The sequence below is a fragment of the Hymenobacter coalescens genome (genome assembly GCF_054783195.1).
This window is the reverse complement of the sequence record NZ_BAAGRA010000004.1, coordinates 53508-168850: the sequence shown is the minus strand read 5'-3', so window position 1 is coordinate 168850 and position 115343 is coordinate 53508. Positions and strand designations below refer to the sequence as shown.

Genomic DNA, 115343 nt, shown 5'->3' with positions numbered 1-115343 from the left:
CTCGGCTTCGGAGAGGCGCAGCAAATCCACCTCGCCACCCAGGGCCTCGGACTGAAAGCGCGCTTCTCCCCCACTCAGCCGGCCGGGCGGCATCGGAATCAGCCCCAACATGGCCAGCGAGGTCACCGACTTGCCCGAACCCGACTCGCCCACGATGGCCACCGTCTCGCCGGCGCGCAGCTGAAACGACACGCCCTCCACGGCCCGCGTCAGGCCGTACTGCGAGGCGAAGTCGATGGTCAGGTCGCGGACGTCGAGAAGCACGGAATTAGCGGTTTGCACGGGTTTCGCGGGCGAAGGTGAGCTGGCGGGCTCGGTGATGGGTTTGGTGCGCTTAAAAGGCCTGAAAAGCGCTTAAACGAAGGCTTTGAGCTGCTGCAGGTAAGCAAAGGTACGCGGGGCGCGGGTTGGCAGCTCAGCCAGGCCGGTGCCTAGGCCGTCTTCGGGCAGCACCACGTGGCCACCAGCCTGCAGGTGGGCAAAAACGGGGGCCAGATTCTCGGCAATCAGGCGGCAGTTCTGCTCGTAGGTGTCGTCGGTCCAGAAGTCATCGGGGGCGGTGCGGGCGGGCTTGCGCTTGGTCCTCACTCCTACCGCGTTTGGCTCGACGCGCATGGCCTTGGCCTGCCCGCCGTAGCCGCGGCGCCGCTCGTTGTCCCCGAAGACGTAGAGCGTGTCGGGATTGGCTTTCAGGTCTTCGCGGCTGATGAATTTCTGTTTGCGGAGCATGGAATTACAAGAACAGCAGGAATTGATATAACCCCAAAGCATTTAGGGCATAGCCAACTGAACAACATTGGCTTCGACATTTCCCTTGAAAGTGTGGTCAGGCCAGCCATATCCAAGGTATTCGTGGTTGATGCGCAATTTGACCGCATAGCAATGCTTCGACTTCAACACAGGATATATACGACTCAGCTTAAGCTTCATTCGGAGCTGATAAGGCTGATTCGGCCTCAATACCACGCTATTCTGTTTCGTGATGATAACGCGGTCCAGATCCATTACATCCTTACAGGAGAAATAATACCCGTGTACTTTGCTCCGGCAATCCTCAAAGCCAACGTAGATCAGGCTTGCGCAGAAATTCCATTCTTCCGGCTTGTAGAAAATAACAGCCGAATCAGCAGTCGAAACCACCGCTGATAGCTCCACCACCCGCGCCTGCGCGTTGTACCTCACTCCTTTCAGATCGAGCTTTACCGAAGGCTTCTGAGCCTGCGCATAAAATGAAAACGCCCACAACAGCAATGTCATGAGCGTTTTTAGTGGTTGTGTAACCATTCTTTTGGGTGCTTACACCACCTCGGCCGCTTCCGCGTCCGGCCGGTGCTCGTTCGGCTGGGCTTTCTGCTCCTCGTGGTGCTGGAAAAACTTGCCCTGATTCAGCAGGATGAAGACCACGCCCAGGAAAATGGCCGCGTCGGCGATGTTGAAGATGGGCCAGAGCGAGAGGTGCATGCCCCCTACCAGCGGCCAGGAAGCGGGCAAAAAGCCCTCGTACAGGTCCAGGTAGAGCATGTCAATAACCTGCCCGTGCAGCCAAGGCGTGGGCGCGCCGAAGGGGGCGTTGTTGTAGATAACTCCGTAGAAAACCGAGTCGATCAGGTTGCCGATGGCGCCGCCCAGGATGGCGGCAATGCACCAAATCAGGCCCTTCGGGGCGGCCGATTTCCACAGCTTGTAGATGTAATAAGCTATGCCCGTCACGGCCAGCAGGCGAAACAACGTGAGCATCACCTTGCCGTAGGGTGCCGGCAGTTCCACCCCGAACGCCATGCCCGGATTCAGGGTGTAGTGCAGCTTCGCCCAGTCGCCAATCAGCGGGATTTCGCCCGGCATGCCCGGCTGCATGTAGGTGTGCACGGCCCACTTCGAGAGTTGGTCGATGACAATTACCAGCAGGGCCAGCAGGTAGTACTTCCAGTATTTCATGAATTCGCTGATTTGGCGACCAAGGCAAAATTGCACTGCGCGTAGCACACCGCTGCACCCCGATCTTATACCTCTCCGGCACAAAACGGCGCGAAGATTTATGCGGATGGAATCGGCCCGGCGAGGCCGAAAAAGAAGATTTTGGACTGTTTCAGACTATCCCGTCGGCGTTTTATACGCCGGTATGCCGGGCGGCGAATTTAGCACGCCGCCCGGCACCTGTGGCTCAGCTTTTTACGACTTCCACGCGGGCCGGCACTTTGTACTCGTCGAATTCGAGCACCGAACCGTCGACGAAACCGCTCACCAGATCCAGCGACACGGCCTGCACTTCGGTGCGGATGTAGTCACCGAAATTCTCCACGGCTTGCACCAGCTCGGGCTGGTCGGCGCCGAGCGTGACGCGGATTTTGTCCTGCACCTCCAGGCCCGAATCCTTGCGCAGGTTCTGCAGGCGGTTCACCAATTCGCGGGCTACGCCTTCGTGGCGCAACTCGTCGGTGAGGGTCACGTCGAGGGCCACGGTGAGCGGGCCGTCGGTGGCCACGAGCCAGCCAGGCAGGTCCTCGGTGCGGATTTCCACGTCCTCGGGCGAGAGCGTGATAGGCTGAGCGTCAACCTCTACCGCCAGCTGACCGGCTTTTTCGAGCTGGCTGATTTCCTCCGGCGTCATCTGCTGGATGCGGGCGGCTACGGCCTTGAGGCGCGGACCGAACTGCTGGCCCAGGCGCTTGAAGTTAGGCTTCACCGACTTCACCAGCACCCCGCTGGTATCGTCGAGGAACTCCACGTGCTTCACGTTCACCTCGGCGCAGATCAGGTCTTCCACCTTCCCTACCTGCTCGCGGGTCGTCTCCGTCAGCACCGGCACCAGGATGCGCTGCAGGGGCTGGCGCACCTTGATGGCCGACTTTTTCCGCAACGAGTGCGTCAGCGAGGATACGCGCTGGGCCAGGTCCATGCGCTCCTCCAGGGCCTTGTCGATGAGGCTTTCTTCGGCCTGCACCAGCTCCGTGAGGTGCACGGATTCGTAGCGCAGGGGCGTACCTTTTTCCGTGGCCTCGGCGCGCATGCCGTCGGTCATGTTCTTGTACAGCCACTCGCCGAAGAAGGGCGCGATGGGCGACATCAGCTGCGAAACCACCACCAGGCACTGCTGCAGGGTTTCGAAGGCGGCCTTCTTGTCGGCCGTCAGCTCGCCCTTGCGGAAGCGGCCGCGCGAGAGGCGCACGTACCAGTTGGAGAGCTGGTCGGTGACGAAATCCTGGATGGCGCGGGCGGCTTTCGTGGGGTCGTAGTTGTCGAAATGGCCGCGTACCTCGAGGATGAGCGACTGCAGCTTCGAGAGGATCCAGCGGTCCAGCTCGGTCAGCTCGGCCACGGGCACGCGGTCGAATTCGCGAGCCTGGAACTCGTCGAGGTTGGCGTAGAGGGCGTAGAACGAGTAGGTGTTGAACAGCGTGCCGAAGAAGCGGCGCTGCACCTCCGTGATGCCGGCAAGGTCAAACTTGAGGTTGTCCCAGGGCTGGGCGTTCGAAATCATGTACCAGCGCGTGGCGTCGGGGCCGTACTGGGCAATGGTCTGGAACGGGTCGATGGCGTTGCCGAGGCGCTTCGACATCTTGTTGCCGTTCTTATCCAGCACCAGGCCGTTGGCAATGACGTTTTTGAACGCCACCGAGTCCTCCAGCATCACCCCCAGCGCGTGCAGGGTAAAGAACCAGCCACGGGTCTGGTCGACGCCCTCGGCGATGAAATCCGCCGGGAAATTGCGCTGGAATTTCTGCTCGTTTTCGAAGGGGTAGTGCCACTGCGCGTAGGGCATGGCGCCGCTATCGAACCACACGTCGATGAGGTCCGGCTCGCGGTACATGGGCTGGCCGGAGGGTGAAACGAGGAAAATATCGTCCACGTAGGGCCGGTGCAGGTCGGTCATTTCCCCCGATTTGATGGGGTTATGCGTCATCACCTCGGCGGCCACGGCCTTGTCGATTTCGGCGCTCAGCTCGGCGATGGAGCCGATGCACAGTTCCTCGGAGCCGTCCTGGGTGCGCCAGATGGGCAGCGGGGTACCCCAGTAGCGCGAACGGCTCAGGTTCCAGTCGACTAGGTTTTCCAGCCAGTTGCCGAAGCGGCCGGTGCCGGTGCTGTCGGGCTTCCAGTTGATGGTTTTGTTGAGCTCGATGAGGCGGTCCTTCACGGCCGTGGTCTTGATAAACCACGAGTCGAGCGGGTAATAAAGCACGGGCTTGTCGGTGCGCCAGCAGTGCGGGTAGGTGTGCTCGTACTTCTCCACCTTGAAGGCCCGGCCGCGCTCCTTGAGGCGCACGCTGATGTCCACGTCGAGGGTGCGGTAGTCGGCGGCCGATTCGTCGTGGCCGTCGTAGTTTTTCACCCAGCGCCCGCCGAATTCGCCCATCTGCGCCACGTAGCGCCCGGTACGGTCCACGATGGGGCCAAGCTTGCCCTGGTCGTCGCTGACCAGCAGAGCCGGCACGTCGTTCTGCTGGGCTACCCGGAAGTCGTCGGCGCCGAAGGTCGGCGAGATGTGCACGATGCCGGTGCCGTCCTCGGTGGTCACGAAGTCGCCCACGATGACGCGGAAGGCCCGCTCCTCCCCTTCGAAGGCCGGGAAACCCGCGTCCTGGCCGAAGAGACGCTCGTACTTGATGCCGGCGAGGTCTGAACCTTTGAACTCGCCAACAACACGCCAAGGCAGCCCTTTTTTAGCCGCAGGCGTTTTTTTAACAAAGCTTTCGGTGGCTTCAACAGTCAGTTTTTCGCTGCTACCATCGAATAGCCAACCGGCAATCAGCGACTCGTAACCGTGGTAATAATCTTTTCCTTCGGCCAAAGAATTGACGTGCTCCAAGAAAGCTTCAGACTCTTGGCCAGTGAAATACCGGCTTACCAAGTTCTTGGCAAGAACAACTGTGGCAGGAGTGAGAGTGTACGGATTGAACGTCCGGATCAGAACATAATCGATATTCTTTCCGACTGCCAACCCGGTGTTAGCCGGCAGCGTCCAAGGCGTCGTCGTCCAAGCCAAGATGAAGATTTCGGGTTCTTTATCGACTGACGCACCGAAGCGTTTACCAGAAACACTACTGTCATTAAAGGCAGCAAACAGCTTTTCCGACTGCTCGTCGCGCTTCACCTTGAACTCGGCCACGATGGTCGTGTCCTTCACGTCCTTGTAGGTGCCGGGCTGGTTCAGCTCGTGCGAGGACAAGCCGGTGCCGGCGGCCGGGGAATACGGCTGGATGGTGTAGCCCTTGTAGAGCAGGCCCTTGTCGTAGAGCTTCTTGAGCAGCGCCCAGCAGCTTTCAATGTACTCTGGCTCAAAGGTGATGTAGGGGTCCGAGAGGTCCACCCAGTAGCCCATCTTCTCGGTCAGCTCGTCCCACTGGTGTTTGAAGCGCATCACCGTTTCGCGGCAGCGCTGGTTGTACTCCTCGACGCTGATTTTCTTGCCGATGTCCTCCTTGGTGATGCCCAGCTCCTTTTCCACCTGCAGCTCGATGGGCAGGCCGTGGGTGTCCCAACCGCCTTTGCGGTTCACCTGCTTGCCGTTGAGCGTCTGGTAGCGGCAGAAGATGTCCTTCACCGTCCGGGCCATCACGTGGTGGATGCCGGGGGCGCCGTTGGCCGAGGGTGGGCCTTCGTAGAACACGAAGGTTTCCTTGCCCTCACGGGTGGTCACGCTCTGCTCGAAAATGCCGTTCTGTTTCCACCACGCGAGGATGTCGGAACCTACTTTGGCGTAGTCGAAGGGTTGCTTGTATTCGGGGTATTTCATCGGTCATAAAGCCCCAGCGGTGGGCATGCTCCCCGCTTGGGAGTTGCGGCGGGCGCTGGTTTTTCGGCTCTGGTTTGGGCTAGGAAAGTCAGTTATCGAAAGCAAACAAAGCGGGCGGCAAAAAGGCTCAGAAGCAGGCCGCTACTGGGTTAGGTATTAGTGCCAGGGTCGGCCGGGCCCTGGGGCAGGCGGGGCTGCACGGTCATCTTGGCCAGGTTCAGCTCCAAGTCGTCGTCCTCTTCGTGGTACTGATCGTCGTAGTGCTGAATGAGGGCGCGGTCGATGGTTTCGTCCTTGCCGTGCTCAAAGCTCACCAGCAGGGCCGGCAGCAAAATCAGGTTCGAGAAGTTGGTAATCAGCAGCGAGGCCGACATGAGCAAGCCCAGGGCCTTGGTGCCGCCGAATTCGGAGAAGGCGAAGATGCTGAAGCCCACGAACAGCACGATGCTGGTGTAGATCATGCTGGTGCCGGCCTCCGAGAGCGTGGTGCTGATGGCGGCCCGCACGCGGCGCCCGTTGCTGGCCATTTCCTGCCGGAACTTGGCCAGCAGGTGAATGGAGTTGTCCCCGTCGATGCCCAGGGCAATGCAGAAAATCAGGGCCGTGGCAGGCTTCAGGGCAATGCCGAAAAAGCCCATCAGCCCGGCCGTAAGCAGCAGGGTCACGAAGTTGGGCAGCAGGGTAAAGAACACCGAGCGGATGGAGCGGAACAAGACCAGCACGATCAGGCCCACCAGCCCGAAGGCGTGAATCAGGCTGTTGCGCAAGGTGCCGATGATGTACTCGTTGCCCTTGGTGAAGAGGATGGTCGTGCCGGTGAGCTTCACGTCCATGCCCGTGCCGTTGAAGATTTCGCGGATCTGGGGCTGAATCTTGTTGATGAGCAGCGTGTCGAGGTTGCGCGAGCCGATGTCGGCAATCTTCAGCGAAATGCGGGCTTTCTGGCCGGTGGAGTCGGTAAAGGAGCGCAGCAGCTTGTTGTCCATGCCGGTGCCGCCCTGCCCCTGCGAGCGGGCCAGGTAGCTCAGAATGAAGTTGCGCTCGGAGTTGTCGGGCAGGCGGTAGTACTGCGGGTCGCCGTTGTAGAAGGTCTGCGTGGCCGCCTTCAGGAAGGTCACGATGCTGATGGGCGAGGTCAGCTCCGGCTGGGTGCGCAGGTAGTTTTCCAGGCGGTCGATGCGCTCCAGGTTCTTGAGCTTGAGGATGCCGCGCTTCTTGCCGGTATCCACCACGATTTCCAGCGGCATGATGCCGTTGAAGTGCTGCTCGAAGAACTTCAGGTCGGAGTTGACGGAGGAGTTTTTGGGCAGATCATCCACCATGTAGGCCACCGACTGCAGCCGCGAGGCCCCCAGCGCGCCCAGCAAGCACAGCACCAGGGCGATGCCGTAGACCGTGCCGCGGCGCTCCAGCACCAGGTAGTCGAAGAACTCCAGCAGCTTGGTCAGCGGCTTGGCGTCGAGGTGCTCCAGCTGCTTGGGCGTGGGCGGCGGCAGGTAGGTAAAGACAATCGGGATGAGGATAATGGAGATGAAAAACGCGGCGAAAATGCTCAGCGTCGCCACCCAGCCGAACTGGTAGAGAATGGCAATGTTGGTGAAGCAGAACACGAAAAAGCCGGTGGCCGTGGCCGTGTTGTTCATCAGCGTCACCAGCCCGATTTTGCGCACCACGCGCACCATGGCCAGCACTTGGTTACCCGAAATGCGGTAGTCGTAGTGGTAGCGCGAGAGCAGGTAGGTGCAGTTCGGAATGCCGATGACGATGAGGATGCTCGGTATCAGGCCGGTGAGCAGGGTGATTTTGTAGCCCAGCAGCACGATGATGCCCACGCACCAGATAACGGCCACGCCCACGATGAGCAGCGGAAACACCACCGCCGACCACGTGCGGAAAAAGACCAGCAGCGTGGCGCTGGTCACCAAGGCGGCCAGCATTAGGAAGAACTTCATTTCGCTGGCCACCTTCGTCGTCATGGTGGAGCGCACGTAGGGCAGGCCGGCGTAGTGCAGGCGGATGTTGGTTTTCTTGGTGAACCGCTCGGCGTGGTCGAGGATGTTTTTCATCACCGCCTGCCGCTTCGAGGAATTCAGGTACTTCGGGTCCATGGTCAGGGCCAGCAGCGTGGCCCCGGTGGTGGGGCTGATCAGCTGCCCCTTGTAGAACTCCTGCCGGTTCACGATGCGCATCAGTGAGTCCAGCTCCTTCTGCGTCTGCGGGAAGGTGCGGAAGATGGGCGCCGTGGCGAAGCGCTGGTTCGCGGTGTCCTTGGTGAGTTGAATGAGCTTGGTCACCGACAGCACCCCGTTCACGCCTTCTTCCTTGGCCAGCGTGTCGGTGAGCAGGCGCAGCTCGTTGAAGTTGCCGAGCCGGTACACCGAGCTGTCCTGCAGCCCGAGCACGAGCACGTTGCCGTCCTCGCCGAAGGTTTTCTTGAACTGCTGGAAGTACACCATGTCGGGGTCGTCGGGCGACACGACCTGGGCAAAGTCGTAGGTCATTTCCACGTCTTTGGCCTTCCAGGCCATGAACGCGGTGATGACGGCCAGCAGCCCAACGAGCAGACGGCGGTTCTTGATAATCAGCAGGGCGAGCTTACTCCACATCGGCTACGGCAGGAAAATTGGGGCAAAGGTACACAATGGCTCCTGGGGGATTTTGGAGGGAGAATAGCACCGGCCGCAGAAAACGCTTTATTATAGCAAGCACCTGTAAATCAAAAAGTTGAAAGAGTCGTATACTCCCGTAAATTTTGCCGCCGCATATCTGCAACCTCCACCGTCCCCGGCGGCTCTTGCCCTTGATGACGCTCTATTACTCGCCCGGAGCCTCGCTGACGTACCACGCGGCCGAGGAAACCCTGCATCTCAGCTTCAACGCCACCCACCTCGACCTGTCCTTCGGCCAGGCTTATCAGTGCGCCCTGCAGGAAATGCTGACCCACAACGTGGGCAAGCTGCTGCTGGACCTGAAGCGCAACGCCCCGCCCGCCGATGACCACGAGCAGTGGCTGGTGGAACCGCTGCACGCCCACCTGCCCGCCCGCATCAGACGTCCGGTGTTCATCGCCGCCGTGCTCAGCGAGGGGCAGTACCAATACCAGATCAGCAACTGCCCGGCCAGCGGCAGCACCTTCGTGCCCGAGCAGGTGGAATTCAACTATTTCACCTCGCGCCGCGAAGCCACTGCCTGGCTCAACGGGCAGTAAGCGCCGCGCTGTCACCACCAAAAAAGGCCCCGGACATTCATCCGGGGCCTTTCGCCTATTGGGCCATTTCGAGCGGCTACAGCTGTTCGAAGATGCGCGAGAGGCTCACCGCCTCGCCGATGTAGCCGCGCAGCTCGGAAATCGGCATGCGCGTCTGCTCCCGCGAGTCGCGGTGGCGCACCGTCACGGTGTCGTCCTCCAGGGTCTGCCCATCAACCACGATGCAGAAGGGCGTACCGATGAGGTCCTGGCGGGTGTAGCGCTTGCCGATGGCGTCCTTCTCCTCGATGATGATGCGGAAGTAGTGGCGCAGGGAGTTGAAGATTTCGGTGGCCTTTTCCGGCATGCCGTCCTTTTTCACCAGCGGGAAGATGGCGGCCTTCACCGGCGCCACCGCGGGGTGCAGCTTCAGGAAGGTGCGCGTCTTGGTGGTCTGCTGCTCGCCTTCCCCTTCGGTAATGGTTTCCTCGGTGTAGGCCTGGCAGAGCGTGGCCAGGAACAGGCGGTCGGCGCCCACCGACGTCTCCACTACGAAGGGCACATAGTTGCCGTAAGCCTTGCCGGTTTCCGGGTTGATGTCGGCGTCAAAGTACTGCTGCTTTTTGCGGCTGTACTGCTGGTGCTGGGTCAGGTCGAAGTCGGAGCGGGAGTGGATGCCCTCAATTTCCTTGAAGCCGAAGGGGAATTCATACTCGATATCGACGGCGGCCTTGGCGTAGTGGGCCAGCTTCTCGTGGTCGTGGAAGCGCAGCTTATCGGCGGGCAGGCCCAGCACCTCGTGCCAGCGGCGGCGGGCGGCTTTCCAGTGCTGGTACCACTCATTTTCGGTGCCAGGGCGCACGAAGAACTGCATTTCCATCTGCTCGAACTCCCGCATGCGGAAGATGAACTGCCGGGCCACAATTTCGTTGCGGAAGGCCTTCCCGATCTGGGCAATGCCGAAGGGCACCTTCTGGCGGGCCGACTTCTGCACGTTCAGGAAGTTGACGAAGATGCCCTGGGCCGTTTCGGGGCGCAGGTAAATTTCGCTGGCGCCCTCGGCCACCGCGCCCATCTGCGTCGAGAACATCAGGTTGAACTGGCGCACGTCGGTCCAGTTGCCGGTCTTGCTGATCGGGCAGAGAATCTGCTCGTCGATGATGAGCTGCTTGACGCCGGCCAGGTCGTTGTCGGTGAGCAGGCGGCCCATTTCGGCCAGCAGGGTTTCGGCCCGGGCCAGTTCCCCGTTCTTCTCGTATTCGGCGGCACGCTCCTCCAGCAGCACGTCGGCGCGGTAGCGCTTTTTGCTGTCGAGGTTGTCAATCATCGGGTCGGAGAAGCCGTCGACGTGGCCGGAGGCTTTCCAAGTGGTCGGGTGCATAAAGATGGCCGCGTCGATGCCCACCACGTTCTGGTTGAGCTGCGTCATGGCCTTCCACCAGAGCATTTTCAGGTTATTCTTCAGCTCCACGCCGTTGGGGCCGTAGTCGTACACGGCGGCCAGCCCGTCGTAGATTTCGGAGGAGGGAAACACGAAGCCGTATTCTTTGGCGTGGGCCACGATGTCGGCCAGGGTGCCTTCGGTGGTATGGGCGGTTTGCTGCGCGGGCTTGCTCATGGATAAGGAGAGGATGAAGGGCTCAGAACGCAAAGCGAAGAACGAGGATGCGGGCAGCCCGTGGTGATACGGCCAGGTCCTGCTCCCTGGTTCTAAGCTCCAAGTGCTGGTTCGGGGGCAAAAATAGGACGAAGTACCCAAGCTTGGCGCCGGGCTTCGGGAGCGACGATGTGGCTCCGGGCGCGGGCCTTACCGGCGCGCAAGCTACCATTGTTAAACTTTTTGTAGAACCTTTGGTACAAGGCGTGTCGCTCGGGCGCGGGCGACACGCCACTGAGTAACAATTTCATAATCTTGCGCCCCTTTTCGCCGGCTGTACTTTTGGCGTCCCATTTTCCCTTCGCTCACCAATCCTTCCCCATATGCTCGGCTTAGAGCCCCAAGTGCTCCTGCTACTGCTGGTGTGTCTGGTGGCCGCTTGCGCGTTTGAATTCGTCAACGGCTTTCACGACACGGCCAACGCCGTGGCAACTGTCATTTACACCAACACCCTGCGCCCCTGGGTCGCGGTGGTCTGGTCTGCGTTCTGGAACTTCATCGGCGTGTTCGGCGGCGGCATCGGCGTCGCCATGGGCATCGTGTACCTGCTCCCCGTCGAGAGTTTAGTGGATCAGAACATCTACCACGGCATAGCCATGGTGGGCGCTCTGATCCTGGCGGCCATCATCTGGAACGTGGGCACCTGGTACTACGGCATCCCGGCCTCCAGCTCGCACGCGCTCATCGGCTCCATCCTCGGCGTGGGCATTGCCTTCTCGCTGCTGCCCGATTCGTCCGGCGCCGCCGTGAACTGGAGCAAGGCCACCGAAACCGGCATTGCGCTGCTCGTCGGGCCGCTGTTCGGTTTCACGCTCACCATCATTCTGATGTTTGTGCTCAAGCGCTTCGTGCGCAACAAGGCCATCTTCAAGGAGCCGCACAAGCGCAAGCCGCCACCCCTCTGGATTCGCCTGATCCTGATTGCGACCTGCACGCTGGTGAGCTTTTTCCACGGCTCCAACGACGGGCAGAAGGGCGTGGGCCTGATCATGCTCATCCTGATTGGCATCGTGCCCTTCAAGTTTGCCCTCGACGAATCGAAGAACCCGCTGGACATGCGCGGTTCCCTGGTGAAGGTAGAGCAGGTCATGAGCCGCATCAACGTGGCCGAGCTGGCCCCCGACGAGCAGAAAGCCCTGACCGAAATCAACCAGCAGACCGCCACGTTGGACCGCATCTTTGCCGGTAAAAACGAGGTGCAGCAACTGCCCGAGTCGGACCGCTTCCAGATCCGCCGCGCCATCCTGCTCACCTACACCCGCGCCAAAAAGCTCATGGACAGCGAGCGGGTAAGCCTGAGCCCGCAGGACCGCAAAACCTACAGCACCGCCATCGACGACATGCGCGGCTTCACCGATTACGCGCCCAAGTGGGTGGTGCTCATCGTGTCGCTTTCGCTGGGCATCGGCACCATGGTGGGCTGGAAGCGCATCGTGGTGACCATCGGCGAGCGGATCGGCAAGGAGCACCTGACCTACGCGCAGGGCGCTTCCTCCGAGCTGGTAGCCGCCGCCATGATCGGCATGAGCACGCAGTTTCACCTGCCGGCTTCCACCACGCACGTTCTCTCCTCGGCCATTGCCGGCTCCATGGTGGCCAACCGTGGCATCAAGAACCTGAACCCGTCCATGGTGCGCAACATCGCCCTGGCCTGGGTGCTGACGTTGCCGGTGACCATGGCGCTGTCCGGGGTGCTCTTCCTGCTGTTCCGCGCGCTACTCTAGCCTGCTGATCCTTTCAAAACACAAAAAAGCCGCTCCGGATGGGGCGGCTTTTTTGTTTGGGACTTTATGCTTACGGAAGCTTCGTTACACGAGCTATTGACTTATTCCGGCTACGTTTGCACTGATCGGCATTTACTTTCAGCCACTTATCCACTTATCAACACCCAAAAAGGCTCCGTTTGTGGATAACTACGTGGTTAAGCCGGCCACTGCACCTCCAAGTCATCGTTGATGTAGACCCCGAAGTTGACAAATTGCAGCTCGTCCTCATCGAAGTAAAGGTCAATCATCTCTTTTTCGTAGGAGAGGCGTACCTCACCCGTGTCGACCTTTTCCATCTCGCCCTGTTCGTGGCCGTGCCGCCGCATCAGCGCCTGAATGGCCTCCACCGACTTACCGTGAATGGGTTCGCCGTACAGGCGCATGCCGGGGTGGTCGGTTTCAATGCACGAGAGGCGGTAGTCGTCTTCGCGGTCGAAGTAGAGCGAGTAGCCTTCTTCGAGGTAGTTCCAGGCCTGGTGCTCGAACTCGTCGTCGTCTTCGGATTCTTCGATTTCTTCCGGTTCGCCCATCAGGGCGCGTACTTCGTCCATGCTGGCGCCGAACTTGAGCGGGCCCATGCCTTGGCCCAACACGATTTCATTTTCCTCGGTGCTCCGGGGTTGGGGCGTGTTCATACTGGAGAGGGTTTTGGAGTTGGTAGCGGAGTAAAGGTAGGGGTTGGTTTCAGTTGTCAGGTGCTGGTTGACGGTTGTCCGGTGCTGTGGCCGGCTCTTCCGGCGCGGATGATTTTCGCCTGACAACCGACAACTCGCAACCGGCAACTCATTTGCCGTAGCGCGCTTCAAATTCAGCTTTCTGACGCAGGTACTCAGGATGCTGCTTGGCTTGGTCCCACTTGGCTTTAAAAATGGCGGCCGCCTGGGCTTTCTCGGGGTCTTCCGGGTCGCGGGGACGCTCGGCGCGGCCGTGGGCGCCGCTCTGGCCCTTTTTATCGGCGGGCACGGGGCCTTCGTACTTCTTGCCGCCGCGGTGATTGGCGTAGCGCCGGGCCCGGGTGAAGCCCATCTGCAGAAACTTCCGGGCCATGTCCGCGCCCACAAAATCCTCAGCCGCCAAATACGCCAGAAACAGGCCGTAGATCTTCTCGGACGACTCCTGGGCTACCGCGGGGCTTCGAAAGCGCCAGAAGGGCAGAATCTCGCTCTTATAGGGCTCCACGAGCAACACGCCCTGTTCCCCTTTGCCCACGCGGTAACGCTCGGGGTGCTGGCGGAAGTCGACGTGATGGAAATCCTGCTGGTAATCGAAGGGCATGAGGCGGAGCGGCAGCGAATGGCTGTATACGCAGAAGTGCGGGCCGGGTAGCAGCGTACCTGTGACGGGTGCCTCCAAAGTGAGTTCGCATAGGACTCCTGATACCTGTCATTCCCCGGGCTTCTCCAAACCCGAACGGCCTTTTTCAGCGGAAGCTTGCGGAACCTCCTGTAGCACAGGCTTTTCTTTTGCCCGACTTATCCACGTGCCTAATAACTTTTCACTAAATAAAATTTTAAAATTCTTTTTTGTCTTCAGTCGTTGGGGCTGTTCATAAGTGGATAAAAAACAGGCTTATACACACGGCTGGATAACATGTGCACAAGAACAGGCTTATGCACCGGCTATCCACATGGGATGTGCAAATTACAGGGGTGATTTACTGCTAATTAACAGGCTTTTAGACAATCCACACACTTGTGCACAGACCTGTGAATTAACATGTTAGTGGAACGTGGATAGCCCCCAAATCATGGGGAAGTTGTCCACGGCTATCCACAGGCGCTGCGCACTGACAGGGACCTGTAACCACCAAAAAAACTTATGCCCTGTTTCTCCACGCCTGTCCACGGTTATCCCAGCGTTATCCACGGGTTATCCCCTGTCGGGTAAACAGGTGGGGCACAGGGGGTAAAGAATTCCACAACTGCCTGTGGATATGTGGATAGCGCCCAGTCTGGCCCCGAAAACAGTGCTGATAATCAGGGCATAGTTACCTGTCCGCATATAGGCCGCTGCGGGCAGGGCACGAAAAAGCCCCGGTACAGGAGCACCGGGGCCGCCAGCCGACGCGTCGGCCGAAACGTTAGAAGCTGAGTGACAGGTTCTCCACTTCCCAGTTGGCGCGTACCTGCTGAGGCTGGTTGAATAGCCACACGGGCTCGGCCGGGAGCAGCAGCTTCGGGTCGCCTCCGCGCCAGCGCCCGTCGTTGTCCGCATCAATAAGCACGCGCAGGCGGTAGCTACCGGGCTCCAGGTTATCGAAGCGAAACGTGCGCGGGCTCGACAGGGTGCGCACGATCTGCAGGTTCTGATCGAGCAGCTGCAGCTCGAAGCTGCGGACCTTGGTTTGCACCGTGCCCGACAGGCTACCGGTAGCCGACTGGTCCGTCACGCGCAGGCGCACGGGCCGCAGGCGCAGCGACTGACCGCTCACGGCGGTAATAGCCGTGCTGTCGGGCTGAAAGGTGACGGTGTTACGGGCTTTGGTATTCATGTTTACCGTCAGCAGCGTGCGGTCGGGGCTGAGGAAGCCGTCGGCCGGGGCCCGCAGCGGGCGCCGCCCGGTGGAGTCTTCTACCAAGGTGCCGAAGGGGCGGTCGGTGGGGAGGCGCACCGGCTCCTGAAACTGCAGCTTTAGCTGGCCCTGCCGGTAAATGTCGCGCGGGTTGCCCACCACTTGGTACTGGGGGCCGCGGCGCGGCGGCGCGGCCTGGCCCTCAAAACGAATACTCACGGTATCAATGCCCACGTTGCCGGCGCTGTCGGTGGCCGTGAGCAGGTAGCGGCCGGCCGGCGCTGCCGGGGCCCGCTGCACCACCACCGCGCGTCCCCGGTCGGCCAGCAGGGAGGTTTCGGCCAGCGCCGGGGCGGGAGCCTGGCCCAGGGCGGCGAGGGTGAACTGGCGCAGCCCCTCGCTGTAGCCGATGCGGTACTGCGTGGGGGAAGGCTGCTGCGAGAGAATCAGCGGCCGCCGGGAATCGGGCCGTACGGAGAGCAGGCGCAGCGAATCGAGGCGCGGCTGCAGCGTGATGGGCGCGGGCAGGTAGGCAATGCGCTCCGGCTCCTCGTAACGGCTGTTGTTGTTCTTGTCGGTAATGGCGTAGATGCGGTAGCGGCCCTCGCGCACGTTGCGCAGCTCAAAGGCGCCGGTTTTGTCGGCGCGCGTCTGGTAATAGGGCGGGGTGCGGCGCACGTCGCCTGTATCGGCCGCGGGGTACAGGGCAATGGTGGCTTCGCTTTCGGGCTGGCCGGTGAGCAGCTGCGCCACGGTGCCGCGCACCCGGCCCGAGTCGAGCGCGGCGCCGGTGCTGAAGGCCACAATCACGTTGCGGGCCGGGTTGTTCTCGGTGATGTCGGTGACGGCGTCGCGGAAATTGAACACGTAAGTCGTGTTCGGTTCCAGCGCCTGTTCGAAGCGCAGCTCGATGGCGTTGCGCTCCTCCCGAATCTTGTAGGGGTTCTTCTCGGAGATGGTGGGCGTGATGAGCAGATTTTTGGTCAGGTCCTTCAGCTGCACCGACTCCGAAAACTCCAGCCGCAGGGTTTTGCTCGTCACGTTGGTCGCGCCGTTTTTCGGCGCGCTGCCCACCAGCTTGGGCGCTACCGTGTCGCGCGTGCCGCCTTCGGGCGAGCTGATGGCAGCGCAGCCCGTCAGCAGGAGTCCGGTGGGCAGCAGAAGCAGGATGGAGTTAGCGCGAACGAACATTGTAGAGCAGCAGCGTGGAAAGCGTAAGCAGGGCGCAGGCCCCCAGGATGGCCCACCGGGCGCGGGCCGATACCGGTCCGGGCGTCGGATCGGCATCCGGGGGCGGCTCGGCCACGGCGGCCGGGCGCAGCGTGTCGGGGGGCGCGGCCGAAGGTACAACGACGGAATCGGGCCGGATGGGGTTCGACTGCGCGCTGACCGCCGCCATGCCCGCCCCCAGCAGCACGGCCAGCAGCCCCGGCCGGAGCCACCGGGCCGGACGGGTGCAGAACGAGCAAAGAGGCAAACGGGTGGGCATCGTACGCGGTGGTTACAAGCAGATAAGCCCCTCCCCTACCCCGCCGGCGGGCGGCCTCAGGAAGCGGCCGGGGCCGGCGCGGCTTTAGCGTCCTTGCCCGCCACGTAGATCAGGCTGGAATACTGCCCGCCGTTTTGCGCCGCCTGCCGGTTCGACTTGAAGCCCGACTTCAGAGCCGCCAGCAGGCCGCCGTTGCGCTCGGCGCGGTACTTTTCGCTGAGCATGCTCACGTAAAACGCGTCGAGCTTCATGGGCAGGGTGTGCCGCAGCTGCAAGTGGTGCTTGCGCAGGAGCTTGGTAATCGTCTTGGCGGTAAAGTGGTACAGGTGACGCGGCACGTCGAAGGCGGCCCACTGCTCGCGGTAGTACTGCGCGTCGGGGCTTTCGGCGTTGGGCACGGCCACCACCAGCACCCCGTCGGGCTTCAGCACGCGGGTGAGCTGCTTGAGCGTGCCGTTGAGGTCGTGCACGTGTTCGAGCACGTGCCAGAGCGTAATGGCGTCGAAGGAGGCCGTTTCAAAGAGGCTCAGGTCGCCGGCGTTGATGGGCTGCCCGGTGTTCTGCTCGGCCAGCTGGCGGGCGGTGTCGTTGGGCTCCAGGCCCGACACCTGCCAGCCGGCCTTCTGGCAGGCCGCCAGGAAATAGCCGGTGCCGCAGCCGTAGTCGAGCAGGCGGCCGCGGCGCGGGGCCTGCTTGTTCACCAACGCAACTTTCTGGCGCACGGTGAAGGTGCGCGCCACCTGGTACACCTGGTTGATTAGGCCCTGGTTGGTATCGGAGTGCGACACGTATTCCTCGCTCTCGTAGTAGCGGCCGATGCTGGCCGCGTCCGGGCGCGGGTTGGTGAGCAGAAAGCTGCAATGGGTACACTGCACGATGGCAAAGCTTTCGTGGCTGACGGAATGATCTTCGACCACCATTTTCGGGCGGAAGTCATTTTTCCCGCACACCGGGCACTGTTCTACGCGTTCGTACGACACCAAAAAAGCAATTCAGACGGCAAACAAAAACAGTCGGCGCCGGGCCAGCTGCGACTACAGCTACAAAAATAGGTTTTTGGCGGATGCGGCGGCCGGGCAGCGGGCAAAATGGCCCGGTGACGCTGAGGGCTGTGGGGCCGAGCGAGTGGGGCGGCTGAGCGCAAGTCGGAGACTTGCTTCCGTTGGGGGGCCTGCAGTCAGCGGGGCTAAAACCCCTGAAGACGGCGGCCAGCGCGTCCGCTGGCGCGTGACATGGGGCTCAACGGCGGTGACACGAGGTTCAGTGGACGTGGCAGGAACCTCGACGCAGGTGACATGGACTTCGTGAGGGGTGACATGAGGTTCAAACACGGTGGCATGAACTTCACCAAGGGTGACATGAGCCTCAACGGCGGTGGCATGAGGTTCACCAGGGATGACATGAGGTTCGACGGAGGTGACATGAACCTCAACACGGGTGACATAGGCTTCAGCGCAAGTGACACGTCGCTGACGCAGAGTGACCCGGTTTCTAATTGGCCAAGCCACCGCCGGCTCCCTTACCGATTTCACATGCCCGGCCGCTCGTCGATGTAAAGCATTCCGATGACCAGCACACCTACCACGATGCTTCCGCCGACGAGCACCAGCAGCACCCAAACGGTGAGCAGCAGCCACACCAGCGCCCGGCCGAAGCGCCGGTGCCAGGCGGACTGGGCCGTACCAACGAGGCCCCAGAGCGCCAAGGGGGCCTGCAGCGCCAAGGTCGCCGCGGCAAGATGATCCGACCAGGTAATGTCTTGGTGCAGGTGGCCCGACTGGGAAACCAGCATGTAAATCAGCGTGAGCCCAAAAAAACCGCTTAAACCAACAGCCAGCCCGACAAACCTACCCAAGTGGTCGGCTCGTCGGACTGGCGGCGGCGCGGCGGCTGGCTCCATATCGGCCACTCCCCTACTTGCCCAAATACACCATCAGCACCGAAATGTCGGCCGGGGAGATGCCGCTGATGCGCGAGGCCTGCCCGATGGTTTCGGGCTGCACCTTCAGCAGCTTTTCGCGGGCCTCGTGCGAGAGGGCCGGCATGGCCCGGTAGTCGAGCTTGCCCACGATGCGCAAATCCTCCAGCTCGCCCATGCGCTGGGCCTGCTGGTGCTCCTTCTCGATGTAGGTTTCGTATTTCACGTGGATGCTGGCCTGTTCCAGCGCCTCCGCCCCGTAGGTTTGCAGGTACTGGTTCAGCTCGGGCAGGGCGCGCTGCAGGTCGGGCAGGTCGATCTGCGGGCGGCGCAGCAGGTTCACGGCGCGGGTTTTCTCGTGGATCGGGGCCGAGCCCAGCTCTTCGAGCAAGCCGTTGATTTCGCCCGGCTCCACCGGCTTCTTGCTCAGGTATTCCAGGATGTCGGCCGTCTGCTGGCGCTTTTGCTCCACGCGGGCCATACGCTCATCCGAAGCCAGGCCTAGCTTATGCGCCAGCGGCGTGAGGCGCAGGTCGGCGTTGTCTTGGCGCAGCAGGATGCGGTGCTCCGCCCGCGAGGTAAACATGCGGTAGGGCTCGTCGGTGCCTTTGTTCACCAGGTCGTCGATGAGCACGCCGATATAGGCCTCCGAGCGGCGCAGCACGAACGGCTCCAGGTCGCGCACCCGTCGGTGGGCGTTGATGCCGGCCATCAGGCCCTGGCAGGCGGCTTCCTCGTAGCCGGTGGTGCCGTTGATCTGGCCCGCGAAGTAGAGGTTGCGCACCGGCTTGGTTTCCAGCGTCAGGTTGAGCTGGGTGGGCGGGAAGAAGTCGTACTCGATGGCGTAGCCGGGGCGGAACATCTTCGCGTTTTCGAAGCCCGCAATCTGGCGCAGCGCCGCGTACTGCACGTCTTCGGGCAGCGAGGAGCTAAAGCCGTTCACGTACACCTCCACCGTGCTCCAGCCCTCCGGCTCCACAAAAATCTGGTGGCGGTCCTTGTCGGCGAAGCGGTTGATTTTGTCTTCCACCGACGGGCAGTAGCGCGGCCCCAGGCCCTTAATGCGGCCCTGGAACATCGGCGACTTCTCAAAGCCGGTGCGCAGGATGTCGTGCACCTTCTCGTTGGTGTAGGTGATGTAGCAGGGGCGCTGCTTGCTCAGCTGCGGCGTGTCGAGGTAGGAGAACTTGCTCGGGTTTTCGTCGCCGGGCTGCTCTTCCATCTTCGAGTAATCGAGGGTGCGGCCATCCACGCGGGGCGGCGTGCCCGTCTTCATGCGGCCCGTCTCGAAGCCCAGCTCGCGCAGCTGCTCGGTGATGCCGGTGCTCTTGCTTTCGGCCGCGCGGCCCCCGCCAAAGTTTTTCTCGCCGATGTGGATGAGCCCGTTCAGGAAGGTGCCGTTGGTGAGCACCACCGTCTTGGAGCGGAATTCGATGCCGAGCTGGGTGCGCACGCCCACGCAGGTGCCGTCCGCCACCAGCAGGCCGGTCACGGCCTCCTGCCAGAAGTCCACGTTGCGGATGCCTTCCAGCGTGAGGCGCCACTCCTCGGCGAAACGCATCCGGTCACTTTGCGCCCGCGGGCTCCACATGGCGGGGCCCTTCGAGCGGTTCAGCATCCGGAACTGAATCATGGTTTTGTCGGTGATGATGCCCGACTGCCCGCCCAGTGCGTCCACCTCGCGCACAATCTGCCCCTTGGCCACCCCGCCCATGGCCGGGTTGCACGACATCTGCGCAATGGTGTTCATGTTCATGGTGATGAGCAGCACCGAAGAGCCAAGGTTGGCCGCCGCGGCCGCCGCTTCGCAACCGGCGTGGCCGGCACCTACCACAATTACATCGTATTCCTGGGTCAGCATAGCTGGAGGGTTGTTTCGTCGGAGGGTATGAACAGGCGAAACCCCTGTTTTGTGCCCGGTTCTCTCAACTGTCTGTCATCCTAGAGGGGCAACCGTTTCCACGTCGGGCGGAAACGATAATCGGATTTCGGAGAGAAAACGCGAGGCCAACCCAACGTGCAAAGATATGTACTGACCCGTTTTTTGCGCACAATGAAACAAGAAACCCCTACTACTCTGAGTACCTGTTTTCGAAATATTTACTTCTGATACTGAGAAGGAACCGATAAAAAACCCTTTTAAACACAAATTACATTGCCTACGTTTAGGCTTACAGAGGTCAAAATACAGACCGATGCTGCATTTTATGTAATAACCACCCAAAACGGCTACCGAGGGCCAGCCTCCCTTATGTAAAAGCTCTTAAGCGAGCGAATTTTTATAATACTGTTTTTGCGTTTACCAGTTCTAACCATGAAGAAAAACCATAAAGTGAGCTTGCTTGCGCTGACTCTTGCTGCCTTGGTCGGCCTGTACAGTTGTGAGAAAAGAGCTGCCGAGCCGACCAGCAAGGTGCAGGCAAGCGCGAGTAACGCCGAGGAAAGCCCGGTAGTAAGCGAAGAAGATTTTGAGCGGGTGTTTGAGCAGTCTTTGCAGATAGTTTCCGAGGGAGGGCACTTCGTTACCAAAAAGGTAGAGGGAGGGTATCAGTTCACTGTTTACGGCGGCAATCCCACCCAAGAAAAAGTGGTATGCCGGGGAGGCGGGGTGAGCTTCGTAAAGTGTGTAAAGAGCTATGTTGACCAAGGCCACCACATAGATGTGTATGCTTATGGCGGCGACTACTGCGGCGCGATTCCATAAGCTGCGCCACGGCACAGATATAATAAACAAGCGCCAAAGCAATTGCTTTGGCGCTTGTTTATGGAAGGCATCTCGCAAAAGCTGATTTACAGAATAGAAGTAGGCGGTTATACGGTTTCGCTCTAATGCCCGACACAAGCCCTAGCCAGTTGCGGAGGCTTCGTCGTCGCGCGCTTCCCAGTCCACCAGCAGCGCTTGGGAATGGGCGGCTACCAGCTCCCAGGAAAACGGCAGCCAGCGGCTGGTGGCGGCGTCAAACACCTCCGTAGCCGCCGGGCAGGCAAAGAGCTTGTAATCGAATTTCGGGTAGCGGTGCACCACGTAGCCGGGGTAGTAGTAGGCGTGCCGCAACTGCCGGGCCAGGGCGATGGTGCGCAGCAGCAGGTACTTGCCCAGGCTGTAGCGCCGGTAGGCCGGGTCGTAGAAATTCATGATGCCCGAAAGGCTGCGGCTGCCCCGGTCAAAGATGCCGACGGCAATCAGCTGCTCCTGGTCGCGCACTTCCAGCACCTCCGTGGGAAACGCGTTGTGCCGCGCCCCGGCCAGCAGAAACGCTTCCACCGACTCCGGGGCGTCGAAATCGATGGCGCGGCGGTAGCGGGCGTACAGCTCCTCGTACTCCCACGTAAGGCGAAATGGCCGGCTGGTGGTACTGAACCGCTCGTTTAGCCGCAGCACGCGGCGCTGCGCGCGGCCGAACGACACCGCCGGCAAAGCCAGACGCAGCCAGTGTACGGTAAACAACTGGTCGTCGAGCGGCAGGAACCGGCAGGTAAACAGGTCCTGGTGCATGCGGTAATACCCCTGGCTCAGGTAAAAATCCAGCACGTCACCCGGAATGACGGCCGGCGCAGCGGGGCTGGCAGACATAGAAGGCGGTAAAGAAAACGCCCGCGGTTGGGCGGGCGTCGGTAATCCGTAAACGGGCAAAAGGCTTAGAAAGTGCGCAGGGAAAGGCAGTCGTCCTCCTTCTTGCGCATGGCCGTCTGGCTGAGCAGGTCCTTGTCCTTGTAGCCCAGCAGGTGCAGCACGCCGTGAATCATCACCCGGTGCAGCTCGTCGCGGAACGTGACGTTGTGCGTCTGGGCGTTTTCGCGAATGCGCTCCACCGAGATGAACACGTCGCCCTCGATGATGTCCGCGTCGTCGGCGTTGTCGAAGGTGATGACGTCGGTATACGTGTCGTGGTCGAGGTACTCCACGTTCACCTTGTGCAGGTACTCGTCGGAGCAGAAAATGTAGGTCAGCTGCACGATTTTGTGCTCGTGCACGGCTGCCACGCGCTCAATCCACTCCGTCAGCTCCGAGGCGTCGCCCAGCTCAAAATCCACGTCTTCGACGACAAACTCAATGCCCGGCGCGTCGTGCAGCGGGTCATAGGCGGGGTCGTCGTGGAGGGGCGGCAGCTGGTCGGCGTCGGACATGGGGGTGAAAAGTTAAGCTACGGCGTGGCCCAGGGAGTTTCCGTTGGAAGGCGGCAGGAAAAACGTGAGTTCCACTTTCCGGCCATCCTTGGTAAACTCCACCTCGTCGGCCAGGTGGCGGATCAGAAAGATGCCGCGGCCCCCGGGGTTTTCCAGGTTTTCGGGCGCCGTCGGGTCGAGCAGGTTGGTGTAGTCGAAACCGGGGCCTTGGTCTTCGATTTCAAACTTCACGCGGTCCTGATCGACGGAGAGGCACAGCAACACGTTTTTGTCCTTGTCGAACTTGTTACCGTGGCGGATGGCGTTGTTCACGGCCTCCGTGACGGCCACCATAATGTTGCCGTAGATGTCGTCCTCGATGTGAAACGTATCCTTCGAGTTGTCGATGAAACTCTCGACTACGCGGATGTTCTCGACGAGGGAAGGAATCTGGATTTTAACCTGCTTCATGGAGTGGGGGAAGGGCAACGGGGCGTAAAAATAGGCAGCGCTATTTCATTTTCTGAAAATACTCGCTCACCTCCCGTTGGTAATACGGAGTGAGGGCCGGCGGTACCGTACGTAGCAACTCCGTTTGGCGGTTACGCTGTTCCCGATATTTCTCAAAAGCAGGCGGAAAACCGGGGGGCACTGTCTTGGCCGTCTCGGCTTCGCGCTTGTTGTCGAGGTCCCGTTCCCGTGCCGATTTTTCGGCTTCCAGGAGGCGGCTCAGGATCTGACGCTGGCGCAAAACGGTTTGCTCCGTCAAGCGCTTGTTTACGAGGTCCTGCTCGGTTTGTTCCATCATCTTTTTCAGCTCGCCGAGGCCGCCCATGCCCTGCTCGCCCTTCTCCTTGCCGTTCTTGCCTTCCTTGGCCTGCTGCTGCATTTTCTCGAGCTGCTGCAGGGCCTCGCGCAGCATCTGCTGCTGGGCGGCCATCTTGGCCAGCTCCTCCGACAGCTGCCGGCCCTGCTTGCCGCTCTGCTGCAGCTGCTGAATCTGCTGGTTGAGCTGCTGCTGCAGCTTGCCCATCTGGCCCATGCCGGGGCTTTGCTGCTGGCCTTTCTTCTTTTTGCCGCCGGGCTTGCCCGAGCCCGACTTGTTTTGCTGGGCCTGGCGCTGCTGTTCCTGCATCTGCTGCAGGGCGTCGTTGAGCATCAGGGCCAGGTTGTTCATGCTGGTCATGGCCAGCTGCTGGGAGCCGGTGGCGCGCGGCACGTTGCGCTGCAAGAGCTGCTGCATGGCCTGGTCCATCTGCCCATTCATCTCCCCTACTTCGCGCGTCACGAAGCTCTGGAGTTGGAATACGCGCTTGGCCAGGGCATACAGGGAGTCCTGAATCACCACGGCGTCGTCGCGGAGCTTACGCTGGTTCTGGCTCAGCTGCAGGAAGCGCGGGTCCGACTGGTCGACCTGCCGGAACTGCTTCATCAGGCCTTCCTGGTCGAAGGAGAGCTTCAGTAGGTTTTCAAGGATGTCGCGCAGGTGGTCGATGTTTTCCTGCTGCTGATCGGACTCTTCCTCCTCCATCTGCTGGCGCATCTTCTGCGCCATCTCCTTCATGTTCTGGGCAGCCTCCTTCTGGTTCTGGCTGGCTTTCTGGTTCTGGTTTTTGCCTAGCTGCTCCTGGCTTTCCTGCATCTGCTGGTCCGTTTCCTGCTGCTGCTGCTGCATGGGGTCCAGGTTGTTCTGGTTGTCGAGCTGCTGGTCCATCTTCTGCAGCTCCTGCAGCTCCTTCTTCACCTCCTCAAAGGCCTTCTGGGCATCCTGCTGCTGCTGCTTGAGCTGCTCGTTTTCCTGGCGGCGCTGCTCGGCGGGCTTCTCCGCGGCCTTTTCGGTCTGCTCGGCCAGCTTCTGCTCCTGCTCGGCCAGCTTCTCCAGCTGCTCGGTGGTGCTTTCCATCTTCTGCTCCAGCTGCAATTGCTTGAACAGGTCCATGGCGCGCTCCAGCTCCTTCTCCAGCGTCTCCTCTTTGTTCTCCAGCTTCTCGAGCAGCTTCTGGATTTCCGACTCCGGCGCCTTCTGCTGTTGCAGCAGCTTCTGCAGCTCCTCGTACAGCTTCTTGGTCTTCTCGTCCATCATGGAATCCATCAGCTTCTGCAGCTCTTTGGCCTTTTCGGCCAGCTGCTGGCTGCGCGGGTCCATCTGCTCCTGCTTCTGCTGCAGCTGATCGAACATGCGCTTCATCTGCTCCAGCTGCTGGTCCATTTGCTGCTTCTGCTCCAGCATCTGCTGCATTTCCTTGCGGTCGGAGTAGCTCAGCTCCCGCTTGGTCTTGAGCTTTTCCTGGGCCTTGGCCAGCTCCCGCTGCAGCTTCTTGCTCTGCTCCTGGGCGCTGGTCATGCGCGTCTGCATGGATTGCGCGTCGGCGTTGAGCTGTTCGCGCATCTGGGCGCGGCTGGGCAGGCGGTACGTAATGGGTCGGGTGCGGGCCGACTTCGGGCCGTGCAGGCCGTCGTTGTCCCATACTTCCACGGCGTACTCAAGCTGGTCGCCGGCCTTGAGGCGCAGCGAGGCCAAGTCCCACTGGTGGGTGTACGTCTGAGCCGGGCCGTTATGGGCCAGGGCAATGGGCGCCGAGCGCCAGGCGCCGGGCCGCTGGGCCGTGCCCACGCGGTAATGCAGGGCTAGGCGCGAGAGGCCATAATCATCGCGCAGGGTGCCGGCCAGGGCCAGGTAGCGGCGCGTGGCCGTGTCAGCAAAGGCTTCGAGGGTGATGCTGGGCGCTTGGTCGGGCACCACGGTGAGCTGATACTCGATGGGGTCCCGGTTGGGGCTGATGGCGTTGCGCAAATCCACGCGGTAGGGCTGGCTGCGCAATACCTGGCGCGTGACGGTAAACCGGTCGTCGTCGGCGGCCTGCGCCGCGACGGTTTCGTTGGGGTCGCGGAATTCCAGCTTCACCTGCTCGGTGGCGGCGGTGTTGAACTGCCAGGTCAGGCGGGTACCTTCGGGCACGGTCAGGTTACCGTCGTTGCTCAGGTTTTCGGCGGCGCGGCGCAGGTAAGCCGGGTACTCGGCGCGCACCGTGAAGTCGCGCAGGTTGGGACGCTCCAGCACGCGCAGCTGGTAGTCTTCGGAGGTGAAGCCGGCGGCGGCCAGCTGAAACGCGGTGCTGCGCTGCGGCTGCTGGAAAGTGAAGCTGAAGCGGCCGGGGGCCACCTTGGTCAGGCGCCGCTCGCGGCCGTCGTAGAGCACCGTCACCTCGTTGGGCAGGGCGTCGCCCTCCACTTCCACCTCCAGCTTGAAATCCTCGTTCTTGAAGGTCTGCAGCCCCTTGCTTTTATCCGCCAGCACGAAGCGGAAGGGCATCGGCTTGGCGTAGGCGCGGCGGTAGTGGAAGATGCGCTCGGTGCCCTGCACGAACAGGCTGGGCCACACCAGCAGCAGGCCACCGGCCACCAGGGCCGGGATGGCCGCGTACTTCCACAGCGGCCGGGTGTCGTCCTTGATGCGGATGCGTTCGGCAAACTCCAGCCCCGAGAGCTGCCCGGCGCGCTGCTCCAGGCTGGCTGCAATCAGGGCGTTGTCGCGGGCCTGGCCCTGCAGCTGCAGGGCGTTGAGCAGCTTGTCCTGCACCTCCGGGTAGAGCTTGCCCACCTGCTGGGCCGCCTGCTCATCGGAAAGCAGCCGACGCAGGTTGGTCAGGGCCGCCAGCGGCTGCCAGATCCAGCGCACGAAGGCCCAGGCCGTGAGCCCCAGAAAGCCGAACAGCAGTCCGCCCCGCACCCAGGTGGGCAGGTACAGGAAGTATTCGAGCAGGTTGAAGACGACGAACAGCGTCAGCAGCAGGCCGCCGGCCACCAGGCCGCCGCGCACCAGCAGGCTGAGGTAAAACTTGCGCTTAAACGCCTCCAGGTGCTGCCGTACCCGTTGCCAGGTGGCGGTGGAAGCAGCAGAGGCAGAAGGAACAGATTGGGTAGCCGGCATATCGGACCTCACACAGACGAAACGGAGAAAGATACGGCGAAACGCGCCGCCCGGGCAGCGCGTCGCGAAGCCGCTGTGCTTCTAACCACTACCGGCCCGGAAAAGTGGCATCTGCTGTCGAGTCAGCGCGCTACCAAAACCGCAGCCTGCACCGGCAAGATGACAGCGTGCTTTGCCGGCACGCCCACCCGCCAAGGGTCAGGCTACGCCAGCTCCACAAAAGCCGGGCAGTGGTCGGAATGCACCGCGTCGGGCAAAAGACCGGCGGCGGCCAGACGGGGTTGCAGGCGGTTGTCGGCCAGCAGGTAATCCAGGCGCCAGCCCACGTTGCGCTGGCGCGAACCCGCCCGGTAGCTCCACCAAGAGTAGTGGTGGGGCGCGTCGCCGTGGTGGTGGCGGAACGAGTCAGTGAAGCCGTGGGCTAGAAACTCGGCAAACCAGGCGCGCTCGGCCGGCGTGTAGCCGGGGCTGTTCTGGTTGGCCTTGGGGTTGTGCAGGTCGATGGGCGTGGGGCAGCAGTTGAAGTCGCCGCAGATGATGAGCGGCGGCACCCCCTGGCGCAGGGCCAGGATGTACTGCGAAAACCACTGCAGCCACTCCAGCTTGAAGGCCTGCCGCTCCTCGCCGCTGGTACCCGAAGGCATGTACACGTTCAGCACCGATACTTCCGCGAAATCCACCCGCAGCACGCGTCCCTCGTGGTCGTAGGGCTCGTGGCCGCAGCCCATCGTCACGGCCTTGGGCACCTGCTTGGTAAAAATGGCCACGCCGCTGTAGCCGGGTTTCTGTGCCGGGTACAGGTAGCAGTGGTAGCCCAGGGCCTCGAAGCCGGCCACGTCCAGCGCCTCGCGCCCGGCCTTGATTTCCTGCAGGCAGAGCACGTCCGGATCGGCCTGCTGTACCCAGTCGAGCAGGCCCTTGCTCAGTGCCGAGCGCAGCCCGTTGACGTTGTAGCTGATGATTTTCAACTTTTCTGAATGGTCAAATGGTTGAATGGTTGAATGGCTGGCCGTGCAACGAGCTGTCCGAACGGCCACTCATTCAACCATTTAGCCATTTAAATTTTCCTGCTCTGCGAAGTATTCAAGGATGTGCCACTTGAGCATGCGCTCCTGCTCCTTGAGCGTGGCAAAGGGCACGGGCTGCAGCAGGCGGTAGTGCGGCCAGCCGTCCTCATCCACGCGCTCCAGCTCGTAGTAGCCCGAAATGCTGAACAGGCGGCAGGTGGCGATGTGCATCAAATCCTGCTTCTGCTCCTTCGAGAACGGGCCGAGGCCCTGCCCCAGCTCCTGCACCCCAATGAGCAGCAGCAGCGCGTTCAGGTCCGGCTTCTTGCCGAAGCGCTGTTTCAGCTCGGTCATTAGCAGCCACCAGCGGTGCTCAAACTGGGCCTCGGTTTCCTGCGGGTCGAGCATGGCTTACTCGGCGGCGTGTTCGGCGTGGGGCGGCGCCGGCGTGGCCGACTCCGCCTTGAGAGCTTCCCAGTACTCCACGGCGCGGCGGAAGTGCGGAATCACAATGCTGCCGCCGATCAGGTTGGCAATGGCGAAGACCTCGTACACCTCCGCGTCGGTCAGCCCTTCCTCGTGGCACTTGCCCAGGTGGTACTTGATGCAGTCGTCGCAGCGCAGCACCATGGAGCAGGCCAGGCCCACGATTTCCTTGGTCTTCACGTCCAGGGCGCCGGCCTGGTAGGTGTTCGTATCGAGGTTGAAAAAGCGCTTGATTACCTTATTATCCGCCGCCATGATCTTTTCGTTCATGCGCGAGCGGTAGTCGTTGAATTCGGTGACGAGGCTCATCCGGTGAGGTGGTGAGGGGTGAAAGGGTAAGTTGACGGCCAAGCGGCGCGGTCTTGCAAAAGGAAATTAGCGGCGCAAAGGTTTATATTAACCGGCAATTCTCCGCTTCGCCGCCGCTTTCCCCAAGCTGCCTTCTGCACACCTATTGCGTTTGGTTCTCCCCGATTCTGAACGCCCGATGCTTACCTCTGCCCTATCCGATTTCGTCGCGCTCATTTTTCCGCGCACCTGCCTGGCCTGCCAGCAGTCATTGGCCCGTGGTGAAACGCACTTGTGCACCGCCTGTCGCACGCAACTGCCCTACACCGACTACCACCGCCTCTCCCCGGCCGAAAACCCGCTGGCACGCCGCTTCTGGGGGCGTGTGCCCATGCAGTACGTATTGAGCTACCTGCGCTTTCTGCGCCGGGGGCGCGTGCAGCACCTACTGCACCAGCTCAAGTACCAGGGGCAGCGCGAAGTAGGAACGGCGCTGGGCCAGATGTACGGGCAGGAGTTGGCCAGCAGCGGTCTGGGCGCTGACGTCGACCTGATTGTACCCGTGCCGCTGCACCGGCGTAAGCTGGCCAAGCGTGGCTACAACCAGTCCGACACTTTTGCCGAGGGCCTCGCGGCCAGCCTACAGGTGCCGTGGTCGGCTGAGGTGCTGCGCCGCAACAGCTTCACCGTCTCGCAGACGCGCAAGAGCCGGGCCGAGCGGTGGCAGAACGTGGCCGACGTATTCGAAGTAGCGCAGCCCGAAGCCATCCGCGGCAAGCACGTATTGGTAGTCGATGATGTGCTGACCACCGGTGCTACCCTCGAAGCCTGCGCCCTCACCTTGCTCGATGCCGGCGCAGGTACCGTAAGCGTGGCCACCATCGCCTGCGCCGAGCATTAGGAACGATAACCCCGAAAAACAAAACGGCCCGGACTGCGAAAGTCCGGGCCGTTCAGATGATGGGGCTACCCCTGTTGGCTTACTTGTTCGAGCCGGGGTTAATCATGGCGCAGCGGAAGCCGATGGAGGCCGTAGCCGAATCCTGGGCCATGAAGCGACGCGTGCCGGGCGACAGCCAGTACGCTACGTCTTTCCACGAACCGCCTTTGTACACGCGCACCTTGTCGTCGATCAGCGACTGGTAGCCTTTCTTGTCGTACTTGGTTTCTTCGTCCAGCACGCCGTTGCGACGGAAGGGGTTCAGGTCTTCCATGTCTTCAAACGAGAGCGGGCGGTATACGTCCTGCACCCACTCGTTCACGTTGCCGGCCATGTTGTAGAGGCCGTAATCGTTCGGGGGGTAAGCGTACACGTATTCGGTAATCATGGCGCCGTCGTTCAGCGAACCGGCAATACCGGCGTAGTCACCGCGGCCACGCTTGAAGTTAGCCATGAACTGGCCCATCTTCTTACCGTAGCTGTTACGCACCTGACGGCCGTCCCAGGGGTATACGCGCTTGTTTTCCTGGTTTTCGTTGCCCACTTCCTGGGTGCCGATCATCGCCTGGGCAGCGTACTCCCATTCCGCTTCGGTAGGCAGGCGGTAGTTCGGCAGGGTGTTGCCGTTCTCGATGGAGATTCGGGTTTTGCCTTCGCCGTCGGTCGTGCCTTCAGCGCCGGCATCGGCGCCATCAGCCGCGTCGTCGCCGCCTTTCTTCTTTTTCTTGGACTTCTTTGGCTCGCTGCTGGCATCCGACTGGCCCGCCAGGTTTTCGTTCACCTTGGAGGTACGCCAGGTGCAGAAGTCGTTGGCCTGCAGCCAGCTTACGCCTACCACGGGGAAGAAGCGGAAGCCGGGGTAACGCAGGTAGTAATCGACGTAGGGGTCGTTGAACGACAGGTCGCGGGCCCATACCGTCGTGTCGGGCAGAGCCGACTGGTAGAACTCCTCCGACGAGTCTTTGCGCACGTAGTGCAGGTACTCCAGCCAGTGGATGTTGGCCACTTCGGCTTCGTCCATGTAGAACGAGGCCACGGTCACGGTGCGCTCGAGGTTGTCGTGGGTCATGGCCACGTCCTCTTCGCCCGAGCCCAGCACGGTCCGGCCGCCTTCAATGAAGACCAGGCCCGGGCCTTCCGGGATGCCTTGGTAGTCAGCCACCTTCATGCCTTCTTCGGTGTTGTACTCAATGCCCGTAGTGGACGAGTACTTACCGGGCTTTTGAGCCGAGGGCGGACCGCTTTTGCAGGCCGACAGGGCGCAGGCGCCAACGCCGGCGAATAGCAGGTACTTGGAAAAATTCATACTTGTTTACGTGGAACTCCTTGAGCGGAAAAGGCTTGAGAATGGCAAACTGAACGCAATGTTACGAAGTTTCAAAAGGTCGGACAAGGGGGCGCCGCGTAATTTTTGCGCCGCAGACGGCGGTTCGCGGCTTCGAGCAAGTCAATCTTCTGTAAACACAATGTCAGCTCGTGGGCGCCGCCGGTTTCGCGGCTGAACCGGTTGAGACTCACGTCGTAACTGTAGGCGAACCGGAAACCGTTCCAGGCGACGCCGAGCAGGGCTACGAGGCTTTGCTGCGTCTTGCCCGGGCCGGGCGTGGCACCCCGCCAGAGCAGGCCGGCGGTCAAGGGGGTCGTGGTACCGTACAGGCCGATTTCGGTGCGGTCGGAGCCGCCCTGGTACGTGTAAGCCACGGTGGGAGAAAGGCTTACCTCGCGGTACTGTCTCTTAACGGTCGTTTTCAGGAAATAGTATTTGTAGCCGCCGTGCAGCGCCAGCCGAAACGGCAGCGTGGCGTCGTCGGCGCGGCCCACCACGGGCTGGTTCAGGTGCGAAACGGCGGCCCCGCCCCAGGCGCGGTCGGTGTACAGCAGCCCGCCCACGCCCAGGGTGAGGTAGCGAACGGGCTCGTACACCTGCGGCACCAACTCGGCCGACGAGCCGGTCTGCTGGCCGTTGGCGTCGAACTGGTCGCCGAACACCAGGTTGCCGTAGCTGATGCGTTGTGAGCCATACGCGGCGTGAGCTCCGGCGCTGACGTACAGATCCTTGGACAGCTTGGCGCGGTAGGCGTAGGTGAAGCCGCCCTCGAAGCGCGTCAGGTCGAGGCCGCCGCCGCGGTCGGCGTTGATGAGCAAGCCCACGGCACTGCGCTGATCGAGGAAGCGGTAATCGGCGGCGAGCTGGCTGGACTGCAGCGTGCCGATGAGCGTGGGGTACTGGTTGCGGTAAGCCAGCGTGACGCTGTAGTCGTCGAGCAGGCCGGTGAAGGCCGGGTTCAGGTGCAGCCGCGTGGCGTAGGGCTGGGAGTAAAATACGTCCTGCGCCCAGGCCGTAGGCCCCAGCAGGCTCAGCAGTGCGGCCGCCGCGCCGGCGCACGCCGCGGCGGGCCGGGGCCGCCGGCCGGGCAAAAACGTCGGCAAAGAAGGGGCGCGCATAGGTGGGGGTACTAACGGCCGGAAACCCGCGTTTGGTGCGCGGCTGCTGGGTGGCGGAACTAAAATTGCAAATTCGCTCCTCTTTAAGTGGCCACCTCAACTACTGAAAACAGCGCCTATTGGCGTTGTGCGCTAGTTGCCAACTCCTTAACCATGCGGAAATTTTTTTTGGGCCTGCTGATTTTCCTGGTCGTGCTCGTGGCCGCCGTTGCGCTGGCGCCGGTACTGTTCAAGGACAAGCTCAAGGCCGCCCTCGACAAGCAACTCGCCCAAAAGCTTTCGGCGCGGGTGGAGTACCAACCCGAAAACGTGAGCGTTAGCCTGCTGCGCACGTTTCCGGACCTGGATCTGAGCATCGAAGAGCTGCGCGTAATTGGCCGCGACTCGTTTGCCCGCGACACGCTGGCCTACCTGCCGCGCCTCGACGTAGGCTTGGACCTGATGAGTGTCATTCGGGGCACTGAAATCAAGATCAACTCGGTAAGCCTGGAGCGGCCCGCCATCCACGCCCGGGTGCTCAAGAGCGGCCGCGCCAACTGGGACATCGTCATTCCGGACTCGGCCCTGGCCGAAAAAGGCGTGGACACGACGGCCTCGCCCAGCATTGCCATCAAAGGCTGGAAAATCGACAACGGGCACATCCGTTACGAGGACCTGACCATGCCCTTCGGCCTGGAGCTGCGCGGAGTGAACCACGCGGGCTCGGGCGACTTCGAGGCGGACGTGTTCGACATGGAGTCGCAAACCACCGCCGAGGCGCTGACGATGGTGTACGACGGGACAACCTACGTCGACCAAAAGAAGCTGACGGCCGACGTAACCATGGGCATGGACCTGGCCAAGATGAACTTCACCTTCAAGGACAACCAGGTACGGCTAAACGACTTCTCGTTCAGCTTCCAGGGCCAGATCGGGCTGCCCAACGAAACCGACATCACCTACGACCTGACCTTCAAAGCGCTGGAAACCGACTTCAAGAACATCCTGAGCCTGGTGCCGGGCGTGTTTACGAAGGACTTCCAGAACATCGAAACCGCGGGCAAGGTGGCCTTCGACGGCTACTTCAAGGGCGTACAGAACGACGTGAAGATGCCCGGCTACGGGGTGAACCTGGTAGTGACGAACGGCATGTTTCATTACCCCGACCTGCCGCAGGCCGCCCGCAACATCAACGTGGACATGAAGGTGGACAACCCCTCGGGCTTTACCAACAACGTGCAGGTGGATGTGAAGAAGTTTCACCTCGACTTGGGCAAGAACCCCATCGACGGCAACGTGCGCATCGACGGGCTGGCGCCCATGAAGGTGGACGGCCGCGTGAAGGCCAACGTGAACCTGGCCGAAATGACCAAGGTGTATCCGGTGCCGGATATGCTGCTGCGTGGCCTGCTGGCGGTGGACGCCACGGCCAAGGGCACCTACTCCAAAACCCAGATGCCGGTGACCCGCGCGGCGCTGCGCCTCACCAACGGCTACGTAAAAGCCAAGGCCTTCCCGGCACCCATCGAGAACCTGACGCTCAGCGGCACCGTGGTCAACACGACCGGGCAGGTGAACGACACGCGCATCGACATTCCGCAATTTCGGATGCTGCTCGACGGCGAGCCGCTGGAAGGTCGCCTGGCCGCCCAGAATATCGACAAGCCCATCTTCGACGCGAACGTGAAGGGCGTCATCGACCTGACCAAGATGACCAAGATCTTCCCGCTGGAAGGCATGACGGTGACCGGCCGCCTCAGCGGTAACATCGCCGCCAAGGGGAGCATGGCCGATATCGAGGCGGAGCGCTACCAGAACATCGTGGCCTCGGGTACGGTGCAGGCCCAGAACGTGACCTACAAAAGCGCCGACCTGCCGCAGGGCGTGCGGGTAACGCAGGCCACGGCCACGTTCAACAACGCCAGCATCAACCTGCAGAACATGACGGGCTTCGTGGGCTCGTCGGACGTGGCGGCCTCGGGCACCATCACCAACTACATGGGCTACCTGTTCACGCCCGGCCAGCCGCTGCGCGGCAACCTGACGGTGAATTCGAAGCGCTTCAACGTGAACGAGTGGATGGTGGAGCCCGACGGCCAGGCTTCGGCCGGCGCCAAGAAGGCCACCCAGGCCCCGGCTACCGCTACGGCCGACGGCGTGCTGCAGATTCCGAAATTCTTCGAACTGACGCTGAACGCCAACGCCGACCAGGTCATCTACGACAACCTGAAGCTGGACAACCTGAGGGGCACCGTGGCCGTGCGCGACGAGGCCGTGAATCTAAACGGGCTCACGTTCAACTCGCTCGGCGGGCAGTTTGCCACCACCGGCAGCTACAGCTCCCGCGACCTGCAGCACCCCAAGTTCAACCTCGGGCTGAACATCAAGAACCTGAACTTCCAGAACGCCTTCGCGACCTTTCCCTCAGTGAAAAAGTTGCTGCCGCTGGCCCAGCAGGTGGAAGGCATCTTCGGCACCAACTTCTCGGTAAGCGGCGAAATGGGCCAGGACATGATGCCGGTGTACAGCACGCTGACGGGCAAGGGCCTGTTTGAGGTGGTGCGCGCGGCCGTGGGCGCCTCGCCGGTAATGAGCAAGATCAGCAACCTCACCCAGCTGCAGGAGCTGAAAAACTTCGCCATCAACAACAAGGACGTGGCCGCCGAGATGCTCAACGGCAACTTTATCGTGAAGCCTTTCGATTTCACCATTGGCCAGATCAAGGCCACGGTGGGCGGCTCCTCGAACGTGGGCGGCAACCTGGAGTACATCATGGCGCTGGACGTGCCCTCCGGCAAAATCGGCAACGCGCTGAACGCCAAGCTGACCCAGCTGACCGGTGTACAGGACATTAAGGGCACGGAGCGCGTGACCATGGGCCTGAAAATCGGGGGCTCCATCACCAACCCCGACGTGCGCCTGAGCACAGCCGGCACCAAGGCCCAGGCCAAGGACCTGGCCAAAAGCTTGGTGACCAGCGTGGTGCAAAGCAAGGTGGACGACGCCAAACTGAAAATGGCCGCCAAGGCCCAGGTAGCCCAGGACAGCGCCCGTAAAGAGCTGGACCGCCGCCGCCAGGAGCTGGAGGCCAAGGCCCAGCAGGAAGTGGAGAAAAAGCGCCTGGAGGCCGAAGCTAAGCTCAAGCAGAAGGCCAAGGAAGGCCTCGGCAACCTGTTCGGCAAGCCCAAGAAGCCCGCTCCCCAGCCGGCCGCCCCGGCGCCCGACCCGGTTCCGGCGGATACCGCCAAAGCCGGCGGCAACAGGTAGTGTCGACGGCTCGTGAGAAGCCGGCTTTGCTGACCCGCCGTCGGCACGGAGTTAACTGGCCTCACGAATCAGCGCTTAAATGATAAAAAACGCCCACTTGGTAGCCAGGTGGGCGTTTTTATGTTGGGGGTGTATCCATTCGGCCGGCAGCTGCGTTACGGACCCTGCATCGGCTTCGCGGTAAATGGTATATTTATTGTCAGAAGCCGATTAATTAACCACTGGGGTTAATTGAGTATTGCACTTTCTGACTAAGAACTTTTCCTCCGCCGATGAAAACGACTTTCACCTTTCTGACCTCGGCCCTGGCCCTGGGCGCCCTGCTGAGCCTGGGTAGCTGCGGCAACGACGACGACAAATCCGGTGACGCCAAGCTGCAGATCCGCCTCACCGATGCCCCCGGCGACTTCCAGCGCGTCAACCTGGACGTGCAGCGCATTGAGGTGCACACCAAGCCCGAAAACGACCCCGACGGCTGGTCGGTGCTCCCCTTCACGGCCCAGAACATCAACGTGCTGGAGTACGTGAACGGCCGCTCCGCCCTGCTGGTGGACACGGACTTCGAGCCCGGCGACCTGCAGGAAATCCGGCTGGTGCTCGGCCCGAACAACTCGGTGGTGACGCGCGGCGGGCAGCAGTTCGCGCTGAAAACGCCCAGCGGGCAGACCTCCGGCGTGAAGCTCAAGCTGCAGAACGTGAACCTGGCCGCTCGTGAGACCTACCAGCTGCTGCTTGATTTCGACGTAGCCAAGTCCATTGTGGAGCGCGGCAACGGGAACAACCCCAACGAGCGGTACCTGCTCAAGCCCGTTATCCGGGTGGTGGCCCAGGACCTGAACGGCGCCATCCGCGGCACCGTGTCGCCGGCAGCGGCGCTGCCCCAGGTGCTGGCCATCCGCACGTCCATCACGCCCCGCCCCGACACCTTCAGCACCATGGCTGATGCCGGGGGCGCCTACCAGCTGCTGAGCCTGCCGGCTGGCACCTACACCGTAAAGTACTTCCCCACCGGTACCGCACCCACGGGCCAGGCGGCCTACCGCGAAGCCACGGTCACCGGCGTGACGGTGACCAACAACGCCACCAAGGTCATCGACAACGTCACGCTGCAATAATCACCGGGTGACGCCGACGCAGCGCTTCGGTCACGTAACTACGCAAAAGCCCGTTTCAGCGACTGAAACGGGCTTTTTGCTTGAACACCGGCGTCTTCACTCGTCAGCCAGGCGCTGGAGCAGGTTTTACTTCCAGAACTGTCCGATGATCTGCTGCATCTCGGCGTGCACGTGGCCGTTGCTGGCCACGATTTCGCGGTTGAACACCGGGTCGCCATCTTCCAGGAACTGCGTGACGTGGCCGCCGGCCTCGCGCACCAGCAAAATGCCCGCCGCCACGTCGTAGGAGTTGATATTGAACTCGAAGAACGCCTCGAAGCGGCCGGCGGCCACCCAAGCCAGATCGATGGCGGCCGAGCCGACGCGGCGCACGCCGTTGGTTTCGCGCATAAACTCCTTCAGCATGCCCAGGTAGGGGTCGATGCGGCTGAAGTTGCTGTAAGGAAAGCCCGTGGCCACCAGCGACTTGCTGAGCGTCGGGGCGTCTGATACCCGGATGGGCCGCTCGTTGGCGAAGGCGCCGCCGCCGCGCACGGCCCGGAACAGCTCGTCCTGGTTGATTTCGTACACCACGCCGATGACCAGCTCCGCGTCCTGCATGAGGGCGATGCTGACGGAGTACACCGGCAGGCCGTGGATGAAATTGGTGGTGCCGTCGAGCGGGTCGATGATCCAGGTGAACTCCTCGGCGCGGTTGGGCGCGCCGGCCGTGCCTTCCTCCGTGATGAAGCCGGCCTGGGGCAACAGCTCCCGCAGCCCCGCCACCACGATGCGCTCGGATTCCTGGTCGACGTACGACACCATGTCGTGCAGGCCCTTGTGCTCGATGCGGGCGCGGTCGAAGCCGGCGGCTTCCTGGCGGATAAACTGGCCGGCCCGGCGGGCTACCTCGGCTACCTGGTGGCTGAGTTGGGTAAGATCAATCATGAAAGTAGGGTATTGTCAGCCTGAGCCAAGCCAAGGACCTTCGCCTGGCTCAGGATGGCAGAAGGAAACTTCATTTAACAAACCGCCGCACCAGCGCAAAGCCCAGCAGCAGCACGGCCAGCACCTGCACGGCGTGGCCCAGCAGCTCGCCGTGGCGCACGAAGAAGGTCAGTTCGTCGTTCAGGTGCACCACGTAGCGGGAGGCGCCGGGCACCCACCAGCCTAGCTGCTGCACGATGTCGCCGCGCTGGTTCACGAAGGCCGACACGCCGGTGTTGGCGGCGCGGGCAATGTCGCGGCGGGTTTCGATGGCGCGCAGGCGGCCGTAGAGCAGGTGCTGCCGGTAGCCGGGCGAGTCCGACCACCAGCCGTCGTTGGTGATGATGCCGATGAGCGTGGCGCCGCGGCGCACGTACTCGCCCACGTAATCCGAGTACACCGACTCGTAGCAGATGACCGGCGCCACGCGCAGGCTGCTGTCGGTAGCGGCCGAGGCGGAGCGGAAGACCGTGCGGGTTTGCTGCGAGCCGTAGGAGCCCACCACGCCGCCGAGGTTAATGGTGCCCAGGGCCGAGTTCAGCCAGCCCGGCACCTTTTCCACGCCCGGCACCAGCTTCGACTTGTGGTACACCTGCAGCGGACCGTTGGCGCCGTCCACGTGCAGGGCGGCGTTGTATACGTCGTAGTAACCCACGTCGTCGCGGTAACGGGCCGTTTCCGAGGCCTGTTCCTTGCCCGGGTACGTGCCAATGGACGTCATGCCCGACACGAGCCTCAGCCCCGGATGCGCTGCCAGCAGCTGCCGCACGCGCACCACGTCGGAGTGGGTTTCCAAGTGGTTTTCCCAGTGGTACTCTTCCAGCGACGTCTCGGGCCAGAGCACCAGCTTGGTCTGCGGCGTAACGGTTTGCTCCGTCAGGCTGACCATCCGCTCGCGCTGCTGCTCGGGCGAAATGTACCGCGCACCGCCCTCAAACTTTTCCTCGAAGGGGTCGATGTTGGGCTGCACCACCACCACTTCGGCCGCCGGCCCCTTCTCCTGCCAGCGGCTACCGATGGCATAGGAAAGCAGCAGCGGCAAAGCCACCGCTAGGACCGCCGGTAGCCAGCGGAGCGCCGGCCGGGGCGCGGGGCGCTCCACCACGAAGGCGTGCTGCGCGGGCAGGCTTACCCGCTCCGCGGCAGTTGTCCCGAACACGGCCCGGAATACGGCCAAGTTGGCCAGCAGCACCCACAGCGAACCGCCGAGCTGCCCGGTGTACTCGTACCACTGCACCCAGCCCGGCACGGCCGCAAAGCCGTTGCCGAGCGTCAGCCAGGGCCAGGATAGGTCCCAGGTCAGGTGCAGCTGCTCGAAGGCCAGCCAGTACACCACGAACGAGAGGTAGCCGACGGCCGGGCCGGCGAGGCGGCGCGTGTGCCAGAAGGCCAACACCGGCAGGCTTTGCAGGGCCGCGTTGAGCACGTTGGCCGCGATGCCGCCGCCCAGGGTGCTGTAGGCCACCCAGTAGGTGGTCAGCACGTTCCACAGGAGCAGGAACAGGTAGGTCCAGCGCCAGAAGCGGCCGCCGCTGGCGCCCTGCCGGCGCAACACCTGCGCCAGCCGCAGCAGCGGCACCAGGCCTACCAGCAGGAGTAGGGGCGTGGGGGCCGGATGCACCGGCCAGCCTGCCCAGAGCAGCACCGGTCCGAGCAGGACCAGCACCCAGGGCTTATTCGCGAAGTCCTTGAACGACAATGACAATTTCTCCTTTAATGGTCGAGCGGCTCCCAAACTCCTTGGCCAGCGCGGCCAGGGAATCGGTCACCGTTTCTTCAAATAGTTTGGTCAATTCGCGGCTGACTGACGCCGGCCGCTCCGGGCCCAGCACCTCCGCGAGCTGCTCCAGCGTCTTGACGATGCGGTGCGGCGACTCGTAGAAAATCATGGTGCGGGTTTCGGCGGCCAGCTCGCGCAGGCGGGTCTGCCGGCCTTTTTTCACCGGCAGGAAGCCCTCGAAGGTAAACCGCTCCGCTCCGAAGCCCGACTTCAGCAGGGCCGGCACGAAAGCCGTGGCACCCGGCAGGCATTCCACCTTCAGACCCTTAGCCAGGCACTCGCGCACCAACAAAAAGCCCGGGTCGGAGATTCCCGGCGTGCCCGCATCCGACACCAGCGCCATCCGCTCGCCCTTTTCCAGCCGCTCGAGCACGCGCTGCACCGTCTGGTGCTCGTTGTGCAGGTGGTAGCTGAGCATGGGCTTTTTGAGGCCCAGGTGCTGCAGCAGGCGGCCGCTGGTGCGGGTGTCTTCGGCCAGCACCACGTCCACCTCGCCCAGCACGCGGATGGCTCGCAGCGTGATGTCCTCCAGGTTGCCGATGGGCGTGGGCACGATGGTTAAAGCGGCGGGTTCCGGGGCGTTGGGCTGCATAGGCGTACGTGAGCAGGCAAAGGTAGACGGCAGCGGGCGACCAAAGGTTGAACGGGCCGCGCCGCCATTCGGGAACGGGGGTTAGGCCGTTACCACCTGCCCGTCGTACTCCGCGGCCAGCCTGTCGATGGCTTCGGCCAGCTTATGGTCGCGCGGGGTTACGGTGTTGCCCGCGTCGTGGGTGCGCAGCCGAAACTCCACGGTGTTGTACTCATTGGCCCACCAGGGGTGGTGGTCCTGGTACTCGGCCTCCTCGGCCACGTCGGTCATGAAGCTGAAGGCCGTCTGAAAATCCTTGAAACGGTAGGTGCAGCGCAGGGCGTTGTCGTGTTCGGTCCACATAGGCGGGAAGGTAGGAAAAGCAGTTTACGGCTGGCGGCGCAGCCAGGTGCGGGCTTCCATCAAGGCAAAGCCCAGCAGGTTTAACCCGCGCCAGGCCGCCGGGTTCAGGGCGCGGGCGTCGTTTGGGGCCAGGCCGATGCCCCAGAGGGCGTCGACGGGGCTGGCTTCCACCAACACCCGCTCCGCCGAAGCCAGCAGAAAGTCGCGCAGGGCCGGGTGCTGCCCAAACTTGGCCACGTTGCCCCGCACCACGATGCCGAAGCGCGCGGCCTCCCATGCCTCCGCTTCGAAGCCCTGCACCTGTCGGCCCTGCTTTTTGGCTTGGTCGGGGTGCGTGGTGGCGAGGATGGCCTGCCGCCGCGGCTCGTCGCCGAACAGGCGGGCTTTTTCGGCCATCATCCAGTGCTCGGCCGTGGCGTATCGCGTGCCTTCTATCTCAAACGGGGCCGGGTACCACTGGCTCAGGCACTCCTTGCCAATGCCCTGGGCCCTGGGCGCGGGCGTATGGCCCCAGAACAGCAGGTACTTAAGCTGTGCGCCGGCTGCCAGCTGTTGCCGCAAGCTGCCGAGGTCGTGAATAAGGCTGACCGGCTGGTAGGCTTCCATAAAGCAGGGCAAAGCGTCAAAAGCGCCCCAACATACGCCGCCGGCCGGATTCGGCAACCCAAATCCGTCTGCCGCAGTACACCTTTTCAAAACCCGCACCTTCCTCACCACACCCGCCAAGCATCATGGCCATCGACCCTAAAAACCGCCCCATTCGGGAAATTCCCAACGATACCACCGACGAAGAGCTGCAAGCCGGTCACATCATTCCGGGGGCTGATCCGCCCAAAAACGAGGATGCTCGCGGGGGCTTCGGCAACCGTGACGGGAAGCAGGGCTTCGGCACCGACTCTTCCGACGGTATCTCGGCCGTGTCCGTCAACGAAGACGCCGACAAGCCGGGCCACCCGGCCGACAACATCCGCGGCGACGACGAAGGCCGGCCCGTGGTGCCCAACGAGGACATGCCCACGCCCGACGTGCTCGACCCGCGCCGCTTGCCCGACGCCATGAGTGAAGTGGACGGCGACTCGCGCCGCGCCCGCAACGCCGGCGAAGACCTCTCGGACGCCGATGACTTCGACGCCGTGGACCGGCGCAACAGCCTCGGCGACGACGAGGACAGCGACGACGAAGACGATGCTGATTCCGATTCGGGCCTGGCCCGCGCCCGCGAAGGCCGCAGCACCGGCGCTGCCATCGACTACAACTCGAAGGCGTCCGATGCCCGGCCCGATACCAATGCCGACCTCACCGACCCCGATGCCCAGGAATCGGGTATTGCCAAAGGCTTCTAGCCCCACCGGAAGCGCCTGGCAACTTCTATTATCACCCAAAACACCACTGCCATGCCCTACAAAAGCAATAGCACCAACCAGCAATCCAAGGAAAACAAAGGCGGCCCGAGCGACGCTGAACAGCCCAAAGCTGCCGGCCAGCTGCCGGTAAACGACCGCGACGACCAAACCGAGGACCGGCTGGAGCAGGAGGCCCAGGACGCGGGCCAGCGCCACCCCAACCGCAACCTCAACAAACCCGACATCGACAAGCCCAGCTACGGCGGCGGGCACTAGCCCCCGCCCCGTAGCGCGTAAATTCCAGCACTGCCCTCACCCGGCAGTGCTTTTTTATTCCCGACCCTACTTCGCATCATGGCCCGCTACGCCACCTCCGACCTGCACGGCTGCCTGCACACGTTTCGCCACCTGGTAGAAGAACGCCTGCGCCTGACGCGCACCGACACGCTCTACGTCCTCGGCGACTACGTCAACAAAGGCCCCGACAGCCGCGGGGTACTCGATTACCTGCTGCAGCTGCAGACCGACGGCTACCAGGTGCCCTGCTTGCTCGGCAACCACGACCTGGAACTGCTCGAAGCGGCCCGCGGCCAACGGCCGCTGGCTGCCTGGGCCGCCTCGGCCGATGGGGACATGACGCTACGCAGCTTCGGCGTGACGCGCCCGCAAGACATTCCCGAGCCCTACCTGCGCTGGATTGAAGCCCTGCCCCTGACGCTGGAGCTGCCCGATTTCGTGCTCGTGCACGCCGGCTTCGATTTTCGCCTGCCACCCGAGAAGATGCGGCGCGACCGGCACTCCATGCTCAACATCAAGGACTTCACTTTTGATGCCTCGCGCCTGCAAGGCAAGCGTTTGCTGCACGGCCACAGCCCCCGAGCTACGGAACACCTGCGCCGGCAGGTAGAGAAGCGCAGCGGTGCCGTGGACTTGGATACCGGGTGCGTGTATCGCCACAACCCGGAGCTTAGCCACCTGTCAGCGTTAAATCTGGATACTTGGGAGCTGACTATGCAGAGGAACACAGAGCCGGAGTATCCCATTGCCCGTCGAGGCTAACCGCAAGTCCGTTGCGGATTGCAGAATTGGTACTCAAGCCAGTTTTTTGGGTGTAAAACTTGATCGATGAAGGGTGCATGTGCAATAATAGGCGGCGGAAATGTTTAAATAGTGATATGGTTATTCAGTTGCGCTACGGAGGAGCTTTCATGCAGTAATGCTATATTTATCCAGTTTGCATAGAAACTCCGTTTTGATTTTAGATTTATGATTACAAGCAAGTTAAATATTACAGCGTAGCTGTATTGAACGACCATAATACAATAATCATAAAATAATAGAGGGGTGTTCTTAGAAATGTAAAAACGGTCATCTATATTTGGTTAGTGACATTCGCTGTCATATGGTTATGACAGTAGCGTGATGTTACTTTTTTGATGTCTGCTTATGGTGGCATAACTACTTCTCCCCCTTCTTTTCGAGTTAGTTCGACTTGCTCTGCGCCACTCACCGGTGCTGAGCCAGCCGCTTTCAGCTGCTTTCTGGCAGTTGGCGGCCACCCCCTTGCCTCTGCTGAACCTAGCCTCTGCCTTTCCGACTGAGTCATGAAACAACCTTTACCTTCTTCTTCCCCCGCCGCTACCAGCACCAACGCCGTCGTTACCAGGCGGCAGGCATCCGTCGCCATGTGGCTGCTGCTGCTCTCGGCGCTTACCCTGCTGCTGATTCAGCGCGCCCAGGCCCAGACGCCCGTTGTGTACCGGGTGGGCCCCGGCGGCACTTACGCCACCCTGAACGATGCCCTGAGCAGTGTGCCGGTCAATTTGAACAACTCCTACGAGCTGCAGCTCATCAATGGCAGCGTGTTTGAGGAAAACGTGGTTATCCAGCAGATCGGTACGGCCACCAACACCCTGACCATCAAGCCGGAGCCGGGCGCCACGAACGTGGTCATCAGCGGCACCCTCATTTTTGGGGGCGGCGCCCGCTACGTAACGCTCAGCGGCAACAACGGCAGCGCGGCCCGCCGCCTGACGGTGCAGCAGCTGGCCACCTCCCAGCCCACCGTAATCCTGGCCGGCGACGCGCAGCACATCACCATTCGGGATGCCCGCCTGCTGGGCAGCAACGCCACGCTGGCGGGCGGGGTAGTAGAAATCGGCAGCGGCCCGACCTCCGGCAACGATGACAACCTGCTGATGGGCAACTATCTGGGCAATGCGGCGGCTGGTCAGCTGCCCGCCAACCTCGTATACGCCGCTCCGCGCGCCAGCGGCGGCGCCAACGACCGGGTGGCCCTGATCAGCAACGAGCTGGTGAACTACGCGCAGTGCGGGGTGAAAGTGGGCAGCGGCAACGGCGACGGGTGGATCATCCGCGACAACAGCTTCTATTATTCGTTGGGCACCACGCCGACCTCGGCCCAGACCGCCATCAGCTTTTTGTCGGGCACGGAATCGAACAACAACACGGTAAGCGGCAACTACATCGGCGGTACGGCTCCGCTGGCTGGTGGTACGGCTTGGATCAACGCCGGCTCGCAGGACTTTACGGGCATCGTGGTGAGCTGCGGCACGGCCACCGGCGCCGCGGCCAATGTGGTGGAAAACAACGTGGTGCGCAACATCAGCCTCTCGCAGCCCAGCACCCAGGCTTTCCAAGCCTTGCTACTCACCGGCGGCCGCAGCGAGCTGACGGCCAACAGCGTATCGGGTGTGACCAACAACGGTACCGACGGTGTAAACTCGCTGGTGTCGCAGGCCCAAACGGTGCTCAACAGCTACACCGTGGCGCCCGGACAAGTGATGAGCATCCAGAGCGGGCAGACGGTGGTCGTGGGCAACCTCACCATTCAGGGCACGCTGAACCACACCGGCGGCGACATCGTCGTCAACGGCGACTTCACCAATTCCGGCGCCTTCGCTCAGACCCTGGGCAACCTGGAAGTAAAGGGCAACATGCACAACTACGGCGTGTTCAGCTGCACCACCGGCGGCGTATTGCTCACCGGCAACGGCCCGCAGACCGTCAGCGGCGGCCTGTACTACAACCTGGAAGTGCGCGGCGCGGGCGTCAAAACGCTTACCGACGACCTGACGCTGGCCAACAACCTGGTGATGAACGGCGGCGTGCTCGACACCGGTCCCAGCAACAAAATTCGCCTGAACGCCGACGCGCTGCTCACGGAAACGGCCGCCAGCTACGTACTGGGCCGGGTGGAGGCCCGCCGCACGCCCCGCGCCGGCGTACCCGAAATCTTCGGCAACGTGGGCCTGACGCTCACGCCCGCCGCCGGCTCGCTGCTGCCCGGCCTGACGGTGGTGCAGCGCGTGACCGGCACGGCTGCCACCATCAACGGCACGCCCGCCATCAAGCGCTACTTCGACATCACGGCGCCCGTCAACGCGGGCCTGGACGTGGACATGCGCTTTGACTACCTGAGCAGCGAGCAAAACGGGCTGGCCGCGGCGGACCTGCGCTTCTTCAAGTCGATTGACAACGGCAACACCTGGCAGTACAAGGGCGTGAGCAGCAGCGGCCCGGGCTTCGCCGTGCTCAGCGGCGTGGATGGGTTTTCGCGCTGGACCCTGGGCGAGCAGAACGTGGTGCTGCCCGTGGGCCTGACGGCCTTCCGCGCTCTGCGCCAGCAGCAAACCGCCGTGCTGACCTGGACTACCGCCACCGAGCAAAACAACCGCGGCTTTGCCGTGGAAGTGTCCACCGACGGGCGTACATTCCGGCAGTTGGGCTTCGTGGCCAGCCAGGCCCCCAATTCCACCACGGCCCGCCACTACCGCTTCGTCGACGCGGAAGCCGGCAAGCAGGGCCTGCGCTACTACCGCCTGCGCCAGCAGGACCAAGACGGCAAAGAGAACCTTTACGGCCCGCGGACGGTGAGCTTCGATAGCCGCCCGGCCCTGGCCGCCTACCCCACGGCCTTCGATCAAAGCTTCGAGGTGGAACTGATAGCCCCGGGCACCGGCAACGCCGTCCTGACCCTGACCGATGCGCTGGGCCGCGTGGTCTGGACGCAGCAGCAAGAGGTAATGGCTGGCCCCGCTCGGTTGCGCGTGGCGCCGCAGTGCCCCGCCGGCAACTACCTGCTCACCGCCTCGGTGGACGGCCAACGCTACCAGCAGCGCGTGGTGCGGAAGTAAACGGAGTTATCGGTTGTCCGTCGGGCGCTGCCAGTCTGCTTTCACTGCCAACCCCCCCACGGCCAACCGACAACTGAATCTTGGTTGGTTGAAGGGAAACCCGTCCGAGGCATCTGCCGCTTCGGACGGGTTTATTGCGTTGTAACAGGCCGCAGCCGCGTCGCCGGACTTACTCGAGGCCGCCCTCTTGCAGGGCTTGCTGGGCTTTGGCGCGGTGCGGGTTGCGGGCTTCCCGGGCCACCTGCTGCAGCGTGGCGCGGGCCTGCGGCAGCTTTTGCTGCTGCCAGTAGCTTAGGCCTAGGTAGTAGCGGGCCCGGCCGGCCAGGGCCGAACCCGGCAGCGCGCTGACGCGCTCAAAGTAGCTTTCGGCGTACTGCGGTTGCTCCTGGCGCAGCAGCAAGATGCCGTTGTAATACAGGAACGTATCCCGCCCTACGGCCGTGGCCGGCAGGCGGCGCAGCGAGTGCAGCGCCGCCGGGTAGCTGCCCTGGCGGTACAGGTTCATGCTCTGGGCCAGCAGCGGGCGTCCTTCGGTTTGGGCCGCGGTCAGGCCGGGCTCGGCCACGTCATAGTCGTGCCAGCTGCGCTCGGGCGCGGCGCGGCGCGGCCACAGCAGCACCACAGCCAGGATGAGCAGGGCCAGCATCCCGGCCCCCACGAGGCCCAGGCGCAAGCGCAGCCGCTGTTGCCGCCGCCGGATGCGCTGCTGCGCCGCCGTGCGCTGGGCCACGCGTCGGTCCAGCGACTCCAGGCGCAGGCGCAGGTTTTCGCGGCCCGCGGCCCAGCGCAGGTCGGCGGCGTACTGCTCGTAGGCCAGGCAGGCCTGCCGCAGCTCCCCGTCGACGAGCAGCTGCGCGTCGAACTCGTCCTGCTCGGCCGGGCTCAGCAGGCCATCGGCGGCGCGCTCTACTTCGGGCAGGTGCGCCAGCAGCTCGGTGGTGCCGCCCGCGCCGGCCCGGTTCAGGGCCTCGTACAGCTTGCGCAAGGATTCCGACTTCTGGCGGCGGGCCACGGCGGCGTTGGGGTAGCCGAGCTTGCCGGCCAGCGTCTCGAAGTTGGAGCCGCGGAAAAAGAACTGGTGGAGCACCAGCTGGCTGTCGGCGGGCAGCTGCCCCAGCGTACGCAGCACCAACTGCCGGCGGTCGGCTTCGGGCTCGGGCAGCGAGGCTTCCACGGGCCGGGCCGAGTTGGTGGCGGCCGCCGTCAGCACCTGCCGGGCGGCGCCGTAGAGGTGGCCGCGCAGATCGGTGGGCCAGCGGCTCAGCCGGCCGTCGTTGGCTTCGTCGTAGAAGGCCAGCAATTGCTCCCGCAGCACGGCGTGGGCCTGTTCGGGCGTGGTGGCAAACTGCCGCCGGGCCCAGCGGGCAAATACGTCGCGTTGCTGCCCGTAGAAATCGGTGAGCGGCGTGAGGTTGCCGGTGCGCAGACGGGCCAGTTGTTCCGACAGGAAGTTGCTCACGGAGCGTCAGAAATGATCAATTAGCACTGAGCAATGAACCTGATCATTGCCAAAAAGCAGCCGAAGCTGAACCGGCGGGCGGCGGGTCCGGCGTCATAACGGCGCGGGCGGGCTTACGGTTAGGCCAAAAGGTACGGACAATGAGCAAAGCAACGGGAATGGTGGGGGCCCGCCGGGGCGGCCCGGCTCAATTGCCGACGCGCAAGTGTTCGTTGCTCGTTGCTGGCTGCCTACCTTTGAAGCATGGAAACCACGACCCGTACCCTCGCCCCCGATACCGCTGTGTTTGACCTGATCCGCCAGGAGCGGGAACGGCAGACGCACGGCCTGGAACTCATTGCCTCCGAGAACTTCGTGTCGGAGCAGGTGATGCAGGCGCAGGGCTCCATCCTGACCAACAAATACGCCGAGGGCCTGCCCGGCAAGCGCTACTACGGCGGCTGCGAAATCGTCGACCAGATCGAGCAGCTGGCCATCGACCGCGTAAAAGAGCTCTTCGGCGTGCAGTGGGCCAACGTGCAGCCGCACTCCGGCGCCCAGGCCAACGCGGCCGTGATGCTCGGCATCCTGAAGCCCGGCGACAAAATCCTCGGCTTCGACCTCTCGCACGGCGGCCACCTCACGCACGGCTCGCCGGTGAACTTCTCCGGCAAGCTCTACCAGCCCTCGTTCTACGGCGTGGAGCCCGAAACCGGCCTCATCGACTGGCAGAAGGTGAAGGAAACCGCCCGCCGCGAGCAGCCCAAGCTCATCATCTGCGGCGCCTCGGCCTACTCCCGCGACTGGGACTACCAGGCCCTGCGCGAAGCCGCCGACGAAGTGGGCGCCCTGCTGCTGGCCGACATCTCGCACCCCTCCGGCCTCATCGCCAAGGGCCTGCTGAACTCGCCGTTTGCGCACTGCCACATCGTGACGACGACTACGCACAAAACCCTGCGCGGCCCGCGCGGCGGCCTGATCATGCTGGGCCAGGACTTCGACAACCCCATGGGCCTGAAAACGCCGAAAGGCGAAATCCGCTCCATGTCGTCGGTGCTCGACGGGGCCGTGTTCCCCGGCACGCAGGGTGGCCCGCTGGAGCACGTCATCGGGGCCAAGGCCGTGGCCTTCGGCGAGGCGCTGACCGACAGCTACGGCGAGTACACCCGCCAGGTCGTGAAGAACGCCCAGGCGCTGGCCCAGGCCTTCGTAGCCCGCGGCTACCAGATCATTTCGGGCGGTACCGACAACCACCTAATGCTCATTGACCTTCGCTCGAAGGGCCTGACGGGCAAGCTGGCCGAGAATACGCTGATCAAGGCCGACATCACCATCAACAAGAACATGGTGCCCTTCGACGACAAGTCGCCTTTCGTGACGTCGGGCATGCGCATCGGTTCGGCCGCCGTGACGACCCGGGGCCTGAAAGAATCCGACATGGAGACCGTGGTGGACCTGATCGACCAGACGCTGATGAACCACGACAACGATACGCGCCTCGCGGAGGTCCGCCGGCAAGTCAACGCCCTGATGAGCGAGCGGCCGCTTTTTACCGTTTAAGAGGGTAAGGGTTTAGGAGTTTGGGAGGGGTAGGCATCCGTTTTTACCACCGTATGCGTACTTCCTCCCTGCTACCTGTTCGCTGACGTACGCTGGAAGCCGGCTAACTCCTACCCTCCTACCTTCATTAACTCACCCCCTCCTTTGGAGTCTCCTACCCAAAAATTTCAGCAGAACCGTGCCACGGCCGAAGGGGCTGAAATGTCCTTTATCGACCACCTGGAGGCGCTGCGCTGGCACATTATCCGCGCGGCCATTGCCATCGTGGTGTTTACCATCGCCGCGTTTCTGGCGAAGGACTTCCTGTTTGGCACCCTGATCTTGGGGCCTTCGCGGGCCGATTTCTGGACGTACCGCATGTTCAATGCCGCGGGCGAGTGGCTGGGGGCGCCGGGCCTGCACATGGACAAGCCCACCTTCGACCTGCAGAACCGCCAGATGAGCGGCCAGCTGTCCATGCACATCAGCTCCTCGTTTATCGTGGGGCTGGTGCTGGGTTTTCCGTACCTGTTCTGGGAGCTGTGGCGCTTCGTGCAGCCCGGGCTGTACCCGCACGAACGGGCCAACTCGCGCGGGGCGGTGTTTTTCGTGTCGGTGCTGTTTATCCTGGGCCTGCTGTTCGGCTACTACATTGCCGCGCCGCTGAGCATCAACTTTCTGGCCTCGTACCAGCTGGATGCCTCCATCGAAAACCAGATCGACCTGCAGAGCTACATCAGCACGCTCACGACCATGTCGCTTTCGTGCGCGTTCGTGTTCGAGCTGCCCATGATTGTGTTCTTCTTGGCCAAGGCCGGGCTGATCACGCCCGAAATCATGCGCATCTACCGCAAGCACGCCATTGTGGTCATTCTGGTGGTGGCCGCCGTCATCACCCCGCCCGACGTGTCGGCGCAGATCATCGTCACCATCCCGATTCTGCTGCTCTACGAGCTGAGCATCAACATCGCCCGCGTGGTGCGCCGCAAGGATGTGAGCCGCCTCAACCAGGAGCTGGCCGACAACCACGGCGTCGCCTGACGCTTGATGTGAAATGTGGTTGAATGTGACAAATGTGCTGAAGTGCTTGAGCCGATAGAACGGTTAAGGTGCCTCGGCACATTTTCCTTTTAGTCCATTTTTCACATTCCGCACATTCCAACACATTCAACCACATTCCAGACATGACCCCTCTTGCCATCGGCTCCGACCACGCCGGCTTTGCTTACAAGGAACTGCTGAAGCCCTGGCTCACGGAGCAGGGCTACGACGTGAAAGACTTCGGGACGCACTCGGCTGACTCGGCTGACTACCCCGATTTCGCCCACCCGCTGGCCGCCGCCGTGGCCGCCGGCGAGTTTGCGCAGGGCATCCTGATCTGCGGCTCGGCCAACGGGGTGTGCATCACCGCCAACAAGCACCAGGGCGTGCGCGCCGCCATTGCCTGGTTGCCCGAGCTGGCCGCCCTGGCCCGGCAGCACAACAACGCCAACGTGCTCTGCCTGCCGGCCCGCTACGTGAGCGAAGACGCGGCCAAGCAGATTACCACAGATTTTCTGACCACTGCCTTCGAAGGCGGCCGCCACCAGACCCGCGTGGGCAAGATTGACGCCTGCTAAGTGGTGAGGTGGTGAGTCGACGTTCACACGACGCCGTCTTCTGCCTCCACAGGCACAATGCAAAAAGCAAACGGCCCCGGCAACCTGTGTTGCCGGGGCCGTTTGCTTTTTGCGCGCGGTCAGCACGCCAAACTCACCATTTCACTATTTCACCACCTCACCGCTGAGCCGGAACACCCGGGGCGTTTCGGTGCGCTCGTAGCGGCCGAAGACGCCGGGGAGCTTGTAGCGCAGCTCGGGCAGCAAGCCGGCTTCATCGATGAGGTAAGGCGGCGGGTGGGGCAGGTTCCGGGCGAGGCGGACGATGGTTTCGTACTCGTTGAGGCGGCCAAAGTCGCGCTTGGCCAGCGGCCAGTCCACGTAGGGCGTGGCGGCGTAATTCTGCACGTACACGCCGCGGCCGGCGCCCAGCACCAGTACCTGCTGGCCCTGCAGGCCGGCGTAGCGCGGCTCGGGGCGGGCAGCGTACCGCGCTTCGGCCGGCAGGTGCAGCACCTGATCCAGGGCCAGCACCGTGCGGTAGCGCACCACCACCACCGCCCCAATCACGGCGAGCAGCAGCACCTCAGCGACCCACACGCGGCGCGTGCGCTGCCACAGAAACAGGCCGAAGTACGCGGCCGGCGGCAGCAGCACCGCCAGCAGCCCCGGCGCCGAAACGCGCAGCGCCGCCCCGATAACCAGCGCCACGGCCAGCCAGACGAGCATCAGCTGCTGAAACTTCACCTGCAGCACCAGGCCCAGCGAAGCGGTGAACATGCGCAGCAGGGCCAGCAGCACCACCACGCCGGGCAGCACCAGCAGGCCCAGCTGCAGCGGGCGCGGCAGCGCATCGGCCCCGGCGGCCCAGTTCAGCATGGGTTCCAGGTGCAGCTGCCGAAACAGGGGCAGCGCATCCGAGTACAGGAAGAACGTGGCCACGGCCGCGTACGGGAAGGCAAAGCCGCAGAGCAGCAGCAGAAAGCTGCGGAAGGTGTTGGCGGCGAAGCTGATAACGGCAAACAACCCCAGCAGCAGCAGCCAGGCCAGGGGCAGGTAGCACAGCGCGGCAACGCCCAGCAGAAAGCCCGCCCGAAACAGGCGGCTGCTGTCGTAGCCCTCGCGCGAGGTGGGCAGCAGGGCGCTCAGGGCAAACACCACAAACGTCTGACCCATCAGCAGCGGGGAAAGCGTGTCCAGCTCGGCCGACACGCTGGCCAGCAGCAAGTAGGTCAGGGCCGTGAGGTAGCCGCGCTCGGGGTGCACGTTGTAGCGGTTCAGCACCACGTTCAGGCGCAGGGCCTGGGTAAGCACCAGCGCCAGGGCCAGCAGGCGGTACAGAAACCAGGAGCGCGGCAGCGCCACGTCGAGCAGCGCGTACACGGCGGCGGCCAGCGGGGCGGTGTGGTCGTACACCTCGCGGTAGAGCTGGGCGCCGGCGTGCAACCGCTCGCCCACCACCCAGCCGCGTAGCTCGGCCAGCGTCAGCGGTACCTCGCCCAGCCACAGCAGCGGCAGGCGCAGGCCCAGGGTGAGCAGCAGCAGCACTACCAGGCGCGTGGGCAGCGTACTTCGAAAAAACTCAAGCAAGGGAAGGCAGTTAGGCGTTGAGAAGTTTCGGTGTTCAGAAGGTAGACCGTTTCTGGGTCGTCTTCGGTCAGGCGCCTCAACTTCAATTCAAAGGTAGTGCCCCCTGCTGCTGCCTGCGCATTATACTGGGGGCCACCCGCCCGGCCAGGGGCCGTTTCAGGGCCCGGCCGTCGGTCCTGTCTAACCCATTAGCTCAAAAACGCGCTAACTCCGAAGCCCCTAAACCCAATAACTCTCAACCTCCTTTACCTTTGCGCATTCTATGGATAGCAAACGACAGCAGAAATTCGCCAGCCTGCTTACTAAAGAGCTGGCCGAAGTGTTCCGGCGCGATATGCCGCACCTGTTCGGCGGCACCCTGCCGCCGAGCATCACCGCCCTGCGCGTCAGCCCCGACCTGGGCGTGGCCAGCGTGTACCTGAGCGTGCTGCTGGCCCAGAACCCGCAGGAGCAAGTGCAGCTGATTCAGGACAACACCAAGGAAATCCGCTTTGCCCTGGCCAAGCGCGTGCGCAACCAGATGCGCGTGGTGCCCGACCTGCGCTTCTTCCTCGACGACTCGGCGGCCTACGCCACGCGCATGGACAAAGTCATTTCGGACCTGAACATCCCGCCCCCGCCGCCCGAGGACGAAGACAAGCCCCAGCGCCCCCGCCTCTTCGCCGACGAAGACTAAGCGGTGAGGTGGTGAGGTGGCGAGTGTCGTTCTACTAGCGCGAAATGCGCGGTGCCGGACTCCCGACCATCAAACTCACCACCTCTCCATTTCACTATCTCACCATTTCCTTCCCTTGCACTACGACCCGATCAAACGCTCCCTGGGCAACGTGTTCAACCGCACGCCCTGGCTGCGCCGGCTGTTTTATAACCTGCTCGACCTGCTGCTGCTGCGCACCTGGCACGTGCACCGCGAGCTGCGCCAGTGGGCGCAGGGCCGCCGCGACGAGCCCCAGAACATCCTCGACGCCGGGGCCGGCTACGGCCAGTACACCTACTGGCTATCGGGCATGAGCCGGAAGTGGCAGATCCTGGCCGTGGATGTGAAGGACGAGCAGGTGGCCGACTCCAACAATTTCTTCCGGCAGATCGGGCGCACCAACGTGCAGTTTGCCGTGCAGGACCTGGTGCTCTACCAGCAGCCCAACTCCTTCGACCTGGCCCTGAGCATCGACGTGATGGAGCACATCCTGGAAGACGTGGAGGTGATGACCAACCTGCACGCTTCGCTCAAGGACGGCGGCATGCTCATCATCAGCACGCCCTCGGACCAAGGCGGCTCCGACGTGCACGGCGCCGACGACGCCTCCTTCATCGAGGAGCACGTGCGCGACGGCTACAACATCGACGAGATTCAGCAGAAGCTGCGCAAAGCCGGCTTCGACCGCATCGAGGCCAAGTACAGCTACGGCCTGCCGGGTCAGATTTCGTGGCGCCTCTCCATGAAGTACCCCATCCTGATGCTGGGCATGTCGAAGGCCTTCTTCGTGCTGCTGCCCTTCTACTACCTCCTGACCTTCCCCATCTGCCTCCTGCTGAACTGGCTGGACAGCACCACGCGCCACGACTCCGGCACCGGCCTGATTGTGAAGGCCTGGAAATAAGCTGAAGCGGGCCGCTGGGAAGGTATTTCGGGCCGCCGGGCATCGGCCCGGCCGATTTAGGAACCGAGTCAGGCGAAAAGACGTCCGTTCTCGTCGAAATCCGTAAAAGCGCCCATGCCACTGCCGAGCAAGCCCATCCACCTCACCAACTCATTCACTGAGGCGTGAACGTTCCCTTCCTGATAGCCTGGCGTTACTTCCGCTCCAAGAAGAAGCGCAACATCATCAGCATCATCTCCAACATCTCGATGATCGGGGTGGCCGTGGGCACGATGGCACTGATCATTGTGCTGTCGGTGTTCAACGGGCTGGAGGACCTCGTTCGCTCGCTCTACGGCAAATCGGACCCGGACCTGAAAATCACGGCCGTGCAGGGCAAGTCATTTCCCGTCGACGCGTTCCTGCTGGGCCGCGTGCGCGCCGTGCCCGGCGTGCAGCTCGTCACGGAAGTGATTGAAGACAACGCCCTGCTGCGCTACCACGAGCGGCAAATGGTGGTGAAGCTCAAGGGCGTATCCGAGAACTACTACCAGCAGAGCGAGATTGACTCGGCCATCGTGGATGGCTCGCACGAGTTGCGCCGCAACGGCGAGGACTTTGCCCTGATCGGGGCGGGCGTACAGCACGAGCTGAGCATCGCGCTGGAAAACCGCTTTTCGCCCCTGCAGCTGCTGTACCCGCGCAACACGCCCGGTAAGCGTACCCTGAGCATCAACCCCGAAAACGCCTTCAACCAAGAGCCCATCATGGCCGGCGGCGTCTTCGCCATCGAGCAGCACGTCGACGACAGCTACATCTTCGTGCCCCTGGCTTTCGCCCAGCGCCTGCTGCGCTACGACAACCGGCGCACCGCCCTGGAAGTGAAAGTGGGCGGCAACCGCTCTTTCGACGACACCAAGGCCGAGCTCAAGCAGGTGCTCGGCCCCGGCTTTGCCGTGCTCGACTCCGACGAGCAGCACGTGTCCCTGCTCAAGGCCATCAAGGTGGAAAAGATGTTCGTCTTCATCACCTTCGCCTTCATCCTGCTCATCGCCTCGCTCAACATCTTCTTCTCGCTCTCGATGCTGGTCATCGACAAGCGGAAGGACGTGGCCATTCTGATGGCCATGGGCGCCACGCCCAACATCATCCGGCGCGTGTTCTTGATGGAAGGCGCCATCGTGGCCCAGGTGGGCGCCGTCGTCGGTCTCTCGCTCGGCATCAGCATCTGCTGGCTGCAGCAGCGCTTCGGGCTGGTGTCGATGGGCATGGCCACCAGTGTGGTTGATTCTTATCCGGTAAAGATGCAGGTATCCGACATCCTCTGGGTCGGCATTGCCATTGTGCTCATTACCATTGCCGTATCCATCCGGCCCGCGCTGAACGCGCCCCAAATCGACCTGCGCGAAAACCTGTAGTTGGGCTAAAAACCGATTTTCAGCCGCGCAAAACGCAACCTTCAGGGGTGTTTGCTGGTAATTGCCCCGAGCGTAATCTGCTTTTACCGCGTGGGAATCAACTCTTTATGGACTATATATAATTATTAATAGAATTTATTTTACTTTTTCGGAAACAATCGACATTTTAGCATTTGTTCCTACTTTCGACGTTGCTTTTGTTGCTGCTGCCATGAAGGTTTCTACCGCACAGCCTTTTCAAATAGTTTACTCGCTGCTCGCGCACGAGTACTTGGGCTATCTGTTTGAGTCTTACGTGGTGCAGCTGAGCCCCAAGGGCCAGCTGACGCTGCAGCACCAGAACGTGTCGGCCATGAACGCCGCGGAGTTTGCCGACGGCCTCGACGAGAAAGATTTCGAACTGATTGCGCTGACCGACCAGATCCAGCAGGACGCGGTCATCAAGGAATTCTGGCCGAAGAAAACCACGCCGGCCGACTTTTTCCTGAAGCATTACGACGCGGAGAAGGGCGACAAATCCCTGCAGGAGCGCATTAGCAACTACGTACAGGTGCGCATGGGCCAGATTCTGCAGCGCCTGCAGGGCAAGCTCGTGTTTATCATGGGCAAAGACGGCGAGCCGACCTGGAAGGAAATTCAGGTGGCGCCGGAGCCGGCCTCGGTGCTGTTTCACTTCCGCCGCAACCCCGAGAATACCCATTACTTCCCCACCATTCAGTACCGCGGGCAGAAGCTGGACTTCCAGCAGCGCGACGCGGTGATGGTGTGCTGCCAGCCCGCCTGGATGCTCCTCGACGGGGTGCTCCACAACTTCCGCAACGAGGTGGACGGTAAAAAGCTGCAGCCTTTCCTCTCGAAGAAGTTCATCATTATTCCGCGGCAGGTCGAAGACAGCTACTACCAGCGCTTTGTGGCGCCCCTGGTGGAGTCGTTCGACGTGCACGCCCGCGGCTTCGACATTCGCTCGGAGCGCTACCAGGCCAAGCCGCACCTGATCTTCTCCGACGTGCCCGCCGGCGGCAGCATCGCGTACGAGGCCGAGGAAACCGGCCGGCGCAGCGTGAGCGTGGCCGACGCCAATGCCGAGCAGATTCATTTCGACGTGGCCTTCCAGTACGGCAACCACATCGTGCGCAACCACGACAAGCGCGTGAGCGTGCAGCTGGAAAAGACCTCGGACTCCTACGTGTTCCATCGCCTGATCCGCGACCTGGAAAACGAGCAGGTATTTATCCGGGAGCTGCAGGACCGGGCGCTGGAAGTGCGCAACGGCCGCGCCGTGCTCGAAAAAGCCACTGCGTTCAAGTGGCTGCACTCGCACGCCGAGGAGCTGGCGCGCCTGGGCTTCACGGTGCAGCAGGGCTCCAACTCGGGCAAGGACTACTTTATCGGTACGGTCACCGTGAAGGTGGGCATCACCGAAAACAACGACTGGTTCGACATCAACGGGACGGTGCGCTTCGGGGAGTTTGAAATTCCTTTCGTGAAGCTGCGGCCCTACATCCTGCAGAAGCGCCACGAGTTCAAGCTGCCCAACGGACAGATTGCCATCATCCCGGAGGAGTGGTTTACGCAGTACCTGGAGCTGTTTGCCTTCTCCGACGAGCACCACCACACGCTCACGCTCAAGAAGCACCACGTAGCGCTGGTATCGGACCTGGAAAACGGCAACCTGGCCACCGTCACGATGAGCCGGAAGCTGGAGCGCCTGCGCGGCTTTGAGGTGGTGGAAGACCGGCCCCTGCCGGCGGGCTTCAAGGGGGCGCTGCGCCCGTACCAGCAGGCGGGCTACAACTGGCTGCACTTTGTGCAGGACTACCACTTCGGCGGCTGCCTGGCCGACGACATGGGCTTGGGCAAGACCGTGCAGACGCTGGCCATGCTGCTGCAGCGCAAGGAAAGCGGCGCGGCGGGCGGCGCGGCGTCGCTGCTGGTGATGCCCACCTCCCTGGTGTACAACTGGCTGAACGAAGCCCAGAAGTTTACGCCCGGCCTGCGCGTGCTGACCTACACCGGCACTTACCGCGACAAAAACGTGGAGCAGTTTGCCGACTACGACCTGATCCTGACCTCCTACGGCATCGTGCGCCTCGACGCGGAGCTGCTCAAAAGCTACAAGTTCGACTACGTCATCCTCGACGAGTCGCAGGCCATCAAGAACCCGTCGTCGACGACCTCGCAGGCCGTGCGGCACCTGCACTCGCGCCACCGCCTCATCCTGACGGGCACGCCGGTGGAGAACAGCACCATGGACCTCTGGTCGCAGATGTCGTTCATCAACCCCGGCCTGCTCGGCTCCCAGGCGTTCTTCCGCAAGGAGTTCCTCAAGCCCATCGAAAAGGAAAAGGACGAAGTGAAGACGCGCCGCCTGCACGCGCTCATCAAACCCTTTATCCTGCGCCGCCACAAGGCCCAGGTGGCCACCGAGCTGCCGGCCAAGATTGAGAACCTGAGCTATTGCCGCATGACCGAGGAGCAGCTCAGCTGCTACGAGGAAACCAAGAGCTACTACCGCAACAAGATTCTGCAGAGCATCGAGGAGCACGGCACGGCCAGCACCCAGTTTATGCTGCTGCAGGGCCTGACCAAGCTGCGCCAGATTGCCAACCACCCCAAGATGGCCGACGAAGCCTACGAGCACGAGTCGGGCAAGCTGCGCGAGGTGGTGCGCATGATCCGGGGCGTGGTGGCCGAGGGGCACAAGGTGCTGGTGTTTAGTCAGTTCGTGAAGCATCTGGAAATCGTGCGGCACGCGCTGGACGAAAAGCAAATCGAATACGCCTACCTCGACGGCAACACCCGCGACCGGGCCCGGGAAGTAGCCCGCTTCCAGGAAACCGAGGACTTGCGCGTGTTCCTGATCAGCCTGAAAGCCGGCGGCGTGGGCCTGAACCTGACCGCCGCCGACTACGTGTTCATCCTCGACCCGTGGTGGAACCCGGCCGTGGAGGCCCAGGCCGTGGACCGCGCCCACCGCATCGGACAGGAGCGCACGGTGTTCACCTACAAGTTCATCACCAAGGGCACGGTGGAGGAAAAAATCCTGGCCCTGCAGAACCGCAAGATTCAACTGGTGTCGGATCTAATTACCACCGACGAGGCCATCATCAAGAGCCTCACCAAGGAGGACATCGAGGAGCTGCTGGGCTAGCGCCCGGCCCCGGCCAAACGTTGTTGCAGCTCCTGGGCTTCGGCCAGGAGCTGTTGCTGTTTTTGAAGCCGCTCAGGCCCGGTAGCTACCACCGGCTCCTGCCAGCTATTTAGCCAGCGGATGAGATGGCCGCCACTGAAGTAGTAGCGCTGAGTACTGGTGGTAGCGCCTTGCAGCGACGGGCGCTGGTGCACATGAAAAGCGTAATGCCGCTCGCGCTCCAGCACGAAGATGAGCTTGCCACCGACAAAGTAGTACTCGGTGTGGCTCTGCCCCATTTCGCCGTAGATGGCGGCTTCCACGAGGCGCAGTTCCTGCTGCCGGAAGTAGCCGGTAGCGGTGCCGCCCTCCGTCGACCAATCCATGACATCTATGGTGCGTTTGCGCAGGGTAGGCAGGGCTTGGCGCGTACTGGTGTAGTGCTGGCGGATGCGTGTAATTTCCGCGTCGGGGGTGGTAGCTTGCGGAGAACGGGCGTCCAGCAGCGTGGCGCAAACGGCAATAACAACAGGCAGCGTAACCATGGCCTCAAATAACGAATTACTCGCCGCTTTCCTGCGCCACATTCACCCCCTGCCCGACGAGGAGCTGGCCCGGCTGCTGCCGCTGTGCCAGGAGGTGCAGTTCGGGCGACGCGAGTTTATCACCCGGGCCGGGGAAGTGGGGCGGCACCTATACTTCGTGCTGGCGGGCATTCAGCGCAGCTACCACCTGCTCGATGGCAAGGAGCACACGCTGGCCTTCACTTACCCGCCCTCGGTGACGGGCATACCCGAGACCGTGCTGACGCGGCAGCCCTCGCCCCACTTTCTGGAATGCATTACGCCCAGCCGCCTGCTGCGGGTGCCTTACGAGCCCTTCGATGAACTGCTGCTGACCTGCCCGCACCTGGAGCGGCTGCTGCGCAAGCTTACCGAGCAGGTGCTGGTGGGCGTACTACAGCGGCACACGGAACTGCTGACCTGCTCCATGCCGGAGCGGTTTCGGCGGTTTCTGCTCCGCAGCCCGCACCTGCTCAACGCCGTGCCGCACAAGCACCTGGCTTCTTACCTGGGCATGGATGCCACCAATTTCAGCAAGTTGCTGAATCAGATGGCGGTCTGAGACCGAAAATCTTGGCGCAGACCAAGAATTGCGGACGGTGGCCGGGGCAGCTTTGAGGCGTCAACCCAAACGACCAACCGCCATGCACACCGTCCCCACCCAAGTTTCCGCCGCGGCCGCCCCCAACTGGCTCGACGTGTGCGCGTACCCCTTCGCCAGCCATTACCTGACCACGCCCGCCGGGCGGCTGCATTACGTCGACGAAGGCCAGGGCGAGGCGGTGGTGTTCGTGCACGGCACCCCAACGTGGTCGTGGCTGTACCGCCGGCAAATACGGGCCCTGGCACCGCACTACCGCTGCGTGGCCGCCGACAACCTGGGCTTTGGCCTTTCTGATAAGCCCGCCGACTGGGACTACCACCCGCGCCGCCACGCCGAAAACCTGCGGCGCCTGCTCGACCACCTTGGGCTAGGGCGGATAACCTTGGTTGTGCATGATTTCGGCGGGCCCGTCGGCTTAGGCTTCGCCGCCGAGCACCCCGAGCGCGTGCAGCGGCTGGTGGTGCTCAATACCTGGCTCTGGGACGCCTCGGCCCACCCACAGGCCCGGCAGGCCGACCGGCTGCTGCACAGCTGGCTAGGCCGTTGGCTGTACCTGGGCCTGAACTTCTCCCCTCGGGTGCTGCTGCGCCAGGGCTTCGGCGACAAGCGCGTACTTACGCCAGCCCTGCATCAACACTACCTGCAGCCATTTGCCCGCCGCGCCGACCGGCACGGGCCGTTGCGGCTGGGCCAGTGGCTGCTGCGCGCTTCCGATTGGTACGAGGCGCGGCGGCAAGAGCTGCCGGTCTTGGTAGGCAAACCCGCACTGCTCGTTTGGGGCCGCCAAGACCCGTTCCTCACCGAAGCCGACCTGGGACATTGGCAGCAACTGTTGCCGCAAGCACAGATGGTGTTGCTGGACTGCGGCCATTTCATTCCCGAAGAGCGGCCGGCCGAGCTGACGCAAGCATTACTGACGTTTCTGCGCGGGGCTTAGGTGCGGGCTGCCCCGAACTCGGCGGCCAGGGCAGCCACGTGGGCCACGTCGGCGGAAGTATGCAGCGCCGACAGCACCACCCGCGTGAGGCACGCATCGGTGGGTGCCGGGTACGGAAAGCTGGAGAGCAGCACGCCGCGCTGCTGCATGAACGCGGCCAGCTCGTTGGCCGGGGTGTAGAACACCGGAAGGCCGGGGGCCGATTGAAACAGCCCCAACCCGGCGGTGGCTTCCGCGAATTGCCGGGCGTTGGCCTTGAGCTGCGCCCGCGCCCGCCGGTACAGCTCGCCGGCGTGCACGAAGGCGTGCAGGTAAGCCGGCACCACCGGCGAAGAGGCCCCGAAAAACGCGCTGCGCCGCAGCTCCTGCACGAAGCCCGCATCGGCCAGCACCACGCCGCCCGGAATGCCGCAGGCCTTGCCCAGGGAGCTGACGATGACCAACCGCACGCTGGACGGCACTTGCACCTCGGCCCGAATGCCCGCCCCGTCGGGACCGATGACGCCCAGGCCGTGCGAATCGTCGAGCAGCAGCGTGACGGGGCGGTCGGTGGGCAGCTCCTGCGTCCAGCCGAAGTCGTAGCGCTGCGCGCGTAGCGGGTCCAGGGAATTGGCCACGATGACGACCGGCGCGGGCGTTTCGTGGCGCAGGCGGCGCAGCAGGTGTTGGGCCCAGTCGGCAAAAGAGCGCGAAGAGGCCGCCGGGGCCGGAAGCTCGGTCAGCCAGGCCGCCGGATGCGTGCCGGGCGCGTACTCGAAGCGGCCGGCGCGGGCCAGGGTCTTCACCGCCATCTGCCCGGCCAGGTAGCCCGACGACACCGTCAAGGCCGCGGGCATGGCCACGTAGGCGGCCAGGTAGGCTTCGGCTTCCTCGTAGATGCGCAGGCGCAGGGAGCTGTTGCGCGACGAGCCGTAGTTGGTGCCGTAGCGGGCTATGCCCTCGGCCAGCAGGGCAGCGAAGTCGGCGTTGCGGGCCATGCCCAGGTAGCCGGTGCCGCTGCAGAACAGGTACTCGCGGCCGTCGTCGGCAAGCAGGGTGCGGCCCGGCAGGAGGTCGGCGTGCAGCATGGGCAGAGGGGCGGGCAGGATGCGAAAGCGGCCTTAACATACGCCCTTTCCGCGGCTTGTACTCAACTAAACGGCGGCCCGGTCGGTTTGCTTGCCTGTATGCACCTGATGCTCCGCACCGCCGTTGCCCAGCCGCCCGCCCGCGTCTGGGCCGGCTTTACCCGCCAGCTGTTTCTCGACCTGGCTCCCCCCCTGCCCCGGATGCGCCTGTGGCGCTTCGACGGCTGCCACCGCGGCGACGTGGTCGACATCGAGCTGCGCCTGGGGCCGGTGAGCCTCGGGCGCTGGACCTCGCTCATCACCGAGCACGGCGAGCTGCCCGGGGGCGGCCGCTACTTCGTCGACGAGGGGCAGCTGCTGCCCGGGCCGCTGCGCTTCTGGCGGCACCGCCACCTGCTGGAAGCCGGGCCCGCGGGCGGCTGCGTCATCGTGGAAGACCTGGAATACCGCACGCCCTTTCGGCTACTCGACTGGCTGGCCTACCCCGTGGTGTGGGCGCAGTTTGCCTGGCGGCGGCCCATTTACCGGCGCTACTTCGGCCGGCCCTGAACGCGGCTAGCGTAGCGGCAGCACCATGCGAATGTCGGCCCGCTGGTACTCCGAAGGGTTTAGCGGCGCCTCCACGAAGCCCAGCTTGCGGTACAGCGCGAGGGCCGGGGCCAGCCGGCGGTTCGAGAGCAGCTCGATTTCGCGGGCCCCGATCTGGCGGGCATGATCGATAGCGGCCTGACCCAGCCGCCAGCCGATGCCCAGGCCCTGCGCGCGGGGCGTCACGGCCATCTTGGCCAGCTCGTATACGCCGTCGTGCTCCCGTATCAGGGCGCAGGTGCCCACCAACTGCCCCGCGTGGCGAGCCATGAAGATGTACCCGCCCTGATCCAGAATGTAGCCCTGCGGATCGTCGAGCATGCGCCGGTCCAGGTCCTCCAGGGTGAAGTAATGGGTTATCCACTCGTGGTTCAGGTCGCGGAACGCCGCCTGGTGCTCGGGCTGGTAAGGCAGGATTTCGACGGCGGAAGCAGTGGGGGTACTCATCAGAAAAAGAATAGTTCAGACCGCGAAGGACGTCGGCAAACTGGCCCCGGGCAAGAGCGCACAGCCGCGGCGGGCTACTTACACTCGGGGAAGTTTTGGGCGCGCAGCGCGGGCAGGCGGTTAATTCGAACTCACGGCCGCCCGAATTTCCGGCCGCAGGTGGCCGCGGCCCCAGTGCCACATTTGCTTGAGCACTGGGCAAAACGTGTACCCGTGCGGGGTAAGGCTGTACTCGACCCGCGGCGGTACCTCCGGAAATACCCGCCGCTGCACCAGCCCGGCCGCTTCCAGTTCGCGCAGCTGCTTGGTCAGGATTCGCTCGCTGACCGCCGCGCCGAGGTGGCGGCGCACGTCGCTGAAGCGGCGCGGCTGCGGGTTCAGGAAAATAAGGATGTCGGCTTTGTGCTTGCCCTTGATCAACTGAACCAAGGCGTCGATGGGATTGTCCATGCTGCGAGTGTACGCAACTCCGCCGACGCAAGCCCGCGCCGGGGTGCGTACCTTTGTCGTTCGTACCCATTTGCCCGTTGCCATGTCCGCTGCTGCCATCTTCCTCAAACCCGGTAAAGACCAATCCCTGCGCCGCCTGCACCCCTGGGTGTTTTCGGGCGCCATTGCGCGCATGCAGGGCGAGGTGGTGGAAGGCCGGGTGGTGGCGGTGCACGCCCACAACGGCGAGCTGCTGGGCGCGGGCCATTACGCCCCCGGCTCCATTGCCGTGCGCATGCTGGCCTTCGGCGAAGCGGTCGCCGCGCCGATCGACGAAGCCTTCTGGGTGGAAAAGCTGCGCAACGCCTACCAGCTGCGCCATAGCCTGGGCCTGACCGGCCAGGGCCAGACCAACGTGTACCGCCTCGTGCACGCCGAGGGCGACGGCGTGCCCGGCCTCATCATCGACGTGTACGGCGACGTGGCCGTGGTGCAGGCCCACAGCGCGGGCATGTACCAGGCCCGCGAAGCCATTGCCGCCGCGCTGCAGCAGGCGGTACCCAGCCTGCGCGCCATCTACGACAAGAGCAGCGAAACCGTGCCCCAGAAGGCCGCGCCCGGCGCCCAGAACGACTACCTGCTGGGCCAGAGCAGCGGCCAGGAGCACGTGGTGGAGGAAAACGGCCACCGCTTCGCCGTCGATTGGGAAACGGGTCAGAAAACCGGCTTTTTCATCGACCAGCGCGACAACCGCGCCCTGCTCGCGCGCTATGCCCCCGGCCGCCGCGTGCTGAACACCTTCTGCTACACCGGCGGCTTCTCGGTGTACGCCCTGCAGGCCGGCGCCGAGCTGGTGCACTCCGTCGACTCCAGCAAGAAGGCCATCGAGCTGACCAACCGCAACGCCGAGCTGACGGGCCTGCAAGACAAGCACGAGGCCTATGCCCAGGACGTGTTCACGTTCCTCAAGGACCGCCACAACCAGTACGACCTCATCGTGCTCGACCCGCCGGCCTTTGCCAAGCACCTTTCGGCCCGCCACAACGCGCTGATGGGCTACAAGCGCCTGAACGTGGCCGGCATCAAGCGGATTGCCCCCGGTGGGCTGCTGTTCACCTTCAGCTGTTCGCAGGTGGTGAGCATGGAGCTGTTTGAGGGTGCCATCATGGCCGCCGCCATCGAGGCCGGCCGCCCGGCCCGCATCCTGCACCGCCTCACCCAGCCCGCCGACCACCCGGTGAGCCTGTTCCACCCCGAAGGCGAGTACCTGAAGGGCCTGGTGCTGGCCGTGGACTAAGGCGCCAACGCGCTGCTACCGGCCCCAGCGGCGGAAAGCCATGGTGCGTTCGGGGCTAATTCAAACTTATCAGGACTTGAATAGGGCGGTCAGGCCCAAGACGAGCACCAGTGCGCCGATGATAAAAAGGCCGGTAAAGTGCTTGAGTGGCAAACCCACGGTGGCTTTGGCTGCCTCGAACGGGGCCCGGTAATCGGCCGGCATTTCGGCAGGCTCCAGCGCCTGTTTGCAAAACGAGCAGACCGACATGCCTTTGCGCGTGAAGGGAAAGGTGGGTATCCAGTAGATGTGGAAATACCGCGAGTACACGGCTGCGGCCAGCGCGTTGTGGCCGCAGTTGACGCAAGTCACGCCGGGCATAGGGCGGGTGCCGGCTAGGCTGGCTTTGGTGCCGAAGAAGATCATAGCAGAGGGGCGCAGGGAGGAGCTGCGGCCAAGCTACGGCCGCCGGGGGCAACTAGTTGGCTGGAACCGCCCGCCCCACCCTGCTTCGGATAGCCGGGTAGCTGCCTTATTGGGCCACGACCGGGGCATGATGCTCGGCAGCACCTACGCCGTCTACGTCGATCCGGCCCGGCCAACCCGCCGACGCTACGAGCGTATGGCAGGCGGAGGGCCGTAAGGCCGTGAACTGTCGCCTGCGTTTGCGGTTTACTTACCTCTCCCTCAGCCGCCCCCACATGTCCGTTTTGCCCGCCGGCCGCAAGCTGCGCCAAGCCTCTTCCCTGAAACAACCCGTCGCCGTGGTAGGCGCCGGCATCGGCGGCATTGCCACGGCCGTGCGCCTGGCCGCCCAGGGCCACGCCGTAACGGTGTTCGAGGGCCGCGACTCCTTCGGCGGGAAGATGCACCAGTTCGACTTGCCCGGCGGCTACCGTTTCGACGCGGGCCCCTCGCTGTTTACGCTGCCCGGCCTCGTCGACGAGCTGTTCCGCGCGGCCCAGCGCGACCCGCAGAACTACTTTCGCTACGAGCGGCTGGACCCCATCACGCAGTACTTTTTCGCCGACGGCACCCGCCTCACCGCCTGGGCCGACGAGCAGCGGTTTGCGGCCGAAGTAGAGCAGCAGTTGGGCGTGCCCGCCGCCGACGTGCGCCGCTTCCTGCACACTTCCCGGCGCGCCTACGAGGCCACCGCGCCCACCTTCCTGCACAAATCCCTGCACCGCCCGCAGAGCTACCTAAGCCGCGACACGCTGCGGGCCGTGGCCGAAATGCCGCGCCTGGGCCTGCTCAGCACCATGCATGCTCGGCACGCGCGCGCTTTTCCGCGGGATGCCCGCGCCCAGCAGCTTTTCGACCGCTTCGCCACCTACAACGGCTCCGACCCCTACCAGGCCCCGGCCACCCTCTCGCTGATTCCGCACCTGGAGCACGGCCTGGGCGCCTACTACCCCGAAGGCGGCATCTACAGCATTGCCCGCAGCCTGGTGCGGCTGGCCGAAGAGCTGGGCGTGACGTTCCGCTACCAAGAGCCGGTGGAGGAAATCCTGACCGCCGGCGGCCGCGTGACCGGCGTGCGTACCCCGCACGACGTGTACGACTTCGGCGTGGTGGTCAGCAACATGGACGTGGTGCCCACCTACCGCCGCCTGCTGCCCCACGAGCCCGCTCCGGAGCGCACCCTGGCCCAGCCGCGTTCCTCTTCCGCCCTGATTTTCTACTGGGGTATCGGGCGCGAATTTCCCGAGCTGGGCCTGCACAACATCTTCTTCTCCCAGGATTACCGGCGCGAGTTCGAGGCCATTTTCCGCGACAAAGCCTTGGCCGACGATGTAACGGTGTACGTGAACATCACCTCCAAGAAAACCCCGGACGACGCCCCGGCGGGCCACGAAAACTGGTTTGTGATGGTGAACGTGCCCCACGACGAAGGCCAGGATTGGGAGGCGCTGCAGCACCACGCCCGCGCCGCCGTGCTGCGCCGCCTGAACCAAGCCCTGGGCGTCGACGTTGCCCCTTTGATCCGGGCCGAGCGCACCTGGACGCCGCCGGGCATTGCCGCCGATACTTCCTCGTATGGCGGCGCGCTCTACGGCAGCTCGTCCAACACCATGCTGGCGGCTTTCCTGCGGCACCCGAATTTTTCCCGCCGGCTCGAAGGCCTGTACTTTTGCGGCGGCTCGGTGCATCCCGGCGGCGGCATTCCGCTCTGCCTGTTGTCCGCCCAAATCGTCGCTGACTTAATCAATTAAAAAATGAAGGATTAACGATTAAGAATCGTTCGTTCCAGTTCCGACTGCCCAGGTTCTGCTAGTGGCTGGGGAATGTGCCCGACCCATTTTTAATTTTTAATTCTCAATTTTTAATTCCCTCCTATGCCTCAATCCGATCAACTGACCGCGCCCATAGCGCCCCCGGCGGCTTCGTCGCCCTCGCCGCGCCGCCTGCGGCTGGCGCAGTTCGTGCTGCTGCTGTTTTACACCACGGGGTTTGTGGGCCTGGGCTTTTCGCAGGATCCAAGCTTCTACCTGCAATTCATGCCGCTCACGCTGCTGCTCACCGCGGCGCTGCTGCTGGGCTTCGACCGCCACAGCCCCGCGCCCATGTTCGGCTGGTTTGCCCTTACAGTGATGCTGGTGGGCTACGGCGTGGAAGTGATGGGCGTGCAGACCGGGGTCATCTTCGGCAGCTACACCTACGGCACCACCATGGGGCCGCGGCTGCTCGAGGTGCCCATTATCATCGGGCTGAACTGGCTGATCTTGACGTACATCGCGGGCGGACTGGCGCAGCGCCTGCCGTTGCCGGGCTTTGGGCGGGCGCTCATCGCGGCCGGCCTGATGGTGGGCATGGACCTCTGCATCGAGCCTGTGGCGGTGCACTTTGGCTGGTGGCGCTGGTTTGCCGACGTGATACCGATGCAAAATTTCAAAGCGTGGTTTGCGCTGTCGCTGATTCTGCAGGTGTACCTGAACCGCAGCCAGGTAGCGCCCGGGCGCAATCCCCTGGTGCCCTTCGTGTACATGCTGCAGCTGCTCTTCTTTTTTGGATTAGGCTGGGTAATCGGCTAATTTTCGGGCTGCCGCTACATCTTCCCCAGCCCGCTTATGAACCGAACCTTACGCGATACGTTGCTCGATGAAGCCCGAGAGCTGTTCATGCGCGAGGGCATTGAAAGCCAGTCGCTGGAGCAGATCATTGCCGCGCTGAACATTTCGCTTGCCACCTTCCGTGAAATGTTCGACGGCAAGCACGACTTGGTGCTGGAAACCACCCTGCACGACATCGAGCGGCAAAAGCGGGAACACGCCGAGCTGTTTGCCCAAGTGCCGAACCCCGTTGGCCGCTTGCTCGGGCTGCTGGAAATGGGCATCCGCGACTTGCAGCAGGTGAAGGCGCCCACGTACTTCGCCGATCTGATCCAGCACTATCCCGAGGTCTGGGAAGTCGGCCAGCAGCACTTGGCCTCGTACTCCTATCCCCAAATCCAGGGCTTGCTGAACGAAGGCGTCCGCCAGAGGCTGATGCGGGGCGACATCAACATTGGCTTGGTCAGCAAAATCATCATCGAGCAGCTGAACATGATGCTCAACGAGCAGATATTTCCGCCCAGCCGCTACAACATCGCCGAGGTTTTCCGCAGCGTGTACCTGTACTACATCCGCGGCCTCTGCACGGAAGAGGGTATTCAGGCCGCCGCCACCCACTTCGCGCGGATGTAAACTCAAATGGCCGAATGGTTAAATGGCTGGTCGTTCTGACGTGTGCAGTTCAGAACGACCAGCCATTTAACCATTCGGCCATTTAGGTCATTTAGCTGATCGAGACGCGGACCTTTTTGGTGTACTCTCGCAGAGCCGTGGTAAACTCCACGTTGTGGTCCTTCATGTGGTTCAGGATCCAAAGGGCGGCAAACACGTGGGTTAGTTGCTCGCCCTCGTCGGCGCCTTCCACCTCGAAGGACGGACGACGCTCGTCGAGCAGGGCCTCCTCGGCTTCGAGCAGGTCCTGCATGCTCTGGTTTTCCACCAGGCGCTTGATGGCCGGAATTTTCATGGCGTAGCGGATTAGCGGATTTTGTCGATCAGCGAAGCCACCGCCTCTTCCTTGCTGGCCGCGACGGTGTCCACGAGCTGGCCGTTCTTGAAGACGGCGAAGAAGGGCAGGTTCGTCACGTTGGCGGCTTTGCGGGCCTCGGGGCTGTTTTCGGCGTTGACGTCGAGGAAGGCCACGTCGGCGTTGCCTTCGGCCTCGGAAAGGCGCTTGAACTTGGGCGTGAAGAGGCGGCAGTTGCCGCACCAGTCGGCGTAGTACTTCACCACCACCTTGTCGTGCTGCTGGAGGAGTTGTTGAAAATCGGTGTCAGTCGCTTTCGTGACGGCCATTATCGGGAAAGTAAAGTGGAGAGCGGAATGAGCAGATAGGAATCATTCTTATCTGGGCGCAAACCTAAAGCGTTTTGGGCAGAAAAAAGTTTGGCCGCCGGAAAACCAGCGGCCAATACCATACGCAGCAGGTGGGGCCTGAAGTTAGGGGCGCGGCGGAAATACACCCTGCAGGGCAATGTAGAAGGCCAGGGCCTGGTAAGGCTGCAGGTTGTTGTGGGGCAGCGCCTCGCCCGTGGAACCGGTGGCAGTGAAGCCGGCGCTGCTGGTGGCGTACTGCGGCAGGCCGGAGGCATTGCTGGCCAGAAAGGCCCCGGCGGGCGAGCCAGTGGTGCCCGGGCCCGTGCTGTACGTCAGCTCCAGGGAATGCGTGTGGGCCGGTATTTCCGAGGCCAGCAGTGGCACTGCCGCCACGCCGCCGGTTTCGCCCAGCAGGCGGTTTGTCAGGCCTGCCCCCTGCCCGGCCCCGATGGGCACGCAGCCGTTCAGGTTGGGCAGGGCAAAGTTCGTGCGGCCGTCGCCGCCGTAGTTGGTGCCCAGGAGGGCAAACAGGGCCGTGTTCTGGGTAATCGGTATCAGCTGCCCGTCGCAGCGGGCGTAGCCTCTGGGCGCGAAGTTGAAGGCGGCCAGAATGATTTCGCCCACGTAGGGGTCGTTGCTGGTGAGGGGGGCGGCCGCGGCCGGGGTGCCGCGCCCCAACACCGCCTGTAGCGGCCCAGCCAGGAAGCTGCCTGCCAGCAGGCCCGACAGGCGTTTGAGCAGACTCCGGCGCGTGGGCTGGGGCACGCCGGGTGAAGTGGGTGAGGAGGGCACGGCTAGTTCGGAGAGGGAAAGATGCCTCGCAGGGCAATAACGAAGTTGATGCACTGGTAGGGCTGCATGTTGTTGTGCGGCTGGCTGCCCCCCACACTGGTCGAGACGTTGACGGCATTGCCGTTGGCGCCGGTAGTGGCCATGCCGGCGTTGGGGCTGAAGCCGTACTGCGGGGCACCCCCGCCGCTGTCGGCCAGGTACCGGTGGGTTACGGCCGGGGTAGTCGTACCCGAAACCGACAGGCTGCCGACGTCGGTGCTGCTTTTGAAGCCGTGCAGGTGCGGCACCAGCTCGTTTATGGTGAGCGTGTGGCTCTCCGCGCCGCCGCGCTGGCCCAGGATGTAGTTGCTGTTGTCGTAGGAAACCGGGATGCGTCCGCGCAGGTCGGGCAATGCGAAATTGGTCTGCCCATTGCCGCCGTACATGGTGCCCAGCAGCGCGAACAAAGCCTGGTTCTGATTGATGGGCAGCAGCTGCCCGTTGCAGAAAGCCCAGCCGCTGGGCGCGAAGCCCCAGGAAATCATCATGATTTCCCCCAAAAACACGGTGGTGTTGTTGGTCGACAGCGGCGCGGCCTGGGCCGGGCTGCTTTTGCCGAGCAGTAGCCCGCCGGTCAGCAGGCCGCCCAGGCTTTTTAGCCAGCCGCGGCGCGACGCCGCCGGGCCGGACAGGTCAGAGGTGGAATGCATACGCGCGGAAGGCTATTGGGACGGAAAGACCCCAAACAAGGAAATGATGTAGTTGACCACCACGTAAGGCTGCATGTTGGTGTGCGGCTGTGAGCCGCCCACCGGGGCCAGCGCCTGCGCCGGCTGCTTCACCAGGCTGTCGGTGTCCGGGGTGTACTGGGCCGAGCCGTTGCCGCCGTCGGCGGGGATGGCGCCGACCGGGGAGTTCGTCGTGCCCGGCAGGGTGCTGACCGCCGGCACGTGCGTGTGCGCCGGAATCTGCTGCAGGGACAGCGTCACGTCCTCCGTGCCGGCCCGTTCGCCCAGCGGGTACGAACGGCTAAGGCCGGGGCCTTGGCTGTTGCCGCTATGCAACGGCGCCCGGCCGCGCAGGTCGGGCACGGCGAAAGTCTGCTGCCCGTCGCCGCCGTAGGTGATGCCAATGAGCTGAAAAAGGGCGTCATACTCGCTGATTTGGAGCAGGCTGCCGTCGCAGAAAGCCCAGCCGGCCGGGGCGAAGGTGCCCGCGAAAATGGCTATTTCGCCGATGTAAGGCGTGCCGCCGCCGCCGGCGCCGAAGGCCATACGCCGGGGCGCAAAGGCCGGGGCCGGCCCGGTAGTCGCGGCCGGGCGCAGCCAGCCCTGCAGCCGCTGTAGCCACGAGCGGCGCGTCGTCGGAAAAGATGAAGCGTGTGCCATAAGAAAGCGGGGTCCGAACGGTCAGGCGCGCTACGATTCGCGGCGCCAGGCCCCGACCGTATAAATAAAGCGGACCGCATAGCCGGGCAGGATGTTGCCCGTACCGCTGGCCGACGTCACCGGCAGGTACTGCGCGTCGTTGTTGACCACCACCAGGCGCTGGCCTTCGGTGCCCGTAGTCAGCGTCACGGTGCCGTTGGTGGCGGTGCTGCCGTTGTTGATGTACACCACGGTGGTGGCACCCGGCGCCAAGGTGGCGTTGGTCGTGGGAGCCGCGATTTCGGCCTTGCTTTCCTGATTAAACGTGCCCAGCGAAGCCCAGGCGTTGGACAGGCGCTGGTACAGGCCGGGCGTGCCATCGGTCTGGTAGACGACCAGGCCCTCGGCCGGGCTGGCAATGCCGGTGCGCTGGGCCTGGGTCATGCGCGGAAACAGTAGGCCCTTGCTGGTACTGCTGATTTCCAGTGCGGCGGTGCTGGCGGCGGCGCTCGTGCCCACGCTCAAGGCGCCGGTCACGCTGCTGTTGCCGGTCACCGTCACGTGGCCCGCGTCGGTGACGCTGATGCCGCCGGTGCCGTTGTTGGAGAGGGTATGCCCCGCCAGCTTAAGCCCGGCCGTGGCCGTGTGGTCGCCCAGGTTGTCGCCGGCCGATGCTTTGTCGGGCAGCCACAGCCAGTTGGCCGTGGCGGTGGCGCTGGCGTTGTAGTAAAAGCCCGGTTGCGCCCCGTCGGTTTGGTACACCAGCAGGCCCAAGGCTGGGCTGCTGATGGCCATGCGCTGGGCGCTGGTCAGGCGCGGCACGAGCATGCCCTTGGTAGTGGAAGCCACTTCCAGCACGGCTGTGGGGGCCGGCGCTGCGTTGCCGATGCCGATGCCTACTCCCTGAGCCATAACGCCGGTGACGGGCAGCAGGGCGCTGACCAAGAGTGAGTAACGTTTTTTCATAGCAGGTGGTAAAAGCAATGCAATATAGTATATTATATATGCTGTTGCAGTCTGTCAGGAGCGACCGTACAAGCCGTATGGGCACAACCGGCCCCCGTCCGGGCCGTAAAGCCCGCATGATCCTCCGCTTGCTGCTGCTGCTGCTGGGCTGCAGCCTGTTGGGCACGGCTTGTTCGTCCCCATCCGGCAACCAGTCCGGGCAGGCCGCGGCTCCTCGGCCCCCCGTTATGCGCAACATTGTTTTCTTCGGCAACAGCCTCACCGCCGGCTACGGCCTGCCCGCCCCGCAGGCTTTTCCGGCCCTGATTCAGCAAAAAATAGACGCGCAGGGGCTGGCTTGGCAGTGCATCAACGCCGGCGTAAGCGGCGAAACCACCGCCGGCGGGCTGCAGCGCCTGCCCACGGTGCTCAGCCGCCGCCGGCCCGACGTGTTTGTGCTGGAGCTGGGCGCCAACGACGGGCTGCGCGGTATTCCGGTGCGCGAAACCACCCAAAACCTGCAGCGCATCATCGACGAGGTGCAGCGCCAATACCCGGACTGCCGCATCGTGCTCGTGGGCATGGAATTTCCCTTCGACCTGAGCGCTTTCGGCCACCACCAGTATGGGCGCTACGCCCAGGAGTTCAAAGCGCAGTTTCGGTCCCTGGCTGAGAAAAACAGACTGGATTTCGTGCCTTTCCTGCTGCAAGGCGTACTGGGCCGACCCGAGCTGAACCTGCCCGACCGCGCCCACCCCAACGCTTCCGGCTACCGCATCGTGGCCGAAAACGTGTGGGCGGTGCTGGAGCCCGTGCTACGCACGGCGGTGAAATAGTGAGGTGGTGCGTTTGACATTCGGACACCCCTAAATGCGCAAGCGGCCCCGGCAATTGAGTTGCCGGGGCCGCTTGGCTTGGGTAAGGTAACGTGGGCGAACCAGGAGCCGCGTAAACGACACCTCGCCGCTTAGGCGTTGTACATCAGCTCGTAGTACTCCGTGGCCATGCGGCCCGACTCGAACTGCGGCTCCACCTCGCGCATGGCGGTCTGCACGATTTTCCAGTAGGCGGCGGGGTTGCCGTAGTAAAGGGGCAGAATCTCGTTTTCGAGCACGTCGAGGGTGCCGGCGGCTTCTTCGCGGTCCTTCTGCTCGTCGGGGGCGTCGAGGTCGGCCAGCGGGATGAGGAAGCCGTTTTCGCCGTGGCGCACGAACTCCGGAATCCAGCCGTCGGGGATGCTCAGGCTCAGCGCGCCGTTCATGGCGGCCGTCATGCCCGAGGTGCCCGAGGCTTCGCGCGGGAAGCGCGGCGTGTTCAGCCAGATGTCGCAACCCTTCTTCAGCAGGGCCGAAAGCCCCAGCTCGTAGCCGACGAGCACGGCGCAGTTTTTCAGGTGCCGGGTGCGGGTAATCAGTTCGTTGAACAGGCCGATGGCGCCGTAGTCCTTCGGGTAGGGCTTGCCGGCCCAGATGACCTGCACCGGACGGTCCGCGTTGGTGACCAGCGCCTCGAAGCGGGCGAAGTCATTCATGATCAGGTTCGCGCGCTTGTAGCCGGCAAAGCGGCGCGCCCACACCACCGTCAGCACGTCCGGGTCGAACACGTTGCCGGTTTGGTTGGCCACTTCGCGGAACAGCTCTTCCTTGAGCTGGCGCTTGCGGGCCTTCAGGTTTTTGACAGCGGTGCTGGCCGGCGAGTTCAGGGCCTTGTGCAGCGGGGCGTCGCGCCAGTAGGTACCGTTCTGCGAGTTGGTGATGTGCACGATGGGGCAAATGCCCGCGTTGCCCTGCCACATGTCGCGGGCCACGCGGCCGTGCACTTCCGACACGCCGTTGGCGATGCGCGAGAGGCGCAGGGCGGTGAGCGTGTAGTTCAGCTTTTCGTCGTGTACCAGGCCCAAGTCACGCACCTCCCGGCCCGTCACGCCGCCGAAAAACGACATGTCTTCGAGCAGCTTCATACCGTGCTCCTCGTTGCCGGCCAGCTCCGGGGTGTGGGTGGTGAACACCAGGCGCTTCTTCACTTCCTCCAGCTGCTTGCCGTGCTTCTCGTAGAGGTAGAAGCCCAGCGGCAAGCCGTGGCCTTCGTTGAGGTGGTACACCTCGGGCGCGCGGTTGAGCAGGTCCAGCAGCTTGCCGCCGCCCACGCCCAGCAGGATGCTCTGGGCCACGCGGGCCGCGAGGTCCGCGTCGTAGAGGTGGTGGGAGATGGTGCGCGAGAGGTAGTCGTTTTCGGGAATGTCGGTGGTGAGGAAGAACATCGGGCAGGTGCCGAACACTTCCGGGGCCAGGTAGTAGGCCTTCACCTTCACCGGGGCCGAGTGAATGGTGATGTCGAAGGTGAAGCCCGTGTCCTGCAAGAAGCTGTAATGCTTGGCCACGTAATCGACGCGCAGGGTCGCGTCCTGCTGGCGGTTCTGGTCGTAGTAGCCGTAGCTCCACAGAATGCCGATGCCGATCAGGTTTTGCTTGAGCTCGTAGGCCGAGCGCATGTGCGAGCCGGCCAGGAAGCCCAGGCCGCCCGAGTAGGTTTTCAGGGCCTGGTCGATGGCGAATTCCATCGAAAAGTACGCCGCCGACTTGCTGAATTCGGGAGCGGGCTGGTAGGTAGAGAAGGTGAAAGCCATGAAGAGAGAAGAGGGTGAAATGCCGCCGGGCAGGGCGAACTGCCAACGGATCGGCAAACCTAAAAAAATGGCGCAACAAAAACGCCTTGGATGCCAGCGCGGCATAAGGTACAAAAGCCCGTTGAGCTGTGCTGAATAAGGGCTCATTGGGCCGCGGGTGGCAAGCGCATATCGATGTATATTTTTTTAAAAACGCAGGATATATTTTAACAAAATGGTAATTTAAGCCCCGCTGCTTTAGGCATTTCTGCCAAGTAGCTTTGTTCTCTTCCATTCCACCTCCATTACACCTATGAAGTTTTTCTCCCGCCTGTGGGCTGCCCCACTGCTGGCCGTGGCCGTGGCCTGCGCCAAAACCGACGGCCCGCTGCCGCAGGGCACTTTGGCGCCCGTCGTGACCAGCCAGAACGCCTCCAACACCGGCTTCCCCGAGGGCTTTGAATCGGGCACCAAAACGGCTTACACCACCGGCACCGTCACGCTGGGCTCCGGCTCCTGGACGCTGAACGACGCGCTGCTCGGCAACACCACCGCCGACCCAAAAACCGGCGCGCAATCGGCGCGGGTGCGCAACGTGGGCTCCCTGACCATGAACTTCAACGTGACGGGCGGCGCGGGCACCGTCACCATCGGCCACGCCGTGTACGGCACCGACGGCAGCTCCGCCTGGGAGCTGTGGAAATCGACGGACAGCGGCAGCACCTATTCCAAGGTCGGCTCTACCGTCACCAGCAGCAGCACGGCGCTCGGCACGGCCACCTTCACCGTGAACCAGAGCGGCGCGGTGCGCTTCCAGATCCGCAAGGTGTCGGGCGGTACCAACCGCATCAACATCGACAACGTCGACATCCAGACCTACGGCGGCACCACTACGCCGCCCCCCACGGGCACGGGTAAGAAATTCCTCATCGACGGGGCGCACGGCGAGCTGGCCGGCAACGCCGACTGGGTGCTGGACGTGGACAGCGGCATTCCGGTGCGCTTCCCCACCCCGGCCGTCTCGGGCATCACCAGCACCACCCCGGAAACGTACTGGACGGGCGCCATTTCGGCCTGGGGTGTGGCCCTGGTGAAGCTGGGCCACTCGGTGGAGCAGCTGCCCTCGGGCACCTTTACCTACGGCACCACCGCCACCCAGGACCTGCAGAACTACGACGTGCTCATCATCAACGAGCCGAACGTGCGCTTCACCACGGCCGAGAAGACGGCCCTGCTGCAGTTCGTGCAGAACGGGGGCGGCCTGTTTATGATTTCGGACCACGACATTTCGGACCGCAACAACGACGGCTGGGACTCGCCCGACATCTGGAACGATTTGATGGCCGGCAACCCCTTCGGCCTCACCGTCAACCTCGACAACATCGTGGAGAACAGCACCAACGAGCTGGTATCGAGCACCAACCAGATCCTGAACGGTCCGCAGGGCGCCGTCACGCAGCTGTCGTTCCACAACGGAGCCACGGCCACGCTCAATCCCTCGGCCAACAGCACGGTGAAGGGTCTGATCTGGCGCAACTCGGCCACCCAGGGCAACTCGCTGGCCATGTGCGCCAGCAGCACCTACGGCGCGGGCCGCATCGTATTCATCGGCGACTCTTCGCCGGCCGACGACGGCACCGGCTCGCCCGGCAACACGGTGTACGACGGCTGGAACGAAAACGCCAGCCACTCGCGCCTGCACCTGAACGCCTCGCTCTGGCTGGCTAAATTGACCAACTAAGACCGGCCGGGCCCGCACCTGGTTTCCAACCGGCGCCGCTGCTCCATTCAGGGTGGCGGCGCTTTGTTTTAGCTTGATAGTCAGGGCGTAGCTGGGCGCGGCTTTGATGCCCGCGGGCAAAGCTTCTACTTTGCGCCGGGCGCCGGTACGGCGTCGTTTTCTTGCGTTGTTATTTTATGTTCCGACTGCTCCGCCTTCCCGCCTGGCTGCCGCTGCTGTGCCTGCTTGGCGCCCCCGCGCTGCCCGCCCACGCCACCGCGCCACTGCCCGCGGCCCCGGCTGCCAAAGCCGGCATTACCCGCATCGACCCCACGTTCTGGTGGGTCGGCATGAAAAACCCCGCGCTGCAGCTGCTGGTGCACGGCCCGGGCATCGGGCAGAGCACGGCGGCCATCGAAGGCAGCTACCCGGGCGTGACCATCACCGGGCAGCAGAAACTGGAAAGCCCCAACTACCTGCTCGTGGACCTGCGCGTGGAGCCCACGGCCCAAGTGGGCAAGCTGCCGCTAACCTTCACGGGCGGGCCGAAAAAGCTGCGGTACCAGTACGAGCTGCGGGCCCGCACCACGCCCGGCGACAAGAGCAAGGTGCAGGGCATCAGCAGCGCTGATTTCATCTACCTGCTCATGCCCGACCGTTTTGCCAACGGCAACCCCAAAAACGACGTGGTGAAGGGCATGCGCGCCCCCGGCGTAGCCCGCGACTCCATGTACGCGCGCCACGGCGGCGACCTGCAGGGCATCGAGCAGCACTTCGGCTACCTGAAGGAGCTCGGCGTGACGGCCATCTGGCCCACGCCCGTAGTGGAAAACGACATGCCCAAGGCCAGCTACCACGGCTACGCCCTGACCGACTACTACGCCGTGGACCGGCGCTACGGCTCCAACGAGGACTACGTGCGCTTTGTGCAGCGCGCCCACCAGCAGGGCCTGAAGGTGGTGCACGACGTGGTGCTCAACCACATGGGTTCCTATAACTACCTGTTCCTGGATCAGCCGGCCAAAAGCTGGTTTCACCAGTGGCCGCAGTTTACCCGTTCCAACTTCCGCGACGCGGCCTTCAACGACCCCTACGCCTCCCGCTACGACCGGAAACAATTCGGTGAAGGGTGGTTTGACACGACCATGCCCGACCTGGCCCAGGAAAACCCGCAGGTGGCCACCTACCTCATCCAGAACTTCCTCTGGTGGGTGGAATACACCGGCCTGGATGGCTACCGCGTCGACACGTACACCTACTCCGACCGCGACTTCCTGATGAAGTGGGGCGAGGCCATCGGGGCGGAGTACCCGCAGCTGGGCCTGTTCGGCGAAACCTGGGTGCAGGGCACCGGGCAGCAGGCCTACTTCGCCCGCAACAACTTCGCGGCGGCGCAGGGCTTCAAAAGCAACCTGCCTGGCGTGCTTGACTTTCAGCTGCAGTACGCCCTGAACGAGGCGCTGACCAAGGAACCGGGCTGGACCGAAGGCATCAACAAGCTGTACTACACCATGCAGGCCGACTGGATGTACGAGGACCCGCAGCGCAACGTGGTGTTTCTCGACAACCACGACGTGAGCCGCTTCTACTCGGTTATCGGCGAGGACTTCAGCAAGTTCAAGATGGGCCTGGCCTGGCTGCTGACCACCCGCGGCACGCCGCAGCTGTACTACGGCACCGAAATCCTGATGAAGAACTTCTCCAGCCCCGACGGCAAGGTGCGCGAGGACTTCCCCGGCGGCTGGCCCGCCGACCGACAGAACGCCTTCACCAAAGCCGGGCGCACCGAGGCGCAGAACACGGCCTTCGAGTACGTGAGCCGGCTGGCCAACTACCGCAAGGCGCACCCCGTGCTCCACACCGGCAAGTACCAGCACTTCATCCCCGACAACGGCGTGTACACTTACTTCCGCTATAATGACCAGGGCGAGACGGTGATGGTGGTGATGAACGCCGCCAAGGAGGCGCGCACCTTCACCACCGAGCGGTTTGCCGAGCGCCTGCAGGGCTACACCACCGCCGAGGAAGTGCTGACCGGCACCCGCGTGCCCAGCCTGCAGACCATGAAAGTGCCGGCCTACACGGCCTGGGTGCTGGAACTGCGGAAGTAAGGCCGCGGGCCCGTCGGCTGCAAAAAGGGCCGCCGGAGGCGAACCTCCGGCGGCCCTTTCGTATTATTTGGGACGAAACCCGACCTGATTTGTACCACTAGCTGCCGCAACCATGACTGATCTGACCAACCAAGTGGCCATCGTGACCGGCGCCTCGCGCGGGATTGGCCGCGCCATTGCCACCGTGCTGGCCGTGCAGGGCGCGCAGGTGGTGTGCGTCGCCCGCTCCGAGGACGAGTTGCTCGAAGTAGCCCTGAAAACCAACGGCCTGGCCGTGGTGGCCGACGTGAGCGACGAGCAGGACGCCCGCCACGTGGTGGCCGAAACCCTGAGCCGCTACGGCCGCCTCGACATCGTGGTGTGCAACGCCGGCGTGGGCTCGTTCAACCTGCTGGAAAACTTCAGCGCGGAAGAGTGGGACCGGATGTTCGACGTGAACGTGAAAGGTACCTTCCTGCTCTGCAAGGCTGCCCTGCCGCACCTCAAGGAGCAGGGCCGCGGCCACATCGTGGGCATTGCTTCCGACGTGGCCAAGCGCACCTTCGTGCACGGCACGGCCTACGGGGCCAGCAAATACGCCCAGCACGCCGTGCTCGACGCACTGCGCAAGGAAGCCCGCCCGCACGGCATCAAGGTGAGCGTGCTGTACCCGGGGCTGGTGGATACGCACTTCAACGAGGCGCAGCCCGGCGGCCCGGACAAAGCCAAAACTCACCTGCAGCCCATCGACGTGGCCCACGCCGTGCGCTACGTGCTCGAAGCCCCGGCCCACGTGGTCATCGATGAGCTGATGCTGCACCCCCTCTCGCAGGAATGGTGAGCCTAAAGGGTTTGGGGCGCCGGCCGGCTTTCCGGCGGCGCGGCCGGGTGGCCAGGAATTAAAATAATTGCGCAAGAAAAACGCGTTTCCCCCCGACCCGAACGGGCCTAAATCCCTAAATTACCGTCCTTATGCGACGTCCCCTCCTGCTGTCGGCCACCCTGCTTACCCTGGGCCTGACTGCCTTCTCCCCTTCACCCGTGGCGTCTCCGCCCATGGCCGACTACCTAGCCCCCGCCCCCGGCGACCCGAACACCACCGACGAAGCGGTGCAGGACCACAAAATCATCATCTACCAGCTGATGGTGCGCCTGTTCGGCAATCAGAAAACCCTGAACAAGCCCCACGGCTCGGCGGCGGAAAACGGCGTCGGCAAGTTCAACGACATCACCGACCAGGCCCTGCAGGAAATCAAGAAGCTGGGCGCCTCGCACGTGTGGTACACCGGCGTGCTCGAGCACGCCACCATGACGGACTACTCGAAGTTCGGCATTGCCGTGGACGACGCGGACGTGGTGAAGGGCCGCGCCGGCTCGCCCTACGCCGTGAAGGACTACTACGACGTGGACCCCGACCTGGCCGTGAGCGTGCCCAAGCGCATGCAGGAGTTCGAAGCCTTGGTCAAGCGCACCCACAAAAACGGCCTGAAGCTCTTCATCGACTTCATTCCGAACCACGTGGCGCGCAGCTACAAGTCGGACGCCAAGCCGGCGGGCGTGGTGGACCTGGGCGAAAAAGACGACAAGACCCAGGCCTTCGCGCCGAACAACAACTTCTACTACCTGCCCGGCAAAGCCTTCGTGGTGCCCAAGGGCGCCGACCCGCTCGGGCCCGCCGCCAAGGGCCCGAAGGAAGACAGCAAGTACCAGGAAAACCCCGCCAAGGCCACGGGCAACGACGTGTTCAGCGAAGCGCCGAGCATCGATGACTGGTACGAAACCATCAAGCTCAACTACGGCGTGGACTACCAGAACGGGCGCAAGCTGCACCTGGACCCCATCCCGGATACCTGGCTGAAGATGCGCGACATCCTCGTGTTCTGGGCCCAAAAGGACGTGGACGGCTTCCGCTGCGACATGGCCGAGATGGTGCCCGTGGAGTTCTGGGCTTGGGTGATTCCGGAGGTGAAGAAGGTGAAACCCGGCATCCTGTTCATGGGCGAGGCCTACAACGCCAAGGAATACCGCACTTACCTGGAACGCGGGCAGTTCGACTACCTCTACGACAAGGTGGGCCTCTACGACGGGCTGCGCCGCCTGATGACGGGCGGGGGCAAGCTAGAGGACGTTACCCGCGTGTGGAAAGAAGAAAGCCGCGGCTTCTCCTCGCGCATGCTCCGCTTCCTCGAAAACCACGACGAGCAGCGCATTGCCTCCAAAGACTTCGCCGGCGACGCGAAAACCGCCATTCCGGCCATGACGGTGTCGGCCACGCTGGGCTCGGGGCCGGTGATGCTGTACTTCGGGCAGGAAGTGGGCGAGCCGGGCCGCGGGGCCGAGGGCTTCAGCTCGGAGGACGGCCGCACCACCATTTTCGACTACTGGGGCGTGCCCGAGCACCAGAAGTGGCTGAACGGCGGCAAGTTAGACGGCGGCCGCCTGAGCCTGCAGCAGAAGCAGCTGCGCGACTTCTACCGCCGCCTGCTCAACCTCACGGCCCAGAGCGAGGCCCTGCGCAAGGGCCGCTTCTACGAGCTGCAGGACGCCAACAACCTCAGCAAGGAATACGACGACAAGAAGCTCTACAGCTACCTGCGCTTCACCGACAAGCAGCGCATGCTGGTGGTGGCCAACTTCAGCCCCACGCAGACCTACGTGCCCACTATCACCATCCCGGCCGCGGCCTGGCAGCTGATGGGCCTGGCCGCGCAGCCGCAACGCTACACCTACACCGACGTGCTCAACGGCCGCTCCGACAACAGCTCCCCGCGCATCACGCTGCCGCCCATGTCGGCGGTTATCCTCGAAATCGAACCGAAAAAGTAAGCTCCGTGGGCAGCCGTAGACTGTCCTGCTGAGCCCCGCCGCAGCCGTGCCACGGCTTCGCTGAGCTTGCGGCCTGGCACGCGCACGCCGGGCTTGGGGCCTCCGCGCAAAGTACCCCACTCCGTCCTATCTTCCGCATTCCCACATCCTTTCCGTTATGGCTTCAGGCGCCGCCGTTACTTCCCCCGCCACCGCCACGCGCAAGCCGCCGCTCTCGTTCTGGCAGATCTGGAACATGAGCTTCGGCTTTCTCGGCATTCAGTTCGGCTTCGAGCTGCAGAATTCCAACGTCAGCCGCATCTTCGAGACGCTGGGGGCCAACAAGGACGACATTCCCATCCTCTGGATTGCTGCCCCGGTGACCGGCCTGCTGGTGCAGCCCATCATCGGCTACCTCTCCGACCGGACCTGGAGCCCGCGCCTGGGCCGGCGGCGGCCGTTCTTTTTGATCGGCGCCATCCTGGCTTCGCTGGCGCTGATTGTGATGCCCAACTCCTCGGCGCTGTGGATGGCCGGCGGCATGCTCTGGATCATGGACGCTTCCATCAACATCTCCATGGAGCCGTTCCGCGCCTTTGTGGGCGACAAGCTGCCCTCGGAGCAGCGCACCTCGGGCTTCGCCATGCAGAGCTTTTTCATCGGAGTGGGCTCCGTCATTGCCGCGCTGCTGCCGTGGGTGTTCACCAACTGGCTGGGCATGAGCAATACGGCCCCGGCCGGCGAGATTCCGCCCTCGGTAAAGTGGGCCTTCTACGTGGGCGCGGCAGCCTTTTTCCTCTCGGTGCTCTACACCGTGCTGACCAGCACCGAAACGCCGCCCGAGGACATGGAGGCGTTCCGGGCCGAAAACGCCAAGGTGGGCATGTGGGACGGCCTGCGCGAGTCCTTTGCGGGCATTTTTCACATGCCGGCCGCCATGAAGCAGCTGGCCGTGGTGCAGTTCTTCACCTGGTTTGCGCTGTTTTCGATGTGGATTTACGCCACCAACGCCGTAACCAGCAACATCTACAACATGCGCGTGGACGCGCCGCTGTACCAGAAGCTGAAAGCGCAGATTGGCAGCGCCACGGCTGGTGCGGCGGGCACCAAGGAGCTGGACGGGCTGCGCCGCGACGTGACGGAAATCGACCAGTTCCAGGCCGATAAAGCCGACAAGGTCATCACCCTGAACATGGCCAACTACGCCCTGGCGAAGGGCCAGCTGACCGCGGCCGAGCGGGCTACCGCCCAGCGCGTGCAGCAGCAGTACAACGACGGGGCTGACTGGCTAAGCCTGTGCTCCTCGGTGCGCAACGGCGTCGCCGCCGTGTTTGCCTTCATTATTCCGCTGATTGCGGCCCGCACCAGCCGCCGCCGCACCCACATGCTGTGCCTGCTGCTGGGTGGCCTGGGCTTGGTGTCCCTCAAGTTCATCACCAACCCCGACTTCATCATCGTGTCGATGGCGCTGGTGGGCATTGCCTGGGCCAGCATCCTCTCCATGCCCTACGCCATTCTGGCTGGCTCCCTGCCCGCCAACCGCATGGGCTACTACATGGGCGTGTTCAACTTCTTCATCGTCATTCCGCAGATCGTGGCGGCCTCCATCCTGGGTTACTTCACCGTGCACCTGTTTCAGGGCAACACCCTGAACACGCTGGTACTCGGCGGAGCCAGCATGGTGCTGGCCGGCCTGCTCACCCTGCGCGTGCGCGACGACGACGACACGCACGTGGCCGCCGTGATGGAAAACCCCGGCTACGACACGCCGGTGCTGACGAACCCGCAGGCCTAACAGGCCGCGTCGTCTAACGCAAAACCGCCCCGGTTGCCAAAGCGCAGCCGGGGCGGTTTTGCGTTAAGGGATAGTGCTTTAGGTGCCCGCCTGCAGCCAGTGGTGGGCCGGCAGCTCCTCGGTGAAGTTGCGCACCTCGGCGTCCTGGCGCACCTGCTCGGGCAGGGTGGGCTCCACGGCCTGCAGGCGCCCGGTGATGATTTCAACGTCGCGGGGCGTGACGAGGTAGGCCAACCGGCGCGGGGCCGGCAGCACGCCCCGCAGCTGCGGGCGGAAGGTGGCCAGCACCCAGGCAAAGTCTTCGGGGGCGGCCAGGCCGCGGGCGCGCAGGTCGATAAGCCAGTGGCTGCACTGCTTCTCGCGGGCCAACTCCAGCGCGGCCTGGTACCCGGCGCGGTGCTCCGCCGATGACACGGGCCGCGCCCAGCGCATGAACAGCAGGTGCAGATCGGGGCGGTAAGAAAGGCGCAGGTAGTCCCGGTCGACGGTTTCCATAGCAGGAGCAAGTAGCAAGGCAAAGATGCGGCGGCCGGGAATAGATGCACTCACCGGCGGAGGCGAAAAGTTCGGGTGCTCAGCGGTAACACAGCGGGGGTTGGTTCTCGTAAGCTTCAAGCCGCGCTTCCACCCGATTTGCCCCTTTATGCTACCCGTTCACGGCTTCTTTGTTTTCTTTTTCGGGGTGTGCCTGCTGCTGCTGATTCGCTTGCTCACCCAGTGGCGCCGCCCGGCGCCGGCCGTGGCCCGGCCGCGCGTGAGCATCCTGCTGCCGGCCCGCAACGAGGCCTACCACATCGAGCGGTGCCTGCAGCGGCTGGCGGCCCTGAATTACCCCGCCGATAAGCTGGAAATCCTCATCGGCGACGACCACAGCACCGACGACACGGCGGCCGTGGTGCAGCGCTTTATCCGGGACAAGCCGCAATTTCGGCTGGTGAGCATCGGCGCGCCGGTGGGCCAGGCTAAGGGCAAGAGCAACGCCATTGCCCAGCTCTGCCGGCAGGCCACGGCCGACTACTTCCTGCTCACCGACGCCGACATGGCGCTGGCCCCCAACTGGGTGCAGCACATGCTCGGCGCCGCCGATATCGACGGGGCGGGCCGCGTGGGCGTGGTAACGGGTGCCACCACGGCCGAAGGCGGCCTGTTTGGGCGTATGCAGGGCCTGGATTGGCTTTTCGGCCTCAGTGTCATCCGGCTGCTGTCCGACGCGGGGCTGCCCGTCACGGCCGTGGGCAACAACATGCTGGTGACGCGCGCCGCCTACGATTCCATTGGCGGCTACGAGGCGCTGGCGTTTCAGATAACGGAGGACCTGCAGCTGTTCAGCTGCATCGTGGACGCCGGCTGGGACTACCGCAACCTCTGGCACCGGGAGGTACTGGGCGTATCGGCGCCGCAGCCCACGGTGCAGTGCCTGCTGGAGCAGCGCAAGCGCTGGATGCGCGGCACCGGGCGGCTGCCGTGGTACCTCTCGGGGCTGTTCGGGCTGTACGGCATCTTCTACACCGTGCTGTTTTGCCCGCCTTTCGTCTCCTGGCCCTACACCCCGCTGATTTTAGGCCTGAAGGTGGTTCTGCAAACGCTGTTTCTGCACGTGAGCCTGCGGCAGGTAGGCCGCCGCGAACCGCTGTGGGTGCTGCTGGGCTACGAGTATTACCTCTGCTTTATGTCGGTGCTGGTGCTGGTGTACACCGTGCTGCCGGGCCACATTCGCTGGAAAGAGCGCCGCTACGTGTGGGCGGAGGTGTAGCCGGGCGTGGGGCCTTGGAGCGGATGCGCTATACTTGCCATTCGTCCAACCTCATTCCCATCCTATGAAGCACGCTTACCTCCGCCTGCCCCGGCTTTGGGGCGCCCTCCTGCTGAGTTGCCTGGGGCTCGGGGCCTCTGCCCAGACCCTGGCCGTATCGCCCAAGCGCGAAATGCGCGCCGTGTGGGTGGCGCACGTGTTCAACCTGGACTGGCCGCGCAGCAAAACCCTCACGCCCGCCCAGCAGCGCGCCGATTTCATCAGCCTGCTCGACCGCCACAAAGCCAACGGCCTCAACGCCGTGGTGGTGCAGGTGCGGGCCTCGGCCGACGCCATTTACCCCAGCACGCTGGAGCCCTGGAGCGAGTGGCTCACCGGCACCCAGGGCGTGGGCCCGCAGCCGGCCTACGACCCGCTGCAGTTCATGATCCGCGAGGCCCACAAGCGCGGCCTGGAGTTTCACGCCTGGGTAAACCCCTACCGGGCCGTGACCAACGCCAACACGTCCAGCATTGCCGCTTCGCACGTCACGCGGCAGCACCCCGACTGGGTGGTGCCCTTCGGCACGCTACGCGTGCTCAACCCCGGCCTGCCGCAAGTGCGCCAGTACCTCACCCGCGTGGTGATGGACGTGGTGCGCCGCTACGACATCGACGGGATGCACTTCGACGACTACTTCTACCCGGCGCCGGTAACCGGGCAGACCTTCGACGACGACGCGGCCTTCGCGGCCGATCCGCGCGGCTTTACCACCAAGGCCGACTGGCGCCGCGACAACATCGACCTGTTCGTGCGCACCATCTCGGACAGCATCCGGGCGCAGCGGCCGCGGGTGAAGTTTGGCATTTCGCCCCCCGGCGTGTGGCGCAACGGCACCACGGTGGGCGGCACGGCCACCACGGCCTTCCAGAGCTACACCGACATCTTCGCCGACTCGCGCAAGTGGCTGCAGCAGGGCTGGGTCGATTACCTGGCTCCGCAGGTGTACTGGACGCCCACCACCACGGCCGCCCGCTACGACCTCATCGTGCCGTGGTGGAACCAGCAGGTATCAGCCACCACGCCCCGCCACGTGTACATCGGCCACGCGGCCTACAAAGTCAGCGCCACCGCCACCGACGCCTTCAACCAGCCCACGCAGATTCCGAACCAGATTCGGCTGGTGCGGCAGCAGCCCAACGTGCAGGGCAGCCTGTTCTACAAATCCACCGAGCTGCTGAATAATCCGTTGGGCGTAGCCGACTCCTTGCGCACCAACTTCTACCGGCACCGCGCCTTGGTGCCCACCATGCCGTGGAAAGACAACGTGGCGCCCACCACGCCCATGCAGGCCGGTTTGTGGAACAACCCCCAAACCGGCTTCATCGAGATTAACTGGCGGCCCGGCCCGGCGGCCTCCGACGGCGAAACAGCCCGCTGGTACGCCGTATACCGCCTGCCCGGCACCATCACGGGCCCCATCACGGCGGCGCACCTGGCCGATCCGGCCAACCTGGTGGCCATTCTCGACACGACGCACTTCCGCGAAGCCGCCACGCCGGCCAATGCCAGCTCGCGCTACACCGTCACGGCCTTGGACCGCCTGCACAACGAAAGCGCGCCGGCGCAGCTGATCCTGCTGCTGCCCAACAAGGTGGCCGGCGAAACGGCCGCGCTGGAGCCGGCTTTCCCGAACCCCTTCGGCGAAAGCACCCAGCTGAGCTTCCGCCTGTCCACTGCCGGCGACGCCTCCGTGCAGGTGTACGACCTGACGGGCTGCCTGGTGAGCCGTCTGGCCCAGGGCCCGCACGCAGCCGGGCGCCACACCGTCACGCTGAGGGCGGGCACGCTGCCGGCCGGCCTCTACGTCATCCGCCTGACCACCGGGGGCGGCACCTGGCAGCAAAAAGTGCTGCTGACGCGGTAATTCTGCCCGCCCGGCCATCGACAACAAAAAGCCCCGACCGGATCCGGTCGGGGCTTTTCGTTGGAGCCTTGCCGCGCCTCAGGTCCTCGGCTGGGCCTGCAGGCTTTTCTCGCGGATGGTCTTGAACTCCGAACCTGCTTTCCACTGCGGAAAAGTGGTTTCGTCGGCCAGGCGCTGCCCGATGCGGAACAGCAGGCGGGCGTCCTGCACCATGCCGCCGAGGTCCATGTCGGGGCGGTACTCGTCGCTGGGCTGGTGGTAGCGCCGAGCTTCGTACTCCTCGTTTTGCCGGGCGGCAAACGCCTTGCCCTTGGAGAGGCTTTCGTAGCGGCCCGAGGCGTAGAGCGCCGGCACGCCCACGTGGGCCAGGCTGAAGTGGTCGGAGCGGAAAAAGTGGCCCTGCTCCGGCGTTTGGTCGGGCACGATGTAGCGGCCCTGCGCCTGGGCGGCAGCCGTGGCATAGTCGTCCAGCTCCGACTGCCCGTAGCCCACGATGGTCAGGTCCTTCATCGGGCCGAAATCGGCCAGCGCGTCCATATTCAGGGCCGCTACGGTTTTGCGGAGCGGAAACACGGGGTGCTGCGCGTAGTAGGCCGAGCCGAGCAGGCCCTGCTCCTCACCCGTGACGGCCAGAAACACGATGCTGCGCTGCGGCTTCTGTTTGGCCTGCTGAAAGGCTTTGGCAATGCTCAGCAAGGCGGCGCAGCCCGAGGCGTTGTCCACGGCGCCGTTGTAGATGGAGTCGCCCTGCACGGGGGCACCCACGCCGAGGTGGTCCCAGTGGGCGGTGTAAAGCACGTACTCGCTCGGGCGCGTGGTGCCGGGCAGCACGGCCAGCACGTTTTTGGAGGCCTTGCGGGTGGAGGTGTACGTGAGGCTGGTGCTCAGGCCGAGGCCCAGCGGCCGGGGCTTGAAGCCGGGCTTGTTGGCGGCCGCCTGCAGGGCCTCGAAGCTCTGCCCGGCCGCCCTGAACAGGCGCTGGGCTGCGTCGAGCGTAATCCAGCCTTCCAGTCCGCACGTCGGAGTGCCCTGGGCATCGGGCTGCGGAAACAGCTGCGCGCCGCTCCAGCTGCTTTGCACCACCGACCACGGGTAGGAGGCCGGGCGGGTGTCGTGCACGATGAGCACGGCCGCCGCGCCCTGCCGGGCGGCCTCCTCGTATTTGTAGGTCCAGCGGCCGTAGTAGGTCATGGCCTTGCCCTTGAACAGGGCGGTGTCGCCGGTGATAAAGCCCGGGTCGTTGATGAGTACCACCACGGTTTTGCCCTTCACGTCGAGCCCGGCGTAGTCGTCCCAGCCGTACTCGGGCGCCACCACGCCGTAGCCGGCAAACACCAAAGGCGAGTTCTGCAGCAGAATCATCTCCTCGACCTTCTGATGGGTGGTGCGCTGCTCCTGCCGGGTAATGGCGACAAAGTCTGTTTGGTAGCGCAGCGTCAGCGGGCTTTTGCCGCCGCTGATCTGCATGGTGGCGGCCGGCGTGCTCATGGTTTCCACCAGCGGCACGTTCTGGAAGTAGCTGCCGTCGGAGCCGGGCTGCAGGCCCAGCTTGCGGAACTCCTCGGCCAGGTACGCGACGGTTTTGGTCTCGCCTTCGGTGAAGGGCTTACGGCCCTGGAAGTCGTCGGAGGCCAGTCGGCGCAGGTGCCGGCCGATCAGGGCCGCCGTGATGCTGTCGTGGGGGGCGGTGGTGGTGTCGGAAGAGGCCGAGGCGCCGCCGGCGGAAGAAGAGGGGTTGCTTGGGCAGCCGGTCAGCAGCCCAAGGCCCAGCAGCGCGGCAACCGCGGAAAGGAAGCGCATACGGAAAGGGGTTTGGCGAAAGCACCGCGGCCGGGCGGCCGGGCACGGCGCAATATGCAGACGAAAACCACCGGGCCGCTTCCCTCAGGCGGGCGGAGCAGCCAAGGCCGGGCCGCGGAACCGGGTGCCCAGGGGGCGGCGTTGGGCCCGTGAGCGGCGGTATTGAGGCTGCTCGGCGGCCAGTTGGTAGATTGCGCGGCGGCGGTACGCAGCTACAAGCGTTTTGGTTGCGTCCTTTGCGCGAACCCGCCGGCTGGCCCCGCGCCAGAAGTCAGGACGCTCCTTACCTTGCTTTACACATACTCACCATTCCCCCTATGACCCGCAACCAACTGTTGCTTCTCGGCCTGGGTGCTTTTCTGACGGTGTCCTCGCCGCAGATGGCAACGGCCCAGACGAAAGCCAAGCCGGCCGCCACGGCCACCAAAGCCACCGCCGGCGGCACCCGCCTCGTCGAGAAAGTAACCCGCAAGCCCGGCGAAGTCGTCATTCCCTACGAGAAGTACGTGCTGCCCAACGGCCTCACGCTCATCGTGGCCGAAGACCACTCCGACCCCATCGCGCACGTCGACGTGACCTACCACGTGGGTTCGGCCCGCGAAACCATCGGCAAGTCGGGCTTTGCGCACTTCTTCGAGCACATGATGTTCCAGGGCTCCGACCACGTCGGCGACGAGCAGCACTTCAAGATTGTGTCCTCCTCGGGCGGTACGCTGAACGGCACCACCAACCGCGACCGGACCAACTACTTCGAAACGCTGCCCTCGAACCAGCTGGAAACCGCGCTGTGGCTCGAAGCCGACCGCATGGGCTTCCTGCTGGACGCCGTGACGGAGAAGAAGTTTGAAGTGCAGCGCGCCACCGTGAAAAACGAGCGCGGCCAGAACTACGACAACCGTCCCTACGGCCTGGCGTCGGAGAACATCAGCAAGACGCTGTACCCCTACGGCCACCCCTACTCCTGGCTGACCATCGGCTACCTGGAAGACCTGAACCGCTCGGACCTGCAGGACCTCAAGAACTTCTTCCTGCGCTGGTACGGCCCGAACAACGCCACCGTGACCGTGGGCGGCGACGTGAAGCCCGCCGAGGTGGTGAAGCTGGTGGAAAAGTACTTCGGCTCCATCCCGCGCGGCCCCGAGGTGCAGAACATGAAGCTGCCTGTGCCCACGCTGGCCTCGGACCGCTACGTGAGCTACCAGGACAACGTGCGCTTCCCGATGCTGCAGATGGTGTTCCCGACGGTGCCGGGCAACCACCCCGACGAGCCGGCCGTGGACGCGCTGGCCGCCATCCTGGGCGGTTCCAAGACTTCGCCGCTGTACCAGAACCTGGTGAAGGCCCAGAAAGCCGTGCAGGCGCAGTCGTACCACCCCACCTCCGAGCTGAGCGGGGAATTCACGATGGTGGGCCTGGGCTTCCCGGGCAAGCCGCTGAGCGAGCTGGAAACCATCATGCGCGCCTCCATTGAGGAGCTGGCCAAGCGCGGCATCACCGACGAGGAAGTGGCCCGCTATAAGGCCTCGGCCGAAGCCGACCTGATCAACCGCCTGCAGAGCGTGAGCGGCAAGGTGAGCACCCTGGCCGCCTACCAGTTCCAGACCGGCAACCCCAACCGCCTGCCCGTGGACCTGAAGCGCATTCAGTCGCTGACCAAGGCCGACGTGGAGCGCGTGTTCAAGCAGTACGTGCTCGGCAAAAAGGCCGTCATCCTGAGCGTGGTGCCCAAGGCCAACCCGGACCTGATTGCCAAAGCCGACAACTACACCGTCGACAAGTCGGGCTTCAAGGCGCCCAAGGACGAGTACGCCGGCCTGAAGTACAACAAAGCCAAGGACACCTTCGACCGCGCCCAGCAGCCCAAGGCCGGGGCCGCCCCCATGGTGGCCGTGCCCGCCGTGTGGAAGGCTGATATGCCCAACCAGCTGAAGGTCATCGGCACGCAGAACGCGGAAATGCCGACCACCACGCTGCTGCTCACCATCCGCGGCGGCCACCGCCTGGAGGCTGCCATGCCCCAGAAGGCCGGCATCGCCTCGCTGACGGCCAGCATGCTGGAAGAAGGCACCGAGAAGTACTCGGCCGAGCAGTTCGATGCCGAGCTGGAAAAGCTGGGCAGCAACATCAGCGTTTCGTCGGATGCCGACGGCACGCAGGTGTACGTGCAGAGCCTCACCAAGAACTTGGACAAGACGCTGGCCCTGGTGGAGCAGCGCCTGCTGCACCCCAAGTTTGACCAGGCCGACTTCGACCGCCTCAAGAAGCAGACCCTGGAAGGCATTGCCAACCAGAACACGCAGCCGGTGGTCATTGCCAACAAAACCTACAACCGCCTGCTCTACGGCCAGAACGACATCATGGCTGTTCCGACCTCGGGCACGGCCGCCACGGTGGGCAGCCTGACCCTGGACGACGTGAAGCAGTTCTACCAGAGCTACTACGCGCCCAACATCAGCCACTTGGTGGTGGTGAGCGACCAGCCGCAGGCCAGCATCGCGCCCAAGCTCACGTTCCTGAACCAGTGGAGCACCAAGCCGGTGGAGCTGCCCAAGGCCACGGCCTCGGCCAAGACCGACAAGACCAAGCTGTACTTCGTGAACAAGGACGGCGCGCCGCAGTCGGAAATCCGCATCGGCTACGTGGGCCTGCCCTACGACGCGACGGGTGAGTACTACCGCGCGTACCTGATGAACTACATCCTGGGCGGCGCCTTCAACTCGCGCATCAACCTGAACCTGCGCGAAGACAAAGGCTACACCTACGGCGCCCGCTCGGGCTTCCAGGGCAGCCGCTACGCCGGTCCGTACACGGCCCAGGCCGGCGTGCGCGCCGATGCTTCGGCCGCCTCGGTGAAGGAGTTCATGAAGGAAATCGAGCTGTTCCGCAAGGAGGGCATCACCGACGAGGAGCTGGCGTTCCTGAAGGCCAGCATCGGCCAGAGCGACGCGCTCAAGTACGAAACCGGCCAGCAGAAGGCCGCCTTCCTCTCGCGCCTGGTGGAATACGACCTGCCCACGGACTACGTGAAGCAGCAGACGGAAATCCTGAACAACCTCACCAAAGAGGACGTGAAGACGCTGGCCAACAAGTACCTGCCCGAGCAGATGTACATTGTGACGGTGGGCGACAAGAAGTACCTGCCGGAGCTGAAGCAGCTCGGCTACGAGGTAGTGGAGCTGGACATGGAGGGCAACCCCGTGGCCCCGGCCGTAGCCGCTGAGCCCGCCGCCGCTCCCGCTGCCCCCGCCACGACCACCAGCGACAAGAAGTCGAAGGTGAAAGTGAAGGAGGACGGCAAGAAGGAGAAGCGCAAGATGAAGTCCGACGAGGACGGCACGAAGGACAAGACCAAGACCGAGCAGGGCAAGTAAGCCCCGCCGCTGGTCCACTGACCGGATGCAAAAAGGGCGTCACCGCACTGGTGATGCCCTTTTTTTGTGGTTGCGCGGCCGCTTACCCGGCGGCTAGCGGCGCTGCTGCTCCGTCTGCAGCCAGCGAATGGCTTCGCCCTCGTCGCCGAAGAAGGCCACCACGAAGGGTTGCTGGTCGTAGCCGCTGGGCGGCAGGTAGCCGGGTCCGGTCACGATGGCTTCGAGCAGGGCCGGGCCGGTGAGGTAGGCCACGGCCAGGCGGCCGCCGAGGCGCTGGGCCATCAGCGGAAAGTAGTCGGCCAGCAGCCAGCGCGTAATGGCCGGGTCGTTCAGGGTGCGGCGGCGGATGTCCTGCAGCCAGAAGCGGCAGCCGCAAGCCAGGGCCTGCTCGGTGAGCTGCTCGTAGATGGGGGGCAGCTCGGCCGGGTCGGGCTGGTAGCCCCAGCGGCTCACCAGCAGGCCGAGGTCGGGGCGGTACGCGGAGTGAAGCAGTTGATCAACGGGTGTGGAGGCAAACGGCATGCGGCGGTAAGGAAAGCTATTGGGTAAGCGCGGAAACGACGGTTAGCCCCACACGCGGGTGCCCTCGGTGCAGTTGCGGCACATTTCCACCTGGTCGCGGCCCTTGAGCAGCGCCCGGCGGAAGCCCGCGTATTTGGGCCCGTGCCAGAGCTGCCGGAACGTGGTCTGCTGCAAGTCGCCGAGGCGGTACTCGGCGTCCTTGTCGAAGCAGCAGGGCACCACCAGCCCGTCCCAGGTGATGACGCAGCTGTGCCACATCTTCCAGCAGTGGTTGAGCAGGCGGTTCTTAATGCTCCACGAGCCGTCCTGGTTGTTCTGGTAGCGCGAGTAGTAGTCGATGGTCGGAATAAGCGGCGAGCCTTGCTGGTAGTCGTAGATCTGCGCGGTCTTAAACCACACGTCGTCCACGCCCAGCTCGGCGGCGAGGCGCCGGGCGTCCTCCATCTGGTGCTCGTTGGGGCGCACCACCAGAAACTGAAAGATGATGCGCGGCGTCTGAGACTGCAGCTCCCGCTTGTACTTCACCACGCGCTTGGTGCCCTCGATGACCTTGTCGAGCTTGCCGCCCACGCGGTACTGCTGGTACACGTCCTGGGTGGTGCCGTCGAGGGAAATGATGAGGCGGTCGAGGCCGCTTTCCACGGTTTTGCGGGCGTTGGCCTCGGTCAGGTAGTGCGCGTTGGTGCTGGTGGCCGTGTAGATTTTCTTGCGCGAGGCGTACTGTACCATGTCCAGAAACTGGGGGTGCAGGTACGGCTCGCCCTGGAAGTAAAACGTGAGGTACCACAGCCGCGGGGCCAGCTCGTCGATGGTGCGCCGGAACACATCATCATGTAGCATGCCGGTGGGCCGGGTAAAAGAGCGCAGCCCGCTGGGGCACTCCGGGCAGCGCAGGTTGCAGGAGGTGGTGGGCTCCAGGCTCACGGCCAGCGGCAGTCCCCAGGCCCGCGACTTTTTGGTGAGCCGGCTGAGCACGTAGGAACTCGTCACCTGCGCCGCGTTCAGGGCGCGCAGCGGGGTGAGCTTGGAGAGGAAATTGAGCCCGTCCCGGACTGCGGAGGCTTTGAGCTGGGGCATGGCTGACGAACGTCGGACGGGCAAAGTGGATTCCGCAACCAAACCCGGTAAGCGGGCATTAGGTTGTTCGGCCAGGTAAAAATAGCAGCCCGCCCGCGTGGTGTGAGTCCGGGCTAGTGCCGGCATCTTAAAAAACAGTGGTGCCACGGCTTCGGGCCGTGGCACCACATCGTAGGGGCTGCCGGGAGCTGCGGCTTACTTGCCGGCGGGCAGTGTGCTGCTGTAGGTCGAGGCTTTGCCGAACGATTCCTTGATTTCGTCGATGGCGGCGCGGCTGCTCAGGCGTTTGGGCTTGGTGTTCAGGAAAGTGCCGTCCTCGGCGATGAGGAAATAGGCGGGCACTTCCTGCAGCATGTAGGCGCGGGCCAGGGGGCCGCGCTGCCCGCCCGCAGCGCGCAGGTGCGTGCCGCCGAGCTTCTTGCTGACCACGAGCTGCTTCCAAGCCGGCTCGTTCTCGTCCAGCGCGATGTTGACGAAGGCAATGTTCTGGCCGTTGAACTTCTTGGATAGCTCCTGGGCGTAGGGCAGGTCGCGCAGCGACAGGCCGCTGGTGGTGCGCCAGAAGTTCAGGTACACCAGCTTGCCGCGGAAGTCGCGCAGCGACACGGTGTCGCCCTGGGCCGAGACGAGCTTGAAGTCGGGGGCCGGCGAGCCGATGGCGAAGTCCTTGTGGGCGTCGAAGTCGGCCTTGAGCACGGGGTAGTACTTGTTGGTCTTGTCGACGGCGGCGCGGAAGTCTTCCAGCATGGCGGCCGACTGCTTCACGTGGCCGAAGCGGAACGACTCCTGCAGCACGCGCCCCATCACGATGGCCTTGGCCGGGCCCTGCAGCTTGTCCTTCGCCAGGTTATAGCACACCTGGTAGAATTCCGGGTCGCCTTTCTTGTGGCCGGCCGCGCCGGCGGCGTAGTGCACGTAGTTGAGCAGGAATTCCTGGTAGTTTTCGTTCTGCAGCGCCGATTCGTTATTGATCAGCGCCGCGTCGTTGAGGAAGTCGTAGTAGGTCGGCGACATCTTCAGGCGGCCCTCGGTGGCCACCACCTGCTCGCGCAGGTCCTGGAAGGTGAGCCGGTCGTTGGCGTAGCTGTAGTCCAGCTCGGCCTTCACGTAGCTGCGGAAAGCCGGCGACACGGCCTGGTCCTCTTCCACGTTCTTGAAAAACTTCTGCTCTTCCTTGCGGCGGTAGTCCAGGAATTGCAGAAACGGGGCTTCGTAGAGGCTGATGTTGTCGGGCAGCACCTGAAAGCCGTCGTTTTCCACGAAGTTCTCATCGAAGTCGGCCAAGTAGGTATTGGCCTCGGCGCCCTTGCCCTTGAACTTCACCGACGTGGCCAGGTCCTCGCCCTTGAAACGCACGTCCATGTTGGTGCCCGGCTCCAGCCACAGGCCCGCCACGTCGTCGCCGTACACCAGGTCGGCCTTGGTGGGGCCCTCCACCTTCAGCGCCAGCCGAAACTCGCCCTTGTCGTTGACGCGGGCGTAGGTGAGTTGCTCCTTGGGGTCGAGCGGGTGTTCGCGCACCGACACCGCCACCGTATCCGCCGTTTTGCCGTTGATTTTGCCGGTGAGCACCACGGTGCTTTGGGCCTGGCTTAGCAGTGGCGCCAGCAGTGCGGCCGTGAGCAGGCTCAGGGCGGAAAAGTGGGAGGCGAAAGACATCGGCGGCTAGGTATCGGGGTGAGGCAATGCGAACGACAACTCTCATACGCGGCCGAGGCCGCCCCGTTGCGCGCCCGGCCCCTAGGTTGGGAGGGCCAAGCGTTTCGCGGGAAAAGACAATTGTTGCACCGAAGATAAGTCTATTCCGTGCTGAAAGTCCAATCCGGCGCCTCACATTTTCGGGTGAGAGCAGCATTTCATAGCCTTACCCGAATAGACCACTCAAAACTTCATCGAGTCGTCCTACCGGGTGAACCTTTAGTCCAAAGCGGCCCAGATCAAGTCCCCGGCCGTTGAACTGCGAGATGTACATTTCGCGGAAGCCCAGCTTCTCGGCTTCCGACAGGCGCTGATCCAGCCGGCTCACCGCCCGTATTTCACCGCTCAGGCCCACTTCGGCCGCCAGGCATACGTTGCCGGGCACCGGGATGTCGTTCAGCGAGCTGACCACGGCCGCGCACACGGCCGCGTCGAGGGCCGGGTCTTCGAGGCGCAGGCCGCCGGCGATGTTCAGGAACACGTCGTGCTGGCCCAGGCGCAGCCCGCTCCGCTTTTCCAGCACGGCCAGCAGCATCTGCAGGCGCTTGCTGTCGAAGCCGGTGCTGCTGCGCTGCGGCGTGCCGTAGGTGGAGGGCGTCACGAGGGCCTGCACTTCCACCAGTAGCGGGCGGTTGCCTTCCAGCGTAGCCCCGATGGCCACGCCGCTGAGCTGCTCGTCGCGCTGCGAGAGCAGGATTTCGGAGGGGTTTGATACCTGCCGCAGGCCCGTGCCCTGCATCTCGTAGATGCCCAGCTCGGAAGTGCTGCCGAAGCGGTTCTTGATGGTGCGCAGGATGCGGTACGTGAGGTGCCGGTCGCCTTCGAACTGCAGCACCGTATCCACCATGTGCTCCAGGATTTTGGGGCCGGCAATGGAGCCGTCCTTGGTGATGTGCCCGATGAGGAGCACCGGCACGCCGGTTTCCTTGGCGTACTTGAGCAGCTCGGTGGTGCACTCGCGCACCTGGCTCACCGAGCCCGGCCCCGACTCCACCAGCTGCGAGTGCAGCGTCTGAATGGAGTCGACCACCACCACGTTGGGCTGCAGCGCGTCGATCTGCTTGAAGATGTTCTGGGTGCTCGTCTCGGTGAGGATGTAAAGGCCCGCGTGCTGCTGACCCATGCGCTCGGCGCGCATCTTGATCTGCTGCTCGCTCTCCTCGCCCGATACGTACAGGATGCGCAGGTTCTGCAGTTGCATGGCAATCTGCAGCATCAGGGTGCTCTTGCCGATGCCCGGCTCGCCGCCGATGAGCACCAGGGAGCCGGGTACCAGGCCGCCGCCGAGCACGCGGTTCAGCTCGCCGTCGTGGGTGTTTAGGCGGGATTCTTCTTCGTAGAGAATTTCGCCCAGGGGTTTGGGCTTGGCCGCTTTGCTGGTGCCGCCCACCGAGGTGGAGGCCTTCCAGGCGTTGGCAGGCGTTACTTCCTCTTTCTGCACCACCTCCTCCACGTAGGTATTCCACTCGTTGCAGGAGGGGCAGCGGCCGATCCACTTGGCCGACTGCGCGCCGCAGTTTTGACAGAAGTATAGGGTCTTGAGCTTGGCCATTTAGCGGGAGCAGGGTAAAAGAAAAGAATGCTTTTGGATGCTAAAAAGTTTGGCAAGAACGGGGTTTTTGGCGGGTGCCGCCGCTGCCCCGGGCGCCGGGGTTTTTCGGATTGGCAGAAATTTACTAGGCCCCGGCGCGGGGCACCGCGAGTTTTGCAGCGGTACTTCTCCTGCTTTGCCGCCCATGCCCCCCAAGCCTTCCGCCCCGTCGTTGCTGCTGCTGCCCATGCAGGGCCGGGAGTACTCCGACGAGGAGCTGCTGCTGCTGCGCCAGTTCCGGCAGGTGGCGGGCCAGATCATGGACAACCCGCAGTTTACCATTGCCGGCGCTACGCGGCTCATTGGCCTCAGCGAGCGGACGCTGTACCGCAAGTGCAAGGAGCTGACGGGCCTCACACCGGCCGTGTACCTGCGCCTGCTGCGCCTGGACTGCGCCCGTGAGCTGCTGCTCTCCGGCCGGGCGGCCACGGTGGCGGCAGCGGCCTTTGCCGTGGGCTACGAGGATGCCGCCTACTTCGCCCGGGTGTTTTACCGGCACTACCGGCAGCGGGCCAGTGAGTTGGTGCAGCCTGTCAAGTAGCCCCGGCCTGTATTGGCAGAAATTTACTAGGGATGTTGCGGGCCGAGCCGGTAGCTTTACGGGATTAATCCCGGCTTACTTACCAGCTTCTGGCCCGCTATGACAACAGCTTTACCCAACTTTTTTCTGCGCGCCTGTTGCGTGCCCGGCGTGGTGTTGGGGCTGGGCCTGCTCGGCCCGGCGGCCCGGGCCCAGGTGGGCATCGGTACCACCACGCCCGATGCCTCGGCCCTGCTGGAGCTGAGCACCACCAACAAGGGCCTGCTGCTGCCGCGCCTGACGCAGGCGCAGCGCGACGCCATCCAGAGCCCGGCCGCGGGCCTCATGGTGTACCAGACCGACCAGACGGCCGGCTTGTATATCTACGGCGGCACGAGCTGGAGCCTGCTGCCGGCCGCCACCCAGGTAGCCGACCACCTGGGCAACCACACCGCCACGCAGGCCCTGAATCTAGCCGGCCACGCCCTCACCGGTACGGGCAGCAGCATCAGCGGCGTGGGCGTGCGCGCCGACGGTGGCCTGAACCTGGGCGAGAATACGGCCGGCAACAACATTTTCCTGGGCTACTTGGCCGGCAACGGCGCCACCGGCAGCCGCAACCTCCACGCCGGCTACTGGGCCGGCCAATTGGCCAACAGCGGCAGCGACAACGTGCTGCTGGGCTAACGGGCCGGCGCGGCCAACACCGGCAGCACTACCACGGCCGTAGGGGCAGAAGCCGGCCGGCTCAACACGGGCAACGCTAATGCCTTTGTGGGCTACCGGGCCGGCTACGCTAACACCGACGGATTGCAGAACGCCTTCGTGGGCGGCGAGGCCGGCACCAGAAACCAAACCGGCAACAGCAACGCCTTTTTCGGCTACCAGGCCGGCTACGCCAACGACTCCGGCGACGGCAACACGCTGCTGGGCGCGTCGGCGGGCTTCAACACCAGCACGGGCCTGCTCAACACATTCGTCGGCGGCACTGCGGGCGCCGGCAACATCAGCGGCTCGGCCAACACGGCGCTGGGCTTCAACGCTGGCCCGGCCAACGGCAACACCAGTCTGACCAACACCACGGCCCTGGGCTACAACGCCAAAGTCAGCCAGAGCAACAGCCTCGTGCTGGGCGGCACCGGCAGCAACGCCGTGCAGGTGGGCATCGGCACCACCGCCCCGGCCGCCACGCTGCACGTGGAAGGCGCCGCCAGCACCGTGCGCTTGGCCGGGCTGGCCGGCACCGGCACCCGCATGGTGACGGCCGATGCCAGCGGCAACCTGAGCACCGCCCCGCTGGCCACCGACGCGCAGACGCTCAGCCTCAGCGGCGGCACCCTGAGCCTCACCAACGGCGGCAGCGTGACGCTGCCCGACAACTCGGCCACCAACGAGCTGCAGACCTTGAGCAAAACGGGCACCACCGTAACCCTGAGCAACGGCGGCGGCTCGTTTACCGACGCCGACGCGCAAACCCTGAGCCTGAGCGCCGGTACGCTGAGCCTCACCAGCGGCGGCTCGGTTGCCTTGCCCGATGCCTCCAGCACCAACGAGCTGCAGACCCTGAGCCTGAGCGGCACCACCTTGAGCTTGACCAGCGGCGGCAGCGTGAGCCTGCCCACCGGCGGGGCCGACAACCTGGGCAACCACACCGCCACCCAGAACGTGCAGCTGGGCGACCAGTGGCTGAGCAACGACGGCGGCAGCGAGGGGCTGCGCGTGGACAACGCGGGCAACGTGGGCGTGGGCCAGGTGCCCAGCACGGGCTACCAACTGGCGGTGCAAGCCGCGGGCACCAAAAGCGGCCTGGTCGTCGGGCTGACCGGTGCCAGCACCGCGCACTCGCTCAAGCTGGAGCACAACGGCTCGAACTTCATCGTGCGCCCCAGCACGGCCGGCGGCAGCAACACGGTGCTCGAAAACTCGGCCGGCAACCTGCTGCTCAACCCCGCCAACTTCAACGTGGGCATCCGCACCAGCAGCCCCACCGAAGCCCTCGACGTGAGCGGCAACGTGAAGACCAGCGGCACGCTCGCCGTGGGCGGGGCCGCCACCGTCACGGGCAACGCCACGGTGGGCGGCACGGTGTACCTGGGGTACCGGATAATGGAAAATAACTTTTCCATTGACCCCAACTCGTACTACACGCTGAGCGTCGGCTGCCCCAGCGGCTACAAGCTGCTGGGTGGCGGCGGCGGCCACCGCGACTGGAACACCGCCGCTTACGACATCGAGATTTACTACAGCGGCCCCGATACCACCAACCCGGAAACCACCTGGACCATGTACGTGCGCAACAAAGCCAACGGCGACCGGAGCATCCGCCTGTACTGCACCTGCGCCCGCGTGGGCAACTAGGCCGCCGGCCCGGTGGTGGGCTTCGCAACATTGGGCGCAGCCCGTCACCGGACGGCGTTTCGTGCGGCAACCCGGACTGACTACCCAAAAGGCGTTGACAGCATACAAATCGGGCCAGGAATAGTGACCGGCTGTTACTTTCGCCAAGTCATCTGCCCGGCTATGAAACACTTCTCCGCACTACCGCTAACCATCGCTCTGCTGGCCGGCCTCCCGGCTGGTCTGGCCCAGGCCCAGACCACCCAGAACCTGGGCCTCGACGACTACGACCTGCGCCTCCGCTCCGCCTCCGACGGCAACCACGGCCTGGGCTGGTACGGGGCCAGCTTCAGCAGCAAAAACTGGCTGGGCCAGACGGTGGACGGGCCGGTGCTCTACGGCTACACCAGCGGCGTGCTGGGCATCAACCGCGGCGGGGCCCGTGAATCGGTGCTGATGTGGAACTACCTCGGCAACGTGGGCATCGGCCTGATGGACCCGCAGCACCGGCTGCACGTGGCCGGGGCCGGCTACTTCACCGGGGCGCTGACCACCACCGGGGCCCTGAACGTAAGTGGAACCAGCACCTTCAGCGGGGTGGCCGCGTTCAACGGCGGGCTGAGCACCGCCGGGGCCCTGGGCGTGGGCACGACCTCGCCCGGGCTGCTGCTGCACCTGCGCAACAGCAACACGCCCGCCCTGCGCATGGAGCAAACCAACGCCGGCGGCTTTACGGCCCAGACCTGGGACATCGGCGCCAACGAGGCCAACTTCTTCGTGCGCGACCTGACGGGCGGCTCCCGCCTGCCCTTCCGCATCCGGCCCGGCGCGCCCACCAGCTCCCTCGATATCAGCGCCAGCGGTAATGTGGGCCTGGGGCTGACTTCGCCGCAAGCCCGGCTGCACGTGGCCGGCAATGCCAAAATCGACAGCGCCAACACCCTGGAGTTCGGGGCCCGCATCCTCACTAAGGGCCCGCTGTCCGGCACCATCGGCTACGGCAACATCACCACCGACGCGCTCAACATCGTGGGCGCGGGTACCGGCACCGGCAACCAGAAAATCGAGCTGCACGGGGCCGGCGGGGTTACCGCGCAGGGCGGCGCGCAGGGCAGCGGCACCACCCTGCGCGTGGTCAACGGCAACACGCCGGGCGTGCGCCTGGAGCAGCTCGGTGCCGGCGGCTGGGGTACTCAAACCTGGGACGTGGCCGGCAACGAGGCCAACTTCTTCGTGCGCGACCTGACCAACGGCAGCCTGCTGCCCTTTCGCATCCGGCCCGGCGCGCCCACCAGCTCGCTCGACATCAGCGCCCAGGGCAACGTGGGCCTGGGGCTGACTTCGCCGCAGGCCCGGCTGCACGTGGACGGCAGCGTCAAAATCAACGGCGCCAATACCCTGGAGTTCGGGGCCAACGTCAGCGGCAAGCAGGCTCAGGCCGGCACCATCGGCTACGGCAACATCACGGCCGACGCGCTGAACATCGTGGGGGCGGGCACCACCGCTGCCAACCGCAAAGTGGTCATCTATTCCGAAGGGGGTATGGCCGTCAACGGCAACCTGACGCTCCACGGTGTGGTGGCCTCCAGCTCCGATCAGCGGCTGAAAACCGACGTGCGCCCCCTCGGCGGGACCCTGGCCGGCGTGCTGGCGCTGCAGGGCCGCCGCTACCGGTTCCGGGCGGGCAAAGGCCCGCAGGGCGAGCAGCTCGGCTTTATCGCCCAGGAGCTGGAGCAAATCTACCCCGAGCTGGTCAGCACCGGCCCCGACGGGCTCAAGGCCGTGAACTACGCCCAGCTCACGCCGGTGCTCGTGGAGGCGCTCAAGGAACAGCAGCGGCAGATAGAGGCGCTGCGGGCCGAGGTGGCTGCCGGGCAGGCCCAGCTGCGTCAGCAGCAGGCGCAAACCACCGCCGGGGCGGCCGCCTTGGAAGCCCGCCTGAAAGCGGTGGAAGCCCAGCTCGGCGGGCGCGCGGCGCAACCCTAAGCATCTGAGCAAGCGGCGTTTGAAGTCGGATGACTACATGAATATGTCAGGCGTGTCTTGGCTAAATCACAAATTCGGGGGATTGACAGCACCAGCCGGCTGGCCAGCCTCTATCTTCACCCAGGATTTCTTCACGCCTTCCCTCTCAACCGTCATGCGTTATTTTCTCTGCACCGCCGCGCTGGCAGCCGTAGCCAGCACGGGCTACGCCCAGGGCACTGTGCCCACCCCCAAGGCCGACATGGCCACCGTCGTGTTTTACCGGCCGCCCATGCTGGCCCAGGCCGCGACCAACTTTACCGTGCGGGCCAACGGGGCCGAGCTGTGCCGCCTGAGCAACAAGCGCTACTTCGTGACGACGCTCAAGCCGGGCCAGACCGCCTTTACTTCCGTGGCCGGCGGCCTGAACCTGCCCGACCAGGACAAGTTTGAGCTCAACCTGGAGCCCGGCAAGGTGTACTACATCCAGGGCGACGTAAAAACCCGCCTGATGACCGTAAAAATGGTCTTTACGGAAGTCACCGAGTCGACCTACAAAAAGAAAAACGCGGACCTGAAGCCCGACAATTGCGGCGAAGCCGCCCCGACGGGGACGGGGCAGTAGCCCGCCGGCCCGCGCCTCGGTGCCCCCGCGGCCCCGCTCCTTTCCGGCTATGCGGCCGGGTGGGGCGGGGCCGTTTGCTGCCCGGCCGCCAGCCCCTATGAAGGCGCCGAAAAGTAAAACCCGGCGCCGTTCGTCTACCTTAGCAGTCCCCGCCACCGCGGGGCAGTTGCTTTCGTGTCAGACCTTTAAGCCCGACTGCCATGCTTACTGCCGCTACGCTTACCACCGAAGATCTAACTGCGGTGCCGACCCTGCAGGGCCTGCCCGACGATGTGCTCCATTGGCTGCTGGCGCACGGCGAGCCGCGCGATGCGCCCGCGGGCACCGAGCTGTTTCGGCCCGGCGACCCGGCCGACCACCTGCTGATCCTGCTGCGCGGCGCCGTGCAGCTCTGGCGCGAGCAGAACGGGCACCGCGAACCGTTTTTGCGCTTCGAGGCGCCGCAGATAACCGGCGTGCTGCCCTACTCCCGCCTGCGCCAAGCCATGGCCCTGGGCGTGGTGACGAGCGAAGCGCAGTTGCTGATGCTGCACCGCGACCATTTTCCGGAGCTGGAACGCATCAGCCCCGAACTGGTGCAGCGCCTGGTGGGCCTGATGAGCGACCGGGTGCGCGAGGAAGCCCGCACCCAGGAGCGCGACGACAAGCTGCGGGCCCTGGGCAAGCTCTCGGCCGGGCTGGCCCACGAGCTCAACAACCCCGCCGCGGCCATCAGCCGCTCGGCCGCTGAGCTGTCGGACCGCAACGGGGCCGAGCCGATGCTGCTGCAGGAACTGGTAGCCGCCGGCGCGACGGCCGAGCAGCTGCCCGCCCTGTTTGTACTCGCCAGCCATTCCACGCTGCCCGGCGCCTCGCTCTCGGCCCTTGAAAAAGCCGACTGCGAGGAAGAGCTGGAGGACTGGCTTATCCGGCAGGGCATTGCCGACGTGCACGGGCTGGCCACCGGCCTGCTCAGCGGCGGCCTCGACGCCGACGTGCTCGGGCCGGTACTGGCGGGGCTGCCCGCCGCGGCCCGGCGCCCGGCCCTGCGCTGGCTGGAAGCCCAGCTGACCAGCCGCCAGCTGGTGCGCGACGTGCAGGAGGCGGCGCGGCGCATCTCGGAGCTGGTGCACAACGTGAAGGACTACTCGCACATGGACCGCGGCACGGGCTCGGTGCTGACCGATGTGCACGGGGGGCTGGACAGCACCCTGGCCCTGCTCAGCTACCCGCTGCGCCAGCACCGCATCCGCGTCGTGCGCGACTACGCCCCCGGCCTGCTCACCATCCTGGCGCAGCCCGGCGCGCTCAACCAGGTGTGGACCAACCTGCTCGACAACGCCATTGACGTGCTGCCGGCCGAGGGCGTCATCACCCTGCGCACCCGCCGCACGGGCGAGTTCGTGCAGGTCTGCATCGAAGACAACGGCCCGGGCATTCCGCCCGACGTGCTGCCGCACATCTTCGAACCCTTTTTCACCACCAAGCCCATGGGCGAGGGCACCGGCCTGGGGCTCGACATTGCCCGCCGCATCGTGCTCAGCCACGGCGGGCGCGTCAACGTGAGTTCCGTGCCCGGCCGCACGGAGTTCTGCGTGTGGCTGCCCATGGAGGAGTAAGCGGTGAACTGGTGAGTGACGATCTGGCTGCGCAAAATGCGCGGCCCGACGCCTTCCGAACAGCCAACTCACCAGTTCACCATCTCACCATTTCACCACTTCACCCATGGAAAAAAAGCCCGTTCTGCTCGTCATCGACGACGACCCGCAGGTGCTATCGGCCATCGACCGCGACCTGCGGCAGGAGTTTCGGCCTGACTACCGCATCGTGCGGGCCGGTTCGGGGGCCGAGGGGCTGGAGGTCATGCACCAGCTCAAGGCCCGCGCCGAGCCGCTGGCGCTGGTGCTTTCCGATCAGCGCATGCCCGACATGGAAGGCGTGCAGCTGCTGGAGCAGGCCCGCACGCTGTTTCCGGACGCCAAGCGCGTGCTGCTCACCGCTTACGCCGACACGGAAGCCGCCATCCGCGCCATCAACGACGCCCGACTCGATTACTACCTGATGAAGCCCTGGGACCCGCCCCAGCAGCTGCTCTACCCCACCCTGCACGACCTGCTCAGGGCCTGGCAGGCGCAGTACCAGCCGCCGTTTCGTGGCGTACGCCTCATCGGCTTCCAATGGTCGCCGCTTTCCCACGAGCTCAAGGATTTTCTGGCGGGCTACATGGTGGCGTTTCAGTGGCTGGACTTCGAAACCAACGCCGAGGCGGCGCTGCTGCTCGACAGCCTCGGGCTGACCGCCCAGGACCTGCCCGTGGTGGTCACAGAAACCGGCACCGTGCTGGCCCAACCCACGCGCACGGAGCTGGCCACGCAACTGGGCCTGGCCCGGCAGGCCTCGCAGGCGCTCTACGACGTGGTGGTGGTCGGCGCCGGCCCCTCGGGCCTGGGCGCGGCCGTGTACGGCGCCTCCGAAGGACTAAAGACGCTGCTCATCGAGCGGCAAAACCCCGGCGGGCAGGCCGGCACTTCCTCGCGCATCGAAAATTACCTGGGCTTCCCCACGGGCCTGAGCGGGGCCGAGCTGGCCCACCGCGCCTGGGCCCAGGCCGTGCGCCTGGGCGCCGAAATCCTCAGCGCACAGGAGGTCACCAAGCTGTGCGTGCAGGACGAGTACAAGGTGCTGACCCTGGCCGACGGCAGCGAAGTGCGCAGCCGGGCCGTGGTGCTGACCACCGGCGTGAGCTACCGGCAGCTGGCCGTGCCGGGCATCGAGCACCTCACCGGGGCCGGCGTGTACTACGGCGCGGCCCGCACCGAAGCCCGCTCCTGCGCCCAGCAGGACGTGTACGTGGTGGGCGGCGGCAACTCGGCCGGGCAGGCAGCCATGTACCTGGCCGGCTACGCCCGGCACGTGTACATCGTGATTCGCGGCGCCTCGCTGGCCGCGTCCATGTCGGCCTACCTCATCGAGCAGATCGGCCGCACGCCCAACATCCGGCTGCTGCCCTTCACCGAAATCCAGGAAGTGCGCGGGCAGGACCACCTCGAATCGGTGGTGCTGCGCCAGAATCAGTCGGGCGAAGTGCAGGAGTGCCCGGCGCGGGCCGTGTTCGTGTTTATCGGAGCGCGCCCGAGCACCGAGTGGATGTGCGAAGTGCTCCTCTGCGACGCGCGCGGCTACGTGCTGACCGGCCGTGACCTGGTGGCCGATCCGCGCTTTGCGCTGCGCTGGAAAAAGCCCCGGGAGCCGTACGCGCTGGAAACCTCGGTGCCGGGCATCTTCGCAGCCGGCGACTCGCGCGCCGGCGCCATGGCCCGCGTGGCCTCGGCCGTGGGCGAGGGGGCCATGGCCATCAAGTTCGTGCACCAGTACCTCGACGAGTAAGTCCCACCCGGCGCCAGTTGCGGCGCGGCGGAAGGGCGCAGCCCCGGCCGGGTTTCAGCACCCGGCCGGGGTTTTTGTTTGGGGCCTGTCGGGGCCAAAGGCACCCTGCAAAGCCGCTGGGGGCTTTGGCCCCACTGGTCGGGATATTCCGGGGCCGGCTCCACGCCGAGCGGGGGCTTTTCGCTATTTTAACCGCCCCAACCACATCACCTAAGCCTCTTTTCCTGACTGCATGAAACACTTCGACGCGCTGTTGTTGGCGGCGCTGGCCCTGGGTAGCTCCGCGCTGCACGCCCAAACGCCCCCCCCCGACACCCCCCGGCTGCTGCTGGCCAGCGGCACCCCCACCCCACCGGCCAACTTCAGCGCCTGGATGGCCGCCGGCCGCACCGAGCAGCTGGGCGCTGCCGAGGTCTGGCAGGCCAAGTACTACCGGGTCATTCAGTTTGAGCGGCTGCCCACGGCCGCCGAGCACCGGGCCCTGGCCGCGCTGGGCGTGCAGCTGCTCGATTACCTGCCGCAGAACGCCTACACCGCCGCCCTGCCCACTACCCTCGACCGCACCCGCCTGCGCGGCTTCGGCATCCGCAGCGTGGTGCCCGTGGAGGCCCGCTGGAAGTACGCCGGCCTGCTGGCCACGCAGGACCAGCCGCCGGCCCACGCCCTGCGCGGCAGCGGCCGCGTGGCCGTGGTGGTGAGCTACCACCCCACCATTCAGCCCGGCGAAGCGGCGGCCAGCCTCGCGGCCGCCGGCTACGCGGTGGGCGAGCGGCTGGACTTTTCGCGCCAAGTAACCATAACCCTGCCCAGCGCCCAACTGGCCAGCCTGGCCGCCCGCCCCTGGGTGGCCAGCGTGGAGTACGTGGCGGCCGACCCCGTGCCAGAAGACACCCGCGCCCGCACCAACCACCGCGCCAACGCGCTGGCCACCGATTACGGCGCCGGCCGCCGCTACGACGGCCGCGGCATCAACGTGGCCCACGGCGACGACGGGCTGATCGGACCGCACATCGACTTCCGGGGCCGCGTGGACCAGAGCAGCGCCGGCCCCGATGGCGGCACCCACGGCGACCACGTGGCTGGCATCATTATGGGCGCCGGCAACCTGGACCCGCGCTACCGCGGGCAGGCCACCGGCGCCTTCAACTACTACTACAGCTACCCCGGCAACCTCACCAACGCCGCCGCCCACTACTTCACGCGCAGCATCCGCGTGACCAACAGCTCGTACGGCGAGACCTGCAATGCCGGCTACACCTCCGGCGCCCGCGACATGGACCAGCAGGCGCGGCGCCTGCCGCTGATGCTGCACGTGTTTTCGGCCGGCAACTCCGGCACCAGCGACTGCGGCTACGGCGCCGGCACCACCTGGGGCAACGTGACGGGCGGCCGCAAGGCCGGCAAGAACGTGCTGACCGTGGGCAACGTGACGAACCTGGACGTGCTCTCGTCGTCCTCCTCGCGCGGGCCCGCCACCGACGGGCGCATCAAGCCCGAAGTATGCGCCGTGGGCAGCAGCGTGATATCGACCATGCCCAACAACACCTACGCGGCCCTGAGCGGCACATCCATGGCCTGCCCGGCGGTGGTGGGCGTGGCGGCGCAGCTGATGCACGCCCACAAGGCCCTGAACGGCGGCGCCGAAGCCCCAGCCGCTCTCATCAAGGCCGCCCTGATGAACACCGCCGAGGACCTGGGCAACGCCGGACCCGACTTCCGCTTCGGCTACGGCCGGGTGGACGCGCTGCGGGCCGTGCGCGTGCTGGAGCAGCGCACCTACCTGCAAGACAGCCTCACCCAGGGCCAAACGCGCACCCACACCATCACGGTGCCCGCCGGCCAGCGGCAGCTGCGCGTGATGCTGTACTGGCCCGACTACGAGGCCGCCGCCAGCTCCCGCGTGAACCTGGTGAACAACCTGGACCTGACCCTGACAGCCCCCAACGGCACCGTGTATCAGCCCTGGGTGCTCGACTCGCGCCCCACGGCCGCGGCCCTGAACACCCTGGCCGTGCGCGGCCGCGACACGCTCAACAACGCCGAGCAGGTAACCCTGGATGTGCCCGCCGCCGGCACGTACACCCTCACGGTGCGCGGCGCTGCTGTGCCGCAGGGCACGCAGCCCTACTTCCTGCTCCACACCGTGCTCGATGAGCAGGTGGAAATGACCTACCCGCTGGGCGGCGAAGGCTTCGTGCCCGGCGAGACCGAAGTGGTGCGCTGGAACGCCGCCCCCGGCACCGACCCCTTCACGCTGGAGTACACCCTCGACAACGGCGCTACTTGGACGAATATCGCCTCGGGCATTGCAGCCACCACGCGCTTCTTCAACTGGTCGGTGCCGGCCAGCGCCACGCCCACGGGGCAGGCCCGCCTGCGCGTGCGCCGCGGCACCCAGCAGGACGAATCCGACGCCAACTTCAGCATCGTGAGCGTGCCCGCTAACCTGCGCACCACTGCCGTGTGCCGCACCGGCACCACCCTGGCCTGGGACGCCGTGCCCGGGGTCACGGGCTACGACGTGCTGCGCCTCGGCACGATGTACATGGACTCGGTAATGACCGTGACCGGGCTGAGCGCCACGCTGCCCATGGTGACGGGTGAGCAGTGGTTTGCCGTGCGCGCCCGCGGCGCGGGCGGCGCCGTGGGCCGCCGCACCCGCGCCCTGCTGCGCCCGACCGCGCTCAGCAACTGCAACGACGCGCCCCTGGCGCTGCTGGAGGTGCTGAGTCGGCAAGCCTGCGTGGGTACGCCCGTGCAGCTGCAGGACCGCTCGCAGCTGCAGCCCAGCGGCTGGCAGTGGAGCGTGACGCCCACGGCGGGCGTCACCTTCGTGGGGGGCACCTCGGCCACCTCGCAAAACCCGCAGGTGCAGTTTGCGCAGCCCGGCACTTACAGCGTTACGCTGCTGGCTACCAACGGCTTTGGCACGGATACGCGCACCGAAACCAACCTGCTGACGGTGGTGGCAGCCCAGCCGACGCCGCTGGTGCAGGAGTTCCGCACCAGCACCTTCCCGCCCGCCGGCTGGCAGGTCATCGACCCGAACGGCGACTTCACCTGGCAGCTTAGTCCGCTGGTGACCGGCCCGGACAGCGTGCGGCGGCAGGTGCCCTACGTGAACGACTACGAGTACAGCAACCGCACCGCCGAGGAGTACCTGCTGGCCCCGCCCGTGCAGGGCGGCGCGGGCCGGCTCGTGGCGGCACACTTCGCCGTGGCGCACGCGGCCTACAGCGCGGCCTACCGCGACGGGCTGCGCCTGGACATCAGCACCGACTGCGGCCAGACCTTCCAGCCGACCAGCTACCTGAAGCGCGGCACGCAGTTGGCGACCGTGTCCACGTTCGTTACCCAGCGCTGGGCCCCCACCAGCCCGCGCCACTGGCGCCAGGAAGTGGTAGACCTGCAGCCCTACCTGCCCGCCGGCTACAGCGGCAACGTGGTGGTGCGCTTCACCAACCTGAACGACAACGGCAACAACGTGTACCTCGCCGACGTGCGCCTGGTGCCCGTGGTGACTGGCACCCGGCCCACGGCGGGCCTACTGCAGTTTTCCGCCTACCCTGTGCCCTTTGACAACCAGCTGCGCGTAGCCGTGCAGGCGCCCCAGGCCGGGGCCGCCACCCTGCTGCTCACCGATGCCCTGGGCCGCGAGCTGCGGCGCCAGCCGGTACAGCTTACGGGCCAGCCCCAACAGTTGCAACTGAGCACCGAGGCAGTAGCGGCCGGTGTGTATTCCTTGCGCCTGCTGCTGCCCGACGGCCGCAGCCAGGCCCTGCAGGTGCTCAAGTAGCACCGGGGCGAACCAGCTCGTTTCGGCGGGCCTTGGCAGGTACTACGGCCTGCCTCTTCCAAGCGAAGAGGCAGGCCGTTTTTATTGAACATTTGAGGGCCTGATGAGCCGCTAGAGCGCATGATTAAAGATTAAAAATAATTATACGACTAAACTTGGATTGTTTTGAAAAATTAATTAACAAAAAGCCCGGGCAGTAGGTATATGCTGCTGACACAACCGGCCGATACACCCTTAACGCGGCCTTGTGCAGCCATATGCCGCAACTTTCCTCTTCCTCTCATACTCCTGCCTGGCTGCGCCGGGGCCTGATGGCCCTGACCGGCCTGTGGCTGCTCGCCGGTTGCGACCTGATCGAGTTCAGCCCCAACGAAACCCGCACGCCGGAAGCCTACCGCGACCTGACGCGTAAAAACCTGGAGCGCCTGCAGCAGCAGTCCAACCCCATGGGCGGCGATACGCTGCGCTTCGTGTTCATCGGCGACTCGCAGCGCTTTTACGAGGAGGCCGAGCCCTTCGTGCAGAGCGTGAACCAGCAGCGCGGCGTGGCGTTCGTGGCCATTGCCGGCGACATTTCCGATTTCGGCCTGATCCGCGAGATGCGCTGGGTGCACGACCGACTCAAGAAGCTCCGCGTGCCCTACCTGACCGTCATCGGCAACCACGACCACGTGGCCAACGGCCGCGAGGCCTACCAGAAAGTGTACGGCCCGCTCAACTACAGCTTCGAGTACGGGGCTACCCGCTTCGTCTTCGTCGATACCAACGGGCGCGAGTACGGCTTCAACGGCCGCGTGCCCGACGTGAGCTGGGTGCAGCAAGCGCTCAGCAGCCCCGCCCCCGGCATCAAGCGCCAGGTGGTGATGAGCCACGTGCCGCCCCACGACGCCGACTTCGACCCGCAGCTGGAAATGCCCTACGTGCAGGCGCTGAGCAATGCCCCGCGCATCGCCTTCGAGCTGAACGGCCACAAGCACGACTTCGGCTTCGGCTACCCCTACGAAAACGGCCTGCCCTTCATCAACTCCTACAGCTTCGAGAAGCGCCAGTACGTGGTGCTCACGGTGTGGGGCGCGGGCGAGTTCAAACTGGATAAAGTTCAGTACTGATGCGCTGCCTGCTTCTGCTTCCGCCCCTGCTGGCCGCGCTGCTCCCCGCCCGCGCCGCCGCTCCCGATACCCTCGGCCGCGCCAGTGCCCCCGCCGCTGCGCCCGTAGGCCTGACGGCCCAGCCCTGGTACCGCCCGCACCACGTCATCGTGCAAACGGCGGCCGGCCAGGGCATGGTGGCCGCCGGCGTGGGCTACACCACCCTGCGCGGCCGCGTCGACGTGGACGTGCTAGGGGGCTACGTACCTAGCCGGTACAGCATCACGCCCATGGGCATCTTCACCGCCAAAGCCGGCTATTCGCCCTGGACCATCGACCTCGGCCCGCAACGCCACTGGCAGGTGCGCCCGTTTACGGTGGGCGCGCTGGTGAGCCACACCGCCAGCCGGGGCATGAACAACTCCCGCGACGGCAAATACGAGAAAGGCTACTACTGGTGGTCGTCGCGTACGCGCATCGGCGGCTTCGTGGGCGGCAAGGTCAGCCGCGTCATCGGCACCACGCGCCACGGGCACCCGCGCACCCTTGGGGCTTACTACGAGTTGGGGACCAACGACCTTTACTTATCCAGCATCTTCACCAACCTCGGGGGCCTAGGCGTGCACGAAATCCTTACGCTGGGCTTCGGGGTGAAGCTGGACCTGTAGTGCAAAGCAGGCCCCGGGGCAAAGTACCCGCCTGGCCTTTTGGCATAAGCTTTCTAAAACGCGCCAGGCCCATCCCCACCGGGGACGGGCCTGGCTTTTTGGGGCCGTGCTGATTGCCGCCGCAGTGCGTTTGCCGCTACGAGGCGGTTTGGGCGCTGACGTAGGCGTCGCGGGCTTCGGCCAGCAACTGCAGAATGCGGCTGCGCTGCCGCAGCAGGTCCTCGACCACCACCGGCTGCCGGCGGAAAAGGCGCAGCAGCCGCAGCCGCTGCAGGCGCAGCGTGAGGCGGTTCCAGTAGTACAGGGCGTAGAAACCCGTAACCGGCAGGCTCAGGGCGTAGAGCAACGTAAGCCAGCCGTTGCCGGTGAGGCGGTGCACCAGCCCGATCTGCAGCGGGTAAAGCAGCCCGAAGGTGAGCATGCCCGTCACCATCATCAGCGGGGCAATGAACTCCACGTCCTGGGTCGCGCGCTTGGCCACCAAGGAAGGAATGATGTAGGGGAGGTAGTTATTCAGCGCCCCGTAGGCATACACCGGGAAGCCCAGCAGCACTTTCAGGGCGTTGACGAAGCCGCGTCGGAGCCGGTTGCCGGGCAAAGAGCTACGCTGCAGGGCTTCGTCGGAAAGGCGCAGGCGGTGCAGCGCGGCGCTGTAATCGGTTACCTGCTGGCGCAGCTCGTGCAGGTGCTCGGGGTCGTGGTGCTCAAACCACGCCACGCCCTGCAGCAGGGTGCGCGTAAGCTGAAACTCCTCGTAGGGGCTGCCCTCGTCGTGCTCGGGCACCAGGTACTGGCCGAACGTGGCTTCCACCTGCCGCACCAGCGCGTCCTCGGCGTCGTCGCGGGTCACCACCAGGTGAGCCTCCAGGCGGCGGCGCAGTTCCTCGGTGAGGGCGTCGGCGGCCGCTTCGGGGTCCTGGCGGTACTGCGCGGCGTAGTCGGCCACCACGATGGGCTCGGCGGGAAAGATGAGCACGTCGGAGCGGAAGCGCGTGGAGGCGGAGTAGTTCAGGCCTACGGGCAGGATGCGCACGCCCAGGCGGAAGTCGTGGCGGGCCTCGGCCCCCAGCGCAATGCGCGCCGCGCCGGTTTTGAGCGGGCGCAGGCGGCGTTCGGCAATGCTGGTGCCCTCCGGGAAAATCATCAGCAGCCCGCCGCGCCCGAGGTGGTCGTAGCTGCGGCCAAAGGCTTTTTCGTTGAGGGCCGCCAGCTCGTCGGGGCTGATCTGGGCGTCGCCGGTTTCCACGTCCTGCCGCCGGTACACCGGAATGCAGTTGGAGCGCTCGAAAAACCAGCGCGAAACCGGGTTCTGAAAAAAGGTGCTTTTGGCGAGAAAAAACAGCTGGCCTCGGCGGCGGTTGGCGGCCACCAGCAGCGGGTCCATGAGGGTGTTGGGGTGGTTGGCGGCCACCAGCAGCGGCCCGGGCGTCTGCAGGCGCTCGGGGTGGCGGATTTCGAGGCGGCGGAAGAACACGCGCAGCGCCAGCTGCACGGGGGGCTTCATCAGGGAGTAAAACAGCGGCATAGCGGAGCGAGGCGGGCGGGCCCGGCGCAGAAATACGGCATTTTTCGCCGAACAGCCGGGCCGCTCGGCCACTGACGGCCGCCAAAGACCAAACGAATGCCGCCGGGAAATGCCGCTAAAGACCAGCGCCCACGCGGCAGAGCCGGCCAAACCCGCGCATTGGTTAGCTGCCGTCACGCGCCACAGTGCCGTAAAGCGGGTTGCTTGCGTGACCGGCGCTGCCGCCGGATGAGTCGCCCGGACACGCAGCGACCCGCCAGAAGCGGGCCGTTGCGGGAGTGAGTGAATGGTGAGTGAGTGTAAAATGCGGGAAGCCATGCACTGCGCCTACCAGCGCCCGGTGATGCGGCGGGGCAGGCTGCGGAGGTTGTACCACAGGCCCCGGGGCGAGTACCAAGGGTATTGGATTTCGATAGCGCCTAATACTACAGTCGACATCTCAACCAGTAGCTGCGTTTCCAGGGCTAAGGCTACGGCAGGCATCGTGGCCGCCGGCCCCGGTACGGGCAGCTCTTGCGTGTTGTAGCCAACGGACGAAAACACCAGGCTTGCGTTGATCGGCAGCTGCGCTTCGAGCACAAAGTTGCCGTCCGCATTCGTGTTAGTCCCGGTGGTTGTGCCCTTAATGAGTACCGTTACGCCTGGTAGCCCCTCCCCACTAGCCTGGTCGATGACACGACCCATTAGCTTCTCCGTCGATTTGATGGCCGCGGGCTCCCCAGGCGCAACCCGGCTGGCATCCGGCGAAGTTCCGGCCCGGTCTGATTCCGTTGCGGCCGCCGGCTGCTTCTGGATGGCGGCTCGGGCACCGGCGGGCGTGGGGCCGCCGGAGTGGCTACCGCGCAGTTGCTGCGCCGCCGCCGGCGCGCCCCAAAGCGTGGCGGCGGCCAGCAGCCAGGCCTGCCAGCGCGGAGCAGCGGCGGGGGCATGCACCAACCCCCGGCCCAGCTGCTCCGCCCGGAACCGCCCGCATACCCGCCCACCTGCGGCGTGGCGGAGCAGGGCCAGCACTTCGGCGTCGGAGCGCTGACTGAAGTCGGTTACGGTAAGCTGACAGGCCGCGCAGTGGCGTCCCTGGGCCATAGGCGTCATAGTCGCCCAGTCCTCGGCGCAGGGCCGCGGTAGTTGCAATTGAACGATAGCACGAGTCATAGACCACTAAAAGTTGAAAGGGCTGCGGGAAACGGCGAAAATGGTTGCGTTGGAGTCGGCCGGGGCGTTGGGGCGGGCGCTTTCCGCCCGGTGTTCGGTTCCGACCAGCGGCATTGATTCGGCGCCGAAGGGCGCGAGGCCGGAGAAGCGGCGGTTGCCCGGCTCAGCGGGCGGCTTAGCGCTGCCCGTAGGTTTCGGGGCCGGGCAGCAGGCCCGCGGCCACTTCCATCAGGCGGATGCACTCGGCGCGGTAGCCGTCGTCGTCGTGGCCGCGGGCGGCGCGGGCCAGGGCCAGCGTGGCGGGCCAGGTAGCGGTGCCGCGCCGCTCCGACTGCCGCAGCAGCAGGCTCATCTGCGCCACGGCGGCGGCCCAGCGCAGGTTGTCGGAGGCCCCGGTCAGCTCGGCCGGGGCGGCGGCAGGCAGGGCGCGGCTGAGCAGGCTGCTCCGCTGGCCTTGCGGCTGCTTGTAGCGCATCTTCACGGTCAATAACTCGGTGGCGGTGGCCCCGGCGGTTGCCTGCGGGGCCACTGGCTGGTACTTCAGCCCATCCACCACTGCAGGAGCACCCACGGGCACCACTTCGTAGAGGGCCGTTACCTGCTGGCCCGCGCCCAGCTCGCCGGCGTCTTTCCGGTCGTTGTTGAAGTCCTCGTCGGCCAGGAGGCGGTTTTCGTAGCCGATGAGGCGGTAGGCCTGCACCCGGGCGGGGTTAAATTCCACCTGCAGCTTCACGTCTTTGGCCAGCGTGAAGAGCGTGCCGCCGAACTGCTGCACCAGCACGCGCCGCGCCTCGGCCAGGTGGTCGATGTAGGCGTAATTGCCGTTGCCCTTATCGGCCAGGCGCTCCATTTTGCTGTCCTGCAGGTTGCCGGTGCCGAAGCCCAGCACCGAGAGAAACACGCCGGATTCCCGCTCCTGCTGAATCAGGTGCTCCATGGCGTCGTCGGAGGATTCGCCCACGTTGAAGTCGCCGTCGGAGCACAGAATCACGCGGTTGTTGCTATCCTTTTTAAAGTGCTGCCGGGCCGTGGCGTAGGCCAAGCGCAGCCCCGCGCCGCCGGCCGTGGAGCCGCCCGCTTCCAGGCGCTCCAGCGCCGCCAGGATATCGGCGCGGCGCGTGCCGGGCGTGGGCGGCAGCACCAGCCCGGCGGCCCCGGCGTACACCACCAGCGCCACCTGGTCCTGCGGCCGCAGCTCACGCACCAGCTGCGCGAGGGCCGCCTTCACCAGCGGCAGCTTATCAGCCGACTGCATAGAACCCGACACGTCGATGAGAAACACCAGGTTGGCCGGCGGCAGCTGGGCGGTGGGCACGGTGCGCGCCTGCAGGCCCACCAGCACCAGCTGGTGCTCGGGTGCCCAGGGGCAGCGGGCCTGCTCCAGGTGCAGGGCCGCAGGGGCATCATCAGGAGCCGGCTGCGGGTACTGGTAGCGGAAGTAGTTCACCAGCTCCTCGGTACGCACCGCGTCGGGCGGGGGCAGCTGGCCATCCTGCAGCAGAAAGCGGCGCACGTTGCTGTAAGAGGCTGCGTCCACGTCGATGCTGAAGGTGCTTAGCGGCGCCTTGCTCACCGCGTGGAAGGGATTTTCGGTCTGGTGCGCGTACGATTCACCGTCGCTGCGCCGGGCGCGGGCGCCGGTGTAGTCGGCGTAGCCGCTGGCCGGGGCTGCTGCGGCCTTGCCCGCGCGCCGGGCCTTGCGGCCGGCCTGGCCCGAGGTGATGCTGACCCCAGCCGCGCGGCCCTGAAGCGACTGCTCCTGCTGCGTGACGGTGGCCGACGAATAGCTGACGCTGGCCTTGGTAGTGACCGGCGCCACTCCGCTTACCACCACCTCGTTCAACTGGTTTTCGGCGGGCGCCAGGGCGATGCGGACGCGCTGTCCCGGCCGCACTGGCAACTCGCGGGGGGCGTACCCGAGGGCGTTGACCAGCAGCGTGGCGCGGGTAGCCCGGCCGGGCCAGGGCAGGTGAAAAGTCCCGTCGGCCGCCGTGCCGGCGCCGGTGCCCTTCAGCACCACCGTGGCGCCCGGCAGCGGCTGGCCGCTGAGGCTGTCGGTGATGATGCCCCGAACGACCTGGGCCGGAGCCTGTGCGGCGGTTCGGGCAGTGGACTTCGGCGTTTGGGCCAGAGCGGCCTGCTGGGTGCCGGCGAGCAGGCCGGCCAGCCCCAGGGCCCCCATAGTGAATGCGCGTGACGTGCAGAGCATAATCGGTGGCGGGAAGTGGTGAGGTTATGGGTTGGATGCAGGCCTGCCGGGAATTCCACATCACCTTTCCGATATTTTTTACCACCCTTGCGAAGTCGTACCTTTCATTCGCCGCCCCGCCCATGTTCCTCTTTCGCCGCCCTAAGCCCACCGAGCCGCCGCCTCCGACCGAGGCCGAACTACTCGCGCGCTACCGGCAGCACGGCGACGTGCAGGACCTCGGCCGCCTCTACGAGCCCTACTTTCACCTCGTGTACGGCGTGTGCCTGCGCTACCTGCGCGACGAGGCCGACGCCAAGGACGCCGTCATGCAGATCTTCGAGAAGCTGGTCACCGACCTACGCCGCCACGAGGTGCAGCACCTGAGCAGCTGGTTGCACACCACCGCCCGCAACCACTGCCTGATGGAGCTGCGCCGCCGCAAAGCCGCCCCGGATACCGTGGAATTCAGCCTGCCCGGCGGCCCTGGTGTGGAATCGGAAGCGGCCCTGCATCTGACAGGCGATGATGACGATTTTCCCACCGAAGAGCACCTGCAGCAGCTCGAAGCGGCCATGGCCCGGTTGCCCGTCGAGCAGCAGCGCTGCCTCGATTTGTTTTACCGCCAACAACAGTCCTACCAGGAAATTGCCGCCGCCACCGGCTACGACCTCAAACAGGTGAAAAGCTACCTGCAAAACGGGAAGCGCAACCT

The 115343-nt window shown here is 64.4% G+C and carries 95 protein-coding genes (2 of these 95 cut by a window edge); 44 read left to right on the top strand and 51 right to left on the bottom strand.

The annotated features are described in order from the left end of the window. The 6 genes from ACYVKQ_RS03870 to ACYVKQ_RS03845 form a co-directional block, all read right to left on the bottom strand. Positions 1–264, bottom strand: the start of a protein-coding gene (locus ACYVKQ_RS03870) for an ABC transporter ATP-binding protein (protein ID WP_460575800.1). It extends 1752 nt beyond the left edge of the window; the window shows 264 of its 2016 coding nt (coding positions 1–264); its start codon is at positions 262–264; the stop codon falls past the left edge of the window. A 90-nt stretch (positions 265–354) separates the two neighbouring features. After that, a complete protein-coding gene (locus tag ACYVKQ_RS03865) occupies positions 355–729 on the bottom strand; it encodes a DUF7831 domain-containing protein (protein WP_460575798.1) in 375 nt (124 codons plus the stop codon). A gap of 42 nt (positions 730–771) precedes the next feature. Continuing rightward, positions 772–1257 (bottom strand): hypothetical protein, encoded by a 486-nt coding sequence (locus ACYVKQ_RS03860; RefSeq protein WP_460575796.1) that lies wholly within the window; start codon positions 1255–1257, stop codon positions 772–774. Positions 1258–1296: 39 nt separating this feature from the next. Next, positions 1297–1935, bottom strand: a complete 639-nt coding sequence (locus tag ACYVKQ_RS03855) for a lipoprotein signal peptidase (RefSeq protein WP_460575794.1) — start codon at positions 1933–1935, stop codon at positions 1297–1299. A 226-nt stretch (positions 1936–2161) separates the two neighbouring features. Continuing rightward, entirely contained in the window at positions 2162–5734 is a 3573-nt protein-coding gene (gene ileS / locus ACYVKQ_RS03850; protein ID WP_460575792.1) for an isoleucine--tRNA ligase, read from the bottom strand. A 149-nt stretch (positions 5735–5883) separates the two neighbouring features. Further along, on the bottom strand, positions 5884–8340 hold the full coding sequence (locus ACYVKQ_RS03845; protein WP_460575790.1) for an efflux RND transporter permease subunit: 2457 nt from the start codon (positions 8338–8340) through the stop codon (positions 5884–5886). Between the two features lie 197 nt (positions 8341–8537). On the opposite strand from ACYVKQ_RS03845, the gene ACYVKQ_RS03840 reads away from it, so the two are divergent. Then, a complete protein-coding gene (locus tag ACYVKQ_RS03840; protein ID WP_460575788.1) occupies positions 8538–8942 on the top strand; it encodes a hypothetical protein in 405 nt (134 codons plus the stop codon). A 76-nt stretch (positions 8943–9018) separates the two neighbouring features. Here ACYVKQ_RS03840 and ACYVKQ_RS03835 read toward each other — a convergent pair whose 3' ends face one another. Next, positions 9019–10539 (bottom strand): glycine--tRNA ligase, encoded by a 1521-nt coding sequence (locus tag ACYVKQ_RS03835; RefSeq protein ID WP_460576066.1) that lies wholly within the window; start codon positions 10537–10539, stop codon positions 9019–9021. Positions 10540–10901: 362 nt separating this feature from the next. Here ACYVKQ_RS03835 and ACYVKQ_RS03830 point away from each other — a divergent pair, with 362 nt between their 5' ends. Then, on the top strand, positions 10902–12302 hold the full coding sequence (locus tag ACYVKQ_RS03830; protein ID WP_460575786.1) for an inorganic phosphate transporter: 1401 nt from the start codon (positions 10902–10904) through the stop codon (positions 12300–12302). Between the two features lie 197 nt (positions 12303–12499). Here ACYVKQ_RS03830 and ACYVKQ_RS03825 read toward each other — a convergent pair whose 3' ends face one another. The 7 genes from ACYVKQ_RS03825 to mnmG all read right to left on the bottom strand — a co-directional run bounded on the left by ACYVKQ_RS03825 (position 12500) and on the right by mnmG (position 20121). Beyond that, complete coding sequence (locus ACYVKQ_RS03825; protein ID WP_460575784.1) at positions 12500–12979, bottom strand: hypothetical protein; 480 nt, start codon at positions 12977–12979, stop codon at positions 12500–12502. A gap of 148 nt (positions 12980–13127) precedes the next feature. Continuing rightward, positions 13128–13619, bottom strand: coding sequence for a DUF4385 domain-containing protein (locus ACYVKQ_RS03820; protein WP_460575782.1), 492 nt, complete (start codon positions 13617–13619; stop codon positions 13128–13130). An 805-nt stretch (positions 13620–14424) separates the two neighbouring features. Beyond that, complete coding sequence (locus ACYVKQ_RS03815; RefSeq protein WP_460575780.1) at positions 14425–16047, bottom strand: Ig-like domain-containing domain; 1623 nt, start codon at positions 16045–16047, stop codon at positions 14425–14427. Next, positions 16031–16345 carry a hypothetical protein gene (locus ACYVKQ_RS03810; RefSeq protein WP_460575778.1) on the bottom strand — a complete coding sequence of 105 codons (315 nt, stop codon included), beginning with the start codon at positions 16343–16345 and terminating at the stop codon, positions 16031–16033. The genes ACYVKQ_RS03815 and ACYVKQ_RS03810 overlap by 17 nt, the downstream gene beginning before the upstream one ends. A gap of 56 nt (positions 16346–16401) precedes the next feature. Beyond that, positions 16402–17265, bottom strand: coding sequence for a methyltransferase domain-containing protein (locus ACYVKQ_RS03805; RefSeq protein ID WP_460575776.1), 864 nt, complete (start codon positions 17263–17265; stop codon positions 16402–16404). A 608-nt stretch (positions 17266–17873) separates the two neighbouring features. Then, positions 17874–18137 carry a hypothetical protein gene (locus ACYVKQ_RS03800; protein ID WP_460575774.1) on the bottom strand — a complete coding sequence of 88 codons (264 nt, stop codon included), beginning with the start codon at positions 18135–18137 and terminating at the stop codon, positions 17874–17876. Positions 18138–18258: 121 nt separating this feature from the next. Next, a complete protein-coding gene (gene mnmG, locus ACYVKQ_RS03795) occupies positions 18259–20121 on the bottom strand; it encodes a tRNA uridine-5-carboxymethylaminomethyl(34) synthesis enzyme MnmG (protein WP_460576065.1) in 1863 nt (620 codons plus the stop codon). 456 nt (positions 20122–20577) lie between these two features. On the opposite strand from mnmG, the gene ACYVKQ_RS03790 reads away from it, so the two are divergent. Further along, on the top strand, positions 20578–20967 hold the full coding sequence (locus ACYVKQ_RS03790; protein ID WP_460575772.1) for a hypothetical protein: 390 nt from the start codon (positions 20578–20580) through the stop codon (positions 20965–20967). Positions 20968–21108: 141 nt separating this feature from the next. Here ACYVKQ_RS03790 and ACYVKQ_RS03785 read toward each other — a convergent pair whose 3' ends face one another. The 7 genes from ACYVKQ_RS03785 to ACYVKQ_RS03755 all read right to left on the bottom strand — a co-directional run bounded on the left by ACYVKQ_RS03785 (position 21109) and on the right by ACYVKQ_RS03755 (position 28103). Beyond that, positions 21109–21837: an arginyl-tRNA--protein transferase gene (locus tag ACYVKQ_RS03785; protein WP_460575770.1), complete on the bottom strand. Its 729-nt coding sequence runs from the start codon at positions 21835–21837 to the stop codon at positions 21109–21111. Positions 21838–21902: 65 nt separating this feature from the next. Beyond that, on the bottom strand, positions 21903–22391 hold the full coding sequence (gene ybeY, locus ACYVKQ_RS03780; RefSeq protein ID WP_460575768.1) for an rRNA maturation RNAse YbeY: 489 nt from the start codon (positions 22389–22391) through the stop codon (positions 21903–21905). A 12-nt stretch (positions 22392–22403) separates the two neighbouring features. Next, positions 22404–22841, bottom strand: a complete 438-nt coding sequence (locus tag ACYVKQ_RS03775; RefSeq protein ID WP_460575766.1) for an ATP-binding protein — start codon at positions 22839–22841, stop codon at positions 22404–22406. Between the two features lie 40 nt (positions 22842–22881). Next, positions 22882–26313 carry a DUF4175 family protein gene (locus ACYVKQ_RS03770; protein ID WP_460575764.1) on the bottom strand — a complete coding sequence of 1144 codons (3432 nt, stop codon included), beginning with the start codon at positions 26311–26313 and terminating at the stop codon, positions 22882–22884. Between the two features lie 191 nt (positions 26314–26504). After that, positions 26505–27269 carry an exodeoxyribonuclease III gene (locus ACYVKQ_RS03765; RefSeq protein ID WP_460575762.1) on the bottom strand — a complete coding sequence of 255 codons (765 nt, stop codon included), beginning with the start codon at positions 27267–27269 and terminating at the stop codon, positions 26505–26507. A gap of 81 nt (positions 27270–27350) precedes the next feature. Beyond that, positions 27351–27716: a hypothetical protein gene (locus tag ACYVKQ_RS03760; RefSeq protein ID WP_460575760.1), complete on the bottom strand. Its 366-nt coding sequence runs from the start codon at positions 27714–27716 to the stop codon at positions 27351–27353. A 3-nt stretch (positions 27717–27719) separates the two neighbouring features. Then, on the bottom strand, positions 27720–28103 hold the full coding sequence (locus ACYVKQ_RS03755; protein ID WP_460575758.1) for a carboxymuconolactone decarboxylase family protein: 384 nt from the start codon (positions 28101–28103) through the stop codon (positions 27720–27722). A 178-nt stretch (positions 28104–28281) separates the two neighbouring features. On the opposite strand from ACYVKQ_RS03755, the gene ACYVKQ_RS03750 reads away from it, so the two are divergent. Continuing rightward, positions 28282–28983: a ComF family protein gene (locus ACYVKQ_RS03750; RefSeq protein WP_460575757.1), complete on the top strand. Its 702-nt coding sequence runs from the start codon at positions 28282–28284 to the stop codon at positions 28981–28983. Between the two features lie 79 nt (positions 28984–29062). On the opposite strand, the gene ACYVKQ_RS03745 is transcribed toward ACYVKQ_RS03750, so the two are convergent. Continuing rightward, positions 29063–30328 (bottom strand): SUMF1/EgtB/PvdO family nonheme iron enzyme, encoded by a 1266-nt coding sequence (locus ACYVKQ_RS03745; RefSeq protein WP_460575754.1) that lies wholly within the window; start codon positions 30326–30328, stop codon positions 29063–29065. Between the two features lie 71 nt (positions 30329–30399). Continuing rightward, a complete protein-coding gene (locus ACYVKQ_RS03740) occupies positions 30400–31467 on the bottom strand; it encodes a PorP/SprF family type IX secretion system membrane protein (protein ID WP_460575752.1) in 1068 nt (355 codons plus the stop codon). A gap of 153 nt (positions 31468–31620) precedes the next feature. On the opposite strand from ACYVKQ_RS03740, the gene ACYVKQ_RS03735 reads away from it, so the two are divergent. After that, a complete protein-coding gene (locus tag ACYVKQ_RS03735; protein ID WP_460575750.1) occupies positions 31621–34713 on the top strand; it encodes an AsmA family protein in 3093 nt (1030 codons plus the stop codon). Between the two features lie 272 nt (positions 34714–34985). Beyond that, positions 34986–35828, top strand: a complete 843-nt coding sequence (locus tag ACYVKQ_RS03730) for a DUF4382 domain-containing protein (protein WP_460575748.1) — start codon at positions 34986–34988, stop codon at positions 35826–35828. 126 nt (positions 35829–35954) lie between these two features. On the opposite strand, the gene ACYVKQ_RS03725 is transcribed toward ACYVKQ_RS03730, so the two are convergent. The 5 genes from ACYVKQ_RS03725 to ACYVKQ_RS03705 all read right to left on the bottom strand — a co-directional run bounded on the left by ACYVKQ_RS03725 (position 35955) and on the right by ACYVKQ_RS03705 (position 40114). Further along, entirely contained in the window at positions 35955–36755 is an 801-nt protein-coding gene (locus ACYVKQ_RS03725) for an inositol monophosphatase family protein (RefSeq protein WP_460575746.1), read from the bottom strand. Between the two features lie 70 nt (positions 36756–36825). Next, positions 36826–38499: an apolipoprotein N-acyltransferase gene (lnt, locus tag ACYVKQ_RS03720; protein WP_460575744.1), complete on the bottom strand. Its 1674-nt coding sequence runs from the start codon at positions 38497–38499 to the stop codon at positions 36826–36828. After that, the gene (gene rsmI / locus ACYVKQ_RS03715) at positions 38468–39166 is read right to left on the bottom strand and encodes a 16S rRNA (cytidine(1402)-2'-O)-methyltransferase (RefSeq protein ID WP_460575742.1); all 699 of its coding nucleotides are present in this window, start codon (positions 39164–39166) and stop codon (positions 38468–38470) included. Before rsmI ends, lnt begins: the two co-directional genes overlap by 32 nt. Before the next feature lie 81 nt (positions 39167–39247). Further along, a complete protein-coding gene (locus ACYVKQ_RS03710; protein WP_460575740.1) occupies positions 39248–39508 on the bottom strand; it encodes a 4a-hydroxytetrahydrobiopterin dehydratase in 261 nt (86 codons plus the stop codon). Between the two features lie 24 nt (positions 39509–39532). Then, the gene (locus ACYVKQ_RS03705; protein ID WP_460575738.1) at positions 39533–40114 is read right to left on the bottom strand and encodes an NADAR family protein; all 582 of its coding nucleotides are present in this window, start codon (positions 40112–40114) and stop codon (positions 39533–39535) included. 125 nt (positions 40115–40239) lie between these two features. Between ACYVKQ_RS03705 and ACYVKQ_RS03700 the strand changes: the two genes are divergently transcribed. From ACYVKQ_RS03700 to ACYVKQ_RS03685, 4 genes are all read left to right on the top strand, one after another. Continuing rightward, the gene (locus ACYVKQ_RS03700; protein ID WP_460575737.1) at positions 40240–40851 is read left to right on the top strand and encodes a hypothetical protein; all 612 of its coding nucleotides are present in this window, start codon (positions 40240–40242) and stop codon (positions 40849–40851) included. A 51-nt stretch (positions 40852–40902) separates the two neighbouring features. Beyond that, on the top strand, positions 40903–41127 hold the full coding sequence (locus tag ACYVKQ_RS03695; protein ID WP_460575735.1) for a hypothetical protein: 225 nt from the start codon (positions 40903–40905) through the stop codon (positions 41125–41127). A gap of 78 nt (positions 41128–41205) precedes the next feature. Next, complete coding sequence (locus tag ACYVKQ_RS03690) at positions 41206–41910, top strand: metallophosphoesterase family protein (protein WP_460575733.1); 705 nt, start codon at positions 41206–41208, stop codon at positions 41908–41910. Between the two features lie 545 nt (positions 41911–42455). After that, positions 42456–45008: an autotransporter outer membrane beta-barrel domain-containing protein gene (locus ACYVKQ_RS03685; RefSeq protein ID WP_460575731.1), complete on the top strand. Its 2553-nt coding sequence runs from the start codon at positions 42456–42458 to the stop codon at positions 45006–45008. A gap of 169 nt (positions 45009–45177) precedes the next feature. On the opposite strand, the gene ACYVKQ_RS03680 is transcribed toward ACYVKQ_RS03685, so the two are convergent. Then, entirely contained in the window at positions 45178–46467 is a 1290-nt protein-coding gene (locus ACYVKQ_RS03680) for a tetratricopeptide repeat protein (RefSeq protein ID WP_460575729.1), read from the bottom strand. Between the two features lie 243 nt (positions 46468–46710). Here ACYVKQ_RS03680 and glyA point away from each other — a divergent pair, with 243 nt between their 5' ends. The 3 genes from glyA to rpiB all read left to right on the top strand — a co-directional run bounded on the left by glyA (position 46711) and on the right by rpiB (position 49604). Further along, a complete protein-coding gene (gene glyA / locus ACYVKQ_RS03675) occupies positions 46711–48006 on the top strand; it encodes a serine hydroxymethyltransferase (protein WP_460575727.1) in 1296 nt (431 codons plus the stop codon). Positions 48007–48207: 201 nt separating this feature from the next. Further along, the gene (gene tatC, locus ACYVKQ_RS03670; RefSeq protein ID WP_460576064.1) at positions 48208–49026 is read left to right on the top strand and encodes a twin-arginine translocase subunit TatC; all 819 of its coding nucleotides are present in this window, start codon (positions 48208–48210) and stop codon (positions 49024–49026) included. A 143-nt stretch (positions 49027–49169) separates the two neighbouring features. Further along, positions 49170–49604, top strand: a complete 435-nt coding sequence (rpiB, locus tag ACYVKQ_RS03665; protein WP_460575726.1) for an RpiB/LacA/LacB family sugar-phosphate isomerase — start codon at positions 49170–49172, stop codon at positions 49602–49604. 144 nt (positions 49605–49748) lie between these two features. Here the strand turns inward: rpiB and ACYVKQ_RS03660 are convergent, their stop codons facing one another. Next, positions 49749–51173, bottom strand: a complete 1425-nt coding sequence (locus tag ACYVKQ_RS03660) for a hypothetical protein (RefSeq protein ID WP_460575724.1) — start codon at positions 51171–51173, stop codon at positions 49749–49751. 262 nt (positions 51174–51435) lie between these two features. On the opposite strand from ACYVKQ_RS03660, the gene ACYVKQ_RS03655 reads away from it, so the two are divergent. From ACYVKQ_RS03655 to ACYVKQ_RS03640, 4 genes are all read left to right on the top strand, one after another. After that, the gene (locus ACYVKQ_RS03655; RefSeq protein ID WP_460575722.1) at positions 51436–51849 is read left to right on the top strand and encodes a ribosome-binding factor A; all 414 of its coding nucleotides are present in this window, start codon (positions 51436–51438) and stop codon (positions 51847–51849) included. Positions 51850–51964: 115 nt separating this feature from the next. Next, on the top strand, positions 51965–52774 hold the full coding sequence (locus ACYVKQ_RS03650) for a class I SAM-dependent methyltransferase (RefSeq protein WP_460575720.1): 810 nt from the start codon (positions 51965–51967) through the stop codon (positions 52772–52774). A 164-nt stretch (positions 52775–52938) separates the two neighbouring features. Continuing rightward, a complete protein-coding gene (locus tag ACYVKQ_RS03645) occupies positions 52939–54171 on the top strand; it encodes an ABC transporter permease (RefSeq protein ID WP_460575718.1) in 1233 nt (410 codons plus the stop codon). Positions 54172–54382: 211 nt separating this feature from the next. After that, positions 54383–57322 carry a DEAD/DEAH box helicase gene (locus tag ACYVKQ_RS03640; protein ID WP_460575715.1) on the top strand — a complete coding sequence of 980 codons (2940 nt, stop codon included), beginning with the start codon at positions 54383–54385 and terminating at the stop codon, positions 57320–57322. On the opposite strand, the gene ACYVKQ_RS03635 is transcribed toward ACYVKQ_RS03640, so the two are convergent. After that, a complete protein-coding gene (locus ACYVKQ_RS03635) occupies positions 57319–57846 on the bottom strand; it encodes a hypothetical protein (RefSeq protein WP_460575713.1) in 528 nt (175 codons plus the stop codon). The genes ACYVKQ_RS03640 and ACYVKQ_RS03635 overlap by 4 nt on opposite strands. On the opposite strand from ACYVKQ_RS03635, the gene ACYVKQ_RS03630 reads away from it, so the two are divergent. Both ACYVKQ_RS03630 and ACYVKQ_RS03625 read left to right on the top strand, forming a co-directional pair. Continuing rightward, positions 57845–58426, top strand: coding sequence for a Crp/Fnr family transcriptional regulator (locus tag ACYVKQ_RS03630; RefSeq protein ID WP_460575711.1), 582 nt, complete (start codon positions 57845–57847; stop codon positions 58424–58426). The two genes, ACYVKQ_RS03635 and ACYVKQ_RS03630, sit on opposite strands and share 2 nt — an antisense overlap. Positions 58427–58508: 82 nt before the next feature. Continuing rightward, positions 58509–59405: an alpha/beta fold hydrolase gene (locus ACYVKQ_RS03625; RefSeq protein ID WP_460575709.1), complete on the top strand. Its 897-nt coding sequence runs from the start codon at positions 58509–58511 to the stop codon at positions 59403–59405. Here the strand turns inward: ACYVKQ_RS03625 and ACYVKQ_RS03620 are convergent. After that, entirely contained in the window at positions 59402–60472 is a 1071-nt protein-coding gene (locus ACYVKQ_RS03620) for an aminotransferase class I/II-fold pyridoxal phosphate-dependent enzyme (protein ID WP_460575707.1), read from the bottom strand. The two genes, ACYVKQ_RS03625 and ACYVKQ_RS03620, sit on opposite strands and share 4 nt — an antisense overlap. 99 nt (positions 60473–60571) lie before the next feature. Between ACYVKQ_RS03620 and ACYVKQ_RS03615 the strand changes: the two genes are divergently transcribed. Next, positions 60572–61021 (top strand): SRPBCC family protein, encoded by a 450-nt coding sequence (locus ACYVKQ_RS03615; protein ID WP_460575705.1) that lies wholly within the window; start codon positions 60572–60574, stop codon positions 61019–61021. Between the two features lie 6 nt (positions 61022–61027). Here the strand turns inward: ACYVKQ_RS03615 and ACYVKQ_RS03610 are convergent, their stop codons facing one another. Together ACYVKQ_RS03610 and ACYVKQ_RS03605 are read right to left on the bottom strand one after the other, a co-directional pair. Next, positions 61028–61507: a GNAT family N-acetyltransferase gene (locus tag ACYVKQ_RS03610; protein WP_460575703.1), complete on the bottom strand. Its 480-nt coding sequence runs from the start codon at positions 61505–61507 to the stop codon at positions 61028–61030. 120 nt (positions 61508–61627) lie between these two features. Further along, positions 61628–61957 carry a winged helix-turn-helix transcriptional regulator gene (locus ACYVKQ_RS03605; protein WP_460575701.1) on the bottom strand — a complete coding sequence of 110 codons (330 nt, stop codon included), beginning with the start codon at positions 61955–61957 and terminating at the stop codon, positions 61628–61630. Between the two features lie 82 nt (positions 61958–62039). Between ACYVKQ_RS03605 and ACYVKQ_RS03600 the strand changes: the two genes are divergently transcribed. Continuing rightward, positions 62040–63233, top strand: coding sequence for a class I SAM-dependent rRNA methyltransferase (locus ACYVKQ_RS03600; RefSeq protein ID WP_460575699.1), 1194 nt, complete (start codon positions 62040–62042; stop codon positions 63231–63233). Between the two features lie 69 nt (positions 63234–63302). Here the strand turns inward: ACYVKQ_RS03600 and ACYVKQ_RS03595 are convergent, their stop codons facing one another. Continuing rightward, positions 63303–63638: a zinc ribbon domain-containing protein gene (locus ACYVKQ_RS03595; protein ID WP_460575697.1), complete on the bottom strand. Its 336-nt coding sequence runs from the start codon at positions 63636–63638 to the stop codon at positions 63303–63305. Between the two features lie 275 nt (positions 63639–63913). On the opposite strand from ACYVKQ_RS03595, the gene crtD reads away from it, so the two are divergent. The 3 genes from crtD (at position 63914) to ACYVKQ_RS03580 (ending at position 66898) form a co-directional block, all read left to right on the top strand. Further along, the gene (gene crtD, locus ACYVKQ_RS03590) at positions 63914–65428 is read left to right on the top strand and encodes a 1-hydroxycarotenoid 3,4-desaturase CrtD (protein WP_460575695.1); all 1515 of its coding nucleotides are present in this window, start codon (positions 63914–63916) and stop codon (positions 65426–65428) included. A gap of 123 nt (positions 65429–65551) precedes the next feature. Beyond that, the gene (locus ACYVKQ_RS03585; protein ID WP_460575694.1) at positions 65552–66247 is read left to right on the top strand and encodes a carotenoid biosynthesis protein; all 696 of its coding nucleotides are present in this window, start codon (positions 65552–65554) and stop codon (positions 66245–66247) included. A 36-nt stretch (positions 66248–66283) separates the two neighbouring features. Then, a complete protein-coding gene (locus tag ACYVKQ_RS03580) occupies positions 66284–66898 on the top strand; it encodes a TetR/AcrR family transcriptional regulator (RefSeq protein WP_460575693.1) in 615 nt (204 codons plus the stop codon). 91 nt (positions 66899–66989) lie between these two features. Here the strand turns inward: ACYVKQ_RS03580 and ACYVKQ_RS03575 are convergent, their stop codons facing one another. The 6 genes from ACYVKQ_RS03575 to ACYVKQ_RS03550 all read right to left on the bottom strand — a co-directional run bounded on the left by ACYVKQ_RS03575 (position 66990) and on the right by ACYVKQ_RS03550 (position 70686). Continuing rightward, on the bottom strand, positions 66990–67232 hold the full coding sequence (locus ACYVKQ_RS03575; RefSeq protein ID WP_460575692.1) for a DUF6952 family protein: 243 nt from the start codon (positions 67230–67232) through the stop codon (positions 66990–66992). Positions 67233–67243: 11 nt separating this feature from the next. Beyond that, positions 67244–67561, bottom strand: a complete 318-nt coding sequence (locus ACYVKQ_RS03570; RefSeq protein WP_460575691.1) for a thioredoxin family protein — start codon at positions 67559–67561, stop codon at positions 67244–67246. Positions 67562–67705: 144 nt separating this feature from the next. Next, a complete protein-coding gene (locus tag ACYVKQ_RS03565) occupies positions 67706–68374 on the bottom strand; it encodes a phage tail protein (RefSeq protein WP_460575689.1) in 669 nt (222 codons plus the stop codon). 2 nt (positions 68375–68376) lie between these two features. Further along, positions 68377–69063 (bottom strand): phage tail protein, encoded by a 687-nt coding sequence (locus ACYVKQ_RS03560; protein WP_460575687.1) that lies wholly within the window; start codon positions 69061–69063, stop codon positions 68377–68379. Positions 69064–69075: 12 nt separating this feature from the next. Continuing rightward, complete coding sequence (locus ACYVKQ_RS03555) at positions 69076–69741, bottom strand: phage tail protein (RefSeq protein ID WP_460575685.1); 666 nt, start codon at positions 69739–69741, stop codon at positions 69076–69078. Between the two features lie 30 nt (positions 69742–69771). Next, positions 69772–70686, bottom strand: a complete 915-nt coding sequence (locus tag ACYVKQ_RS03550) for a hypothetical protein (protein ID WP_460575683.1) — start codon at positions 70684–70686, stop codon at positions 69772–69774. A gap of 227 nt (positions 70687–70913) precedes the next feature. Between ACYVKQ_RS03550 and ACYVKQ_RS03545 the strand changes: the two genes are divergently transcribed. Continuing rightward, complete coding sequence (locus ACYVKQ_RS03545) at positions 70914–71501, top strand: arylesterase (RefSeq protein ID WP_460575681.1); 588 nt, start codon at positions 70914–70916, stop codon at positions 71499–71501. Positions 71502–71632: 131 nt separating this feature from the next. On the opposite strand, the gene glgP is transcribed toward ACYVKQ_RS03545, so the two are convergent. After that, positions 71633–73291 carry an alpha-glucan family phosphorylase gene (glgP, locus tag ACYVKQ_RS03540; protein WP_460575679.1) on the bottom strand — a complete coding sequence of 553 codons (1659 nt, stop codon included), beginning with the start codon at positions 73289–73291 and terminating at the stop codon, positions 71633–71635. A 292-nt stretch (positions 73292–73583) separates the two neighbouring features. Here glgP and ACYVKQ_RS03535 point away from each other — a divergent pair, with 292 nt between their 5' ends. From ACYVKQ_RS03535 to ACYVKQ_RS03515, 5 genes are all read left to right on the top strand, one after another. Then, on the top strand, positions 73584–75011 hold the full coding sequence (locus ACYVKQ_RS03535) for a hydrolase (RefSeq protein WP_460575677.1): 1428 nt from the start codon (positions 73584–73586) through the stop codon (positions 75009–75011). A 176-nt stretch (positions 75012–75187) separates the two neighbouring features. Continuing rightward, on the top strand, positions 75188–77101 hold the full coding sequence (locus ACYVKQ_RS03530) for a glycoside hydrolase family 13 protein (protein ID WP_460575676.1): 1914 nt from the start codon (positions 75188–75190) through the stop codon (positions 77099–77101). Positions 77102–77213: 112 nt separating this feature from the next. Then, on the top strand, positions 77214–77921 hold the full coding sequence (locus tag ACYVKQ_RS03525; RefSeq protein WP_460575674.1) for an SDR family oxidoreductase: 708 nt from the start codon (positions 77214–77216) through the stop codon (positions 77919–77921). A 131-nt stretch (positions 77922–78052) separates the two neighbouring features. After that, complete coding sequence (locus ACYVKQ_RS03520) at positions 78053–79906, top strand: alpha-amylase family protein (protein ID WP_460575673.1); 1854 nt, start codon at positions 78053–78055, stop codon at positions 79904–79906. Positions 79907–80063: 157 nt separating this feature from the next. Continuing rightward, complete coding sequence (locus ACYVKQ_RS03515) at positions 80064–81680, top strand: MFS transporter (RefSeq protein ID WP_460575671.1); 1617 nt, start codon at positions 80064–80066, stop codon at positions 81678–81680. A gap of 78 nt (positions 81681–81758) precedes the next feature. On the opposite strand, the gene ACYVKQ_RS03510 is transcribed toward ACYVKQ_RS03515, so the two are convergent. After that, positions 81759–82175: a hypothetical protein gene (locus ACYVKQ_RS03510; protein ID WP_460575669.1), complete on the bottom strand. Its 417-nt coding sequence runs from the start codon at positions 82173–82175 to the stop codon at positions 81759–81761. Between the two features lie 148 nt (positions 82176–82323). Here ACYVKQ_RS03510 and ACYVKQ_RS03505 point away from each other — a divergent pair, with 148 nt between their 5' ends. After that, positions 82324–83433, top strand: a complete 1110-nt coding sequence (locus tag ACYVKQ_RS03505; RefSeq protein WP_460575667.1) for a glycosyltransferase family protein — start codon at positions 82324–82326, stop codon at positions 83431–83433. A 64-nt stretch (positions 83434–83497) separates the two neighbouring features. Beyond that, the gene (locus tag ACYVKQ_RS03500; protein ID WP_460575665.1) at positions 83498–85339 is read left to right on the top strand and encodes a family 10 glycosylhydrolase; all 1842 of its coding nucleotides are present in this window, start codon (positions 83498–83500) and stop codon (positions 85337–85339) included. Positions 85340–85417: 78 nt separating this feature from the next. Here ACYVKQ_RS03500 and ACYVKQ_RS03495 read toward each other — a convergent pair whose 3' ends face one another. Further along, positions 85418–87139, bottom strand: a complete 1722-nt coding sequence (locus tag ACYVKQ_RS03495; RefSeq protein WP_460575663.1) for a M28 family metallopeptidase — start codon at positions 87137–87139, stop codon at positions 85418–85420. Positions 87140–87456: 317 nt separating this feature from the next. Between ACYVKQ_RS03495 and ACYVKQ_RS03490 the strand changes: the two genes are divergently transcribed. Next, positions 87457–90510: a M16 family metallopeptidase gene (locus ACYVKQ_RS03490; RefSeq protein WP_460575661.1), complete on the top strand. Its 3054-nt coding sequence runs from the start codon at positions 87457–87459 to the stop codon at positions 90508–90510. A 93-nt stretch (positions 90511–90603) separates the two neighbouring features. Here the strand turns inward: ACYVKQ_RS03490 and ACYVKQ_RS03485 are convergent, their stop codons facing one another. From ACYVKQ_RS03485 to radA, 4 genes are all read right to left on the bottom strand, one after another. Continuing rightward, the gene (locus tag ACYVKQ_RS03485; protein WP_460575659.1) at positions 90604–91032 is read right to left on the bottom strand and encodes a hypothetical protein; all 429 of its coding nucleotides are present in this window, start codon (positions 91030–91032) and stop codon (positions 90604–90606) included. Positions 91033–91074: 42 nt separating this feature from the next. Next, the gene (locus tag ACYVKQ_RS03480; RefSeq protein ID WP_460575657.1) at positions 91075–92109 is read right to left on the bottom strand and encodes an SPASM domain-containing protein; all 1035 of its coding nucleotides are present in this window, start codon (positions 92107–92109) and stop codon (positions 91075–91077) included. Positions 92110–92304: 195 nt separating this feature from the next. After that, complete coding sequence (locus ACYVKQ_RS03475) at positions 92305–93768, bottom strand: TlpA family protein disulfide reductase (RefSeq protein WP_460575655.1); 1464 nt, start codon at positions 93766–93768, stop codon at positions 92305–92307. Between the two features lie 205 nt (positions 93769–93973). Beyond that, positions 93974–95359, bottom strand: a complete 1386-nt coding sequence (gene radA / locus ACYVKQ_RS03470) for a DNA repair protein RadA (RefSeq protein WP_460575653.1) — start codon at positions 95357–95359, stop codon at positions 93974–93976. A 184-nt stretch (positions 95360–95543) separates the two neighbouring features. On the opposite strand from radA, the gene ACYVKQ_RS03465 reads away from it, so the two are divergent. From ACYVKQ_RS03465 to ACYVKQ_RS03420, 10 genes are all read left to right on the top strand, one after another. Continuing rightward, positions 95544–95939, top strand: coding sequence for a helix-turn-helix domain-containing protein (locus ACYVKQ_RS03465; RefSeq protein ID WP_460575651.1), 396 nt, complete (start codon positions 95544–95546; stop codon positions 95937–95939). Between the two features lie 99 nt (positions 95940–96038). Next, the gene (locus ACYVKQ_RS03460) at positions 96039–96605 is read left to right on the top strand and encodes a hypothetical protein (RefSeq protein ID WP_460575649.1); all 567 of its coding nucleotides are present in this window, start codon (positions 96039–96041) and stop codon (positions 96603–96605) included. Between the two features lie 123 nt (positions 96606–96728). Then, on the top strand, positions 96729–98276 hold the full coding sequence (locus ACYVKQ_RS03455) for a beta strand repeat-containing protein (protein WP_460575647.1): 1548 nt from the start codon (positions 96729–96731) through the stop codon (positions 98274–98276). Between the two features lie 162 nt (positions 98277–98438). Then, positions 98439–100241, top strand: a complete 1803-nt coding sequence (locus ACYVKQ_RS03450; RefSeq protein ID WP_460575645.1) for a tail fiber domain-containing protein — start codon at positions 98439–98441, stop codon at positions 100239–100241. A 154-nt stretch (positions 100242–100395) separates the two neighbouring features. After that, entirely contained in the window at positions 100396–100845 is a 450-nt protein-coding gene (locus ACYVKQ_RS03445) for a DUF2846 domain-containing protein (protein WP_460575643.1), read from the top strand. A 200-nt stretch (positions 100846–101045) separates the two neighbouring features. Continuing rightward, a complete protein-coding gene (locus ACYVKQ_RS03440) occupies positions 101046–102443 on the top strand; it encodes a sensor histidine kinase (protein ID WP_460575641.1) in 1398 nt (465 codons plus the stop codon). A gap of 106 nt (positions 102444–102549) precedes the next feature. After that, positions 102550–104211, top strand: a complete 1662-nt coding sequence (locus ACYVKQ_RS03435; RefSeq protein ID WP_460575639.1) for an NAD(P)/FAD-dependent oxidoreductase — start codon at positions 102550–102552, stop codon at positions 104209–104211. Between the two features lie 232 nt (positions 104212–104443). Next, complete coding sequence (locus ACYVKQ_RS03430) at positions 104444–108007, top strand: S8 family serine peptidase (RefSeq protein ID WP_460575637.1); 3564 nt, start codon at positions 104444–104446, stop codon at positions 108005–108007. Positions 108008–108264: 257 nt separating this feature from the next. Beyond that, positions 108265–109116, top strand: a complete 852-nt coding sequence (locus ACYVKQ_RS03425; RefSeq protein ID WP_460575635.1) for a metallophosphoesterase family protein — start codon at positions 108265–108267, stop codon at positions 109114–109116. Beyond that, complete coding sequence (locus tag ACYVKQ_RS03420; RefSeq protein WP_460575633.1) at positions 109116–109763, top strand: hypothetical protein; 648 nt, start codon at positions 109116–109118, stop codon at positions 109761–109763. The genes ACYVKQ_RS03425 and ACYVKQ_RS03420 overlap by 1 nt, the downstream gene beginning before the upstream one ends. Before the next feature lie 136 nt (positions 109764–109899). Here ACYVKQ_RS03420 and ACYVKQ_RS03415 read toward each other — a convergent pair whose 3' ends face one another. From ACYVKQ_RS03415 to ACYVKQ_RS03405, 3 genes are all read right to left on the bottom strand, one after another. Further along, positions 109900–111288, bottom strand: a complete 1389-nt coding sequence (locus ACYVKQ_RS03415; RefSeq protein ID WP_460575631.1) for a lysophospholipid acyltransferase family protein — start codon at positions 111286–111288, stop codon at positions 109900–109902. A 327-nt stretch (positions 111289–111615) separates the two neighbouring features. After that, positions 111616–112371 (bottom strand): carboxypeptidase-like regulatory domain-containing protein, encoded by a 756-nt coding sequence (locus tag ACYVKQ_RS03410; protein WP_460575629.1) that lies wholly within the window; start codon positions 112369–112371, stop codon positions 111616–111618. A 244-nt stretch (positions 112372–112615) separates the two neighbouring features. Next, entirely contained in the window at positions 112616–114649 is a 2034-nt protein-coding gene (locus tag ACYVKQ_RS03405; protein ID WP_460575627.1) for a vWA domain-containing protein, read from the bottom strand. Between the two features lie 122 nt (positions 114650–114771). On the opposite strand from ACYVKQ_RS03405, the gene ACYVKQ_RS03400 reads away from it, so the two are divergent. Then, a protein-coding gene (locus ACYVKQ_RS03400; protein ID WP_460575625.1) for an RNA polymerase sigma factor crosses the window boundary here: on the top strand, positions 114772–115343 show its 5' portion. The gene runs 34 nt beyond the window's last position; only the first 572 of its 606 coding nucleotides appear in the window; the start codon lies at positions 114772–114774; the stop codon falls past the right edge of the window.

Bases quoted from the DNA above. Each gene is read 5' to 3' on its own strand.
- ACYVKQ_RS03415 (WP_460575631.1), bottom strand. From the start codon at position 111,288: ATGCCGCTGTTTTACTCCCTGATGAAGCCCCCCGTGCAGCTGGCGCTG.
- ACYVKQ_RS03450 (WP_460575645.1), top strand. From the start codon at position 98,439: ATGAAACACTTCTCCGCACTACCGCTAACCATCGCTCTGCTGGCCGGC.
- ACYVKQ_RS03480 (WP_460575657.1), bottom strand. From the start codon at position 92,109: ATGCCCCAGCTCAAAGCCTCCGCAGTCCGGGACGGGCTCAATTTCCTC.
- ACYVKQ_RS03485 (WP_460575659.1), bottom strand. From the start codon at position 91,032: ATGCCGTTTGCCTCCACACCCGTTGATCAACTGCTTCACTCCGCGTAC.
- ACYVKQ_RS03445 (WP_460575643.1), top strand. From the start codon at position 100,396: ATGCGTTATTTTCTCTGCACCGCCGCGCTGGCAGCCGTAGCCAGCACG.
- ACYVKQ_RS03585 (WP_460575694.1), top strand. From the start codon at position 65,552: ATGCCTCAATCCGATCAACTGACCGCGCCCATAGCGCCCCCGGCGGCT.
- ACYVKQ_RS03685 (WP_460575731.1), top strand. From the start codon at position 42,456: ATGAAACAACCTTTACCTTCTTCTTCCCCCGCCGCTACCAGCACCAAC.
- ACYVKQ_RS03760 (WP_460575760.1), bottom strand. From the start codon at position 27,716: ATGCTCGACCCGCAGGAAACCGAGGCCCAGTTTGAGCACCGCTGGTGG.
- ACYVKQ_RS03615 (WP_460575705.1), top strand. From the start codon at position 60,572: ATGCACCTGATGCTCCGCACCGCCGTTGCCCAGCCGCCCGCCCGCGTC.
- ACYVKQ_RS03830 (WP_460575786.1), top strand. From the start codon at position 10,902: ATGCTCGGCTTAGAGCCCCAAGTGCTCCTGCTACTGCTGGTGTGTCTG.
- ACYVKQ_RS03810 (WP_460575778.1), bottom strand. From the start codon at position 16,345: ATGCCCACCCGTTTGCCTCTTTGCTCGTTCTGCACCCGTCCGGCCCGG.
- ACYVKQ_RS03460 (WP_460575649.1), top strand. From the start codon at position 96,039: ATGACAACAGCTTTACCCAACTTTTTTCTGCGCGCCTGTTGCGTGCCC.
- ACYVKQ_RS03855 (WP_460575794.1), bottom strand. From the start codon at position 1,935: ATGAAATACTGGAAGTACTACCTGCTGGCCCTGCTGGTAATTGTCATC.
- ACYVKQ_RS03555 (WP_460575685.1), bottom strand. From the start codon at position 69,741: ATGGCACACGCTTCATCTTTTCCGACGACGCGCCGCTCGTGGCTACAG.
- ACYVKQ_RS03580 (WP_460575693.1), top strand. From the start codon at position 66,284: ATGAACCGAACCTTACGCGATACGTTGCTCGATGAAGCCCGAGAGCTG.
- ACYVKQ_RS03745 (WP_460575754.1), bottom strand. From the start codon at position 30,328: ATGAATTTTTCCAAGTACCTGCTATTCGCCGGCGTTGGCGCCTGCGCC.
- ACYVKQ_RS03860 (WP_460575796.1), bottom strand. From the start codon at position 1,257: ATGACATTGCTGTTGTGGGCGTTTTCATTTTATGCGCAGGCTCAGAAG.
- ACYVKQ_RS03505 (WP_460575667.1), top strand. From the start codon at position 82,324: ATGCTACCCGTTCACGGCTTCTTTGTTTTCTTTTTCGGGGTGTGCCTG.
- ACYVKQ_RS03425 (WP_460575635.1), top strand. From the start codon at position 108,265: ATGCCGCAACTTTCCTCTTCCTCTCATACTCCTGCCTGGCTGCGCCGG.
- ACYVKQ_RS03545 (WP_460575681.1), top strand. From the start codon at position 70,914: ATGCGCAACATTGTTTTCTTCGGCAACAGCCTCACCGCCGGCTACGGC.
- ACYVKQ_RS03845 (WP_460575790.1), bottom strand. From the start codon at position 8,340: ATGTGGAGTAAGCTCGCCCTGCTGATTATCAAGAACCGCCGTCTGCTC.
- ACYVKQ_RS03405 (WP_460575627.1), bottom strand. From the start codon at position 114,649: ATGCTCTGCACGTCACGCGCATTCACTATGGGGGCCCTGGGGCTGGCC.
- ACYVKQ_RS03805 (WP_460575776.1), bottom strand. From the start codon at position 17,265: ATGGTGGTCGAAGATCATTCCGTCAGCCACGAAAGCTTTGCCATCGTG.
- ACYVKQ_RS03790 (WP_460575772.1), top strand. From the start codon at position 20,578: ATGAAGAAAAACCATAAAGTGAGCTTGCTTGCGCTGACTCTTGCTGCC.
- tatC (WP_460576064.1), top strand. From the start codon at position 48,208: ATGTCCTTTATCGACCACCTGGAGGCGCTGCGCTGGCACATTATCCGC.
- ACYVKQ_RS03560 (WP_460575687.1), bottom strand. From the start codon at position 69,063: ATGCATTCCACCTCTGACCTGTCCGGCCCGGCGGCGTCGCGCCGCGGC.
- ACYVKQ_RS03570 (WP_460575691.1), bottom strand. From the start codon at position 67,561: ATGGCCGTCACGAAAGCGACTGACACCGATTTTCAACAACTCCTCCAG.
- ACYVKQ_RS03530 (WP_460575676.1), top strand. From the start codon at position 75,188: ATGTTCCGACTGCTCCGCCTTCCCGCCTGGCTGCCGCTGCTGTGCCTG.
- ACYVKQ_RS03775 (WP_460575766.1), bottom strand. From the start codon at position 22,841: ATGAAGCAGGTTAAAATCCAGATTCCTTCCCTCGTCGAGAACATCCGC.
- rpiB (WP_460575726.1), top strand. From the start codon at position 49,170: ATGACCCCTCTTGCCATCGGCTCCGACCACGCCGGCTTTGCTTACAAG.
- ACYVKQ_RS03500 (WP_460575665.1), top strand. From the start codon at position 83,498: ATGAAGCACGCTTACCTCCGCCTGCCCCGGCTTTGGGGCGCCCTCCTG.
- ACYVKQ_RS03475 (WP_460575655.1), bottom strand. From the start codon at position 93,768: ATGTCTTTCGCCTCCCACTTTTCCGCCCTGAGCCTGCTCACGGCCGCA.
- ACYVKQ_RS03510 (WP_460575669.1), bottom strand. From the start codon at position 82,175: ATGGAAACCGTCGACCGGGACTACCTGCGCCTTTCTTACCGCCCCGAT.
- ACYVKQ_RS03750 (WP_460575757.1), top strand. From the start codon at position 28,282: ATGCTTACCTCTGCCCTATCCGATTTCGTCGCGCTCATTTTTCCGCGC.
- radA (WP_460575653.1), bottom strand. From the start codon at position 95,359: ATGGCCAAGCTCAAGACCCTATACTTCTGTCAAAACTGCGGCGCGCAG.
- ACYVKQ_RS03430 (WP_460575637.1), top strand. From the start codon at position 104,444: ATGAAACACTTCGACGCGCTGTTGTTGGCGGCGCTGGCCCTGGGTAGC.
- ACYVKQ_RS03435 (WP_460575639.1), top strand. From the start codon at position 102,550: ATGGAAAAAAAGCCCGTTCTGCTCGTCATCGACGACGACCCGCAGGTG.
- ACYVKQ_RS03600 (WP_460575699.1), top strand. From the start codon at position 62,040: ATGTCCGCTGCTGCCATCTTCCTCAAACCCGGTAAAGACCAATCCCTG.
- ACYVKQ_RS03630 (WP_460575711.1), top strand. From the start codon at position 57,845: ATGGCCTCAAATAACGAATTACTCGCCGCTTTCCTGCGCCACATTCAC.
- ACYVKQ_RS03725 (WP_460575746.1), bottom strand. From the start codon at position 36,755: ATGATTGATCTTACCCAACTCAGCCACCAGGTAGCCGAGGTAGCCCGC.
- ACYVKQ_RS03705 (WP_460575738.1), bottom strand. From the start codon at position 40,114: ATGGAAGCCTACCAGCCGGTCAGCCTTATTCACGACCTCGGCAGCTTG.
- ACYVKQ_RS03825 (WP_460575784.1), bottom strand. From the start codon at position 12,979: ATGAACACGCCCCAACCCCGGAGCACCGAGGAAAATGAAATCGTGTTG.
- ACYVKQ_RS03515 (WP_460575671.1), top strand. From the start codon at position 80,064: ATGGCTTCAGGCGCCGCCGTTACTTCCCCCGCCACCGCCACGCGCAAG.
- crtD (WP_460575695.1), top strand. From the start codon at position 63,914: ATGTCCGTTTTGCCCGCCGGCCGCAAGCTGCGCCAAGCCTCTTCCCTG.
- ACYVKQ_RS03800 (WP_460575774.1), bottom strand. From the start codon at position 18,137: ATGCTGGTTTCCCAGTCGGGCCACCTGCACCAAGACATTACCTGGTCG.
- ACYVKQ_RS03550 (WP_460575683.1), bottom strand. From the start codon at position 70,686: ATGAAAAAACGTTACTCACTCTTGGTCAGCGCCCTGCTGCCCGTCACC.
- ybeY (WP_460575768.1), bottom strand. From the start codon at position 22,391: ATGTCCGACGCCGACCAGCTGCCGCCCCTCCACGACGACCCCGCCTAT.
- ACYVKQ_RS03410 (WP_460575629.1), bottom strand. From the start codon at position 112,371: ATGGCCCAGGGACGCCACTGCGCGGCCTGTCAGCTTACCGTAACCGAC.
- ACYVKQ_RS03610 (WP_460575703.1), bottom strand. From the start codon at position 61,507: ATGAGTACCCCCACTGCTTCCGCCGTCGAAATCCTGCCTTACCAGCCC.
- ACYVKQ_RS03655 (WP_460575722.1), top strand. From the start codon at position 51,436: ATGGATAGCAAACGACAGCAGAAATTCGCCAGCCTGCTTACTAAAGAG.
- ACYVKQ_RS03730 (WP_460575748.1), top strand. From the start codon at position 34,986: ATGAAAACGACTTTCACCTTTCTGACCTCGGCCCTGGCCCTGGGCGCC.
- ACYVKQ_RS03865 (WP_460575798.1), bottom strand. From the start codon at position 729: ATGCTCCGCAAACAGAAATTCATCAGCCGCGAAGACCTGAAAGCCAAT.
- ACYVKQ_RS03755 (WP_460575758.1), bottom strand. From the start codon at position 28,103: ATGAGCCTCGTCACCGAATTCAACGACTACCGCTCGCGCATGAACGAA.
- ACYVKQ_RS03695 (WP_460575735.1), top strand. From the start codon at position 40,903: ATGCCCTACAAAAGCAATAGCACCAACCAGCAATCCAAGGAAAACAAA.
- ACYVKQ_RS03735 (WP_460575750.1), top strand. From the start codon at position 31,621: ATGCGGAAATTTTTTTTGGGCCTGCTGATTTTCCTGGTCGTGCTCGTG.
- ACYVKQ_RS03490 (WP_460575661.1), top strand. From the start codon at position 87,457: ATGACCCGCAACCAACTGTTGCTTCTCGGCCTGGGTGCTTTTCTGACG.
- ACYVKQ_RS03700 (WP_460575737.1), top strand. From the start codon at position 40,240: ATGGCCATCGACCCTAAAAACCGCCCCATTCGGGAAATTCCCAACGAT.
- ACYVKQ_RS03625 (WP_460575709.1), top strand. From the start codon at position 58,509: ATGCACACCGTCCCCACCCAAGTTTCCGCCGCGGCCGCCCCCAACTGG.
- ACYVKQ_RS03620 (WP_460575707.1), bottom strand. From the start codon at position 60,472: ATGCTGCACGCCGACCTCCTGCCGGGCCGCACCCTGCTTGCCGACGAC.
- ACYVKQ_RS03740 (WP_460575752.1), bottom strand. From the start codon at position 31,467: ATGCGCGCCCCTTCTTTGCCGACGTTTTTGCCCGGCCGGCGGCCCCGG.
- ACYVKQ_RS03635 (WP_460575713.1), bottom strand. From the start codon at position 57,846: ATGGTTACGCTGCCTGTTGTTATTGCCGTTTGCGCCACGCTGCTGGAC.
- ACYVKQ_RS03820 (WP_460575782.1), bottom strand. From the start codon at position 13,619: ATGCCCTTCGATTACCAGCAGGATTTCCATCACGTCGACTTCCGCCAG.
- ACYVKQ_RS03785 (WP_460575770.1), bottom strand. From the start codon at position 21,837: ATGTCTGCCAGCCCCGCTGCGCCGGCCGTCATTCCGGGTGACGTGCTG.
- glgP (WP_460575679.1), bottom strand. From the start codon at position 73,291: ATGGCTTTCACCTTCTCTACCTACCAGCCCGCTCCCGAATTCAGCAAG.
- ACYVKQ_RS03520 (WP_460575673.1), top strand. From the start codon at position 78,053: ATGCGACGTCCCCTCCTGCTGTCGGCCACCCTGCTTACCCTGGGCCTG.
- ileS (WP_460575792.1), bottom strand. From the start codon at position 5,734: ATGAAATACCCCGAATACAAGCAACCCTTCGACTACGCCAAAGTAGGT.
- rsmI (WP_460575742.1), bottom strand. From the start codon at position 39,166: ATGCAGCCCAACGCCCCGGAACCCGCCGCTTTAACCATCGTGCCCACG.
- ACYVKQ_RS03840 (WP_460575788.1), top strand. From the start codon at position 8,538: ATGACGCTCTATTACTCGCCCGGAGCCTCGCTGACGTACCACGCGGCC.
- ACYVKQ_RS03710 (WP_460575740.1), bottom strand. From the start codon at position 39,508: ATGTGGACCGAACACGACAACGCCCTGCGCTGCACCTACCGTTTCAAG.
- ACYVKQ_RS03835 (WP_460576066.1), bottom strand. From the start codon at position 10,539: ATGAGCAAGCCCGCGCAGCAAACCGCCCATACCACCGAAGGCACCCTG.
- ACYVKQ_RS03420 (WP_460575633.1), top strand. From the start codon at position 109,116: ATGCGCTGCCTGCTTCTGCTTCCGCCCCTGCTGGCCGCGCTGCTCCCC.
- ACYVKQ_RS03575 (WP_460575692.1), bottom strand. From the start codon at position 67,232: ATGAAAATTCCGGCCATCAAGCGCCTGGTGGAAAACCAGAGCATGCAG.
- ACYVKQ_RS03495 (WP_460575663.1), bottom strand. From the start codon at position 87,139: ATGCGCTTCCTTTCCGCGGTTGCCGCGCTGCTGGGCCTTGGGCTGCTG.
- ACYVKQ_RS03595 (WP_460575697.1), bottom strand. From the start codon at position 63,638: ATGATCTTCTTCGGCACCAAAGCCAGCCTAGCCGGCACCCGCCCTATG.
- ACYVKQ_RS03815 (WP_460575780.1), bottom strand. From the start codon at position 16,047: ATGTTCGTTCGCGCTAACTCCATCCTGCTTCTGCTGCCCACCGGACTC.
- ACYVKQ_RS03535 (WP_460575677.1), top strand. From the start codon at position 73,584: ATGAAGTTTTTCTCCCGCCTGTGGGCTGCCCCACTGCTGGCCGTGGCC.
- glyA (WP_460575727.1), top strand. From the start codon at position 46,711: ATGGAAACCACGACCCGTACCCTCGCCCCCGATACCGCTGTGTTTGAC.
- ACYVKQ_RS03605 (WP_460575701.1), bottom strand. From the start codon at position 61,957: ATGGACAATCCCATCGACGCCTTGGTTCAGTTGATCAAGGGCAAGCAC.
- ACYVKQ_RS03640 (WP_460575715.1), top strand. From the start codon at position 54,383: ATGAAGGTTTCTACCGCACAGCCTTTTCAAATAGTTTACTCGCTGCTC.
- ACYVKQ_RS03525 (WP_460575674.1), top strand. From the start codon at position 77,214: ATGACTGATCTGACCAACCAAGTGGCCATCGTGACCGGCGCCTCGCGC.
- ACYVKQ_RS03440 (WP_460575641.1), top strand. From the start codon at position 101,046: ATGCTTACTGCCGCTACGCTTACCACCGAAGATCTAACTGCGGTGCCG.
- ACYVKQ_RS03690 (WP_460575733.1), top strand. From the start codon at position 41,206: ATGGCCCGCTACGCCACCTCCGACCTGCACGGCTGCCTGCACACGTTT.
- ACYVKQ_RS03465 (WP_460575651.1), top strand. From the start codon at position 95,544: ATGCCCCCCAAGCCTTCCGCCCCGTCGTTGCTGCTGCTGCCCATGCAG.